Source organism: Shinella sp. 838 (assembly GCF_029623935.1).
Lineage (GTDB): Bacteria > Pseudomonadota > Alphaproteobacteria > Rhizobiales > Rhizobiaceae > Shinella.
In genome coordinates, this window is the sequence record NZ_JARSBQ010000002.1 from 1 (window position 1) to 112,398 (window position 112,398).

General features: G+C 64.3%; 109 protein-coding genes, 1 tRNA gene, 1 pseudogene and 1 CRISPR repeat array (1 of these 112 only partly in view). Of the genes and pseudogenes, 64 read left to right on the top strand and 47 right to left on the bottom strand.

Translation table 11 applies throughout. The features are described 5' to 3' along the window. Positions 1-95: 95 nt before the first annotated feature. From istA to P9A16_RS07585, 6 genes and pseudogenes are all read right to left on the bottom strand, one after another. A pseudogene (gene istA / locus P9A16_RS07560) lies at positions 96-710 on the bottom strand (IS21 family transposase); the annotation flags it as partial. 106 nt (positions 711-816) lie between these two features. Further along, entirely contained in the window at positions 817-1,029 is a 213-nt protein-coding gene (locus P9A16_RS07565; RefSeq protein WP_278025621.1) for a hypothetical protein, read from the bottom strand. A gap of 10 nt (positions 1,030-1,039) precedes the next feature. Then, the gene (locus tag P9A16_RS07570; protein ID WP_278025622.1) at positions 1,040-1,564 is read right to left on the bottom strand and encodes a hypothetical protein; all 525 of its coding nucleotides are present in this window, start codon (positions 1,562-1,564) and stop codon (positions 1,040-1,042) included. A gap of 23 nt (positions 1,565-1,587) precedes the next feature. Next, entirely contained in the window at positions 1,588-2,697 is a 1,110-nt protein-coding gene (locus P9A16_RS07575) for a hypothetical protein (protein WP_278025623.1), read from the bottom strand. Between the two features lie 111 nt (positions 2,698-2,808). Beyond that, complete coding sequence (locus P9A16_RS07580; RefSeq protein WP_278025624.1) at positions 2,809-3,771, bottom strand: hypothetical protein; 963 nt, start codon at positions 3,769-3,771, stop codon at positions 2,809-2,811. After that, positions 3,768-5,018 carry an MBL fold metallo-hydrolase gene (locus P9A16_RS07585; protein WP_278025625.1) on the bottom strand — a complete coding sequence of 417 codons (1,251 nt, stop codon included), beginning with the start codon at positions 5,016-5,018 and terminating at the stop codon, positions 3,768-3,770. The genes P9A16_RS07580 and P9A16_RS07585 overlap by 4 nt, the downstream gene beginning before the upstream one ends. 130 nt (positions 5,019-5,148) lie before the next feature. On the opposite strand from P9A16_RS07585, the gene P9A16_RS07590 reads away from it, so the two are divergent. The 5 genes from P9A16_RS07590 to P9A16_RS07610 all read left to right on the top strand — a co-directional run bounded on the left by P9A16_RS07590 (position 5,149) and on the right by P9A16_RS07610 (position 11,651). After that, entirely contained in the window at positions 5,149-5,409 is a 261-nt protein-coding gene (locus P9A16_RS07590) for a helix-turn-helix domain-containing protein (RefSeq protein WP_278025626.1), read from the top strand. A gap of 200 nt (positions 5,410-5,609) precedes the next feature. Next, positions 5,610-5,831, top strand: coding sequence for a hypothetical protein (locus P9A16_RS07595; RefSeq protein ID WP_278025627.1), 222 nt, complete (start codon positions 5,610-5,612; stop codon positions 5,829-5,831). Next, complete coding sequence (locus P9A16_RS07600; RefSeq protein WP_278025628.1) at positions 5,828-7,138, top strand: hypothetical protein; 1,311 nt, start codon at positions 5,828-5,830, stop codon at positions 7,136-7,138. Before P9A16_RS07595 ends, P9A16_RS07600 begins: the two co-directional genes overlap by 4 nt. Beyond that, a complete protein-coding gene (locus P9A16_RS07605; protein ID WP_278025629.1) occupies positions 7,138-9,750 on the top strand; it encodes a sensor histidine kinase in 2,613 nt (870 codons plus the stop codon). Before P9A16_RS07600 ends, P9A16_RS07605 begins: the two co-directional genes overlap by 1 nt. Next, positions 9,747-11,651, top strand: coding sequence for a hypothetical protein (locus tag P9A16_RS07610; RefSeq protein ID WP_278025630.1), 1,905 nt, complete (start codon positions 9,747-9,749; stop codon positions 11,649-11,651). Before P9A16_RS07605 ends, P9A16_RS07610 begins: the two co-directional genes overlap by 4 nt. A 271-nt stretch (positions 11,652-11,922) precedes the next feature. Here the strand turns inward: P9A16_RS07610 and P9A16_RS07615 are convergent, their stop codons facing one another. Next, positions 11,923-12,996: a PGN_0703 family putative restriction endonuclease gene (locus tag P9A16_RS07615; RefSeq protein ID WP_278025631.1), complete on the bottom strand. Its 1,074-nt coding sequence runs from the start codon at positions 12,994-12,996 to the stop codon at positions 11,923-11,925. A 232-nt stretch (positions 12,997-13,228) separates the two neighbouring features. On the opposite strand from P9A16_RS07615, the gene P9A16_RS07620 reads away from it, so the two are divergent. After that, positions 13,229-14,146, top strand: a complete 918-nt coding sequence (locus P9A16_RS07620; RefSeq protein ID WP_278025632.1) for a hypothetical protein — start codon at positions 13,229-13,231, stop codon at positions 14,144-14,146. 126 nt (positions 14,147-14,272) lie between these two features. Here the strand turns inward: P9A16_RS07620 and P9A16_RS07625 are convergent, their stop codons facing one another. The 3 genes from P9A16_RS07625 to P9A16_RS07635 all read right to left on the bottom strand — a co-directional run bounded on the left by P9A16_RS07625 (position 14,273) and on the right by P9A16_RS07635 (position 16,697). Next, a complete protein-coding gene (locus tag P9A16_RS07625; protein ID WP_278025633.1) occupies positions 14,273-14,587 on the bottom strand; it encodes a hypothetical protein in 315 nt (104 codons plus the stop codon). A gap of 217 nt (positions 14,588-14,804) precedes the next feature. Then, entirely contained in the window at positions 14,805-16,520 is a 1,716-nt protein-coding gene (locus tag P9A16_RS07630) for a tyrosine-type recombinase/integrase (RefSeq protein ID WP_336620595.1), read from the bottom strand. A 103-nt stretch (positions 16,521-16,623) separates the two neighbouring features. Then, positions 16,624-16,697, bottom strand: a tRNA-Gln gene (locus P9A16_RS07635). A 237-nt stretch (positions 16,698-16,934) separates the two neighbouring features. On the opposite strand from P9A16_RS07635, the gene P9A16_RS07640 reads away from it, so the two are divergent. The 3 genes from P9A16_RS07640 to P9A16_RS07650 are packed head-to-tail and all read left to right on the top strand — an operon-like array spanning position 16,935 to position 19,569. After that, entirely contained in the window at positions 16,935-18,473 is a 1,539-nt protein-coding gene (locus tag P9A16_RS07640; protein WP_023515295.1) for a Ppx/GppA phosphatase family protein, read from the top strand. Next, the gene (locus P9A16_RS07645; RefSeq protein WP_023515294.1) at positions 18,470-19,186 is read left to right on the top strand and encodes an RlmE family RNA methyltransferase; all 717 of its coding nucleotides are present in this window, start codon (positions 18,470-18,472) and stop codon (positions 19,184-19,186) included. Before P9A16_RS07640 ends, P9A16_RS07645 begins: the two co-directional genes overlap by 4 nt. Further along, positions 19,186-19,569, top strand: a complete 384-nt coding sequence (locus P9A16_RS07650) for a VOC family protein (protein WP_023515293.1) — start codon at positions 19,186-19,188, stop codon at positions 19,567-19,569. The genes P9A16_RS07645 and P9A16_RS07650 overlap by 1 nt, the downstream gene beginning before the upstream one ends. Positions 19,570-19,685: 116 nt before the next feature. Then, positions 19,686-20,048: direct repeats of the CRISPR family, unit length 32 nt; unit sequence GTTTCAATCCACGCCTCCGCGAGGGAGGCGAC. A gap of 199 nt (positions 20,049-20,247) precedes the next feature. On the opposite strand, the gene P9A16_RS07655 is transcribed toward P9A16_RS07650, so the two are convergent. Next, positions 20,248-21,657 (bottom strand): DHA2 family efflux MFS transporter permease subunit, encoded by a 1,410-nt coding sequence (locus tag P9A16_RS07655; protein WP_023515292.1) that lies wholly within the window; start codon positions 21,655-21,657, stop codon positions 20,248-20,250. A gap of 311 nt (positions 21,658-21,968) precedes the next feature. Here P9A16_RS07655 and P9A16_RS07660 point away from each other — a divergent pair, with 311 nt between their 5' ends. Next, complete coding sequence (locus P9A16_RS07660; protein WP_023515291.1) at positions 21,969-22,964, top strand: MBL fold metallo-hydrolase; 996 nt, start codon at positions 21,969-21,971, stop codon at positions 22,962-22,964. Positions 22,965-23,034: 70 nt separating this feature from the next. Here P9A16_RS07660 and P9A16_RS07665 read toward each other — a convergent pair whose 3' ends face one another. Continuing rightward, positions 23,035-23,343 carry a DUF1476 domain-containing protein gene (locus P9A16_RS07665; RefSeq protein ID WP_023517115.1) on the bottom strand — a complete coding sequence of 103 codons (309 nt, stop codon included), beginning with the start codon at positions 23,341-23,343 and terminating at the stop codon, positions 23,035-23,037. Between the two features lie 280 nt (positions 23,344-23,623). Here P9A16_RS07665 and guaB point away from each other — a divergent pair, with 280 nt between their 5' ends. From guaB to P9A16_RS07690, 5 genes are all read left to right on the top strand, one after another. Beyond that, positions 23,624-25,120: an IMP dehydrogenase gene (guaB, locus tag P9A16_RS07670; protein WP_023517116.1), complete on the top strand. Its 1,497-nt coding sequence runs from the start codon at positions 23,624-23,626 to the stop codon at positions 25,118-25,120. 146 nt (positions 25,121-25,266) lie between these two features. Beyond that, positions 25,267-25,626 carry a hypothetical protein gene (locus tag P9A16_RS07675; protein ID WP_023517117.1) on the top strand — a complete coding sequence of 120 codons (360 nt, stop codon included), beginning with the start codon at positions 25,267-25,269 and terminating at the stop codon, positions 25,624-25,626. 97 nt (positions 25,627-25,723) lie between these two features. Beyond that, positions 25,724-26,143 carry an MAPEG family protein gene (locus P9A16_RS07680; RefSeq protein ID WP_023517118.1) on the top strand — a complete coding sequence of 140 codons (420 nt, stop codon included), beginning with the start codon at positions 25,724-25,726 and terminating at the stop codon, positions 26,141-26,143. Between the two features lie 113 nt (positions 26,144-26,256). Next, positions 26,257-27,132, top strand: a complete 876-nt coding sequence (locus P9A16_RS07685; RefSeq protein ID WP_024271042.1) for a dienelactone hydrolase family protein — start codon at positions 26,257-26,259, stop codon at positions 27,130-27,132. A gap of 189 nt (positions 27,133-27,321) precedes the next feature. Further along, on the top strand, positions 27,322-27,678 hold the full coding sequence (locus P9A16_RS07690) for a hypothetical protein (protein ID WP_023516872.1): 357 nt from the start codon (positions 27,322-27,324) through the stop codon (positions 27,676-27,678). A gap of 80 nt (positions 27,679-27,758) precedes the next feature. Here the strand turns inward: P9A16_RS07690 and P9A16_RS07695 are convergent, their stop codons facing one another. Then, complete coding sequence (locus tag P9A16_RS07695; RefSeq protein ID WP_023516871.1) at positions 27,759-28,334, bottom strand: GNAT family N-acetyltransferase; 576 nt, start codon at positions 28,332-28,334, stop codon at positions 27,759-27,761. Continuing rightward, positions 28,328-29,281, bottom strand: coding sequence for a LysR substrate-binding domain-containing protein (locus P9A16_RS07700; protein WP_023516870.1), 954 nt, complete (start codon positions 29,279-29,281; stop codon positions 28,328-28,330). Before P9A16_RS07700 ends, P9A16_RS07695 begins: the two co-directional genes overlap by 7 nt. A gap of 276 nt (positions 29,282-29,557) precedes the next feature. On the opposite strand from P9A16_RS07700, the gene P9A16_RS07705 reads away from it, so the two are divergent. Beyond that, positions 29,558-29,854 (top strand): DUF1127 domain-containing protein, encoded by a 297-nt coding sequence (locus P9A16_RS07705; RefSeq protein WP_023512630.1) that lies wholly within the window; start codon positions 29,558-29,560, stop codon positions 29,852-29,854. Positions 29,855-30,029: 175 nt separating this feature from the next. Continuing rightward, positions 30,030-30,515: a GNAT family N-acetyltransferase gene (locus P9A16_RS07710; protein WP_023512631.1), complete on the top strand. Its 486-nt coding sequence runs from the start codon at positions 30,030-30,032 to the stop codon at positions 30,513-30,515. A 54-nt stretch (positions 30,516-30,569) separates the two neighbouring features. Here P9A16_RS07710 and P9A16_RS07715 read toward each other — a convergent pair whose 3' ends face one another. The 6 genes from P9A16_RS07715 to P9A16_RS07740 all read right to left on the bottom strand — a co-directional run bounded on the left by P9A16_RS07715 (position 30,570) and on the right by P9A16_RS07740 (position 36,849). Further along, entirely contained in the window at positions 30,570-31,343 is a 774-nt protein-coding gene (locus P9A16_RS07715; RefSeq protein ID WP_023512632.1) for a DUF937 domain-containing protein, read from the bottom strand. Positions 31,344-31,426: 83 nt separating this feature from the next. After that, positions 31,427-32,800, bottom strand: coding sequence for a glutamate--cysteine ligase (locus tag P9A16_RS07720; RefSeq protein WP_023512633.1), 1,374 nt, complete (start codon positions 32,798-32,800; stop codon positions 31,427-31,429). 175 nt (positions 32,801-32,975) lie between these two features. Next, positions 32,976-33,713: a 16S rRNA (uracil(1498)-N(3))-methyltransferase gene (locus tag P9A16_RS07725; RefSeq protein ID WP_023512634.1), complete on the bottom strand. Its 738-nt coding sequence runs from the start codon at positions 33,711-33,713 to the stop codon at positions 32,976-32,978. 10 nt (positions 33,714-33,723) lie between these two features. Beyond that, complete coding sequence (locus P9A16_RS07730) at positions 33,724-35,229, bottom strand: inorganic phosphate transporter (protein ID WP_023512635.1); 1,506 nt, start codon at positions 35,227-35,229, stop codon at positions 33,724-33,726. A 240-nt stretch (positions 35,230-35,469) separates the two neighbouring features. After that, positions 35,470-35,973, bottom strand: a complete 504-nt coding sequence (locus P9A16_RS07735; RefSeq protein ID WP_037408342.1) for an NUDIX hydrolase — start codon at positions 35,971-35,973, stop codon at positions 35,470-35,472. Between the two features lie 81 nt (positions 35,974-36,054). After that, complete coding sequence (locus P9A16_RS07740) at positions 36,055-36,849, bottom strand: FadR/GntR family transcriptional regulator (protein WP_023512637.1); 795 nt, start codon at positions 36,847-36,849, stop codon at positions 36,055-36,057. Between the two features lie 143 nt (positions 36,850-36,992). On the opposite strand from P9A16_RS07740, the gene P9A16_RS07745 reads away from it, so the two are divergent. Next, complete coding sequence (locus P9A16_RS07745) at positions 36,993-38,270, top strand: DUF3422 family protein (RefSeq protein ID WP_023517083.1); 1,278 nt, start codon at positions 36,993-36,995, stop codon at positions 38,268-38,270. Between the two features lie 47 nt (positions 38,271-38,317). Here the strand turns inward: P9A16_RS07745 and P9A16_RS07750 are convergent, their stop codons facing one another. From P9A16_RS07750 to P9A16_RS07765, 4 genes are all read right to left on the bottom strand, one after another. Beyond that, complete coding sequence (locus tag P9A16_RS07750) at positions 38,318-39,550, bottom strand: HlyD family secretion protein (RefSeq protein ID WP_023517084.1); 1,233 nt, start codon at positions 39,548-39,550, stop codon at positions 38,318-38,320. Then, entirely contained in the window at positions 39,543-40,040 is a 498-nt protein-coding gene (locus tag P9A16_RS07755) for a hypothetical protein (protein WP_023517085.1), read from the bottom strand. The genes P9A16_RS07750 and P9A16_RS07755 overlap by 8 nt, the downstream gene beginning before the upstream one ends. Positions 40,041-40,215: 175 nt before the next feature. After that, positions 40,216-40,728, bottom strand: coding sequence for a hypothetical protein (locus P9A16_RS07760; protein WP_023515769.1), 513 nt, complete (start codon positions 40,726-40,728; stop codon positions 40,216-40,218). Between the two features lie 80 nt (positions 40,729-40,808). Further along, the gene (locus P9A16_RS07765; protein ID WP_023515770.1) at positions 40,809-41,705 is read right to left on the bottom strand and encodes a LysR family transcriptional regulator; all 897 of its coding nucleotides are present in this window, start codon (positions 41,703-41,705) and stop codon (positions 40,809-40,811) included. Between the two features lie 314 nt (positions 41,706-42,019). On the opposite strand from P9A16_RS07765, the gene P9A16_RS07770 reads away from it, so the two are divergent. The 5 genes from P9A16_RS07770 to P9A16_RS07790 all read left to right on the top strand — a co-directional run bounded on the left by P9A16_RS07770 (position 42,020) and on the right by P9A16_RS07790 (position 46,918). Continuing rightward, the gene (locus P9A16_RS07770; protein WP_023515771.1) at positions 42,020-43,456 is read left to right on the top strand and encodes an FAD-linked oxidase C-terminal domain-containing protein; all 1,437 of its coding nucleotides are present in this window, start codon (positions 42,020-42,022) and stop codon (positions 43,454-43,456) included. Further along, positions 43,453-44,667, top strand: a complete 1,215-nt coding sequence (locus P9A16_RS07775) for an FAD-binding protein (protein ID WP_023515772.1) — start codon at positions 43,453-43,455, stop codon at positions 44,665-44,667. The genes P9A16_RS07770 and P9A16_RS07775 overlap by 4 nt, the downstream gene beginning before the upstream one ends. 2 nt (positions 44,668-44,669) lie before the next feature. Then, on the top strand, positions 44,670-45,089 hold the full coding sequence (locus tag P9A16_RS07780) for a hypothetical protein (RefSeq protein WP_023515773.1): 420 nt from the start codon (positions 44,670-44,672) through the stop codon (positions 45,087-45,089). Positions 45,090-45,100: 11 nt separating this feature from the next. Beyond that, a complete protein-coding gene (gene glcF, locus P9A16_RS07785) occupies positions 45,101-46,399 on the top strand; it encodes a glycolate oxidase subunit GlcF (RefSeq protein WP_023515774.1) in 1,299 nt (432 codons plus the stop codon). A gap of 75 nt (positions 46,400-46,474) precedes the next feature. Next, on the top strand, positions 46,475-46,918 hold the full coding sequence (locus tag P9A16_RS07790) for a hypothetical protein (RefSeq protein ID WP_023515775.1): 444 nt from the start codon (positions 46,475-46,477) through the stop codon (positions 46,916-46,918). A gap of 54 nt (positions 46,919-46,972) precedes the next feature. Here the strand turns inward: P9A16_RS07790 and P9A16_RS07795 are convergent, their stop codons facing one another. Further along, positions 46,973-47,680, bottom strand: coding sequence for a L,D-transpeptidase (locus tag P9A16_RS07795; protein ID WP_023515776.1), 708 nt, complete (start codon positions 47,678-47,680; stop codon positions 46,973-46,975). Positions 47,681-47,811: 131 nt separating this feature from the next. Further along, positions 47,812-48,552 (bottom strand): L,D-transpeptidase, encoded by a 741-nt coding sequence (locus P9A16_RS07800; RefSeq protein WP_023515777.1) that lies wholly within the window; start codon positions 48,550-48,552, stop codon positions 47,812-47,814. Positions 48,553-48,770: 218 nt separating this feature from the next. On the opposite strand from P9A16_RS07800, the gene P9A16_RS07805 reads away from it, so the two are divergent. Together P9A16_RS07805 and P9A16_RS07810 are read left to right on the top strand one after the other, a co-directional pair. After that, on the top strand, positions 48,771-49,397 hold the full coding sequence (locus P9A16_RS07805) for a DNA-3-methyladenine glycosylase I (RefSeq protein WP_024271043.1): 627 nt from the start codon (positions 48,771-48,773) through the stop codon (positions 49,395-49,397). A gap of 159 nt (positions 49,398-49,556) precedes the next feature. Continuing rightward, positions 49,557-49,775 (top strand): hypothetical protein, encoded by a 219-nt coding sequence (locus P9A16_RS07810; protein WP_023517094.1) that lies wholly within the window; start codon positions 49,557-49,559, stop codon positions 49,773-49,775. Between the two features lie 167 nt (positions 49,776-49,942). Here P9A16_RS07810 and P9A16_RS07815 read toward each other — a convergent pair whose 3' ends face one another. After that, complete coding sequence (locus P9A16_RS07815; RefSeq protein ID WP_023517095.1) at positions 49,943-50,374, bottom strand: hypothetical protein; 432 nt, start codon at positions 50,372-50,374, stop codon at positions 49,943-49,945. 248 nt (positions 50,375-50,622) lie between these two features. Here P9A16_RS07815 and P9A16_RS07820 point away from each other — a divergent pair, with 248 nt between their 5' ends. The 7 genes from P9A16_RS07820 to P9A16_RS07850 all read left to right on the top strand — a co-directional run bounded on the left by P9A16_RS07820 (position 50,623) and on the right by P9A16_RS07850 (position 59,839). Next, positions 50,623-51,258 (top strand): helix-turn-helix domain-containing protein, encoded by a 636-nt coding sequence (locus P9A16_RS07820; RefSeq protein WP_037408328.1) that lies wholly within the window; start codon positions 50,623-50,625, stop codon positions 51,256-51,258. Positions 51,259-51,344: 86 nt separating this feature from the next. After that, positions 51,345-52,868 carry a histidine--tRNA ligase gene (hisS, locus tag P9A16_RS07825; RefSeq protein ID WP_023516048.1) on the top strand — a complete coding sequence of 508 codons (1,524 nt, stop codon included), beginning with the start codon at positions 51,345-51,347 and terminating at the stop codon, positions 52,866-52,868. A 1-nt stretch (position 52,869) separates the two neighbouring features. Next, complete coding sequence (locus tag P9A16_RS07830; RefSeq protein WP_023516047.1) at positions 52,870-54,003, top strand: ATP phosphoribosyltransferase regulatory subunit; 1,134 nt, start codon at positions 52,870-52,872, stop codon at positions 54,001-54,003. Continuing rightward, on the top strand, positions 54,000-54,695 hold the full coding sequence (gene hisG, locus P9A16_RS07835; RefSeq protein WP_278025635.1) for an ATP phosphoribosyltransferase: 696 nt from the start codon (positions 54,000-54,002) through the stop codon (positions 54,693-54,695). The genes P9A16_RS07830 and hisG overlap by 4 nt, the downstream gene beginning before the upstream one ends. 130 nt (positions 54,696-54,825) lie before the next feature. Next, positions 54,826-55,533, top strand: a complete 708-nt coding sequence (locus tag P9A16_RS07840; protein WP_023516045.1) for a glutathione S-transferase C-terminal domain-containing protein — start codon at positions 54,826-54,828, stop codon at positions 55,531-55,533. 105 nt (positions 55,534-55,638) lie between these two features. Beyond that, positions 55,639-56,856, top strand: a complete 1,218-nt coding sequence (locus P9A16_RS07845; RefSeq protein ID WP_037408348.1) for an NAD(P)/FAD-dependent oxidoreductase — start codon at positions 55,639-55,641, stop codon at positions 56,854-56,856. Between the two features lie 184 nt (positions 56,857-57,040). Continuing rightward, positions 57,041-59,839 carry a bifunctional diguanylate cyclase/phosphodiesterase gene (locus P9A16_RS07850; protein ID WP_023515297.1) on the top strand — a complete coding sequence of 933 codons (2,799 nt, stop codon included), beginning with the start codon at positions 57,041-57,043 and terminating at the stop codon, positions 59,837-59,839. 6 nt (positions 59,840-59,845) lie between these two features. Here P9A16_RS07850 and P9A16_RS07855 read toward each other — a convergent pair whose 3' ends face one another. From P9A16_RS07855 to groES, 3 genes are all read right to left on the bottom strand, one after another. Further along, on the bottom strand, positions 59,846-60,292 hold the full coding sequence (locus P9A16_RS07855; RefSeq protein ID WP_023515296.1) for a hypothetical protein: 447 nt from the start codon (positions 60,290-60,292) through the stop codon (positions 59,846-59,848). Positions 60,293-60,884: 592 nt separating this feature from the next. Beyond that, positions 60,885-62,525, bottom strand: a complete 1,641-nt coding sequence (gene groL / locus P9A16_RS07860) for a chaperonin GroEL (RefSeq protein WP_023517468.1) — start codon at positions 62,523-62,525, stop codon at positions 60,885-60,887. Positions 62,526-62,578: 53 nt separating this feature from the next. After that, complete coding sequence (gene groES, locus P9A16_RS07865; protein WP_024271046.1) at positions 62,579-62,875, bottom strand: co-chaperone GroES; 297 nt, start codon at positions 62,873-62,875, stop codon at positions 62,579-62,581. Between the two features lie 319 nt (positions 62,876-63,194). Between groES and P9A16_RS07870 the strand changes: the two genes are divergently transcribed. From P9A16_RS07870 to P9A16_RS07895, 6 genes are all read left to right on the top strand, one after another. Continuing rightward, entirely contained in the window at positions 63,195-64,043 is an 849-nt protein-coding gene (locus tag P9A16_RS07870; RefSeq protein ID WP_023517185.1) for a TIGR01459 family HAD-type hydrolase, read from the top strand. 14 nt (positions 64,044-64,057) lie between these two features. After that, a complete protein-coding gene (locus P9A16_RS07875) occupies positions 64,058-65,038 on the top strand; it encodes a bifunctional riboflavin kinase/FAD synthetase (RefSeq protein WP_023517186.1) in 981 nt (326 codons plus the stop codon). A gap of 54 nt (positions 65,039-65,092) precedes the next feature. Further along, the gene (locus P9A16_RS07880) at positions 65,093-65,335 is read left to right on the top strand and encodes a hypothetical protein (protein ID WP_278025636.1); all 243 of its coding nucleotides are present in this window, start codon (positions 65,093-65,095) and stop codon (positions 65,333-65,335) included. 112 nt (positions 65,336-65,447) lie between these two features. Then, positions 65,448-68,339, top strand: a complete 2,892-nt coding sequence (gene ileS, locus P9A16_RS07885) for an isoleucine--tRNA ligase (RefSeq protein ID WP_023513632.1) — start codon at positions 65,448-65,450, stop codon at positions 68,337-68,339. Between the two features lie 169 nt (positions 68,340-68,508). Further along, positions 68,509-69,123 (top strand): hypothetical protein, encoded by a 615-nt coding sequence (locus tag P9A16_RS07890; RefSeq protein ID WP_023513631.1) that lies wholly within the window; start codon positions 68,509-68,511, stop codon positions 69,121-69,123. 3 nt (positions 69,124-69,126) lie between these two features. Next, a complete protein-coding gene (locus tag P9A16_RS07895) occupies positions 69,127-69,612 on the top strand; it encodes a GNAT family N-acetyltransferase (protein ID WP_023513630.1) in 486 nt (161 codons plus the stop codon). On the opposite strand, the gene P9A16_RS07900 is transcribed toward P9A16_RS07895, so the two are convergent. Further along, on the bottom strand, positions 69,613-70,056 hold the full coding sequence (locus P9A16_RS07900) for a nucleoside deaminase (protein WP_156032061.1): 444 nt from the start codon (positions 70,054-70,056) through the stop codon (positions 69,613-69,615). A gap of 70 nt (positions 70,057-70,126) precedes the next feature. On the opposite strand from P9A16_RS07900, the gene P9A16_RS07905 reads away from it, so the two are divergent. The 3 genes from P9A16_RS07905 to P9A16_RS07915 are packed head-to-tail and all read left to right on the top strand — an operon-like array spanning position 70,127 to position 73,564. Then, entirely contained in the window at positions 70,127-72,088 is a 1,962-nt protein-coding gene (locus P9A16_RS07905; RefSeq protein WP_023513628.1) for a pseudouridine synthase, read from the top strand. Between the two features lie 6 nt (positions 72,089-72,094). Continuing rightward, a complete protein-coding gene (gene rsmD, locus P9A16_RS07910) occupies positions 72,095-72,655 on the top strand; it encodes a 16S rRNA (guanine(966)-N(2))-methyltransferase RsmD (RefSeq protein WP_023513627.1) in 561 nt (186 codons plus the stop codon). A 42-nt stretch (positions 72,656-72,697) separates the two neighbouring features. Next, on the top strand, positions 72,698-73,564 hold the full coding sequence (locus tag P9A16_RS07915; RefSeq protein ID WP_023513626.1) for a patatin-like phospholipase family protein: 867 nt from the start codon (positions 72,698-72,700) through the stop codon (positions 73,562-73,564). A gap of 76 nt (positions 73,565-73,640) precedes the next feature. On the opposite strand, the gene P9A16_RS07920 is transcribed toward P9A16_RS07915, so the two are convergent. Then, a complete protein-coding gene (locus P9A16_RS07920; protein WP_023513625.1) occupies positions 73,641-75,434 on the bottom strand; it encodes a monovalent cation:proton antiporter-2 (CPA2) family protein in 1,794 nt (597 codons plus the stop codon). Between the two features lie 110 nt (positions 75,435-75,544). Here P9A16_RS07920 and P9A16_RS07925 point away from each other — a divergent pair, with 110 nt between their 5' ends. The 6 genes from P9A16_RS07925 (at position 75,545) to lpxK (ending at position 81,450) form a co-directional block, all read left to right on the top strand. Next, positions 75,545-76,891, top strand: a complete 1,347-nt coding sequence (locus P9A16_RS07925) for a TldD/PmbA family protein (protein WP_023513624.1) — start codon at positions 75,545-75,547, stop codon at positions 76,889-76,891. Positions 76,892-76,895: 4 nt separating this feature from the next. After that, entirely contained in the window at positions 76,896-77,702 is an 807-nt protein-coding gene (locus P9A16_RS07930; protein WP_024271171.1) for a 3'(2'),5'-bisphosphate nucleotidase CysQ, read from the top strand. Between the two features lie 61 nt (positions 77,703-77,763). Continuing rightward, on the top strand, positions 77,764-78,000 hold the full coding sequence (locus tag P9A16_RS07935; protein ID WP_278025638.1) for a DUF4170 domain-containing protein: 237 nt from the start codon (positions 77,764-77,766) through the stop codon (positions 77,998-78,000). Positions 78,001-78,108: 108 nt separating this feature from the next. Next, positions 78,109-79,422, top strand: coding sequence for a lipid IV(A) 3-deoxy-D-manno-octulosonic acid transferase (gene waaA / locus P9A16_RS07940; RefSeq protein ID WP_023516990.1), 1,314 nt, complete (start codon positions 78,109-78,111; stop codon positions 79,420-79,422). Between the two features lie 13 nt (positions 79,423-79,435). Further along, on the top strand, positions 79,436-80,170 hold the full coding sequence (locus P9A16_RS07945; protein ID WP_023516989.1) for an HAD family hydrolase: 735 nt from the start codon (positions 79,436-79,438) through the stop codon (positions 80,168-80,170). Positions 80,171-80,409: 239 nt separating this feature from the next. Continuing rightward, positions 80,410-81,450: a tetraacyldisaccharide 4'-kinase gene (gene lpxK, locus P9A16_RS07950; RefSeq protein ID WP_023515456.1), complete on the top strand. Its 1,041-nt coding sequence runs from the start codon at positions 80,410-80,412 to the stop codon at positions 81,448-81,450. Between the two features lie 64 nt (positions 81,451-81,514). Here the strand turns inward: lpxK and P9A16_RS07955 are convergent, their stop codons facing one another. Further along, entirely contained in the window at positions 81,515-81,751 is a 237-nt protein-coding gene (locus P9A16_RS07955) for a DUF2093 domain-containing protein (protein ID WP_023515455.1), read from the bottom strand. Positions 81,752-81,999: 248 nt separating this feature from the next. Beyond that, complete coding sequence (mutL, locus tag P9A16_RS07960) at positions 82,000-83,808, bottom strand: DNA mismatch repair endonuclease MutL (RefSeq protein ID WP_023515454.1); 1,809 nt, start codon at positions 83,806-83,808, stop codon at positions 82,000-82,002. A 307-nt stretch (positions 83,809-84,115) separates the two neighbouring features. Here mutL and P9A16_RS07965 point away from each other — a divergent pair, with 307 nt between their 5' ends. Next, on the top strand, positions 84,116-85,813 hold the full coding sequence (locus P9A16_RS07965; RefSeq protein WP_051758601.1) for a response regulator: 1,698 nt from the start codon (positions 84,116-84,118) through the stop codon (positions 85,811-85,813). A 21-nt stretch (positions 85,814-85,834) separates the two neighbouring features. On the opposite strand, the gene P9A16_RS07970 is transcribed toward P9A16_RS07965, so the two are convergent. Then, positions 85,835-86,842 (bottom strand): calcium-binding protein, encoded by a 1,008-nt coding sequence (locus tag P9A16_RS07970; protein WP_023515452.1) that lies wholly within the window; start codon positions 86,840-86,842, stop codon positions 85,835-85,837. A gap of 290 nt (positions 86,843-87,132) precedes the next feature. Here P9A16_RS07970 and P9A16_RS07975 point away from each other — a divergent pair, with 290 nt between their 5' ends. Together P9A16_RS07975 and P9A16_RS07980 are read left to right on the top strand one after the other, a co-directional pair. Further along, complete coding sequence (locus tag P9A16_RS07975; protein WP_023515451.1) at positions 87,133-88,488, top strand: putative bifunctional diguanylate cyclase/phosphodiesterase; 1,356 nt, start codon at positions 87,133-87,135, stop codon at positions 88,486-88,488. 115 nt (positions 88,489-88,603) lie between these two features. Next, on the top strand, positions 88,604-88,939 hold the full coding sequence (locus tag P9A16_RS07980; RefSeq protein ID WP_023514081.1) for a PilZ domain-containing protein: 336 nt from the start codon (positions 88,604-88,606) through the stop codon (positions 88,937-88,939). Positions 88,940-88,942: 3 nt separating this feature from the next. On the opposite strand, the gene P9A16_RS07985 is transcribed toward P9A16_RS07980, so the two are convergent. After that, the gene (locus P9A16_RS07985) at positions 88,943-89,869 is read right to left on the bottom strand and encodes a LysR substrate-binding domain-containing protein (RefSeq protein ID WP_023514080.1); all 927 of its coding nucleotides are present in this window, start codon (positions 89,867-89,869) and stop codon (positions 88,943-88,945) included. Between the two features lie 88 nt (positions 89,870-89,957). Here P9A16_RS07985 and P9A16_RS07990 point away from each other — a divergent pair, with 88 nt between their 5' ends. Further along, entirely contained in the window at positions 89,958-91,505 is a 1,548-nt protein-coding gene (locus tag P9A16_RS07990) for a trimethylamine methyltransferase family protein (RefSeq protein ID WP_023514079.1), read from the top strand. 78 nt (positions 91,506-91,583) lie between these two features. On the opposite strand, the gene P9A16_RS07995 is transcribed toward P9A16_RS07990, so the two are convergent. The 5 genes from P9A16_RS07995 to P9A16_RS08015 form a co-directional block, all read right to left on the bottom strand. Further along, positions 91,584-92,261 carry a PRC-barrel domain-containing protein gene (locus tag P9A16_RS07995; protein ID WP_023514078.1) on the bottom strand — a complete coding sequence of 226 codons (678 nt, stop codon included), beginning with the start codon at positions 92,259-92,261 and terminating at the stop codon, positions 91,584-91,586. A gap of 198 nt (positions 92,262-92,459) precedes the next feature. Further along, complete coding sequence (locus tag P9A16_RS08000; protein ID WP_023514077.1) at positions 92,460-93,344, bottom strand: SMP-30/gluconolactonase/LRE family protein; 885 nt, start codon at positions 93,342-93,344, stop codon at positions 92,460-92,462. Beyond that, positions 93,341-93,979 (bottom strand): 2-dehydro-3-deoxy-6-phosphogalactonate aldolase, encoded by a 639-nt coding sequence (locus P9A16_RS08005; protein ID WP_037405823.1) that lies wholly within the window; start codon positions 93,977-93,979, stop codon positions 93,341-93,343. Before P9A16_RS08005 ends, P9A16_RS08000 begins: the two co-directional genes overlap by 4 nt. 59 nt (positions 93,980-94,038) lie before the next feature. Continuing rightward, positions 94,039-94,974 carry a 2-dehydro-3-deoxygalactonokinase gene (locus P9A16_RS08010; RefSeq protein ID WP_024270188.1) on the bottom strand — a complete coding sequence of 312 codons (936 nt, stop codon included), beginning with the start codon at positions 94,972-94,974 and terminating at the stop codon, positions 94,039-94,041. Continuing rightward, positions 94,974-95,735, bottom strand: coding sequence for an SDR family NAD(P)-dependent oxidoreductase (locus tag P9A16_RS08015; protein WP_023513469.1), 762 nt, complete (start codon positions 95,733-95,735; stop codon positions 94,974-94,976). Before P9A16_RS08015 ends, P9A16_RS08010 begins: the two co-directional genes overlap by 1 nt. Before the next feature lie 102 nt (positions 95,736-95,837). On the opposite strand from P9A16_RS08015, the gene P9A16_RS08020 reads away from it, so the two are divergent. The 12 genes from P9A16_RS08020 (at position 95,838) to P9A16_RS08075 (ending at position 107,183) form a co-directional block, all read left to right on the top strand. Then, a complete protein-coding gene (locus P9A16_RS08020) occupies positions 95,838-96,626 on the top strand; it encodes an IclR family transcriptional regulator (RefSeq protein ID WP_023513470.1) in 789 nt (262 codons plus the stop codon). A gap of 263 nt (positions 96,627-96,889) precedes the next feature. After that, positions 96,890-97,627: a helix-turn-helix transcriptional regulator gene (locus tag P9A16_RS08025; RefSeq protein ID WP_023512467.1), complete on the top strand. Its 738-nt coding sequence runs from the start codon at positions 96,890-96,892 to the stop codon at positions 97,625-97,627. An 84-nt stretch (positions 97,628-97,711) separates the two neighbouring features. After that, positions 97,712-98,455, top strand: a complete 744-nt coding sequence (locus P9A16_RS08030; protein ID WP_023512466.1) for a helix-turn-helix transcriptional regulator — start codon at positions 97,712-97,714, stop codon at positions 98,453-98,455. A 115-nt stretch (positions 98,456-98,570) separates the two neighbouring features. Then, positions 98,571-99,746 carry an Mrp/NBP35 family ATP-binding protein gene (locus P9A16_RS08035; protein WP_130518659.1) on the top strand — a complete coding sequence of 392 codons (1,176 nt, stop codon included), beginning with the start codon at positions 98,571-98,573 and terminating at the stop codon, positions 99,744-99,746. A gap of 139 nt (positions 99,747-99,885) precedes the next feature. Next, positions 99,886-100,869, top strand: a complete 984-nt coding sequence (locus P9A16_RS08040) for a magnesium transporter CorA family protein (RefSeq protein WP_023512464.1) — start codon at positions 99,886-99,888, stop codon at positions 100,867-100,869. Positions 100,870-100,882: 13 nt separating this feature from the next. Beyond that, positions 100,883-102,784, top strand: a complete 1,902-nt coding sequence (locus P9A16_RS08045) for a potassium transporter Kup (protein WP_023512463.1) — start codon at positions 100,883-100,885, stop codon at positions 102,782-102,784. A 222-nt stretch (positions 102,785-103,006) separates the two neighbouring features. Next, complete coding sequence (locus P9A16_RS08050) at positions 103,007-104,182, top strand: cell wall hydrolase (RefSeq protein ID WP_051758602.1); 1,176 nt, start codon at positions 103,007-103,009, stop codon at positions 104,180-104,182. Between the two features lie 260 nt (positions 104,183-104,442). After that, complete coding sequence (locus P9A16_RS08055; RefSeq protein ID WP_023512461.1) at positions 104,443-104,838, top strand: AtpZ/AtpI family protein; 396 nt, start codon at positions 104,443-104,445, stop codon at positions 104,836-104,838. Positions 104,839-104,899: 61 nt separating this feature from the next. After that, on the top strand, positions 104,900-105,652 hold the full coding sequence (locus tag P9A16_RS08060; RefSeq protein WP_024270187.1) for a F0F1 ATP synthase subunit A: 753 nt from the start codon (positions 104,900-104,902) through the stop codon (positions 105,650-105,652). 66 nt (positions 105,653-105,718) lie between these two features. Then, positions 105,719-105,946 carry a F0F1 ATP synthase subunit C gene (locus tag P9A16_RS08065; RefSeq protein ID WP_024270186.1) on the top strand — a complete coding sequence of 76 codons (228 nt, stop codon included), beginning with the start codon at positions 105,719-105,721 and terminating at the stop codon, positions 105,944-105,946. 87 nt (positions 105,947-106,033) lie between these two features. After that, positions 106,034-106,687: a F0F1 ATP synthase subunit B gene (locus tag P9A16_RS08070; RefSeq protein WP_023517408.1), complete on the top strand. Its 654-nt coding sequence runs from the start codon at positions 106,034-106,036 to the stop codon at positions 106,685-106,687. Between the two features lie 10 nt (positions 106,688-106,697). Then, positions 106,698-107,183 (top strand): F0F1 ATP synthase subunit B, encoded by a 486-nt coding sequence (locus P9A16_RS08075; RefSeq protein ID WP_023517407.1) that lies wholly within the window; start codon positions 106,698-106,700, stop codon positions 107,181-107,183. Positions 107,184-107,258: 75 nt separating this feature from the next. Here the strand turns inward: P9A16_RS08075 and P9A16_RS08080 are convergent, their stop codons facing one another. Then, positions 107,259-108,143 carry a DMT family transporter gene (locus P9A16_RS08080; RefSeq protein ID WP_278025639.1) on the bottom strand — a complete coding sequence of 295 codons (885 nt, stop codon included), beginning with the start codon at positions 108,141-108,143 and terminating at the stop codon, positions 107,259-107,261. Positions 108,144-108,221: 78 nt separating this feature from the next. Between P9A16_RS08080 and P9A16_RS08085 the strand changes: the two genes are divergently transcribed. Further along, positions 108,222-108,908: a helix-turn-helix transcriptional regulator gene (locus tag P9A16_RS08085; RefSeq protein WP_023516713.1), complete on the top strand. Its 687-nt coding sequence runs from the start codon at positions 108,222-108,224 to the stop codon at positions 108,906-108,908. Between the two features lie 34 nt (positions 108,909-108,942). Here P9A16_RS08085 and P9A16_RS08090 read toward each other — a convergent pair whose 3' ends face one another. The 5 genes from P9A16_RS08090 to P9A16_RS08110 form a co-directional block, all read right to left on the bottom strand. Next, positions 108,943-109,566 carry an ATP-dependent Clp protease proteolytic subunit gene (locus tag P9A16_RS08090; RefSeq protein ID WP_023516712.1) on the bottom strand — a complete coding sequence of 208 codons (624 nt, stop codon included), beginning with the start codon at positions 109,564-109,566 and terminating at the stop codon, positions 108,943-108,945. A gap of 43 nt (positions 109,567-109,609) precedes the next feature. Continuing rightward, entirely contained in the window at positions 109,610-109,969 is a 360-nt protein-coding gene (locus P9A16_RS08095) for an SRPBCC family protein (protein WP_023516711.1), read from the bottom strand. Continuing rightward, positions 109,966-110,280: an ArsR/SmtB family transcription factor gene (locus P9A16_RS08100; RefSeq protein ID WP_023516710.1), complete on the bottom strand. Its 315-nt coding sequence runs from the start codon at positions 110,278-110,280 to the stop codon at positions 109,966-109,968. Before P9A16_RS08100 ends, P9A16_RS08095 begins: the two co-directional genes overlap by 4 nt. Before the next feature lie 76 nt (positions 110,281-110,356). Further along, entirely contained in the window at positions 110,357-111,025 is a 669-nt protein-coding gene (locus P9A16_RS08105) for a ribonuclease HII (protein WP_037405796.1), read from the bottom strand. Between the two features lie 237 nt (positions 111,026-111,262). Beyond that, positions 111,263-112,398, bottom strand: the 3' portion of a protein-coding gene (locus P9A16_RS08110; protein WP_037405793.1) for a PA0069 family radical SAM protein. It continues 22 nt past the right edge of the window; the window shows 1,136 of its 1,158 coding nt (coding positions 23-1,158); the start codon falls outside the window, past its right edge; it ends in the stop codon at positions 111,263-111,265.

The window sequence follows — 112,398 nt, forward strand, 5'->3', positions numbered from 1 at the left end:
GCAGCGGACTCCCATCAAGGCCAGGAGCGTGATCGCTCCAGCGATAGGCCGGATAGATTCACGCATCCAATGCCGAGTGCCGCCAAATGTTCATCTCGCCCGGGAGGCGTCCATAGATTGTCGTAGATGCCGCGGCCAGGAATGCCGCCGAAGACACGGAAGGCATGATTGTGGGCATCGAACAGCATCTCATGCGTCTGCAGGAGATAGGCCCGGACGATGAAAGCCCTGGAGTAGCTCAGCTTCGTATGCGCCACCTGCAGCTTGGTGCGCTCATTGCCGATGATCGCCCAGTCCTCCGACCAGTCGAACTGGAAGGCTTCGCCGGGTTCGAACGCCAGTGGAACGAAGGTGCCACGGCCCGTCGTCTGCAGTTCCCTCTGCCGATCGTCCCGCCATGCCCGAGCAAATGCCGCAACCCGGTTGTAGGAGCCCTCGTAGCCAAGGCTGACCAGATCGGCATGTAACTGCTTCATCGTCCGCTTCTGCTTGCGGCCCTTCTTGGATTCCGTCTTCAGCCAGGCCGACAAGCGATCCGCAAAGGGGTCAAGCTTGCTCGGCCTCTCCGGAACGGTGAACTTCGGCTCTACGCCGTCAGCACGAAGATATTTACGGATGGTGTTCCGGGATAAGCCGGTCCTGCGGCAAATCTCCCGGATTGATAGATGCTCTCGAAAATGCCAGCGCCGGATCACGCTCAGTAACGCCATGTCGATCACTCCAGAGCCCCCGCTGAAAACACGCAGGGGACGGTTGAAACATGGGTCAATTCTCAATGGAAATATCAGGCTATGCCGGGTCAGCTCTCAGTGGAAATCAACATGTTTCGGCTTTCAGCATGGCCTCTCTAACCGTCGTATCGACGGAATCCAGCGCATGAAAATAGGCAGGATCGGCCTCCGCCTCCTCCAGGACGAACCAGGGACGCCCGTCCGGGCGTCTAGCATTGTCGTGGGCGGACGGCTCGAAGACGGCATCGCATTCGGGGGTGCTGCGGTCTGTTCGGTGATCGATGATATTGCCGAGCATGAAGGTTGGCCTACTGGAGCGGAACGGGCGAAAGATCGGAAACAACCGTCAGGACAAACTGCACGATCTCTTCCTCCGACACCGTGGCCCGGTTATAGGCCATGCTTTCGATCCCGACAGCGGGACCGTTGAAGACACCGATAACCCTGCCGTCCTTGACAGGAGAGTCCAGGGCGATGAACTGGATGGCATATTCTTCGTTTTGGCGCGTCAAGGCATCGTCGCCGCTGGCGCGCATGACGAAGGTATCCACGTCGACCGTCTCCCATGCAATCTCGTAGTTGAGCCCCTGCAAGTAGTTCGTAAGCTGGCCGAGCGTTATCTGCGCGCTGACGAACGGCCGTGCGGCGGCGACTTGTCGATTGAACATATCCTGCGTCGGCTGGCCGCCCGGCAGAAGGCGGGATATTCTGGCCTGAGCAATGCGGGTTGCCGTGTCGGGGCCGAAGATGGCCTTGTATCCGGAAACACCAACGGTAACGACGGCGGCGACGAGCAATGCCCCGCGCCAGGACTGAAAAAACTGAGCGTTCATGGAAAATCCTGCGATGAAAGAGGTTAGGCGGAAATCGGTTTCCAATGGTCGATACGAAGCCAACGATTGCCGGGAATACCTTTAGTCGCGGCGCGTCCGCTGTAGCGGGTTCCATCGCTTGAGCGCGCTTCGACGGTGTAGATGACCAGAAAGTCCCCGTCGAAATAGACGTCGTAAGCCTCGACCAGCCGACCGGTGCCGGATGGAACGCTATCGATTCCCTTCCTCGACGGCGTGGTTTCGACGTGCTCGCGGTCCATGACGGTCGTGCCGACGCCGGAAATCGTCACTTCAAACAGCTCATTTTCCGTGGCGTTAGCGAGATAGAGCGGCACATAGCCATGCGTCCATTCCCTGCCGAAATACAGGGCGACGGGGAACGGGCAATGATCCAGTGGGATCGTCTCAGGCCACTCATAGCCTTTCCGATAGGCGACCTCATAGGGAACGTCGGTAAAGTCCGGCTCGAACACCTCACCGTCTCCGATGACATCCGTCGTGCCGATGAAAAGCCGTGCCTTCTGTTCACGGCAGAGAGCAAGCGCTTGCTGGAGTTGCGGGCGCTCTGCCGAACGAAGCGGCTCGGTTTCCACAAACTCGGCCAGTACATTGGCGGATCGCAGCATCTTGCGGATTTCGCCACGCTGCTTTTCCAGAAGGGTGCGCGCGTCATCGGGGCTTGTTGCCGTGCGAAGATAGAGCACGACATTCCGGGCTCGTGCCCAGCTTTCGCTGGCAGCATCTTCCGGGTCTTTCAGGCGAATAACTTCTAGGCCGTCTTGCGAAATGGGCGCAAAGCGTTGCCCGGCAAGTGCCTTTGTCGTGGCAACCAGAATGGTGGCTCGCTCGCGGCTTGCTGCTTTCCGGGCTGCGCCGTAGGACGGGCGGCGACCAGAGCCATCCTCCGTCTCCGTAAAGGACGCGACGACAACACCCCGCTTTTCCTTCAGCCACCGATTGGCCGATTGGAGCTGGACAAGAATTTCCGGCGCCGCATCTGCCATCGCTTCCATATCGAACTGGCTGAACAGGGGAACTGGCTGCTCGTCCTCGTCTTCGGCCCAGTGGGTGATGAGCGGATATTTCCCAGCGACGGTTCCACCTGCCTGACGAAAATAGACGATGACTTTCATGGGCTCCCCATCGTGATTTCTCATGATGCGGTTCCCTCGGGCGATGAACCGCCCCACGTATTCACGTCAGCCCCGTTTGAATTGCCCCGTATTCGCAAGAAAGTCCCACTGTTACCGATTGAACACAGTCGTCCGGGTTGGATTACCGATGGCCCTTACCCGCCCCGGTATCGCAGCCTGGAGCTTGGCGAGATGTTTGCCCCAAGCGGGATCGTCCCGCTGGGCCTTGTCGAACCCGTAGATGATGAGATGGGGAAGCGTGTCGATAACGGGCGGTGGCTCCGTCTCGGCAATCTGCCGGATCGCCGGTGTAATACTGCGGGCGGCGCTCTCTCCGAACGCCTGCATGCGCATGTCGTTGAAGCGAAGCAGCGCCCTTGCCGTCTCGACATAGCCTGCCGTAAGCTCGGCCCTGTAGGCTTCCAGCGCCTTCCCGTAATCCGTGATCTGACGAACCACATTGGGAAGATTGTCACCGCTGGCGCGTAGGGCCGAATTGGTGAAGTGCTTGGCTTCGTAGAAGCGGATCGTCGGCACACCGTTTTCCAGGATGGCAATCGCCGCGTCGATACGATCCTGCCTGCGGTCGGATGCGTTGGTTTCCTCCTCGCCATCGTCGTCCGGCGAAGACAGGCGCGTCAGGGCGATCTCGGCATCGATCACATCGGCATTGCCGGCGAGCATGGGATGAAGGCCGGCTTTTTCCGCGCCGGCATAGCGAGATGCGGCCCTGCACATCTCGTTCAGGGTCTCGATGCCCAGATACGTCTTTTGAAGCACGTCTCGGGCGTCGAATTGGAACTCACCGCGTTCGAGGGCAACATAGGTCTGCGCTGGCCGAACAAGGTATTTCGCGTGGGTGAACGGGATCACTTGGCCCGGTTTCCAGCCGATACGAAAGATGGAAGCGCCTCTATAATACGCATTGATGGAGTTGCGCCGCACGGCGAGAACGAGATCGGGATGTTGAAGCACATCACGCCACCAGTTGCCGGTACTGTCATTAGCCAGTTCCTCCAGCGCATCCAGGAAAGCCGGATCAAGCGCACGGTGCGGAGCGATTAAAGGCGTCATGCGGCGATCTCCCACCATTCACCGTCGTTCTTCTGCTGGGCAATGGCTCCGAAATGATCAGGGAAGCGGTGCGGTTCGAACGTATGGATCGGCACCAGTATCCTGGGCGCGAGCGCTTCGGCGAGCCGCTTGAGGTCGGCGATGCTGGCATGGCCGGAGGTGTGGGCATGTTCAAGGGGAATGCCGCGCGCATCCAGCGCCTCGGCAACCTGCATACCCTTTTCCTGTTTCAGATAGCCGTCCCATTGCGACCAGACGGCGACTGCCCCGTCCAGGCATTCGGCCCGGTCGAGATCGGACAACATGGCGGGACGAAAGAGGAAGGCGGCTTTCGGGGCGAGCGCCTTCAAATCCTCCGCGAAGATGCGGTTGGCCTTGTGGGGTTCGAGGAGGTCGAAACGCTCGGTCTGCTTAATGCGGACACGCTGGTAATGCGGCACATAGACGGCCATGTTCGGCCAGTCCGATTGCGGTATGTTGGCACTGCCGGTCGCGCGCAGCACTTCGGCGGCATAGAGGTCGACAACTAGGGTGCGGCCCGTCCGCTTGCAGGCGCGGTAAAGGCTCACCATCCGGTCGATATTCTGCGCCGATGCCGCCACCAGCACCATGCCTGACGTCGCACAGAAGATATCCATGAAACGCGTCTCGATCTCGGCTTCGGTCGGAAACTTGTGGCCGGCGTCGAGCCGTCCCAGCGTAGAACCTTCCATCAACAGCACATCGACGTCGCGAGGCGGGTTTGCGACCAGCTTATCGAATAGCGCGGCTTTGCGCCCGTGAGCGCGGAAGTCACCGGAATAGAACAGCTTCCTGCCGCCCGCTTCAACTTCCAGAGCGTAGGCGTCATAGGCCGAGTGATCGACCAGATACGGCGTCACCTTGAAGGGGCCGAACGACATGGGCGTCCGGTCGCGAAGCTCCAGGGTGTTTTCGGGGACATAGGATTGCGGCAAAAACGGTGCCGCCGCCTGGAATATGCGATGGGTTGCGGCTCCCAAAGCGACGGGCAGCTCCTTGCCGGCGAGATGCGCCAGCCCCCAGTGATCAAGATGTCCGTGCGACAGAATGAGCGCCCGAAGGGAAGCTTTCCCGTCCAGACCGTCAATCGCGGGGTGAACCGAAGTATCTTCCGGATCGCCGTCCAGAGGCAAGCCCAAGTCGAGCAACAGCCTTTCGCCGCCAGCCTCAAGCTCAATGCATGAACCGCCGATTTCCTTGGTGCCACGATGAATCTTGACCCGCATTCCCCCTCCGGTTCGACCAGGGAGGATGTGGCTTGGCTATGGTTCGCTCCGCTTGGCTTGGTGCAACCTAGAATCTTCCTGTGGCTATAGCCAGTGGTTTCTTGGGCGTCACGACTGTTGTCCTCTCGCTATGAAGGGAAGGGCGCTGGTCGCGTGGAATTTGAGGCGCATAAGGGTCGGTCAAGGCATCTCACAGGAGAAGCTGGCCGCTGACGCTGGCGTTGATCGCGCATATCTGGGTGGACTGGAAAGGCAGACGGAAAACCCGACTGTTGACCTGCTGGACAAGGTAGCTGGGGCGCTGTCAGTGTCTGTGAGCGAGTTGTTTGTTGTGCCTAGGCCTGATGATGAACCGCCGAAGCCGCTACGGAGCGGGCGGCGTAAGGACTAGGCGGACCGGAATGGGGCGAAAACTGAGACTGACAGGTATGGGGAGCTAGGCCGGGAACGCCGCCATTCTCATGGTCAATGAGTTCCGGCAGCATCGCGCCCGTGGAGCCGATGCGAGAAGCAAAATTGACTATCATGATTTAATGGCTTACTGATTTATTGAAATCATCAGGCATCGAGCCGCAGTTGGGGAGCTTCGGCGTGTCTACGATACCGGGCAAGGCACAGGACTCAGAGGTCAGCGGCGAACCTGAAGTGCCGTTGCAAGTCACCGTTCCGAAGCGTATCAAACGTGCGCTCGATCTCAAATCCGTAGAAACAGGACGCACTCGCCGCGCGCTCGTGCTGGAGGCTCTGCGCGAAGTTGGGGTTTCCGTCACCGACGACGAAATCGCTGGCCGTCGGGGAACGAAAAAGCGATGACCACGACCACATTGCGAAACCGCCTGCTCGCTCTTGAAGCGGAGCCTCCCAAGGCTTGGCGTGCGACGGGTGCCCATTCCCGGCCCAATTTGCATGGGCTCCTTCGCTATCCAGCAATGATGGTTCCTTGCATGCAAGGCGACATCATCGATGTCATCCTCGACCATAAGCCGCGACATTGCCGGGTTTTGGACCCCTTCGTCGGGTCCGGCACGGTGATGACTGAAGCCCTAATGCGCGATCTGAATTTCACTGGGATCGACATCAACCCGCTTGCGGCGCTGGTTTGCGAAGCGAAGGCTGCGATTGATGCGGGTGCAGACGTTGAGGGCGCCGCACAGACTGTCCTATCAAGGCTACGCCTCGACGTGTGCGAAGCCATCGAAGTCGACTTTCCCGGTAGGACAAAATGGTTCGATGATGAGAGCGCTGCAAAGTTCTCCATCTTGCGTCGGGCAATTGTACATGTCGAGGACAAGGGTGCGCGAAAGGTCATGTGGACGGTCTTCGCCGAGACCGTACGACTCTGCTCGAACAGCCGGACTAGCACCTACAAACTTCACATCCGCGCGCCGGGCGACCGAGTGGCAGCCGACCGCGTGCTCCAGACGTTCGAGACCAATCTGCGTCAGTCTCTTGTGCGCGTCAGAGAATATCGAGCGCTAATTAAGGCGCGAGGCGATAAACGACCATCCGTTCGGATCATCTGCGATGATGCGCGCAAGGCCGCGCTCGAATGGCCCGCCGCAGACCATCAACTGTTGGTCACCTCGCCACCTTATGGCGACAATCAGACGACTATCCCCTACGGCCAGTTCTCCTACCTAGCCATGCGTTGGATTCCCGAAGACGATCTTCCCGGCGCTGGCGCTACCCAGTTGATGGCCAACACGAATGCACTCGATGCTGCAAGTCTCGGCGGGACTATTCGCGGCGCCGAAGAAAAGGAGGCCGCCCTGAGGGCGGCGTCTCGACACTTCGATGCGTTTGTTCAGGAAGCTGAGCGCACAGACCGAAAAAGAGCCATTCGGAAGGTGTCAAGCTTCATAAGTGACTTCGCCGATGCTCTGAGCCATATGAGGGCAAGCTCATCTGGAACGGCGCATTGGGTATTGACCACGGGGAATCGAACGGCCGCCGGCCTGACGGTGCCCTTCGATGCGGTTTGCAAGGACTTGGTCGCCGGACTAGGTGGTAAGCCGATTGCATCCCTGCACCGGGAACTGCCCAGCAAGCGCATGCCATCACGTAATTCCCAAGGTGTTATGATCACGACCGAAACCACCACAGTTGTCGAGTTCAGTTGATGGCTGGGCCAATCGATCACGAAGCTGAATTGAAGGTTGGGGCCCACGTTTTGGTCCAGCTCGGAAGCGAACTGGTTACCGACGTCGAGCAAGCCATCCTTGAATGCGTCAAGAACGCGTACGATGCCGACGCTCCAGGTTGTAAGATCGATATCGATACCCGCGAAACGGGGTACAAGCTAGAGGACGGCACGGTTGATAAGTACTGGGGCTTCGACAGCCCGACTGAGACCGTCACCGTCGAAATACTGGGTAAGGATGGACAACCGCTCGCAGCTCGTCCCGACGCGGGCGATATAGAGATCACGCGACGGCTTAACTACACCGGTCGTATTACTATCGAGGATAAGGGCGATGGCATTGACGCGGCCCAACTGAGGAGTTCTTGGCTCGTCATCAGCCGCTCCAACAAGCGGAGCGCGGCCGGCGGCCAGAAGAACAAAACCAAAAAGGGCCGCACTCCACTTGGAGACAAGGGTCTTGGTCGCCTCGGCTCGATGAAGCTTGGAGATATTCTTCGGATTGAGACGGCAACCTCGGCGACTGGGCAGTTGGCGGTCGCGGAGTTTCGCTGGGCCGACTGCGAAGATGCACGCACGGTAGATCAAATTCCAGTGTTCGTCGATTCCTTGCCGAATGACGCACGTTTCAAAGGTACCCGGGTGTCAGTTCTGGGTCTGCGTGATCTCCCCGAATGGCGTCGCAAAGATCGGATCGCAGAAATCACCCGCAGTCTTGCGCGTCTGATTTCGCCGTTCGAAGCCACATCGACTTTTCCCGTCGGAATCACGCTGGACGGGAACGATCAATCCTTGGTGTCAGTCACCGACGAACTTCTGAAGCGGGCCGTCGCCGAGTTCATATTCGAGTGGAAGGATGATGAAGCTGACTCTTCCAAGCGCGTCCTCGTAGCGACTGCGCGTTTCCGGAAGAGCCTCTTTACGTCTGAGCGTAGCCGCAAGAACCGTGAGCGAACGGCTGCAGTATTCAGCCAGGACCGGGGTGCAGGCTTTGCCGAGTCCCTGAAGTCCTATGGGCGCCTCAAGCCTTATCGTGAAAAGGCCATTGATCTCGACGGTGCTTGGTTCGTTGAACTCAAGCGCACTTTCCAGTGGTCGGATATGCAGCTTGACACTGGCGCTGCGCTCGTTGACCCCGGTCCGTTCTCAGGCGCGTTCTACTTTTTCCATCTAGACAAGCTAGGACCCGAGGAAGGGGACATTGCCGACGTCGACGCACCAGCCGCCGCGGGTATCGGCATAGATCGGCAGCTGCTCAAGGACATGACCGGGATCTCCATCCTTCGCGACGGATTCCGGGTCCGATCGCAGGGAGACTGGCTCGGCCTATCGCAGTCGATGACCTCCGGCAGCACCTACGGCATGCGTGTCGACAACACTGTTGGTTACTTTGCTCTGACCGGAGAGTGCAACTACAAGCTGGTTGAGAAGTCGGATCGTGAAGGCTTCGTCGAGGACGCCGCCTACCGGGGCTTTATGCAGGTAGCGAAATACTGCCGGGGGTTCGCAAACGAAAGCCTTGAACAGGTGCGCCGAGCACTGGACGATTACTACAAACGCCTTTTGATTTCCGAAGAGGGGATGCGTAAAGATGGTCCCCCAGCCAGCGCCTTCGAAGCACTGGAGAGTGGGATCAAATCCACCGAGCACGCGCGCGATGATGCCGAACGGATTGCCGCTGAACTTCAAGCCGACCTAGATCGCCTCGAACGCGAAGCGGCGGCGGGAATTACGAACAGCGAGGCCGCCGGCAAGGCGCTAAATGTGGCAAATCGGGCAGTTGCCGCCATGCAGAGTGTGCAAATAAAACTTACCGCCGGTGCCCGTGCAGGCGCCAACCTCGTTCGCTTGCGCCAGGAGTTTGATGAGAAAGACGAGCAGACGATTGCTTTATTCGAAAGCGCCGCGGTCGGCTTAAGCGCTCGTGGCCTCGCTCACGAACTCCGCACGCATCTGACTGAAATTCGCCAGCGCTCCTCGGCGATCGACCAGATCGCCAAGGCAGGTGCAAGTGAAATCCTGCCCCATCTGCGAGCGATCCGCGCGTCATGTACAGCAATTTCGAGCGCTGCGGCGCTGATTGACCCTATGTTGCCGCGCTCGCGATCCGTGAAAGAGACGATCGTCTTGCGAGCTTTTGTCGAAGATTTCTTCAAGGCCCGCAGCTCGATATATGAGCGCGCCGGCATCAACGTTCGAATTACGGGAACCGGGGCGACAGTGAGAGCGAATCGCCCACGCCTCACGCAGGTGTTCGACAATCTTGTCCGCAACAGCGCATATTGGCTGCGTCGGGGCGAGATGACAAGCCAGGTGAAGCGGCCAAAGGAGATTTCGGTCGAGCTGACGGCCGGCGGTTTCATTATCTCGGATAGCGGGCCAGGCGTCGACCCAGACTATGAGTCGTCGTTATTCGAAATCTTCGTCACCGCCAAACCCGAACGCGATACCGGCCAGGGCCTAGGTCTTTTCATTGTGACCGAATTACTACGTGCAGATGGTTGTGAAATCTCGCTGCTCCCCGAGCGAAATGCAGACGGGCGGCTCTATCGTTTCTCCGTAAATCTACGTCCGTTGGTGCTGCGCCCATGACGATGCAGGTCTCTGAAGCTCTGGAAATTCTAGGTGCAAAGCGGGTCATTTGGATAGATGATCGCTTTAATGCGACGCCTAGCCAACTCGCCGCATTGCTGACGAATAGTCTTGAAATTGCTCAGGCCTGCGAAATCGCGGAGTTGCAGGACGCGCTCTCTAGCTATGAGTTCGATGCTGCGGCAGCGGTACAGACAATCACGCAAATCCTTACGGACCTTGGCAGCGAGCGAATGGAAGACATTCGCGCCACTTTTTTTGCCAAGGAAAAGGCAGAGAAGAAATTTCCAACCAATGAACTCTCGGCGGATGCCATCGCTAAGGCTTGTCAGTTTCTAGGTGTAGCAGACGACGACAAATGGACCTTCGAAAAAGCGGATCAGGACTTGCCGGGCTTATGCGCGGCAGGTGATGCTGAAACCAGTTATGTTGTCGACCTGAACGAGTCCGGTGGATCACCCACGCGCGGGCTAGACATGCTAAAGGTCCTATGGGCTGCAAACTCGCAGGGGACCGCTTTTATTCTGACTCACGAAACTAACGTGAGTGGGGAGGCCAAGACTGAGCAAGAGTTGCGCGCGCAGCTTCAGGAACTCGGCGGCCTCGGCCTGCCTGTCTGCGTCATCGCCAAAGAGCGCCTCTCCGACAAAGCGGAAGACGACGAGGGAATGGCGGAAGCATTGAGAGTTGGTGTGAAGCGAGCCGGCCTTCGCCGGAGCATGCACCATGTACTGAGTAGAGCCCGTGAGACCTTGCAATCTGCGATCGATAGTGCCGCACTAAGCCTGCTCACCATCCCGCCGGAACAACTTGAGGCACACGTTTTCGAGCGAGGTTACAAGGAGGGTGTTTCGGAGCTGCATGTTGTGGAGCGGGCGATTTCGGCGCATCTCGGCCGAGAAGCTCGTGCATTCTTCGGCGGAGATGATCAGGTTCAGGCCAGCGTTCAACGCCTTCGTGCCTTGCGCACAATACCTCTTCATAAGCCCGCTTCCGAACCGGAGCCGCATCTCGCGGCTTTCCGCGAGGCCGAGGTTTGGGAGTCCGACGTACTGCTCAACAAGGCCTTGACCCCCATCGCGTGCGGAGACGTATTTGAAGTTGACGGCGACGAGGCGTCTGCCAAAGGCAGCAAGCAGAAGTTCATTCTGCTCGGACAGCCCTGCGACATTTCCCTCCGACCTGAGGAGAAGCGGCGAGCCCAGGACACCGCCTTCCTAATTCCACTAAAGACCAAAACGCTGCCTTTAAAGGCGGAACCGAGCGCCAAGGAGCCACTACTCCCCTTCACGCTCGGGGGCGAGCAATGGGCTTGCGATTTTCGAAGCGCAAGCGTCGCCCGCCTTTCCATCCTCGATCTCGCATCTTTCAGATTAGACGGGCGGGTGCGCGTCGACGATGGCCATAAAGCGCCTGCCGGCCTCCTTGTCGCCCAGGAGAAAGCCTACGAAGATCGCACGAAGCCCGCCACCGACGCGCTTGGTAACCCAAGCTTGAGGCCGGCGCCTGGGCAAATCTCAGTTGCTTTGCAGCTTACCTTTGCACATGCCGATGCGTTTAAATACGTCCATTCTCCTGTCTTCGAAGAGGCGTCCAAGCAGAAGATCGGGGGGGAGACGATCATCCGGCCCAAGCGGGCAACATGGCGGCTACGGCGTCTAGGGCGCGTCCGCATGCCATATGCCGCCGCGCTGTTAGACCTTTATACCGGTGTCATGAGTCGACAGGCGTTTGACCTTGATTTCATGTCACCAGGTCTGAAAGCTGCTGGGGACGAAGCAAAACCGGTGGTCGCCCCCGCCGTGGCTCCTGTGCCAGAACATTCAAACGCCGTCCGGCCTACGCCAGCCGACCTGAAGGCAGAAGCCGTGAAGGTCCCAGCGATTCCGGCCAAGGAATAGCTAAATCAACGTTGGTATGAGTTTGAGTACTGTCTGCCCACGCAAACAGTGCAAGCGGTGTAGCACTGCATTCTCGTGGATGCACTTCATGAAAGCTGCGTAAGTTTTCGTGATCTGCACCTAAAAAGTGCTGGTCCGCTCACGGCACATCCGCCATATCCGGACTAGCGGCATATTTCGAGCGGCACGAAAGCATTAAAGGGCTATTTTGAGGAGGATGGAAACCATTCGGGCCGGAACATTTATCCGGCCCTCTAAGAAAATTTATGCTTCAAAGAGCGGTCATTTCGTCAGGCGAACTGGTCAAAACCTCGACACCAGCCTGATCCTCGATTTCCAGATAAGAGTCGATCAACTGGTCGATCCGGGCGAAATCGCAGTAGCGTTCGTGTAGTTGTCGGGCGAAGTCAGGTTCTCCGGCCGTCCCGATAGCTTCAATGAAACGTTCCAGGAAAATGGCGGTGAAAGCCGGCTGACGGGCGTCTGGTTTTTTCAGATGTCGAGCATAGGCAGTGATGCCGTTTTGGGCGTACCAGTTGAGACGGGGCGCGATAACGACGAAGGTGCCTTCGTCGTAGATACCACGCTGGATCATACTGGCGGCAAGCAGGTGCTCTCGCCAAAGTTGCTGGCAGGGGTTGTTGCGCAGGCTGTCGACATAGGGGTCTTTGAACAGGCCGGATTGTTCCGAAAGCTCGTCCAGATGCGGCCTGGTCGGCTGCGTCGTTTCCTGGAGTGTTTCGGTATATTTTTGCTCGACGGCGATGAAGCCCCGCTTGCCATCATCGGCGCGATAACGGACGAAGGCGTCGAAGGCGCTGTAATCGGCGGTGAAGGCCGGGTGCCCTCGTCCCGGCGAATGTTCGAACAGAACCTGAGTGACGGTGCCGGTGAAACCCGGCAGCACAAGCCGCATGACGCGTGTGGCAAGCTCGGTATCGCGCTTAAGCAGCCCGAAGAGATTGAAGACCAGCGGCATGGACGAAAGCAGATTGCGGAACAGCCGGTCGGCGTCGATGCAGGCACCGATTTCCCGGTAGATCAATTCGCGGCGCACCAGCGAGGCAATGGAAGGATCGAGGAAGTTGGCTCCAGCGCGGCCAGCGGCCATGGATAATCGGGAACCGATCTCGCGGGTTTCGCCGGAGGGGCTGCGATGGCGGCCAATCGGCAAGTTCTGATTCTGCCTCCAGAGGGATTGCAGAAGACGGGCGGCGGCGGTGAAACGGGTGTCGTTGGGTTCGAGGCAGCGATGCTGGCTCAGGATCGGCTCGGGGATCAGCGGGACGGTTTCGGCGAAATTATCCGGGTTGATGATGGTCGGTCGGGCAGTGGGCTTGGGCACGATGGAAAATCCTCGATCTCTGAAATAAGCGAGGATGATTCAGGTTAAGCCGCTGGAAATTCATATGAAAGATGAGAAAATGTCGGCGGCGGCATGCGTTGCGGTCGTGCAACAGACGCGGTTTCTCGCCTTACGACGTACGAGAATGGGCCGAAAAACTCTATATTGCAGGCGGTCCTTGTAGCGGGAACTCCTGCTGTAATCGCGACCGCGATCTATATGGAGATGTCCGATGACATTCGATGATCGCATGACGAGCCTGCCCGAACGTGAGACGTGGAACGAAGAACGGGTGACGCCCGCGAAAGTCTGGTTGCCGCTGCCTGTGGTGCTGCCGTGCCGGATGAAGGTGCGGCAGTACATCGATGGGCGGGTGCATTCCGGAGAACTGCTCGATGAAGCCCGCAAGCTCTACAACGCCATGTCGTTCAAGGTGCTACGTGACGGCTGGGGCTTTAACACTTTCATCACGGTGACGGCCAAATATCTGGGCCTGACGAGCCACGCGGAATTTGCGGCATTAATCCCGGTGATGAATAAGGCCGTGGCCGGTTGGCTGAAAGCCCGTCCGAAGCGCTCGGCACGGTTCCGCATGACTGAGGAAGCGAACCACAGCTATATCTTCGTGCTGGAGCGTAGCGGGTACACACATGGGCTGCATGTCCATCTTTTGTGCAGCATTCCAGCGGCATTGCGGAAGGAGTTTCGCGCTTTCCTGGTTGACTGGTGGGAAGAGCAAGCCGGCCTCGCTGTACCGACGAACGCCGTGGACGTTCAGTACTCGGACAGTTGGGGGCGCCCGGAGCACTATTCAAACCAAGCATGGAAGTTCCGCTATATGGTCAAGACGGTGCGGGAGGATGCCTACGCGTTCGATAACGAAGGCCGGAAGCGGCTTGCCGTGGAGTTCATGAAGCCGTGGTTGCCGCATGGAGAGCGCCCAGACATTCTGCCCGTTCGGACCCGGCAGGTTTACGGGATTTCTCGTGATCTGGATAGGAAGGCGCGCCAGAAGTGGGGTGAGGAGGTTGGCTGGACGTTCGTCTCGAAGTTCGATCAGCGCCGCCTGGATGAACTGTATTCTGGGTCGGAGGTTGCCGCCTGGCATGCGCGGGTGATCGATGAACCCGACTGGTGGCAATTGTACTGATCGAATTTCGGGAGCTTCTTTCCGAAACTCTGGAGCCATACCCAGGAAAAGTGCAGACGAAACATGCTGGTAGGGTGCAGGCCGGGCCTGACGCGGTTTTTCCACCTGTGCCATGCCGCGAGTGGCCTACCAGGTTTCGAAACCCGGCTCCTGCGACGGGAGTTGCACGATGAAGGTGGCGGAATCATCGACGGCAGCGAGAGGCTGGCCCTTTGCGAGGCCGGCCTCCCGGAGCATGCGGATGAAGACAGCGAGACCAAGGTTGGCGCCCTTTCTGCTGCTGTCGTCGCGACTGACCTTGCCGGTCGAGGGCCAGAAATTGAAGACCTGGACCTTGAGATGAAATGGCGAATGGCGCACGAACTTGATCCCGGCGCGGGTCAGCGCGGCCTCGGCTTCGGCCATGGCCTGGGTGGCGTCGATGCGGCGTTTGGCTGGCATGGGCTTATCTCCTGGGTTGGTTTCCCTGCTTTTGATTTGTTTCCCGATTGAAGGATCAGGGAATGCAGAGAGGAAAGGGAATGGAGGGAGAGGGAAGAGAGAATGATTGGATCGATGGGATCGATCATTCTTCCCTTCGGGATAAAGTCAGGAGCGGCCAGCTTCGCCAGCCGACTTTTTGCCTACACCCGGAGCGTTTCGGGTTCCAGGTGCAATTTCAGCGGTCGTTATAAAGGTGTGCCAAGGCAAGTCCCGGCTTGATGGCCTCTATCGCGGCGGCAAGCTGTTGCAGGCTTGATCCCTTGGTGTATCGCCCCGTTTCCCCAGGTGTGCTGTGACCTGTCAGATGATCGATGACGAGCGTTGAAATGTCGGCCTGATGCATCAACGTCGTAGCGGTATGGCGCAGGGAGTGGAAATCGAGGTTCTTACGATAAACGCCGATGTCCTGCCGGTAGCGGGTGAACCATTTGGTAAAGCCATGGCCGAGCTTGTCGTCCGCTCCGCCCGGTTTCAGGGCCGGAAATACCGACTGCGATCCCTTTCCAAGCGTCTTGACGTAGGCCAGGAAGCCCATGTGGATCAGATCGCTATGGATAGGGACGCGCCGAACGGCGTTCTTGTTCTTCAACTGGCGCGGTGGGCGGTCGTTGATGTCGAAGAAGGAAATGCCATTTTCCTCCCGAATATCATCGGTGCGAAGCTGGCAGATTTCCTCCAGCCGCATGCCGCTTAACAGGGTTACAAGCGGTATCCAGAATTTGTCGTCGCGGATGATTTGCTGACCGGGCTGTGAGCGACGGCCTGCGGACAAGCATCCCGACCAGACGGGGGAGCCGAACAAAGCCTTGAGTTCCGTATCGGACCACTGATCCCGCTCATCGACGGCCCGTTTCACAGCGGCGAATTTGAAGCCGGAGAAGATGTTTTCCATAGCCTTGCCGGTGGCGATAGCCTCGCTCCACATCGCCGAAAGAGCCGAGAAATGGCGCTTGATGGTTTTCTGCGTTAGCAGCGGTGGCTTGCGCTCGACCGGCAGCTTTTCGTAGGCGCGGATGATCTCTTCCGGCGTAAAATTCTTGTAGGAAGCGGCCTTGCCGTAGTCGGAAGGCATACGCTCCGCCGTTGCGCGGAATTGGGCGGCGTCCGGCCGTCTATACTGGCTTACCGGCTTGTCACCGCAAATCTGGATGAACAGCCTGTAGGTGGCGTCTGCTTGGTTGCCTGTCTGCTGACGCCATTCGCCGCGCCGAAGCTGGTCTTCGATGTAGTTCGGATAGACCGTAGAAAATAGCGGTTCTGCCTGCGCCCTTGATTGCGTCTGATGAAGGGGAGCGGCAGTAGGGGGAACTTCAGCCAAAGCTTGGCGAAGCAGCTTGCTCCTGGGCTCGAACTCGAAGTCGCCTTCATATCGGGCTTTCAGCGCTTCTGCGAGGTCGATACCGGCGCGGTGAACGACTTCCTTGCATTGATGCCGCTCGGCTTCGTTCAGATCATCCCAACTGAGGCCAGCCAATCGGGCTGACATTCGGGCTGTGTCTGATCCGTGGTCCAGAGTGTTACCACCCAACGAATCTCGGACTTGCTCCGCGACGTTCCCCCAGTAGTTCGCGCGGGCAACGCGCCCGTCCTTGGTGAGATACATGCCGGATGCGCGCGCCGTGCGTTCCCGTTCCAGGATGTGGCTATAGAAACTTTGGGCAAGGTGGGCGAGCTGATCCTGGGTGAGCATGGGGTTTGCGCGGGCCGTTTCGAAGAGTTGTTCGGAGAGCCAATATAGCTCGTCCGCTCGTAGCCGCGCGCTCCTGGGACCGCAAGCGCCGAGGCTGCGAACCAGTTCGCGTCGTTTCAGCCTGTCGCGCAAATCCGCCGGAACGGCTCGTCGGAAGTGAAAGATGCGTCCGCGCCGGACGATATTGGAAGGAGCTGCCACGCCGCTTCGCTCGCTTTTTGTAGCAGCGGTTTGTAGCAAAATGCTTCATCCCGCCTGAGGTGGCGCGAGGCACTTCAATGATTTCAATGAGTTAGGAGGAAAGTGGCTGGGGAACCTGGATTCGAACCAAGATTAACGGAGTCAGAGTCCGTCGTTCTACCGTTGAACTATTCCCCAGCAGGGGCGAAACCGGCTTGGCCGGTGCCTGTGAGGCGGGCTTATAAACAAACGGCGGCGAGATGCAAATGGTTTTTTCGGGAAAATGCATCCGGCGTGTCCGAGGCCCGTGCATCGTGGTTTCGTCATAAAAAGAATTTGGCGAACGGGCCGGGCGCTGGTAATGTCGCGGCAACGAAGATCGAGAGAGCGCCTGCTTGCAGCTTTAAAGCTTTGCGCGGCGCCATAGGCAGTAACGTGAACGACCCCGACAGCGGCTTGAAGCCGCCCGTTTCCGGGGCGCGAGATGCGGGCGATGCGGGGCGACCGAAGCGGTCGCGCCGACGCAAGGGCAAGCAGAAGGGCGCTACAGGTCCCTCTGCCGTTTCCCTGTCCGCAGGCCAGGCGGCCGGTTCGTCCGGATCGGCTGAGCGCCCCAAGGCTACCGAAGGTGGCGATACCGCGCGCAGGAACAAGCGTCGTCGGCGCGGCAAGGGTGCCGGCGGCGAGAACGTGCGCCCGCTTGCCCCCGTCGGCCAGCGGGAAGCCTCCCGCGAGGACCCGCGTCAGGCGGAAGGCCGCAGGAACCGTCGCAAGCATCGCGGCAAGAAGGCCGGCGCGCGCACCGTGCCCGTCGCCGCCGAGGCGACGGTCCTGCATCCCGCGGCCGAACAGGCCCTGGAGGCGCGGTCCACCCCCCATGCTCCGGAGACGCAATCCGCCCCGCGCCCGGCCGAGCGCGAAGGCCATGACGCGCCGCTCTATGCCGCGCTCGACCTTGGCACCAACAATTGCCGTCTTCTCATCGCCCAGCCGACGCGCCCCGGCCAGTTCCGGGTTGTCGATGCCTTTTCGCGCATCGTGCGCCTCGGCGAAGGGCTTGCGGCGAGCGGCCGGCTGTCCGACGAGGCGATGGACCGCTCCGTCGAGGCCCTGAAAGTCTGCGCGGCCAAGCTGAAGAACCGCAGCATCCGCCGCGCCCGGCTGATCGCCACAGAGGCCTGCCGCGCGGCGGTCAACGGCGAGGCGTTCCTGGAGCGGGTTCGGCAGGAGACGGGGCTCGACCTCGAGATCATCAACCGCGAGACCGAAGCGCGGCTTGCCGTGTCCGGCTGCTCCTCGCTGGTCGGGCGCGAGGCGAAATCCGTCGTGCTCTTCGATATCGGCGGCGGCTCCTCGGAAATCGCGGTCATCCGCATCGGCGACAATCGCTCCAGCCGGCTTGCCAACCACATCACGCACTGGACCTCGCTGCCGGTCGGCGTCGTCACGCTGTCCGAACGCCACGGCGGGCGCGACGTGACGCCGGAGAGCTTTGCGGGCATGGTGTCGGAGGTCGAGACCATGCTGGCGGGCTTCGATTGCCCTGGCGATGTCGTGCGCGCGGCGCCGGAGGATTTTCACCTCATCGGCACATCCGGCACGGTGACGACGCTGGCGGGCGTGCATCTCGACCTGCCGCGCTACGACCGGCGCCGGGTGGACGGCGTCTGGCTTTCGGACGACGAGGTGACGGCCATGCAGGCGCGCCTTCTCTCCTGGGATTTTTCCGCCCGCGCGGCCAATCCCTGCATCGGGCCGGACAGGGCGGATCTCGTGCTCGCCGGCTGCGCCATCCTGGAGGCGATCCGCAAGCGCTGGCCATCGCGCCGTATGCGCGTTGCCGACCGGGGCCTGCGCGAAGGCCTGCTCACCGACATGATGGCCGATGACGGCGTCTGGCGCCGCGGCCGCCACCGCCGCAACCAGCGCGGCGGCCCCCGCAACCCGGCAAAGCCCGAAGGACAGGCGTCATGACCAAGCCCCCCATCGGCCGTAAGCTCGGCCAGAAGGTCAAGAAGGGCAAGCTCAAGGCCTCCTCGCGCCGCTGGCTCGAGCGCCATATCAACGATCCCTATGTGCAGCGCGCCAAGCTGGAGGGCTATCGCGCCCGGGCGGCCTTCAAGCTGCTGGAGATCGACGAGAAGCACAACATCCTCGCCGGCGCGAAGCGCATCATCGACCTTGGTGCGGCGCCCGGCAGCTGGTCGCAGATCGCCGCCAAGGTGACCGGCTCGACCGATGCCGATCCGCGCGTCGCGGCCATCGATTTCCTGGAAATGGACCCCTTGCCGGGCGTCAGCATCCTCCAGATGGACTTTCTCGAGCCCGATGCGCCGGAAAAGCTGATCGCGGCGGTCGGCGGCACGCCGAACCTCGTCGTCTCGGACATGGCCGCGCCGACGACCGGCCATCGCCAGACGGATCACCTGCGCACCATGCATCTGTGCGAGGTTGCCGCGCATTTCGCCGTGGAGGTGCTGGCGGAAGGCGGCCACTTCCTGGCAAAGACCTTCCAGGGCGGCACCGAGCGTGAGCTGCTCAACATGCTCAAGCAGAATTTCAAGCAGGTCATCCATGTGAAGCCCGGCGCCTCGCGTGCCGAATCGGTGGAAATGTTCCTGCTCGCCAAGGGCTTCAAGGGGCGCAAGGCGAAGGATGAGGCGGCTGAAGAGGATACGGACGCCTGATGCTGCTCTACACCACCGTCGGCACGAACGATCTGGACCATGCCGGCCGCTTCTATGACGCGGTCCTGCCGCTGCTCGGCTATGCCAGGCAGAAGCAGGCGCCGGGTGAGATCGGCTATGCGGCGGAGGGCGACGTGCGCTGCCGCTTCTGGGTGGTCGAGCCGTTCAACCGCGAACCCGCCACCTTCGGCAACGGCGTGACCATCGCGCTTGTCGCCCCGACCCGCGCGGCCGTCGATGCCTTCCACGCCGCGGCCCTAGCTGCCGGCGGCAGCGATGAAGGCGCTCCCGGCCTGCGCCCGTTCCACGCCACCTTCTACGCCGCCTTCATCCGCGACCCCGACGGCAACAAACTCGCTGCCGTCTGCGAGCAGGCCGAATAGCCCGCGCCGGGCCGGAAGTCTCCGACCACTCGATATATTCCAGCAACCCGCCGTTTTCCCACGCCTCCGCGAGGGAGGCGACCCACCACGGGCTCGTTTCGGTTGCCGATCGTCGTGTTTCAATCCACGCCTCCGCGAGGGAGGCGACGCACCAACGCGATGAAGAGCGGCCTGGCGCGGAAGTTTCAATCCACGCCTCCGCGAGGGAGGCGACCTGAAGTCTATCCGGGCTGAGGCGACGGAGGCGGTTTCAATCCACGCCTCCGCGAGGGAGGCGACATGCCAGCAGCGATCCCTCTTAAGCGCTCGGAAATGTTTCAATCCACGCCTCCGCGAGGGAGGCGACGACATCAGGACGACGATGGATGCAGGCGGATGGCGTTTCAATCCACGCCTCCGCGAGGGAGGCGACGCTTATGACCGCTGCCTTGATGGTGGCGGGTTGTGGTTTCAATCCACGCCTCCGCGAGGGAGGCGACGGGGGTAGGTTTAGTGCATTGTTCGCACGGACAAAAGATGGGGGCTGGTGCGGATGGGCGGTGCGGCGCGCCTTTTTGCGTCGGGGTGAGAGCGGCTGAGGCAGCGGAACCAAAAACGTCAAGAAGATAGGGCAGGTGCGAACCTGCCGGGGATTTGCGGCACGCTTGGGGTTCGCGCCGGTTTGCGGGTGGGGGCGGGTTACTTCGCCGTTGCCGCTTCCTCGTCCGGCCCCGGCAGACGATGGCCCGAGACGGTGGCGCCGGCATTCTTGGCCATGGTGATGAAGGGCAGGACGGCGGCGAGGGTCAGGGCGGAGATGACCATGAAGGCGATCTGGAAATCGCGCAGTTCCAGCGGGGAGCCTGTCAGCGCGGTCTCGATTTCGAGGATCGCGCCGGCAACGGCGACCCCCAGCGCCAGGCTGATCTGTTGAAGCACGGCGCTCATCGAGGTCGCCTTGCTGGCATCCGCGTCGGGGATATCGGCGAAGGACAGCGCGTTGACGCTGGTGAAGAAGAAGGAGCGCGCGAAGCCCGCGATCAAGAGCACGCCGGCCATGAACCAGAAGGGTGTCGCGGGCGTGAAAAGGCCGTTCACGAAGGTGAGAATCGCCCCGCAGATGCTGGCGACGATCAGCGTCGTGCGGAAGCCGGCGAAGGTCAGCACGCGCTTGGCGAGGAACTTGGTGGTGATGGCGCCGATCGCACCCGTGAAGGTAACGAGGCCCGACTGGAAGGGCGAGAGGCCGAAGCCGACCTGCAGCATCAGCGGCATCAGGAAGGGCACTGCGCCGACGGAGATGCGAAACAGCGTGCCGCCGATGGCTGCTGCACGGAAGGCGCTGTCGCGGAAAAGCCTGAGATCGAGCAGCGGCGCCGGGTGCCGGCGGGCGTGGCGCACATAGAGCACGCCGCAGAGAAGGCCGATGGCCGTTGCGGCGATGCCGATGACGGGTGGCAGGGCAGGCAGGCTGACGACCGAGAGGCCGAACATCGTGCCGGACGCGGCCACCGCGCTCAGGAAGAAGCCGCGCCAGTCGAGCGGCGGCGGCGCGGCGGCGCGGATATCCGGGAGGTAGAGGCCGGACAGCACATAACCGGCAATGCCGACCGGCACGTTGATCAGGAAAATCCAGTGCCAGGAGAAGTAGGTGGTGATGAAGCCGCCCAGCGGCGGACCGGCGAGCGGGCCGACAAGCGCGGGGATCGTCAGCAGCGCCATGGCCGAGACGAGTTCGGCGCGCGAGGTGCTGCGCACCAGGACGAGGCGTGCGACAGGCGTCATCATCGCTCCGCCCATGCCCTGCAGGAAGCGTGCGACGACGAAGGCAAGAAGGCTGCCGGAAACCGCACAGAGGATGGAGCCGATGACGAAGACGAGGATGGCGAGGCGGAAGACGCGTTTGGCGCCGAAGCGGTCGGCCATCCACCCGCTGAGCGGAATGAAGGTCGCGAGCGACACCATGTAGGAGGTGAGCGCCAGTTTAAGCGTGATCGGCCCCACGCCGAGATCGGCCGCGATGGCCGGCAGCGAGGTGGAGATGACGGTGGAGTCCATCTGCTCCATGAAGAGCGCGACGGCAAGGATGAGCGGGACGATACGGTTCATCGGCAAATCAGGGTGCAAGGCCCTCGTGCAGGCCCGCCCGACTTCTGCGCCCCGCGTTGCGATCTGTCAAATCGTAAGGGCCTTCCCGGGCCGCATTGCGGGCAAGGAGGCGCAGCGGTGTTGCCGGCAGGGGACGTGGAAAACGGCGGTAAAAGGGCCGTGGGTGCGGGGACGCGTCTCGCGCCTGCGCATCACAAGCCCGTGAAACCGCGTGCCCGGATCGTGACAGCGCCCTAGATGGACGCATGTCATCTTCATGCCGAGCCGGACGCTCGACCGGCAAGGCAGCCCTTCACCAAAGAGGAAGATCCATGGGAGACCATTCGACAATCTCGCGCCGGTCCTTGTTTCTCGCCGCGGGCCTCGGCACATTGGCCGCGCCCCTGGTGCTGAACCGCGCCACCGCCCTTGCCCAATCGGAAAGCGACGCCACCGACATGCGCGTGAGCCCCCTTGAGACCCGCAGCCTGAAGCTCGGCAGTTTCCGCGTGCTGACGGTGCGCGACGGCATGCGCCCTTCCGGTGCGCCGAACGAGACGTTCGGCACCAACCAGCCCGCCGAGGCCGTCGGCGCCCTGCTGGCCGAAAATTTCCTTCCGGCCGACCGTTTCGTCAACAGCTTCACGCCGACACTGGTCGATACCGGCTCGGAGGTCGTGCTCTTCGATACCGGCATGGGCGAGGGCGGACGCGAGGCGGGCATGGGCCGTCTTCTGGAAGGGTTGAACTATGCGGGCTACACGCCGGATCAGATCTCCGTCGTCGTCATCACCCATATGCATGGCGACCATATCGGCGGCCTGATGGAGGGCGGCAAACCCGCCTTTGCGAATGCGCGCTACGTCACGGGCCGCACGGAATATGATTTCTGGGTCAATCCGGAGCGCATGGGAACGCCCGCCGAACAGAGCCACCAGAACGTGCTCGCCAAGGTGCAGCCGCTGGCGGAGAAGCTCACCTTCATCGAGGACGAGGGCGAGGTCGTGCCCGGCATTCGCGGGCTCAACGCCTTCGGCCATTCGCCGGGGCACATGATCTTCCGCGTCGAATCGGAGGGCAGGGCGCTGATTCTGACGGCGGACACCGCCAACCACTTCGTGCTCTCGCTCCAGCGGCCCGACTGGGAAGTGCGCTTCGACATGGACAAGGCTCAGGCCGCCGCGACGCGCAAGAAGGTCTTCGACATGATCGCCACCGACAGGCTGGCCTTCGTCGGCTACCACATGCCGTTCCCGGCGGCCGGCTTCGTGGAGAAGGCGGGCGAGGGCTACCGCTTCGTGCCGGTGAGCTACCAGTTCGACGTCTGAACGCTTTCCGTTCGCCAGAATCGAAACGGCCCGCCTCGTCAAGGGCGGGCCGTTTCGTCGAAAGGATTTGTCAGTAGCCGCGCATGTCCCGGGCGACATCCTTCAGCATCACGACCATACGGTCGCGCAGCTCGTCGTCGGGACAGTTGACGCCCGCCGAGCGAAGGTCGGCGCGGACACGGTTGAAGGCACCGTCCGCTGCGCCGACATCGGCCATGGCGAGTTCGCGGGCATAGGCCTCGCCGTCGGGGCGGTGCATGGTATTGGCAGCCCACAGGCCGAGCAGCGCATTGCGGCGCGCGTTGGCCTTGAACATGAATTCCTGCTGGTAGGCGAATTCGTCTTCGAGCGCACGTGCTCTTTTCTTCAGTGCAGACATCGATTTCCCCGTTCTTCTATTGTTGCTTTGTGTATGGCCCTTTCTGTCCTGGCCACGAAAACGGTTATACACACGAAGATTTAAAAGACCGGCAGCAGACACGGCTAAGAATTCGTCAATCGCGCAATGCGGGGAAGCGGCCGCTTTTGCTATTCCCAAGCCGTCATGAACGTGTTACCAGCCCTCGCCAACTTCCAAGAATTTCTTGCAAGCGACCGAGGCGGACAACTCCCAATGTTCCCCTTGGTGCGTAAGCTTTATCCTAAAAGGAACTTGGCCCATGGCGCGCATCATTGAAACGGCAACCGGTCTCGAAGCCCTGACCTTCGACGACGTCCTCCTGCAACCCGGTCACTCCGAGGTCATGCCGGGCCAGACGAACATCGCCACCCGCATCGCGCACGATTTCGAACTCAACCTGCCGATCCTCTCCTCCGCCATGGACACGGTGACGGAGAGCCGTCTCGCCATCGCCATGGCGCAGGCCGGTGGCCTCGGCGTCATCCACCGCAACCTGACCCCCGCCGAACAGGCCGAGGAAGTCCGCCAGGTGAAGAAATTCGAGAGCGGCATGGTCGTCAATCCCGTGACGATCGGCCCGGATGCGACGCTTGCCGACGCGCTGTCGCTGATGAAGGCGCATGGCATTTCCGGCATCCCGGTCGTCGAGAATGGCGGCAATGGCAAGGCCGGCCGCCTCGTCGGCATCCTGACGAACCGCGACGTGCGCTTCGCCTCCGACCAGAGCCAGAAGATCTATGAACTGATGACCCGTGAGAACCTGATCACGGTGAAGGAAAGTGTCGATCAGCAGGAAGCCAAGCGCCTGCTTCACACGCACCGCATCGAGAAGCTGCTGGTGGTCGATGGCGACGGCCGTTGCGTCGGCCTCATCACGGTGAAGGACATCGAGAAGTCGCAGCTCAACCCGAATGCGTCGAAGGATGTGCAGGGGCGCCTGCGCGCCGCCGCCGCCATCTCTGTCGGCGATGACGGCTTCGAACGTGCCGAGCGCCTGATCGAGGCGGGCGTCGACCTCATCGTCGTCGATACGGCGCACGGCCATTCGCAGCGCGTGCTGGACGCCGTCGCCCGCGTGAAGAAGCTGTCGAACTCCGTGCGCATCATGGCCGGTAACGTCGCCACGTCCGACGGCACCAAGGCGCTGATCGATGCGGGTGCCGATGCCGTCAAGGTCGGTATCGGCCCGGGCTCGATCTGCACCACCCGCATCGTCGCCGGCGTCGGCGTGCCGCAGCTTGCCGCCATCATGGCTTCGGTCGAGGCGGCGCAGGCTCAGGGTATCCCGGTCATCGCCGACGGCGGCATCAAGTTCTCCGGCGACCTTGCCAAGGCGATCGCCGCCGGCGCCTCGGCCGTCATGGTCGGCTCGCTGCTCGCCGGCACGGATGAAAGCCCGGGCGAGGTGTTCCTGTACCAGGGCCGCTCCTTCAAGGCCTATCGCGGCATGGGCTCGGTGGGCGCCATGGCCCGCGGCTCGGCCGACCGCTACTTCCAGGCGGAAGTGCGCGACACGCTGAAGCTGGTGCCTGAAGGCATCGAGGGCCAGGTGCCCTACAAGGGCCCGGTCTCGGGCGTGCTGCACCAGCTCGCCGGTGGCCTCAAGGCGTCCATGGGCTATGTCGGCGGCAAGGACCTCAAGGATTACCAGGAGAAGGCGACCTTCGTGCGCATCTCCGGCGCGGGCCTTCGCGAAAGCCATGCCCATGACGTGACGATCACCCGCGAAAGCCCGAATTATCCGGGCGCGGTCTGATCGATCGCCGATTGCTGATATGCCTTCGAATGCCCGGCTTTGCCGGGCATTTTCGTCTCCGGGGCCTGCGCGAATCCTGTTTTGTTTTTCCACGTATGCGCTAGGATCGGCCACCGGCAATCTCGCCGGTTTCACTGGGGGACAACATGAAGAAGATACTGGCTGGCGCCCTTCTGGGCCTGGGTCTGGTCGTGCCTGCGCATGCGCAGACGGTCAATGCCGGCACCTACAATGTCGAAGGCACGAATCTCGACGGCTCGACCTATGGCGGCACAGCGACGATCGAGCTGACGAGCGAGACGACCTGTTCGATCGAGTGGCATACCGGTTCGACCACGTCGAACGGCATCTGCATGCTCTATGGCGATGCCTTCGCCGCCGGCTACGTGCTTGGCGATGCGGTCGGCCTCATCGTCTATCAGGTCAAGGGCGACGGATCGCTGGAAGGCGCCTGGACGATCAGCGGCAAGGACGGTTCGGGCACCGAAAACCTGACGCCGCAATAATCGCTTCCTCCTTCGGCTTGTCGCAATGGTCCTTTCCGGTTGAGGCTTTCACCGGAAACCCCTAAACCGGTTCAAACTGACAAGCCGAAGGATAACCATGTCTCCCACGGAAGCCACGATTTGGCCGATGATCGCGCATGTCGCGCTCGTCTTCTCTCTCTACCTTCTGCTGTCGATGCGCCGCATGCGGGCCGTCAGGCAAGGGCAGGCCCGGCCGGAACAGTTCCGCGAAAACCGCGAGGAGCCCACCGAAAGCCTTGTCGTCAAGAACGCCATCGCCAACCAGTTCGAGTTGCCGGTGCTGTTCTATGCCGTCAGCATCCTTCTCTATCTCGTCGATGCGGACAATCCGGTGACCGTCGCCGGTGGCTGGCTGTTCGTAGCGCTTCGTTATGCCCATGCCTATGTGCATGTCACCAGCAACCGCCTGCGCTATCGCCGGCCGCTCTTCATTGCCGGCTTTGCGGTGCTCGGCCTCCTCTGGCTCTGGCTCGGCATATGGCTTGCCTTCACCTGATCCGCGACCAGCCGGCATAACATCGGCTGACCCTTGCGGTAACGCAGTTGTGTTCGGCAGCTTTTCGCGCGCGGCCTATCTTATCCTGCGGAGAACCAGCCGGAGGATCCGCCATGGACAAGCCGCAGATCACGCAGGCGATGATCAACGCCTATGATGAATACACCCATCTGACGCTCGATCGCCGCCGTTTCATGGAGCGCCTGACGGCGCTCGCCGGGTCGGGTGCGGCGGCTGCCGCCATCGCCCCGCTGCTCGCCGCCAATTCGGCGAGCGCCGAGATCATCGCGTCGGATGACCAGCGCCTTGCCGCCAAGGATGTCGTCTATGGCGGCCGCTCGGGCGAGATGAAGGGCTATCTCGTGCGGCCGAAGGAGGCGACGGCGCCGCTCGGTAGCGTGATCGTCATCCACGAGAACCGCGGCCTCAACCCGCACACCCGCGATGTCGCCCGCCGGATGGCGCTGGATGGCTTCATCGCGCTCGCCCCCGATTTCCTCTCGCCGTCCGGCGGTACGCCGGACAATGAGGATCAGGCTCGCGAAATGATCGGCAAACTCGATCCGGCGGCGACGGTGGCCAATGCGGAAGCAAGCCTGCAGTTCCTGGCAAAGCTCGACGGGGCGAACGGCAAGGTCGGCGCCGTCGGCTTCTGCTGGGGCGGCGGCCTCGTCAATCGCTTCGCCGCCAGGTCGCCGGACCTCAAGGCGGGTGTCGCCTATTATGGGGCGCAGGCCGCGGCCGAGGACGTGCCCGGCATCAAGGCTGCGCTGATGCTGCACTATGCCGGCCTCGACGAGCGCATCAATGCCGGCATCGACGCCTATCGCAAGGCGCTGGAGGCAAACGGCAAGACCTTCGAGATCCACATGTATGACGGTGTCAACCATGCCTTCAACAACGACACGTCGGCCGCGCGCTACGACAAGGCCGCAGCGGACCTCGCCTGGCAGCGCACCGTGGATTTCCTGAAAAAGAACCTCGCCTGAGCGGCCTTCGGAAAATTGTGCCAGAATAAAATAAGTGACTGTTCCGTATAAGCAAACGGGGCCGGGTTCCATCAGGGCGCGGCCCCGCTTTCGATAGGGGCAACAGCAACATCGCAAACCTGCGAACCCAGCAAAACATTGCGGGGCGCGAGCGTGCGACATCATCATCAGTCAAACAGGATATTTTCCGTGAAATTCATCGCGACCAAGTCGGTTGCCGCCCTTGCTGCGGCAGCCCTGCTCATTTCTGCGCCCATGACCCTCGCAGCCGGCATGAAGTTCGATATCAAGAACGATTCCGGCTACATCATCGACGGCTTCTACACCGGCGAAAACGGTGACTGGAGCGCCAACTGGATGAACTTCAAGCTCGATGGCGGCGAGACGGCCAATATGGAGTTCAACTACGACGGTCCGTGCGACATCGAGTTCTATGTGAGCTGGGAGGCCGAGGACGGCTCCAGCATCAAGGGCGAGGAGACCTCGATCAACATCTGTGAGGCGAACACGATCTATTTCGACGGCAAGCAGGCCACCTACGACTGATCGGACGTTTGGATGGATCGACGGCCCCGGCATGGAGACATGCCGGGGTCATGGACAGCGCTGCCTGTCTTCGAAGCGCTCTACGCCGCCGGCAGGTCGAGGCGCATGGCGCAGCGCGTGTCGCGCTGCAGCCCGTGTTCGGCCTCAAGGTCGAGCACCGCCTTGAGACGCGGCGACAGCGCGGCCTCGTCCAGCGTGCCGAAGCCGAGCCGCTGGTAGTAGGGGCAGTTCCAGGGGATGGTACGAAAGGTCGTCAGGGTCACCGCGTCGAGGCGGTGCGCCGCGGCCGCGTCGATCGCGTGCCGGATCAGCTTGCGGCCGATGCCGAAGCCCTGGTGCAGGTGATCGACGGAAATCTCGCAGATGTGCAGTTCCCGCTCGGCAATCTCGGCGCTCAGGAAGCCGACCGGCTGGTCGTCCCCGGTTGCCGCCACCCAGTTCGTTCCCTTTTCGATGAGGTCGCAGTGCCGATCCGCGCTCTGCACGTCGCCAACGGCGAGCCACGAGAAGGCCTCGATCAGGCGGAAGGCCTGTGCGGCCGAGCGCTCGATCTGGCGCAACGCCTCGACCTCGTCTTCGCGGGCAGGGCGGATTGTAACCATCGACGGCCCGGCCTTGCCTGCGGGAATGCCGTCGAGGGGAAGCTGCGTCACCATCCGGGCAGGATGTTGCCGGGCCTCAGGCGCGACACACGCGGGAAGAGCTTCACCTCCGCCTCAGGCAGGTCGTCGGCAGCTGTCAACGGTGTGATGTTGTCGAGGCAGGCGGTGATATGGCTGGTGATGGCATTGGAAAGCGAGGGCGAGAGACCCGGTCGCCGCATGATGCCGATCTGCACCGGCGCGAGCGGCGGAAAGCCGTCCGCCTGCGTCAGCACCTTCATGCCGGGGCGCAGCGCCGATTCCGGCAGGACCGAAACCGCCATGCCCGCCATCACGGCTGCTGCGACGACGGTCGAGGACCAGCTGGTGAACAGCACCTGGTAGTCGCGCCCGACCGAATCGAGCGCCGCACAGGCGATCTGCCGCCACTGACAGTCGCGCCGACCGACGGCGAGCGGCACCGGCGCGTTTTCCGGCAGCGGATGGTTGGCCGACATGACCCAGCAGAGCGGCTCCGTCCGCACGACATCGGACTGGCGCTGGCGCGGATTGTGGGTGACGAGCGCGATGTCGAGCTCGCCCTTGGCCATCTTTTCCGCGAGGTCCACCGAAGGCTCGCAGACGATGAAGAGCTCGACATTCGGGTGCGTCTTGGCGAACCGCATGATGATCTCGGGCATGTAGCGGTCGGCATAATCGTCCGGTGTGCCGATGCGCAGCAGGCCCTCGAGGCGGTTGTCGTCGAAGGCGGCGATGGCCTCGTTGTTGAGGCGCAGCATCCGGCGCGCATAGTTGAGCAGACGCTCGCCCTCCGCGGTCAGCCGGTTGCCGCGGCCGTCCTTCATGAAGAGCTGTTTGCCGATGCGCTCCTCAAGGCGCCGCATCTGCATCGAAACAGCCGACTGGGTCTTGAAAACCCGCTCGGCGGCCCGGGTGAAGCTGCCGGTATCGGCGATCGCGACGAAAGTCTGGAGCTGGTCTATGTCTAGCGGAGCGGACATAACGATATCCATAAGATTGTTTGATTGATACTATTAGAAACATTCGTTGGACTGATCAATGGCTTTCTGCGAAAAAGCAAGTGTCGAACGAGTGACCTCTCCGCCAGGCCATCGTTCGACAGGATCTGCCGCCTCCCTCGACCTCCCGGCGACGGCTCTTCTTGAAAACCGACTTTTGAACCGCCGCCCGATCCCTGCGGGCGACGAACGATCACGGGTGCCGCGCGAAACCCCATCGAAGGACGATGGATCGCCGGGCCGGAAAGGAGAAATGCCATGCGCATGATCGACCGCAGACTGGAAATCGATATTCTCGCAACGCGCCGTCCGGCGCCGAGCCTCTTCGCCCGCGTCCGCGGTGTCGCCAACAAATTTGTCCGCGCCTGGCAGAATCGCCGCGTGATCAATCGGTTGAACGAGCTCGACGATCATCAGCTCTACGATATGGGGCTGTGCCGCAGCGACGTGCAGGATGTACGCTCCGCGTCCTTCTTTACCGACGCGGGCCTGCATCTGACGATCGTGGCGCGTGAGCGCGCCCGCCGTCACCTGCGCAGCGGCCGTATGGATTGATTTCCGATCGTGCCGACCTATCTCCCGGGTCGGCACCTGACTTCCCCGCAGGGTGAGAGCCAATAACCCTGCTGCTTGCCCGGCGTGCGACTCCCAAGGTCCGCGTCGGGCTTTTTCAAAGATTTTCCGAAAGTCGATTTCACCCGGAATTGCCCGGAAACAGAGGGGTAGCGCGATGATCGACGCGATTTTGATCCGTCCGGCGCACCCGCAAGACTTCCCTGCCATGAAGGCGATACTGCGCGATACGTTCGAGCGCACCTGGCGGCCGGAGATCACGGAGGCTGCCGCTCGCCGCTACATCGAGACCGATATCGGCGGCGGTTTCGTCGCGCACAGCGGTGCTGATATGCTCGTGGCCGAGGCCGATGGGCGTGTTGCCGGCCTTGTCCATTGCGTGGACGACTTCATCGATGCCCTGCATGTGCATTCCGATTTCCAGCGCCGGGGCGTTGGGCGTCGTCTGCTCGCCCGGGCGGAGGGGGACATCGCCGAAAAAGGTTTCCCGCGGGTGCGGCTTGAAACGGATACGTTCAACGAGCAGGCCCGGGGTTTCTACAGGGCGCTGGGCTATGTCGAAACGGCGCACTATCCGGACGAGGAATGGCAGAGCGGTCTCACCACCGTCCTGATGGAAAAACCGCTTGGCCACGTCGAATAGCCGATCTGCTGGTGCCTGATGCCCGGAGAGGCGTGCGTGACCACCCCTCGATGCTCAGGCCTTCTTCCCGCCGCCCGTCTCCATGCCGTTGCGGATGGTCTCGAAGATCGATTCCACGTTGCGCTGATAGTCCTTCTGCATTTCCAGGCCGGTATCGAACATCGTGTTGACGAAGGTCGTCAGCGAATCGGCAGGGGAGCCCGCCGGCGCGCTCGGCTTCGCGCCTTCTGCCGGCTGGCCGGCCATGCCCGCCATCATGTCCTGGAAGGCCTTGGCGAAGGGATTGTCGGTAAAGGGGTTTGACGGCTGCGGCTTCTTGGCCATGCCGGTCGCCTCCGCCCATTGCTGCATCATGTCGGCAAAGGGATTGGCCGCGGCGGTACCGCTCTGTGCGCCGGGGAAGAAGGGGGCGAAGGATTGCTTGAAGAGGCCGCCCATCAGCGTGCTCGCCATGACGGGCAGCATCTGCTTGTAGATGTCCTGGCCGATGCCGGTCATCTGCGCCGCCTGCGCGGCGATGGCGCGGGAAACGTCCTTGTTCCCGAAGAGATGGCCGAGAATGCCGTTGCCTTCCGCAAGCCCCTGCGGCGTGAAGGCCCTGCTGATATCCTCGAAATATTTCGCGTGGTTGCCGGAGGTCAGCGCGGTCATGAAAGCGGCGAGGTCATAGGGATTGGCGGCGTTGCGCTTGAAGCCCTCGGAAAAGGCCGGCATCAGCGCGGCGATGGCCTTGGCCGCCTGTTCCTGCGCGAGCCCGTATTGCCGCGCCATGGTCTCGACGGCATTGCCGTTCTGCGCCTGCATCATCATGTCGTAGAGCGAAAGCATAACGAACCCCTTCCCGTTGGCAGGCATGTGCCTGCACTATAACGGGAATTTTGGCCGCGCAAACCGCTTTTTGGTGTCTTGCCTCAGTACTGGTAGTCGGTGAACACCGGCTCGACGGAGCCGTTCCAGCGGCCGTTGTAGAGCGCCAGCATGTCTTCCGCGAGCGTCGCCTTCTTCGCCAGAACCTCGTCGAGCGGGGCAAGGAAGATGGTTTCGTCGACACCGTCGCCGTTGAGCCGCGCGCGGGCGGCAAGGCCCTGGCGGGAGATCGAGACCACTTCGCGGGCGACGTCGAGCAGCGGCTTGCCGCGGAAATCGGCCTTGAGGCCTTCCGCCGGCACGGCATTGCGCAGCGCCGTCACTTCCTCCACCGTCCAGTCGCGCGTCAGGGCCTCGGCGGCATCGAGGGCGCCGTCGTCATAGAGCAGGCCCACCCAGAATGCGGGCAGCGCACAGATGCGCCGCCACGGGCCGCCGTCGGCGCCGCGCATTTCCAGGAAGCGCTTCAGCCGCACGTCGGGGAACAGCGTGGAAAGGTGGTTCGTCCAGTCGCCGAGATTGGGTTCCCAGTCGGCGATCTCGCCCTTCAGGGCCCCGGCCATGAACTGGCGGAAGGTGATGTGCGTGCAGTCGTGGTACTTGCCGTCGCGCACGACGAAGTACATCGGCACGTCGAGCGCCCATTCGACATAGTCGATGAAGCCGAAATCCGGCTTGAAGGCGAAGGGGATGAGGCCGGCGCGGTTGTTGTCCGTGTCGCGCCAGATGTCGCCGCGCCAGGAGAGAAGACCGTTCGGCTTGCCCTCGGTGAAGGGGGAGGAGGCGAAGAGCGCGGTCGCCATGGACTGCAGCTTCAGCGAGACCTGCATCTTGCGGCGCATGTCGACTTCCGAGGAGAAGTCGAGGTTCACCTGGATCGTGCAGGTGCGGTACATCATGTCGAGACCCTTCGTGCCGACCTTCGGCATGTAGCGGGTCATGATGTCGTAGCGGCTTTTCGGCATGCGCGGGGTTTCGGCAAAGGTCCATTTCGGGCTGCCGCCCATGCCGAGGAAGCGGATGCCGAGCGGTTCGGCGATCTCGCGCAGCGTCGCGAGATGCTGGTTGGATTCCTTGCAGGTCTGGTGCAGGTTTTCCAGCGGCGCGCCCGACAGTTCGAACTGGCCGCCGGGCTCCAGCGAGATGGCGCCCATGCCTGATGGTTCGGCAAGGCCGATGATGTTGCCGGCATCCATGATCGGATCCCAGCCGGTCTTTTGCTGCATGCCGTTCAGCAGCGCCGAAATGCTCGCCTCGCCGAAATAGGGCACGGGACTGTTGTCGGCCGTAAAGAAGACGAATTTCTCGTGCTCGGTGCCGATACGGAACTTCTCCTTCGGCTTGTTGCCGGCGGCGAGGTAATCCGCCATGTCCGCGACGGTGCGGATCGGCGTGTGGTCGGTGGTGTCACGGGCCATGGGCGTCTTCTTCTGAACGGATGGCGCCCGGACGGAACGCCGGGCCTTGGGAGGGTGCTTGGACCGGAATTAGATGCGGTGCAAGCGAATTCCTTTCAAGGCAGATTCAAAAAAACCCATTCGACTTTTTATAAAAGCACTTTCTTGCGTTCCCGCAAATCCGCGCGGGTGCCGTTCAGCGCCAATCGCCGATCGCCGCCTGGATGACGGCCATCGCTGCCACCGCTGCCGTGTCCGCGCGCAGGATGCGGGGGCCGAGCGGGATGGGCGTCACGAAGTCGAGACTGCGCAGGAGCGTGCGCTCCTCGTCGGAAAAACCGCCTTCCGGGCCGACGAGCAGGGCGAGCTGCCGCTCCTCGATGGCCCCCAGCGCCGGAAGCGGGTTCTGGCTGCCATGGCCCTCGTCGCAGAAGACGATGCGCCGTTCGCGCGGCCAGGCGGAAAGCAGATCCTCGAGCTTTTTCGGCGCCGTGACCTCCGGGATCGCCAGGATACCGCACTGTTCCGCCGCCTCGACGGCATTGGCCTGCAGCCGTTCGAGGCTGGTGATCTTGCCCTGCACATGCTGGGTCAGCACGGGCTGCAGCACGCCGGCACCCATCTCCACGGCCTTCTGCACGATATAGTCGAGCCGGCCGACCTTCAACGGCGCGAAGAGATAGTGGAGGTCTGACGGCGCCGGCTGCGGCCGGGTCTGCTCGACGGGCGTCAGGATGAGCCGCTTGCGGGTCGGGAAGGAGAGGGTGGTATGCCATTCCCCGTCGCGGCCGTTGAAGAGCAGGACGGCGTCGCCCTCCGCCATGCGCAGCACATTGGCGAGATAGTGGAAATGGTCCTTCGACGCCTCGAAGGCGACGCCCTCTGCTAGGGTGTCGCCGACGAAGAGGCGCTGCATCCGGTAATTGGCACGCATGGTCGATATCTCAGGTGAAAAGCGCGTTGAGCGTGAGGAAGATGGCGGCAGACAGGAGCGCCGAGACGGGCAGGGTGACGATCCAGGCGGAAACGATCGTCATGAAATGGGAGCGCCGCACGAGGTAGCGCCGACGCGTCTCGTCGACATTCACCGGATCGTCCTGCTCCTCCGGCGCAATACGGTTGCCGCGGCCGCGGATATAGTCGATGCGCCGCCGCGAATTGCGGGTGTACCATTCGCGGAACAGCCCGACGCCGAACACCGCGCCGACGGCGATATGCGTCGAGGAGACGGGAATGGCGAAGGCCGAGGCGGTCAGCACCGCGACGGCGGAGGAGAGCGCCACGCAGAAGGCGCGCATCGGGTTGAGCTTGGTGATCTCGGTGCCGACGATGCGGATGAGGCGCGGGCCGAACAGCAGAAGGCCGAGCGAGATGCCGAAGGCGCCGATGACCATGACCCAGAGCGGGATGACCGCGCCACCTTCTGCGCCCGAGCGCAGCGCCGAGACCACGCCATAGAGCGGGCCGACGGCATTCGATACATCGTTGGCGCCATGGGCGAAGGAGAGCAGCGCCGCCGAACAGATCAGCGGGATGCGGAACAGCGTGCGCAGCGACTGGTTGCGGTTGTCGAGGCCTTCCGCATGGCGCCGGACGATCGGCCGCGTGATGACATAGGTGGCGAAGCCGAAGCCGAGGCCGATGAGAAGTGCGGTGCGGAAGGGAAGGTCAAGCGTTCCGTTGGTGCCGCCATTGGCGATGAAGGCCGCGAAGGCGCCGGCCATGATCGCGACGAGCACCGGCACCCAGGTCTTTGCCGCGCCGATCTTGTCCTCGCGGTAGATGATGAATTCCTTGATGAAATAGAGGAACAGCGCGGCGATCACGCCGCCGAGGATCGGCGAGACGGTCCAGCTCACGACGATGACGGCGATCGCGTCCCATTGCACGCTGTGGAAGCCGCTGGCCGCCGCGCCCGCACCGATCACGCCGCCGATGATGGCATGGGTGGTGGAGATCGGCGCATTGGCGATCGTGGCGATGTTGATCCAGAGCGCGGCGGAGATGAGCGCCGCCATCATCGCCCAGGCATAGGCATCGGGGCTCGGGAAGATCGATCGGTCGACGATGCCGGAGGCGACCGTTGCGGCGACGCCCTGGCCGGCGAGCAAGGCCCCGGCGATCTCGAAGACCGCGGCGATGACGAGAGCGACGCCCATGCTCATGGCACGCGCGCCGACCGCCGCGCCGACATTGTTCGTCACGTCGTTGGCGCCGATGTTCATGGCCATGTAGGCGGCAAGCGCCGCGGTGATGGCGACGACGAGCACGCCGGGCGTGCCGGTGGCGAAACTGCTGGCCACGGCCATGGCGACCAGAAGGAAGACGAGGGCGATGCCGACACCCGTCCAGCGGCGCAGCACGAAATGCGTCGCCTGTTCGGTGAAGGTGAATTTTTCCAGGTCCTTGTCCAGCGTCGGCTTGCGTAGCTGAACCTGTGAATTGGCCATTCCTGCTGCTCCGTTTTGGAGCCCCTGGCACGACCGCCGCGGTCGTCTGCCGGTGCTTTCGCCACCCCTTGGTCGCCGGTCGTCATCGATGCCTCGGCATCGGCCGCAGCCGGTTTCTCGCGAGCGGTCGAAAATCCCGCGGCAGACCTCTGCGCGGAGGTCGTGTCGGGAGCTCAGCCGACAGGCACTATCGCCTCAGCGCACCGGCGGCAATATGACGAGGGCCGTTCAGGCGCGTAATCAGGCGTCGGGCGCACCGTTCGCGGCGATTTCGGCGAGCATGGTGCGCTCGAAGGCCAGAATGAGGTCCTTGAGGCCCGGCTCCTGCACGCGGTTGGCGGCTTCCGGGCAGCTCACCCATTCGGCGCGCCGCTCGTCCTTCTCGGGGAAATTCTTGCTGAGGTCATCGACGGCGAGCGGGAAGACGCGCACCCGGCAATCGACCTTCAGCCCGTGCGGCAGGCCCTTCAGATAGTTGTAGCTGCCGATCGGCGTGGTGCGGATGGTTCCCTTCACGCCGGCCTCTTCCCAGGCCTCGCGTGCGGCCGCGGCCGCCGCGCTCTTGCCGTCCATCGGCCAGCCCTTGGGAATGACCCAGCGACCGGTGTCGCGGCTTGTGATGAGCAGGATCTCGACCGCGGGCTGCTTCTTCTTCACCCGATAGCACAGCGCTCCGTATTGTTCCCGGACGGGCCTGCGGAACATGAGTTGGACGTCGCTGGCGATGCGGTTGAGAATGTTCAAGGTCTTTTTCATTCCTCGTATCGGGATGTGCCGTTTGAGTCGGTATAGCCTATCTTGCTTGCGCGAGATTTGCGGCGCAAGTCAGGCTTGCGGGGGCAGGCCGCGCTTTTGCATGCGTAACTGCGAAATCCGCTGCCATTCGCCGCTGCGCTCGGCATCGCGGATGGCGGTGGCGATGTAGTCCATGTGTGCCTGGGCGGCTTTTCGCGCTGTGGTTCCGTCGCCGGCCATGATCGCGGTATAGATCGCCTCGTGCTGCGCAAGCAGATGCCCGCGGGCTTCCTCGGAGGAGAAAACGAGGTGGCGGTGGAAAAAGATCCCCTGGGCGAGCAGCCGGTAGCAGGCGCGCAGCGTATGCAGCAGCACGATATTGTGCGCGGCCTCGCCGATCGCGTTGTGCAGCTCCACGTCGGTTTCCAGTTCCGCATCGAAGGAGCCTCCGGCATGGGCCGCGCGCATCGCCTCCATGATGCGCGTCAGCATCTGCCGGTCGTATTCCGTGGCGCGGCGGGCGGCGAGCTCGGCGGTGATGCCCTCAAGCTCGCGGCGATATTCGACATAGTCTTCCGTTGCGCGCTGGTGGCGGGCGATGAGGTCGACGACGGGCCGGGAGAACACCTGGCCGATAATGTCGGCGACATAGGTGCCGCCGCCGTGCTGGCTGATCAGCAGGCCGCGTGTTTCCAGTTCCTTCAGCGCCTCGCGCAGGATGGGGCGGGAGACGTCGAGCCGCTTGGAGAGCTCGCGCTCGCCGGGCAGCCGGTCGCCGTCGCGCAGCACGCCTTCGAGCAACAGGAGTTCGATCTGCCGCACGACCTCGTCGGCGGTGCGGCTGTGGCTGATACGGGCGAAAAGGTCGAAGGCGGTGTCGGTCACGCCGTGAACACTAGCAACGTGGGCCGAAACTGGTCAACAATCTTGTCCAGTCGGCATCTGTGGACCTGCGTCAATGCGCCCTATCTCCTGCGGCCTGACATTTGTTAAGACTATGCTGTTGCACATGAGGGGACAGTGCAGACATGGCAAAAGGCAGCTTCGCCTTTCCGCAGGCGACCGCGCGTGCGCAGGCGCTGGGGGAAATTCACGCTAGACCATACGCGCTGGTGCCGTCACCGCGCGTCATCTTCCAGCTCGCCTTCCTGACCGAAGGCGGCTCGGCGGTCGATCACGCCGTGATGGGGGAATTGTCGCGCTCGCGCGGCATTTCTCCGCCGGGGCGCGATTCCAGCCACCATGCGCTGAGCTGGGGGCAGGGCACGCTGCGCTGGGAGCGGCACACCGAGTTCTCGACCTATTTCTGGGATGCGCCGGCGCCGGACAAATTCGGCGGCGAGGTTCCCGTCCATCCGTTCGGCGACAGCTTCTCGCCGCCCGGCACGCTGATATCGGGCGTACGCCTTGAAATCCGGCCGGATACGCCCGAGACGCGCGAGGCGATCTCCACCTTCGATCCGACCAGTCTCTGTTACAGCGAGATCAAGAACGGCCAGGGCGCGGTGCTCACCGACTTCCGCCAGAACGGCGACGGGCTGACGCAGATCCTCGTCATCGACCGCGGCATGACGGAGGCCGGGCGCGGCGCGCTCGTCCAGCGTTTGCTCGATATCGAGACCTACCGCACGCTTGCCATGATGGGGCTGCCGCTCGCCCAGTCGCTCTCGCCGGATATCCGCCGTATCGAGGACGGGCTGACCGGCATCACCAATTCCATGAAGCAGCATGCCCGTGACAAGGCCGATACGCTGCTGACGGAAATCACCCGGCTCGCTGCCGAGCTGGAGGCCAATGCAGCCCTCAGCCTCTACCGCTTCGGCGCCAGTCGCGCCTATTACGGCATCGTGCAGGAGCGTATCCGCACGCTCGCCGAAACGGCGGTGTCCGGCTACGAGACGCTCGGCTTCTTCCTGGAACGGCGTCTCGCGCCGGCCATGCGCACCTGTCAGTCGGTGGAAGAGCGTCAGGCGAACCTTTCGCGCAAGCTCGCCCGGGCCACGGCACTCTTGCGAAGCTGGATCGATGTCGAGCTGGAGCAGCTCAACACCAGCCTGCTCAACTCCATGGACCGCCGCGCGAAGCTGCAGCTGCGCCTGCAGCAGACCGTCGAAGGCCTGTCGGTCGCCGCTATCTCCTATTACGTGGTTGGTCTCTTCGGCTATGTCGCCAAGGCGGCGCACGGGCTCGGCCTGCCGGTCAAGCCGGAAACGCTGACCGGGATCGCGGTGCCCTTCGTCATTGTCGGCATGTGGCTGCTCGTGCGCGCCATACGCCAGCGCCACGCGGAAGAAGACAGGCACTGAACGCCCGCGGCCGCATGAGCCGCGGGAACCTCTCTCGTCGATGCCGCCTAGTGGCCGGACAGGACGAGCGTCTTCACGGGCATGACGACGACCTGCACGCGCAGCAGCATCGCGTGGACGAGGCCGAGCGCATCGACGACGTGCAGGCCGATGCGCCGGGCGGTGGAAGTGCCCTCGGCGGCGATTTCGTCGTGATGGTTCGAATAGAGGTTGGCCATGCAGTTGCTGCCCGGCGTCACCTCGTCGATCCCGCCTTCATAGAGGGGCTCGAGGTGCACGAGCACGCTGCCCTGGCCACCGGCGTTCGTGAAATCGGTCAGCTGTTCCCCGCCGCGGAACTGGCCCGCCGCGATGTAATCCTGCTTGGCAGCCACCACCACGGGTATGACCCGCCATGGCAGCGTGTTGCAGGCGACCTCGCCGATCATGCCGACCTTGATGACCGAGGCAGACACCTGGTCGAAACCCGCCTGCAGGGCCTGGCGCCCTGCCTCTTCGGGAATGAGAATCCCGCCGGGGCGCATGATCGGGCTGACGATATCGCCGACGCGCAGGGTGAATTGCTCGACCCGCCCGGCGAAGCCGGCGCGAACCACCGTCTTGCGCAGGTCCGTTTCCGCCTGTTCGAGCGCGGCCTGGGCACTCGCCTTCTGTGACGGCAAGAGGGCGTCGAGCCGTGCCTCGGCCGCCTCCCTGGCGGCATTGGCCGCCTTCAGTGCGCCGTTGGTGCGCCCGAGGTCGACCTCCAGCTTTTCGATCTCGCGTGTCGCGACGACATTCGATCCACCGCGGTTGAGCGCGCGCTTCGTGCGCAGGTCGTCCTCGACCTGCTGCAGGGCGGCCTGCGCCTCGGCGATCTTGCCCTCCGCGGTCAGAAGGTCCGTGCGTGCGACGACCATGGCGGCGTCGACTTCGGCGATCTTCCGCTGCGCCACCGCGACCGCCGCTTCCTGGCTCGAACTGTCGAGCCGGAAGATGGGATCGCCCGCGGCCACCTTGTCGCGATGGCCGAGATAGACCTCCGCGACCCGTCCGGTCGCTTCGGAAATGATCGGGACCGTGCGGAAGAACGACATCACGTTGGTCGACGAAGGGTGGAAGAAGAAGACGGTCGCGATGATGGCGACGGTCAGCATCACGCAGGCGGTGATCCCCCAGCGCAGGACATACCACACCGAGAAGATCGTGATTTCCTTGCCGATGCGCATGCCCTGCACGTAGCGGCGATAGAGATAGTCCGGAAAGACGGTGATCAGCGAGCAGGCGATCAGTTCAAGCATTGTCCTGCGCCTCCGAACGTTTTTCCGTTTCCGCGGGCGTGGTATCCGGCGTGCCTTCCGCCTCTGCCGGGGGTGTTGCGACGGGTGTCGTCGTTTCGCTTGCGGCCTTGGCCTCTTCCTCCGGCGCTGCGGCCTCGCTTTCCTGTCTGGTCGCGGTGAAAGCCTCTGCGGCCGAGGCGATGCGGTTGAGCGGCGTGGTGAGATCGGGCAGGTCGACGATGGCGAGAAGCAGCGCGATCACCCAGAACACGTTGTTGTGGGTGAAGAGGGCAAGCAGGCAGAGGACCGCGACCGCCTCGAACTGAAGCTTCTGCCCCTTGTGCGCCATGCGTTCCGGCAGGCTATGCAGCCAGAGGAAGACAAGGCCTGTCGCGAAAACGGCGGCAAGCACGAACAGGCTGACGGCGAAGAGAAGCGTATCGCTTCCGTCCGCGCCGACGATGAAGGCGGGCAGTTGATGGGGCGCCAGCGGGTTGATGGAGGAAGTCATTACGCGATCATATCTACAATAGAGGGACTTAATGTAGATAAGCCTAAAAACTTTTCAGGCTCAAGGAAAATGAAACTCTGGCTTCAAGGTGGTGAATTGCGGCTTTCTACATCTGCGAATTGTGTATGTTGAGGTTTATTTGGAAGAGGAGGGCGCAAAGTCCCTTCCTGACGTCTCAGGTCGATAGGTCGCATTGATAACGCGGCACGCCGTCGGTCACGGCAAAGCCGGTGTCCCAGCCGAAGCCGGTCTCGTCCTGTTGCTCGAGCTTCTTGTTTGCGGCAAGGCCGCGTTCCCGGAAGGCGGCTTCGGCAGCCTTCAGCGCGTCGGTCGAAAAGACGACCGCCTGGTAGCTGAAGCCGCTGGCCAGCTCCGTGATATAGACCTCGATCTCCTTCACCGGCACGCCGCGCCAGGTGCCACCCGTCACGGGCAGGACGATGTGCAGATACTCGTCCTGCGGCCGGACGGAGGGCGGGCCGAAGACGGCTTCGTAACCGGCCGGAATGGCGATCGCGCCCTCCTTGCGGGCAAAGGCATAGCTCGATTGCAGGAGGTCCGCCAGCGCGTCGCTGTAGTCACAGGCATCGTCGAATCCCTGGAGCAGGTCGTCGAGCGGCCGCGCGCCGGCTGCCGCCGGAAGCGCCAGCCCGATCAGCGCTGCCGCCAATGTCACCCTGCCGATCATCGCTGCCCTCCCGCCGTGAGGTCGGCAGCCTAGCGCAACGCGCGGCTGCCGCCAATCCGGCAAGATACGGTGGACAGTGCTCAACGCTCCCAATAGGGCAGCGGGCCGTAGAGGTCGGCGAGATAGTCGATGAAGAGCCGAACCTTGACGGGCAGGAACTGCCGGCTCGGATAGACCGCCGAGAGCACCACGTTGCGCGAGCCTTCGTATTGCGGCAGCACCTGCACGAGTTCGCCGCTCTTCAGTGCCGGTCCGACATCCCAGGTCGAGCGCAATGCGATACCCAGGCCCGAAAACACGGCCTCCCGAACCACCTCGCTGGAATTGGTGTAAAGCTGCCCCTGCGGGCGGTAGGTGACATTGCCCTCCGGCCCCTCCAGCCTCCAGACATCCTGGGTGTGCGGCGGCAGACAGGCATGAGCGGGAAGCTCTTCGAGCGAGGCCGGCATGCCGTGGCGGGCGACATAGTCCGGCGAGGCGCACAGCACGCGTCGCACGGAGGCGAGCCTGCGGGCGACCAGCGAGGAGTCGGAGAGTTCGCCGATGCGGATGGCAATGTCGAAGCCGCCGCCGACGATGTCGGAGAAATCGTCGGTCAGCATCAGGTTGACGACGAGTTCCGGATAGGCGTCCATAAAGCCCTTGAGATTGGGCGCGATATGCATGCGGCCGAAGGAGGTTGGCGCGGAAATCCGGAGCGTGCCGCGCACGGCGCCAGAGCGGCCGGAGACGAAGGCCTCCGCTTCCTCGATGCCGGCGAGAATGCCGACGATCCGGTCGTAGAAGCCCTGGCCGGCCTCGGTCAGCGAGATCTGCCGTGTCGTGCGCTGGAAGAGGCGGGTGCCGAGGCGCTCCTCCAGCCGCTTTACCCGCTTGGAGACGACGGCGGGCGACAGGCCCAGTGCGCGGCCGGCCGCCGACATGCTGCCCATGGCGATGACGCGGGAGAAGATTTCAAGGTCGCCGAGGTTTGTCACATGCTGTCTCCGCTATCGTCCTCTCGAATGGTGGAGTGACGATCACTTTCGCGCCGAACGTGCCGCTCTGCGCGGATATGACAGCCGAACACGACTTGAGCAAGATGCTCCTCCCCATGCGAATGCCCGGGGAGCGGTTCCTGATCGTTCCCGCTTCCCGATCGCGCGACTGTCGCATCAGGGGGTGGGGCGGTCAATGCAATCCCTGCGGGATGCGCGCCGGGCTGCTTCCCGCGTCCGCCTCTGCTAAGGGTTTGCATCGCCAGAAATGAAGTGGTAAAGAAAAAAGACCACTTGATGCGGGAGGCCAAGAGATGGATCAGATCGGGTTCCTGGAGCCGCGGCCGGCGGTGCTCGCCCGTCGTGGGGACATCGTCGCGGACCTGCTCGATCTCCTGCCGGAAGGCTGTCTCGTGCACGAGCCGCGCGCGCTTGTGCCCTTCGAGACGGACGCCTTCGTGTCCTATCGCCGTCTGCCGCTTGCCGTCGCCTTGCCGGAAACCACCGCGCAGGTCGCCGCCGTCCTGAAATACTGCCATCGCTACGGCGTACCCGTCGTGCCGCGCGGGGCGGGCACGTCGCTTTCGGGTGGCGCGATCCCGCAGGAGGATGCCGTCGTCGTCGGCCTCTCCAAGATGGCGCGCATCCTGGAGGTGGATTTTGCCAACCGGACCGCCACGGTGCAGGCCGGCGTCACGAACCTTTCCATTTCCGATGCCGTCTCGGCCGACGGCTATTTCTATGCGCCCGATCCGAGTTCCCAGCTCGCGTGCACGATCGGCGGCAATATCGGCATGAATTCCGGCGGGGCGCACTGCCTGAAATACGGCGTGACCACGAACAACCTCCTGGGCGTCAAGCTCGTGCTCATCGACGGCACCATCGTCGAACTCGGCGGCAAGGCGCTCGATGCCGGCGGCCTCGACCTTCTCGGCGTCATCTGCGGCGGCGAGGGGCAGCTCGGCATCGTGACGGAGGCGACGGTGCGGCTCATCGCCAAGCCCGAGGGCGCGCGTCCGGTGCTCTTCGGCTTCGACAGTTCGGAGGAGGCAGGCGCCTGCGTCGCCGATGTCATCGGGTCGGGCATCATCCCCGTCGCCATCGAGTTCATGGACAAGCCGGCGATCGAAATCTGCGAGGCCTTTGCCGGCGCTGGCTATCCGATGGACGTCGAGGCGTTGCTGATCGTCGAAGTCGAGGGCTCCGAAGCCGAGATGGAGGCGATGCTTGCCAGCATCATCGAGATCGCGCGGCGCCATGGCGTCAAGGTCGTCAAGGAGAGCCAGTCGGCGACCGAGGCGGCGCTGATCTGGAAAGGCCGCAAGTCCGCCTTCGGCGCCACGGGCCGCATCGCCGACTACATCTGCATGGACGGCACGGTACCGCTCGGCCAGCTCTCGCATGTGCTGCGCGGCACGGCGGAGATCGTCGAGAAATACGGCCTGCGCGTCGCCAACGTCTTTCATGCCGGCGATGGCAACATGCATCCGCTGATCCTCTTCAACGCCAACGATCCGGAAGATGCCGCGCGCGCGGAAGCGGCGGGCAATGACATCCTGAAGCTCTGCGTCGATGCCGGCGGCTGCCTGACGGGCGAACACGGCGTCGGCATCGAGAAGCGCGACCTGATGCGCCATCAATATGCCGCGGTCGACCTCGACCAGCAGATGGCCGTGCGTGCCGCCTTCGATGCGCAATGGCTGCTCAATCCGTCCAAGGTCTTCCCGCTCGAAGGACGCCCCGCCGCATGACCCCCATCCATGAACCGCTCTCCGAAGAGGCCGCCGCGCGCCTCGTCCAGGTCGCAGCGCTGTCCCGCACGCCGTTTGCCATCCGCGGCGGTGGCACGCGCAGCCTTGCCGCTGCGCCGGACGGGGCCGAAACGCTCTCGACGCGGGGCCTTGTCGGCATCGTCGCCTACAATCCGGCCGAAATGACCATGACCGTCCGTGCCGGCACGCCGCTCGAGGTCGTGGAGGCGGCGCTTGCCGAAAAGCGCCAGATGCTCTCCTTCGAGCCCTGTGATCTGCGCGGCGCACTCGGCTCCTCCGGCATTCCCACCATCGGCGGCGTCTTCGCCACCAATGCCTCCGGCCCGCGCCGCTTCGTTGCGGGCGCTGCGCGCGACAGCCTGCTCGGCGTGCGCTTCGTCAACGGCAGGGGCGAGGTGGTGACGGCCGGCGGCCGGGTGATGAAGAACGTCACCGGCCTCGACCTCGTCAAGCTGCTTGCCGGCTCACACGGTTCACTGGCGCTCTTGACGGAGGTCACCTTCCGCCTTCTTCCGGTTCCGGAAACGGCGGCGACCATCGTCGTCTCCGGCCTCAACGATGCAGAGGCGGCCGCGGCGATGGCGACGGCGATGGCGATGTCCGTCGAGGTCTCCGGTGCCGCGCACCTGCCGGAAAGCGTGCGCGGCCGGTTCGTCGGTGGCCTGCTGCCGGTCGGAGCGGCCACGGTGCTGCGCCTCGAGGGTCTTGCCGCCTCGGTGGCCGTGCGCAGCGAGAAGCTCACTGCCAGCATGGCCCGCTTCGGCGCAGTGACGCATCTCGATGCGGAGGTGACGGCCCGTCTCTGGCGGGAAATCCGCGATGCCGCGCCCTATGCAGACGGAACGCCGCGTCCGCTCTGGCGCGTTTCGGTCGCGCCCACAGCGGGCCACCAGCTCGTCGCCGCGCTCCGTCTCGAAACGGGTGTCGATGCCTTCTACGACTGGCAGGGCGGTCTCGTCTGGCTGCGCATGGAGGCCGATCCCGAAGCCGCGCTCTTGCGCCGCTACGTCAAGGCCGTCGGCGGCGGCCATGCCGCGCTGCTGCGGGCCCGGCCGGAGGTGCTGGCGGCGACGGACACGTTCGAGCCGCAGCCGGACGCCGTCGCCGCGCTCTCGGCGCGCGTCAAGGCGAGCTTCGATCCGGCCGGCCTGTACGTCTCTCCCTTGATGGACCGAAAACAGGGAGCATGAAGATGGGACGGCTGGCGGGCGATTCGATTGCGAGGCAGCAGGCACGGACGTGGAAGAAGCGTGTCGATCAGGCGCGCGAGGACAAGGCCCGCTGGGGAACCTTGCCCGCTGCGCCGCTGGCGGTGCTGGGCGCGGCACGCCGACAGATGGCGCTCCTCTGGTGGCTGTGCGGTGACGTCGGCCCGTCGGCGACCGTTGGCGCGCGAGGGCTTCCGCCCCTGACACCGGATATGCGCGCCCTCATCAAGAAGGGCTATCTCACGCTCGCCCGCCACAGCAGCTACATGCCCCTCAATCCCTCGCGGCGCGACAATGTGCTGACGATCACACCGGCCGGGCAGGAGGCGCTGGCCGCGGCTCATGTCACCCAGGCCGAGAAGGCCTACATCATCGCAGCCCGCATGAACCGCATGCTGCGCTAGGGAGTATCGACGTGCAGACCAATTTCACCGCCGAGCAGCTTGCCGATCCGCATGTCGCGACATCGGAGAAGATCCTGCGCAAATGCGTGCATTGCGGCTTCTGCACCGCCACCTGTCCCACTTATGTGACGCTGGGCAACGAGCTCGACAGCCCGCGCGGCCGCATCTACCTCATCAAGGACATGCTGGAGAACGGCCGGCCGGCGGATGCCGAGGTCGTGACGCATATTGACCGCTGCCTTTCCTGCCTATCCTGCACGACGACCTGTCCCTCCGGCGTCGATTACATGCATCTCGTCGACCATGCCCGCATGCATATCGAGGCGACCTACAAGCGCCCGTTCTGGAACCGGCTGACGCGCAACATCCTCGCCGCCGTGCTGCCTTATCCGGGCCGGTTCCGCCTGGCGCTGAAGGCGGCGGCGTTCGGCCGGCCCTTTGCCGGCCTCCTCAAGCGCTTCAAGCCGCTCGAACCCTTCGGTGCCATGCTGGACCTTGCGCCCCGCGCCCTGCCGAAGGCCTCGGCCGGCGCGCGGCCGGGCACGCATCCGGCCGCCGGCCCGCGCCGCGGGCGGGTCGCGATCCTCTCCGGTTGCGCCCAGCCGGTGCTGAAGCCCGAGATCAACGCCGCGACGATCCGCCTCCTCACCCGCCTCGGCGTCGAGGTCGTGGCGCCGGCGGGCGAAGTCTGCTGCGGCTCGCTCGTCCACCACATGGGCCGCGAGGAGCAGGCGCTGGAGGCGGCGCGGCGCAATGTCGATGTCTGGCTCGGCGAGGTCGAGAAGGGCAGGCTCGATGCGATCATCATCACGGCGTCGGGTTGCGGCACGACGATCAAGGACTATGGCTTCATGCTGCGCCTCGATCCGGCCTATGCGGACAAGGCTGCGCGGGTCTCCGCCCTCGCCAAGGACATCACGGAATACCTCGCGACGCTCGACCTGCCCCAGCAGGAGGCGCGGGGGGTGACGGTCGCCTATCACTCCGCCTGTTCCATGCAGCATGGCCAGAAGATCACCATGGCGCCGAAGACACTGCTGAAGAAAGCGGGTTTTGCGGTGCGCGATCCGGCGGAAGGGCACCTGTGCTGCGGCTCTGCCGGCACCTACAACATCCTCCAGCCGGAGATTTCCGGCAAGCTGAAGGCGCGCAAGGTCAAGAACATCGAGGCGACCAAGCCGGACATCATCGCCACCGGCAATATCGGCTGCATCACCCAGATCGCGACCGGCACGGCCATTCCGATCCTGCACACGGTGGAACTCATCGACTGGGCCTATGGCGGAATGAAGCCTGCCGTGCTTTCCTGAGCCTGTCACGCGCGGAACAGCCGCTTCGCCCGCGGATTGCTAGACAGGCGGCATTCCAGCCCATCGGAGATGCCCATGCGCCGCCTCATGCTTTCGCTCGCCGCCCTTGCTGCCCTCTCTACGCCCGCCTTCGCCACCGGCGGGTTCAGCTGTGCGGTAAAGGACAGGAACGTCACGTTCGAAGGGGAGGCGGGCTTCAGCTACAGCCTCGGCGGCATCCTGAATTTCCGCGGCTCGATCGAGCTGCCGAAGGATCTCGCCCAGAAGGGGCTCGACAGGAAGGTCACGCTCGATCAGTCTTTCCTCACGCACCATTGGCTGCATGATGGTGAACTGCGCCTGCTCGTCCACGCCGAATCCGGTGACAACCAGCCCTTTGCAGCGCTCGATTTCGTCATGATGACGAAGGCCGGCGAGGACGAAACCGGTTACGAGGGCACCTATACGCTGAAGATCGAAGGCGCGGACCTCGATGAGCCGATCCGGCGCGCGGGAACGATCGGCTGCTCCCTCGGCTGAACGCAAGACGCCGGCGCAAGGCCGGCGTCCAAACGGTCTGCGGCAAGCGGCGGATCAGCCGCCGAAACCGAAGAGGTTGCCGAAGAAATCGACGCCCTTGTCGTTGTAGCTCACGCTGCCCTGACGGTTGCCGGGGCCGACGACGATGACCTTGGTGCCGATATCGGCGCGGGCGTAGAGATGCTCCACATCCTTGTTCATCATGCGGATGCAGCCCGACGACATGTTCTGGCCGATCGTCCAGGGCTGGTTCGTGCCGTGAATGCGGAAGATCGTGTCGCGGCCGCCCTTGAAGAGGTAGAGCGCACGCGCGCCGAGCGGGTTGTCCTCGCCGCCGGCCTGGGTGACGGGCAGGATGCGACCCTTCTTGGCCTCGCGGCGGCGCATTTCGGCCGGCGGCGTCCAGCTGGGCCATTCGGCCTTGCGGCCGACCTTCACCACGCCCGACCAGCCGAAGCCGTCGCGGCCGACGCCGATGCCGTAGCGCGTCGCCTTGTTGTTGCCCTCGACATAGTAGAGATACTTGTTGTTGGTATCGACGATGACGGTGCCCGGTGCCTGGTCGGTGACGAAGCGCACCTTGGTGCGCTTGTACTTCGACGCGACCTGCTTCTTGCTTGGCTGGGCGACGAGCGTTACATCGGAGGCCGTCTCGACCCGGTCGCCCGTGCGGGCCGCGGGGAAGGCATTCGCCGACGAGACCGGCATGATCGCCGTGGCCGCGACGGTCGCGGCCAGCAAGATCGATGCGTATTTCCGCATGGTATAGTCCCTCTCAATCCTCAATTCTGCGAGGCTAACCGACTCTCGACTGATTTCAAGCCGGCTCCCGGGCAGTAAGACGCTTGTGAGGGCGGATTTCTTCGGGGCCTTGTGGCCCCGATACCACAGAATCAGATCACGATGACCTTGGTGCCCACCTTCACGCGCTCGTAGAGATCGACGACATCTTCGTTGCGCATGCGGATGCAGCCCGAGGAAACGGCATAGCCGATCGTCCAGGGCGCGTTGGTGCCATGGATGCGGTAGAGCGTCGAGCCGAGATACATGGCACGCGAGCCGAGCGGGTTTTCCGGTCCGCCTTCCATGAAGGCCGGCAGGTAGTGGCCCTTGGCGGCTTCGCGGGCGACCATTTCCTTCGGCGGCGTCCAGCTCGGCCACTCGGCCTTGCGGGTGATCTTGTGGGCGCCGGCCCATTCGAAGCCCGGCTTGCCGACGCCGACGCCGTAGCGCCGCGCCTTGCCGCCATCGAGGACGAGGTAGAGGAATCGGTTGTTGGTATCGATGACGATGGTGCCCGGCTTGTGCTCGCTGCCATAGTCGACGAGCTGCGGCAGATATGTCGGGTCGAATTTCGACTTGATCGGATTGCGCGCCGTGCCGGTCGCCGAGACCTGCTGGACACGGGCCGCCCCTTCGCGGCGCAGGACGCGGCGCTGCTGCACCTTCTGGCGCTGGATGATGCGGCGTGTGTTGACGGCGGGCTGCACGCCCCCGCCGGTAAGCTGCATCAGCCAGGGTGCGGTGAGGTCGGGGCTGACGATGATCGGCGGCTGGCTCATGTAGCGCTCGTTCGCCTGGGCCACCGTGGTCGTGCACAGAAGGGTCGTTGCAAGGAGGATTCGTATCAACATCGGACGTACTCGCTACTGATCGTGCCGGGATGCGCCGCGGGAACTGGAATGCAGCGCCGGTTCGACGGGGATGCTTGCACCCTGCGATGAAGGGAATGGTAAACGGGCGTTCATTCGATATCGACGTCGGCGATAAAGCTTTGAGTAGGGTTATTACCCGCTTTCCAAATGTGGTTGATGAGTGGTAAAGCGGAACAAAAAGGCAACGGAGAGCGCGTATGACAAAGGGACTTCTGGACGGCGATGACGGGCGGGTGCGGTGCGCATGGCCCGGCAATCTGGATGACTACCGCCGTTACCATGATACGGAGTGGGGCTATCCCGTCGTCAGCGACCAGCGCCTCTTCGAGAAGATCTGCCTCGAAGGCTTCCAGTCGGGCCTCTCCTGGCTCACCATCCTGCGCAAGCGCGAGGGGTTCCGCGCCGCCTTTGCCGGCTTCGATTTCGACAAGGTTGCCAATTTCGGCGATGACGACATCGCCCGCTGCCTTGCCGATGCCGGCATCGTGCGCCACCGCGGCAAGATCGTCTCGACGATCAACAATGCCCGCCGGGCGCAGGCGCTGCGCGATGAGTTCGGCACGCTCGCCCGCTATTTCTGGAGCTTCGAGCCGGGCCCGGGCGAACGGCCGGCACGGGTAGACTGGGAGACGATCGTCGCCAATCCGACGACACCCACCTCCGTCCGGCTTTCAAAGGACCTGAAGAAGCGCGGCTGGACCTTCGTCGGCCCCACCACCGTCTATGCCTTCATGCAGGCCATGGGCCTCGTCAACGATCACGTGGAAGGTTGTTTTTGCCGCGCGGAAGTCGAAGAGAAGAGAAATCAGCTGCAACGGCCATAATTCAGGACTTGCCGCCACAAATATATCTTTGATTCTACAGCGAATCATGTAGCTTGAGGTTGAGCGGCAAAATCATACATCGCAAGTTCTGGGGTCGGCGTACGCGTGCGTAGTAGCGACGTGCCGCTTTGTGCTGAATGATTTGGCATGAGGGGACAAATGGCGGCGAGCACACCCGTAATGGACGATTCTCGACTCGAGGGCTGGGCCTGTGACAAGGCGCAGGAGATCATGCTCCGGGAGGGCTTTCGCCTGATCCGGTCGGCAAGAAGCGGCACCAACACCGAAATTCGCGAAACAACGCTGCTGATGGCCCGGGCTATCGCGGCCTCGCTGGTCGAGGCCTCGGCGGCGCATCGCAATCCGGCGGCCGAGTGACGCATCAATCCATGGAACCGTAGAGAGGCCCGCCAGGAAATCGGCGGGCCTTCGCCGTTTTTCGACGTGCGTGCCGGGCGTTCGTCGCCGGCCGGCCGGGAAGACGGGCGTCGGTGCGAGAACCCGCCTCGTCAGGCGCGGCGTTGAGACGGGCGCCGAAACCAGGATCAGTTCAGCAGGTTCGGGCGCTCCGCGTTCATCTCGACGCACAGCCGCGCCACCGCGAACGTGCCGTTGATCGTGCCGCCCGCTTCTTCCGACTGGCCGAAGCAGAAAACGGGCCGGTAGAGGCCGGGACCGGGGCGGATCGTCGTGGCGAAGCTGAACGTGACCGGTGGCGTCGCCGCGTCCTCCAGCGCCTGCAGCACCTTCGCCCAGTCGGCGGGATCATAGAGGCGGATGAGATCCATGACGCCGCAGGGCGGGCCGGCTATGCCGTGCAGGAGCGCCGTCTCGGTCCCGAGCCGGAGCAGGCCGGTCGACAGTTCCGCGCTCCATTCCTCGCAGACGAAGGCGGTTTCGATCTCCCGGCAGTCCATGCCGGCAAGCTCCGCCACCTGGGCGAGGCGAGAGGCGGTCAGAGGCGATTTCAAGCTCATGCGGTCCGGTCCGAGAGGGTGTTGCCGCCGGCGGGCACCAGGTGCCGACGGGAAGGCACCGGTGCGGCTCGGTCGTTGCCGGTTGGAAAACATTCAAGCGATCGCCGCTGGCCGCTTGCCAAACGGTCGTGATGATCGTTTACCTAGGCTCAAGGGTAATCGACATCGGGCTCATCAGAAAGCAGGCTCGCTGGTCGTTTGCTCGACTGAGGGATGCGGAAATCTATGCTTGCTTCCATGGGTTGAGTATGTCCGATTTCGTCCTCTCCACGGGCCATGACCTTATCGACCAGCTGCGCGCCTATCGCCTCAAGGTTGCGTTGACGCAGGACGACATTGCCTGGAAGCTCGGCTTCTCGCCGACGACCGTCTCGCGCTGGGAGCGCGGCGTCGCGGTGCCGGATCTGCGCGCCACCGGCGCCATCGTCGATTTCCTGCGCCGTGCCGACGCGCAGACCGAGCGTCGCCTGCTGAAGGCGATCCTCAACGCGCACGACAGCCGCAATCTCTGGGAGGGCCGCGACATCCGTTATCTCGGCGGCTCGCAGCAGGAGTATCGCGAAAGCCCGGAGATGCGTGCCGTCGTCGGAACCAGCATCCGCCGCTACATCACCGGCTCCTACCGCGACTGTCTGGAGGACCGGGCATTGGTGGCGGGCCTTTACGCCCGCGAGATCGCCAGCATCGAGATCTACGGCGGCACGGCACTGTCCGTCACCTCCATCCCGGAGGGCCATGTGCAGATGAAGCGGCTTTCCTTTCAGTCGGAAATGCGCGGCATCATTCGCGGCGACACCCATTCCATCCTCATCCCCGCCGCCGAAGCGCCGACGGCTTCTGCCGTCATCGTGCACAGTTGGGACGCGCTGTCGCGCCGACCGTGACGCCGCCGGGCGCTTCCGCCCTTGCCGCTGCCCGCCCAATCCGCTAGGGAAACCGCAACGGAAATACAGGAATTTCGGGTATCCCGATGAGCGAAAAGCAGAAAAAACCGCAGAAGCTGAAAGCCCGCCTGCCGCGCGGCTTCGTCGACCGTGACGCCGCGGACATCCGCGCCCTCACCGAAATGACCGCGAAGATCCGCGCGGTCTACGAGCACTACGGCTTCGATCCGGTCGAAACCCCGCTTTTCGAATATACCGACGCACTCGGCAAGTTCCTGCCGGACAGCGACCGCCCGAACGAGGGCGTCTTCTCGCTGCAGGACGACGACGACCAGTGGATGAGCTTGCGCTACGACCTGACGGCGCCGCTCGCCCGCCATGTCGCGGAGAACTTCAACGAGATCCAGCTGCCCTACCGCACCTATCGCGCCGGCTACGTCTTCCGCAACGAGAAGCCGGGTCCGGGCCGCTTCCGCCAGTTCATGCAGTTCGATGCCGATACGGTCGGCGCTGCCGGCGTGCAGGCGGATGCCGAAATGTGCATGATGTTTGCCGACACGATGGAAGCCCTCGGCATCGCCCGCGGTGACTACGTCATCCGCGTCAACAACCGCAAGGTTCTCGACGGCATGCTGGAGGTCGTGGGCCTTGGCGGCGAGGAAAACACGGCGCGCCGTCTCAATGCCCTGCGCGCGCTCGACAAGTTCGACAAGTTCGGCATTCCCGGCGTCCGCGAGCTTCTCGGCGCGGGGCGCAAGGACGAAAGCGGCGACTTCACCAAGGGCGTCGGCCTCGACCCTGTCGGGATCGAGCTGCTGGTCGGCGTGCTCGACACCGCGTCCTTCGGCGACAACCTCGAGACCGTCGCCTCGCTCGATAGCCGTTTCGGGCAGAACGAGCGCGCCCGCGAGGGCGTGGAGGAACTCGAGCAGATCGCAAAGCTCGTCGCGAGCGCCGGCTACGATGCCGGCCGCATCAAGGTCGATCCCTCCTGCGTGCGCGGCCTCGAATATTACACCGGTCCCGTCTTCGAGGCCGAGCTGCAGTTCGCCGTGACCAACGAGAAGGGCGAGAAGGTCGTCTTCGGCTCCGTCGGCGGCGGTGGCCGGTATGACGGCCTCGTGTCGCGCTTCATGGGGCAGCCGGTGCCGGCCACCGGCTTCTCCATCGGCGTTTCCCGCCTGATGACGGCCTTGAAAAACCTCGGCAAGCTCGGCCAGGACGAGGTCGTCGCCCCCGTGCTCGTCACGGTCATGGACGGCGACATCGAGAGCATGGGCCGCTACCAGCGCTTCACACAGGAACTGCGCGCTGCCGGCATCCGCGCCGAAATGTACCAGGGCAACTGGAAGAAGTTCGGCAACCAGCTGAAATATGCCGACCGCCGCGGCGCCCCCGTTGCGATTATCCAGGGCGGCGACGAACGCGCCGAAGGCCTCGTGCAGATCAAGGACCTGATCGAGGGCAAGCGCCTTTCCGGCGAGATCGAGGACAACATCGCCTGGCGCGAGGCCCGCGTGGCGCAGGTCTCTGTCCCGGAGGCCGAGCTCGTCGCCAGGGTTCGTGAAATCCTCGATGCACAGGCCGAAGACCGGGCGCGGGTCGGCTGATATGCCCCTCGTCAACCTCCCTGCTTTCGCGCCCGATCTCATCGCCGATCTCGAAGGGCTTGGCACGGAGCGTGTGGACACGCCGGTCATCCAGCCGGCGGAGCCCTTTCTCGACATGGCGGGCGAGGACCTCAGGCGGCGCATCTTCCTGACGGAGAGCGAGACCGGCAGGAGTCTGTGCCTCCGGCCCGAATTCACCATCCCGGTCTGCCTTCGCCATATCGAGACGGCGACCGGCACGCCCAAGCGCTATGCCTATCTCGGCGAGGTGTTCCGCCAGCGCCGCGAGGGCTCGAACGAGTTCTACCAGGCCGGCATCGAGGATCTCGGCGAGCCTGACGTCGCGAAGGCCGATGCGCGCGCGGTGCATGACGCCTTGGCCGTTCTCATGAACCGCCTGCCGGGCGTTGCATTCTCCGTGGTGCTCGGCGACCAGGCGGTCTTCGAGGCTGTCGTGGCGGCCTGCGGCCTGCCGGGCGGGTGGCAGAAGCGGCTCGTTCATGCCTTTGGCAACCAGGCACAGCTGCAGCGGTTGATGGCCGACCTTTCCAATCCGGCACGCGACGGCGTCTTCGGCCCGGAGGTCGACCGCCTCGCCATTCTCGGCAAGCTCGACGACGAGGCGACGCTGATCGCCCATATCGACGCGACGATGGAGGCGACCGGCTATTCTACCAATGCCAGCCGCAGCCCCGCCGATATCGCCCGGCGCCTGCGTGAGAAGATGGAACTGGCCAACACACGGCTCGATGCCCGCACGCTGGCGCTTCTCAAGGAGTTCCTGGCGCTGGAACTGAACCTTTCCGAGGCCCCGGGCGCACTCGCCGCCTTCGCGGAAAAGGCCGGCCTTTCGCTCGGCGCGGCACTCGAGCCGTTCGAAAGCCGCGTCGCGGCGCTCCGCGCCACCGGTGTCGATCCCGCGACGATCACCTATCGCGCCGCCTTCGGCCGCCCGCTCGACTATTATACCGGTCTCGTCTTTGAGATCGCGCCGGCCGGAGAAGCCCTGGTGCTTGCCGGCGGTGGTCGCTTCGACCGGCTGCTGACCCTGCTCGGGGCGAAGGAGCGCATTCCGGCCGTCGGCTTCTCGCTCTGGCTCGACCGTATCGCGGGCGTGAAGGGGGCTGCCGCATGACCATTACCATCGGCCTTCCCTCCAAGGGACGCATGAAGGAAGACAGCTCCGCCGTGCTCGCGCGCGCCGGTTTCTCCGTTGTCGCCGTCGGCAACGACCGCTCCTATCGCGGCCGCATCGAGGGACGCGACGATATCGAGATTGCCTTCCTCTCGGCCTCCGAAATCTCCCGCGAGATCGCCAACGGCACCGTCGATTTCGGCGTGACCGGTGAGGATCTGGTGCGTGAGGGGCTGGCGGAGGCGGATGCCCGCGTCGAATTCTGCGCCCGCCTCGGCTTCGGCCATGCGGATGTCGTCGTCGCCGTGCCGGAAATCTGGCTCGACGTCGATACGATGGCCGATCTCGGCGACGTCGCGCAGGATTTTCGTGCCCGCCATGGCCGGCGTCTCACCATCGCAACGAAATACTGGCGCCTCACGCAGCAGTTCTTTTCCGGCAATCACGGCATCCAGCTCTACCGCATCGTCGAGAGCTTGGGGGCGACCGAGGGGGCGCCGGCCACGGGCTCGGCCGACATCATCGTCGATATCACCTCGACCGGCTCGACGCTGACAGCCAACCATCTGAAGATCCTCTCTGACGGCGTGATCCTCAAGTCGGAAGCCTGCCTCGTGCGCGCCCGCAAGGCAGAGCACGAGGGCGATGCGGTGATCGCCGAAATCATCACGCGGGTGCGCGGCGCACTCTGAAGGCTCGGCATGCGGCGAGAGGCGGCCGGCTGCTGCTGGCCCTCTTTCCTCGACCGGAAAATTCCCGCGCCACCCTGACATCGTTCGGCGATCTGTCCTATCTATGAGGTCCCATCGCAAGGAGTCCTCCATGGCAGACCTGTCATCCTTCCCCATCACCAAGACGTGGCCCGCAAAGAACCCCGACATCATCCAGCTCTATTCCCTGCCGACGCCGAACGGCGTGAAGGTATCGATCGCGCTGGAGGAGCTTGGTCTGCCCTATGAGGCGCACCGCATCGAGTTCGGGCCGGAGGGCGTCAAGTCGGCGGACTTCATCTCGCTGAACCCGAACGGCCGCATCCCCGCGATCATCGATCCGAACGGCCCGGACGGCAAGCCGATCGGCCTCTTCGAATCGGGCGCGATCCTCGTCTACCTCGCCGAGAAGACCGGCAAGCTCATTCCGGCCGATGCCGCCGGACGCTACGAGACACTTGCCTGGGTCATGTTCCAGATGAGTGGCGTCGGGCCGATGTTCGGCCAGTTCGGTCATTTCTACAAGTTCGCCGCCGACAAGGTGGCCAACAATTCCTACCCTGCCGAGCGTTACCGCGACGAAGCCAAGCGCCTGCTTTCTATCCTCGAAGACCGCCTGAAGGATCGCCAGTGGATCATGGGCGACGAATACACCATCGCCGACATCACGACCTTCCCGTGGATCCGCGGCGCTGATGTCTTCTATGGCGGTCGCGCGGCGCTGGACTATGCAGGCTTCCCGGCCGTGATGGCCTGGCTGGAGCGCTGCCTGGCCCGCCCGGCGGCCATCAAGGGCCTGGAGATTCCGGCAAAAGCCTGACGCAAACGAAAAATCGGGCGGCGCGGCGGTGCGTTGACGGCATCCGCCGCGCCGGGCTACCTCTGCCGGAGGCAAAAACAGAATGAAAACGGGGCGGAAGACATCGTGACGGGAAGACTGGTTGTTGCGGGTGGCGGTCAGGCCGCCTTTGCCCTGGTTGCCAAACTGCGTGCGCTGAAGGACGAGCGGCCGATCACCATCATCGCCGCCGAGGCGAGCCATCCCTATCAGCGCCCGCCGCTCTCCAAGAAATACCTGCTTGGCGAGGCGGACCTCGGCCGGCTGATGTTCCGGCCGGAGAGCTGGTACCCGGACAACAATGTCGAGATCCGCCTCTCGACCGAGATCACTGCCATCGACCGCGCCGCAAAGACGGTGACGCTCAGCGACGGCTCGACGCTGCACTACGGCGTGCTGGCGCTCGCCACCGGCGCGACGCCGCGCCGTCTGCCGGCCGAGATCGGCGGCGACCTCGACGGCGTCTTCACCGTGCGCGACTACCGTGATGCCGACCGCCTCGGCCTCGAAATGCAGGAGGGTCGCCGGGCGCTCGTCGTCGGCGGCGGCTATATCGGCCTTGAAGCGGCGGCGGTCGCACGGGGCAGGGGGCTGCACGTCACCGTCATCGAGATGGCCGACCGCATCCTCGCCCGTGTCGCCTCGCCGGCAACCGCCACGATCCTCAAGGCGATCCACACGGCGCGCGGCGTCGATGTGCGGGAAAAGACCGGCCTCGTCCGGCTGCTCGGCGAAAACGGCCGGGTCACCGGTGCGGAGCTTTCCGATGGCTTCGTCCTGCCCGTCGACGTGGTGATCGCCGGCATCGGCGTTGCCGCGAATGACCAGCTGGCGCGCGATGCCGGGCTGGAGGTCGCGAACGGCATCGTCGTCGATGCCCAGGCCCGCACCTCGGATCCGGCGATCTTCGCCATGGGCGACTGCGCGGTGCTGCCCTTCAAGGGCAGCCGGGTTCGGCTCGAATCCGTGCAGAACGCGGTTGACCAGGCCGAGGCCGCTGCCGCGGTCATTGCCGGTGGCGAGGCGCCTTACGAGCCGAAACCGTGGTTCTGGTCCGACCAGTATGACGTCAAGCTGCAGATCGCCGGCTTCTGCATGGGGTTCGACGACACCTTTGTGCGCCCCGGTGCGCGCGAGGGCAGCGTCTCCGTCTGGTACTTCCGTGCAGGTAGGTTGATCGCCGTCGATGCGGTCAACGATGCCAAGGCCTATGTGGTCGGCAAGAAGCTGATCGAGATGGAGCGCACACCCGAGCGTGCAGCCCTGGAGGATCCCGCAACGGATCTCAAGGCCCTGACGCTCTGAAGGCCGGTGTGCGCGCAGGTTGAGCGAAATGTTTGTTCCTGGTTAGAACAGTTGTGCCGGTTTGATTTTTATTAAGTATGAACTAACCTAAGGGAGGCCGGATTTTGCCCGGCTCCCACAATTCATTGATTTTTTAGGGTTGTCCGGCTGATTGGAGCGATCTTGCCTCCCCTCGGTGACCTTTATGCTCCGCATCTTGACCTGCATTACCGTCGAGCACGACTTGAGACTTGTCCTGCTCGCTGCTCTGATCTGCTTCCTGTCCTGCTATGTTGCCGTGACGCTGATGCAAAGAGCGGGGGTGGCCAAGGGGACCGCGCGTACCCTTTGGCTGGGCGTTGCCGGCGCGTCGAGCGGCTTCGGCATCTGGGCGACCCATTTCATCGCGATGCTGGCTTATGATCCCGGCGTGCTCATGGGCTTCGATATGGAGCTCACGATGGCTTCGCTGGCTATCGCGATTGTCGTCACGACGATCGGCCTTGCCGTCGCCGCCTACTTTGCCGGTACGGTCGCGGCTGTCGCCGGTGGGCTCCTGCTCGGTGCAGGCATCACCTCCATGCACTATATTGGCATGGCTGCAATGGAGGTGCCGGGGACCATTCATTGGGATACGGCCTATGTCGTGGCGTCCATCATATGTGCGGGTCTCTTCGGCGCGCTTGCACTTGTCTTCTGCATGCGCCCGCAGGCGCGCTTGCGCGACCGCGCGCTTGCCACCGTGCTGATGGCCCTCGGCGTCGTTTCGCTGCATTTCACCGCCATGGCGGCCGTGACCATCGAGCCCGGCCTGATGCCGGCGCCCGACGACACGATGCTGTCGACCAGCCTGATGGTGCCGCTGATCGCCGCCGTGGCCCTGTCGTTGCTCTTCACCGGCCTGACGGCCGCCGTTTTCGCCCGGCAGGCCGAGCTTGCCGCCAACGAGAGCACGCGCCAGTTCGCGATGCTCGTGCAGGGCGTCAAGGACTACGCCATCTACATGCTCGACCCGGAAGGCCGCGTCGCCAACTGGAACGAGGGGGCGGAGCGCAACAAGGGCTACAAGGCGCATGAGGTCGTCGGCCAGCATTTCTCCCGCTTCTACGGCGAGGAAGACCGCGCGGCCGGCGTGCCGGAGCGGGCTTTGACCACCGCACGGGAAGAGGGCAAGTACGAGAGCGAAGGTTGGCGCTATCGCAAGGACGGCTCGCGCTTCTGGGCAAATGTGGTGCTGGACGCGATCTACGACACGGGCGGCGCACTCGTCGGCTATGCCAAGATCACCAAGGACGTGACGAAGGAAAAGGCCGATGCCGACCGTCTCGCCGAGGTGACGAAGAACCTTGACCTCGCACTGGAGAACATGTCGCAGGGCCTTTGCCTGTTCGACAAGGACGAGCGCCTGCTGCTTGCCAACAAGCGCTACAGCGAACTCTTCGGCTTCCCGGAAGGCCGTATCCGCCCCGGCATGACGCTGCGCGAGATCGTCGACCAGGGCGTCGCCGACGTCTTCGTCGATCCGGCAATCTGGAAGCCGCGGGCGCGCGACATGTACGCCCGACGCCGGGCGGCCATTCTGGCCAATGATGGCGGCGTTCTTGTCGAGAAGCTGTCGAATGGCGTTTCCGTGCAGCTGCGCTACCGCACGCTGCCGGATGGCGCCTGGGTTGCCACCTATGAGGACATTTCCGAACGGCTGCGCTCGGAGGAGCAGATCTCCTTCCTCGCCCGCCACGACAGCCTCACGGGCCTGCCGAACCGCGCGAACTTCAACAACCGCCTCGAGGCCGATCTGGATTCGGCGCGCCGGTCCGGCAGCAAGGTGGCGGTGATCGGTATCGACCTCGACAAGTTCAAGGAAATCAACGACACGCGTGGCCATGCGGCCGGCGACGAGGTGCTGATGACGCTGTCGAAGCGCATGCAGGCCTGCCTCGAGGCAGATGAAACCGTCGCCCGTTTCGGCGGCGACGAATTTGCCGCCGCTAAGCGTTTCGAGGATATCGCCGAACTCCACGACTTCATCCAGCGGCTGGAAGCCTGCCTGCATGAGGAAATCCGCATCGACGGCTACGACATCAAGCCGGGTGCGAGCCTCGGCGTCGCGATCTATCCGCAGGATGCCGACAATCTCGAAGCTCTCCTCAACAATGCCGACCTTGCCATGTACCGTGCCAAGGACGCGCTGACCGAACGGGTCTGCTTCTACGAGGTCTCGATGGACGAGGCCGCCCGCAGCCGTCGCCTCATCGCCAACGATCTCTGGCAGGCGGTCGAGCGCAATGAGCTGCAACTGCACTACCAGGTGCAGAAGGCGGTCAATTCCGGCGATACGATCGGCTACGAGGTGCTGTTGCGCTGGCACCATCCCGTGCGCGGCACCATACCGCCGAGCGACTTCATCCCGATCGCGGAAGAATGCGGGGCCATCCTGCCGATCGGCGAATGGGTGCTGCGCGAAGCCTGCCGCGAGGCGGCGACCTGGAACAACGGGCACAAGATCGCCGTCAACCTGTCGCCGGTACAGCTCGGCAATGCCGACGTCGCCGACCTCGTGCACCGGGTGCTGCTGGACACCGGCCTCAGCCCGCACCGGCTGGAGCTGGAAATCACGGAATCGACCATTATCGGCGACAAGGAGCGCGCCCTCCAGACCCTCCGCCGCATCAAGGCCTTCGGCGTCACCATCGCCATCGACGATTTCGGCACGGGCTATTCCTCGCTGGAAACCCTGCGCGCCTTCCCCTTCGACAAGATCAAGCTCGACCGCAGCTTCATGAGCGAGGTGGAGGCGAGCCCCGAAGCGAAGGCCATCATCCGCGCCATCCTGGCGCTCGGCCAGACGCTGCGCGTGCCGGTTCTGGCGGAAGGCGTGGAAACGCGCAGCCAGCTCGACATCCTGCTCGACGAGGGCTGCGACGAGGCGCAGGGCTACTTCCTCGGCCGGCCGGTTCCGGTGGAGCGCATCCGCCCGGATCTCGACGCGAGCGAGGCGGCCTGAGCCGCCTTACTGCCGCTTGAAGCGGCGGCCGGCGAGGTCGATCTGGAAGCGGGGGAAGATGAAGACGCCGATGATGGAGCCGGCGTACTTTTCCTCGAGGCCTGTCGATTCCCCGACGCAGAACACCGGCTGGCGCGGCGCGCCGTCGAGATGAATGGTCGTGGAGAAGCAGAAGGACGAGGAGGACGCCGCTGCCTGCTCGAAGAGCTCCAGCACGCGCGTGCGATCCAGCGGCTCGTAGCAGCGGATGAGGTTCAGAAGGCCGCAGGCGCGCTGCGGCAGGCCATGCGCCGTCGCCGCCTTGTCACCCAGCGTGAAGAGGCCGTTGGAAAGATCACCGGTCCAGCGCTCCGTCACGCAATATTGCGTGAGCAGTTCATTGTCCGTCTCGTCGAACTCCATCGAGCCCGGCAGAAAGGGCGACGAGAGATCAGTCTTGATTATTTTGAACACCTACGACCTCAGGCAGTTGCTCGAATTTGGCCGACATGTCTCGCCCTTGATGGCGCAAAACACGCTAAAAAGCAGTGCCGGCTGACAACCATCGAAGCCCGCCGAACCACTTTCTCATGTACAGAACTGCGCCCGGCTCCGTCTTTGCTATCGGATCGGACGTACGCGTGAAGACCGCCGCTGACCTTCATGCAGGTCCCCCGGCGGTTTCTTTCCAATGCTTGGGGACATCCGGCTGCACGACAAATCGACTGCAATACCGTCGATTTTCAGCGCCTGAACCCCGGTGAATCTTTAAAGTTCACTTGGTGCGTCTTTATAGTTGGTTTTTTGATACCATCAACGACTTTTTGATAATTATTGTACAAATGGAAAAATTCTTTTCACGGTAACGATGCAGGTCCTCTGCCACCCCAAAAGCAAAAAGGGCGGCCCGAAGACCGCCCTTTCCGAACTGAACCTGATGGCTCAGATGCAGGACCCGAAGGTCTTACATCATGTCCATGCCGCCAGTTCAGCGCGCTTGACGCGCTGAACCAACTTTAATGCATGGGCGAAGCTTGATGGTCACGCTGCAATAGGCTTTCGCCTATCACATCATGTCCATACCGCCCATGCCGCCCATGCCGCCAGGCATGCCGCCCGGTGCATCCTTCTTCGGCAGTTCGGCGATCATGGCTTCCGTCGTGATCAGCAGCGAGGCAACCGAAGCGGCGTTCTGCAGAGCCGTGCGGACAACCTTGACCGGATCGACGATGCCGAGCGAGATCAGGTCGCCGTATTCGCCGGTCTGGGCGTTGTAGCCGTAGTTGTCTTCGTTCTTGTCGAGGATCTTGCCGACGACGATCGAAGCTTCGTCACCAGCGTTCTCGGCGATCTGGCGAACCAGGGCCTGGAGCGCCTTGCGAACGATGTTGATGCCAGCTTCCTGGTCATCGTTTTCGCCCTTGGCGGAGATCTTCGTGGAAGAACGGAGCAGGGCAACGCCGCCGCCCGGTACGATGCCTTCCTGAACGGCAGCGCGCGTCGCGTTGAGGGCGTCGTCGATGCGGTCCTTCTTTTCCTTCACTTCGACTTCCGTCGAGCCGCCGACGCGGATGACGGCAACGCCGCCAGCGAGCTTGGCAAGACGTTCCTGCAGCTTCTCGCGGTCGTAGTCGGAGGTGGTTTCTTCGATCTGGGCCTTGATCTGCGCGACGCGGCCTTCGATTTCAGCCTTCTGGCCGGCACCGTCGACGATCGTCGTGTTTTCCTTGGAGATCGAAACCTTCTTCGAACGGCCGAGCATGTCGAGCGTTACGTTTTCGAGCTTGATGCCGAGGTCTTCGGAGATGACCGTGCCGCCCGTCAGGATGGCGATGTCTTCCAGCATGGCCTTGCGGCGGTCGCCGAAGCCCGGAGCCTTGACGGCAGCGATCTTGAGGCCGCCACGCAGCTTGTTGACGACGAGCGTAGCAAGGGCTTCGCCTTCGACGTCTTCAGCGATGATAACCAGCGGCTTGCCGGTCTGGACGACGGCTTCGAGAACCGGGAGCATCGCCTGGAGGTTCGAGAGCTTCTTCTCGTGCAGGAGAATGAAAGCGTCTTCGAGGTCGGCGACCATCTTTTCCGGGTTGGTCACGAAGTAGGGCGACAGGTAGCCGCGGTCGAACTGCATGCCTTCGACGACTTCGAGTTCGGTTTCGGCGGTCTTGGCTTCTTCAACCGTGATGACGCCTTCGTTGCCGACCTTCTGCATGGCTTCGGCAATGTCGAGACCGACCTGCTTGTCGCCGTTTGCGGAGATCGTGCCGACCTGGGCGACTTCTTCCGAGGTGTTGATCTTCTTGGCCTTGGCCTGGAGATCCTTGACGACTTCGGCGACGGCGAGATCGATGCCGCGCTTCAGGTCCATCGGGTTCATGCCGGCGGCAACGGCCTTGTGGCCTTCGCGAACGATAGCCTGGGCAAGAACGGTTGCCGTCGTCGTGCCGTCGCCGGCGATGTCGTTGGTCTTGGAAGCAACTTCACGGACGAGCTGGGCGCCCATGTTCTCGAACTTGTCTTCCAGTTCGATTTCCTTGGCGACGGAAACGCCGTCCTTGGTGATGCGCGGTGCGCCGAAGGACTTGTCGATAACGACGTTGCGACCCTTCGGGCCGAGCGTTACCTTCACTGCGTCTGCGAGGACGTCGACGCCACGCAGCATCTTTTCGCGCGCGGTGCGGCCGAATTTGACTTCTTTGGCTGCCATTGTGAGAACTCCTGAAGAGGTGTCAGCTGAATTGGAAAGGGATTACCGGCAGATCAGCCGATGATGCCCATGATGTCGGCTTCCTTCATGATCAGAAGGTCTTCGCCGTCGAGCTTGACTTCGGTGCCCGACCACTTGCCGAACAGAACGCGGTCGCCAGCCTTGACGTCGAGTGCGACGACCTTGCCGGAGTCATCACGGGCGCCGGAGCCGACGGCGACGACTTCGCCTTCCTGCGGCTTTTCCTTGGCGGTGTCCGGAATGATGATGCCGCCCTTGGTCTTGGCTTCGGATTCGACGCGACGAACGACGACGCGGTCGTGAAGCGGGCGGAAGGTGGTGCTTGCCATTGTCTTATCCCTCGATCAAATGACATTGCGGATCGCGAGATGGATCCGGTGGATTGATGTTAGCACTCGTCTTTCATGAGTGCTAGCGATGCCGAGATAGGCGGCGGGGCGGTTGGAGTCAAGAACGGCGCCTCCAAAATATTTCGCCCGGAATGGTTACCCAGCCGCCAGATGGGAGCGCCATCGCACGCCATCAAGACGCCGCGATGAATTTTCGGCAGTTTGCCGGTGGATGGGGCAAAATTGTGTGGAGAGGCTTGTTTTCTTGCCCCCGCTTTGCGATGTCAGCCGGGCTCGACCTTGATACGGGAACCCCCTGATGGCTCAACGCATCCAATCCTTCAGCGACATCACGCAGCATTACGACGTGGCCCTCTGCGACGTCTGGGGTGTCCTGCACAATGGCGTCGAAGCCTTCTCCTATGCATCGGAAGCCCTTGCTGCGGCCCGCGCCGCTGGCCTTGCCGTCGTGCTGATCACCAATTCGCCGCGCCCGCATCCCGGTGTAAAGGTGCAAATCCGCGGCCTCGGCGTCACCGACGACGCCTATGACCGCATCGTCACCTCGGGCGACGTCACCCGTGCGCTGATCGCGGAAGGGCCGAAGAAGATCTATTTCATCGGTGCCGAAAAGGACCTGCCTCTGCTCGACGGCCTCGATGTCGAACCGGTCGGGCTGGACGAAGCGGGCATCGTGGTTTGCGCAGGCTTGCGCAGCGACGAGACGGAAACTGTCGAGGATTACCGCGCCGAGCTGACGGCGCTTGCGGCACGGAAGCTGCCCTTCATCTGCGCCAATCCCGATCTCGTCGTCGAGCGCGGCCACCGGCTCATCCCCTGTGCCGGTGCGATCGCCAAGCTCTTCGAGGAGCTGGGCGGCACGAGCCAGATCGCCGGCAAGCCGCATCGGCCGATCTACGAGAAATCGATTGCCGAGGCGCGCGACGTGCATGGCGATTTCGATCTCTCACGGGTGATCGCCATCGGCGACGGCATGCCGACGGACGTGCGCGGCGCGGAGGCCTTCGGGCTCGATGTGCTCTATATTTCGGGCGGCATTCACGCGCAGCATTATGTCGAGGCCGGCCGCACCGACGAGGCGAAGCTTTCGGCCTTCCTGAAGGAGGAGGGCACTCACCCGAAATGGTGGATGCCCCGGCTGCAGTGACGGAGACGGTCGTCATGACGGTTTTTCACAGGAACGAGACGAAGGAGCCGCTGCCGGAGCACCTGCGCGGCGGCGTCATCGCCATCGGCAATTTCGACGGCGTGCACCGCGGCCACCAGGCCGTGCTGCAACGCGCGCTCGACATTGCGAAAGACCGCGGCATCCCCGCGCTGGTGCTGACCTTCGAGCCGCATCCGCGCACGGTCTTCCGTCCGGAGCGCCCGGTCTTCCGGCTGACGCCGGCGCCGTTGAAGGCGCGCATCCTTGAAGGCATGGGCTTTTCCGCCGTCATCGAATATCCGTTCGATCGCAGCTTCTCCGAAATGTCGGCGAACGACTTCATCAACGCCGTGCTGCTGGACTGGCTGCACGCCTCCGAAGTCGTCACCGGCTTCGACTTCCACTTCGGCAAGGGCAGGGAGGGTGGTCCGGCCTTCCTGATGAACGCCGGCGAGGGCAACGGGTTCGGTGTCACACTGGTCGATGCTTTTCGCGACGAAAACGCCTCGGTCATCTCCTCCAGTTTCATCCGCGCACTGCTTGGCGAAGGCGCCGTCACCGAGGCCGCCGGCCAGCTCGGCTATCGCTATACGGTGGAGGCCGAGGTCATCGACGGCAAGAAGCTCGGCCGCACGCTCGGCTATCCGACCGCCAACATGCAGCTTCCGCCGGAAGTGGAGCTGCGCAACGGCATCTACGCCGTTCGCTTCCGCCGCCCCGACGGCAGCCTCCACGACGGCGTCGCCAGCTACGGCCGCCGCCCGACGGTCACCTCGAACGGCGTTCCGCTGCTCGAAACCTTCCTCTTCGATTTCTCCGGCGATCTCTACGGCGAAGTCTCTGCCGTCTCCTTCTTCGGTCATCTGCGCGACGAACTGAAGTTCGATGGCCTCGATGCGCTGGTCGTGCAGATGAAGCGCGACGAGGAGGAGGCGCGAGCGCTGTTGTCGGGCGTCACGCCGCTCGGGGTCATCGACCAGCGGCTCTGTTTCTGAGCGCAAACTTTGCCCCTCACCCTAACCCTCTCCCCGCAAGCGGGGAGAGGGGACTTGCCCAACGAACTGGCATTGGTTGGGGAAAACGGTACGGCATATCCCCTTCGCCCCGTTTACGGGGAGAAGGTGGCCGGCAGGCCGGATGAGGGGCCGTTCCTCCGACGGGGCGGCGGGGGACCCAAATATAAGCCACCCGTCTTTTCAAACGACCGAAAACGCCGTAAGACCGCGCGCATGATGCTCAACCGGCTGACCATCGATCTGCGAATTAGTGGCCCGGCCTTCCGCGCGCTCTGAGCGAGGCCGGAAGGTCCGGGATTTCGGGCGTTTCCTGAACGCCCCCGCCGTCAGACCCTGACAATATCCCCGCATGCGCAAACGCGCGCGAAAAAAGACGATAGCCATATCCATGACCGATACGCCCGAAAAAGTCGATTATTCGTCCACCCTCTACCTGCCGCAGACGGACTTTCCGATGCGCGCCGGCCTGCCGCAGAAGGAGCCGGAAACGGTGGCCCGCTGGCAGACGATGGGCCTCTACAAGAAGCTGCGCGCTTCGGCCGCCGGCCGCGAAAAATTCGTGCTGCACGACGGCCCGCCCTATGCCAACGGCAACATCCACATCGGCCACGCGCTGAACAAGATCCTCAAGGACGTCATCAACCGCTCGTTCCAGATGCGCGGCTACGATGCCAACTACGTGCCCGGCTGGGACTGCCACGGCCTTCCGATCGAGTGGAAGATCGAGGAGAAGTACCGCGAGAAGGGCAAGAACAAGGACGAGGTTCCGGTCAACGAATTCCGCCAGGAATGCCGCGACTTCGCCAGCGGCTGGATCAAGATCCAGGCCGACGAGTTCAAGCGCCTCGGCATCGAGGGCGACTTCGACAATCCCTATACGACGATGGCCTTCCACGCGGAATCGCGCATCGCTGGCGAACTCCTGAAGATTGCCAAGTCCGGCCAGCTCTACCGCGGCTCCAAGCCCGTCATGTGGTCGGTGGTCGAGCGCACCGCGCTGGCCGAAGCCGAAGTCGAATATGCGGATGTCGAGAGCGATGCGATCTGGGTGAAGTTCCCGGTGACCGAAGGTCCGGCCGATCTGCTTGGCAATTCCATCGTCATCTGGACGACCACGCCCTGGACGATCCCCGGCAACCGCGGCATCGCCTTCTCGTCGCGCTATCCCTATGGCCTCTACGAGGTCGAGAGCGCGCAGAACGATTTCGGCCCGCAGCCCGGCGAGAAGCTGGTTTTCGCCACCCGTCTTGCCGATGAATCGGCCGCCAAGGCAAAGCTCACCTTCAGGTTCCTCCGCGATATCGCGCCGGAAGAACTGGCGGCGGTCGTCTGCGCCCATCCGCTGGCTGCTCTCGGCTACGACTTCAAGGTCCCGCTGCTGGATGGTGACCACGTCACCGACGACGCCGGCACCGGCTTCGTGCACACCGCGCCGAGCCATGGCCGCGAGGACTTTGACGCCTGGACGGCCAATGCCCGCCAGCTGGAAGCGCGCGGTATCTCGTCCAAAATCCCGTTCCCGGTCGACGACGCCGGCTTCTACACCGCCGACGCTCCCGGTTTCGACGGCGCGCGCGTCATGGACGACAACGGCAAGAAGGGCGATGCCAACGAGCGCGTCATAAAGGCGCTGATCGCCGCGAACTGCCTGTTCGCCCGCGGCCGTATCAAGCACTCCTATCCGCATTCCTGGCGCTCCAAGAAGCCGGTCATCTTCCGCAACACGCCGCAGTGGTTCGTCTACATGGACAAGGAGCTCGGCGACGGCACCACGCTGCGCTCGCGCTCGCTTTCGGCGATCGACGACACCCGCTTCGTGCCCGCCAGCGGCCAGAACCGCCTGCGCGCCATGATCGAGGGCCGCCCGGACTGGGTTCTGTCGCGCCAGCGTGCCTGGGGCGTGCCGATCGCCATCTTCGCCGACGAGAACGGCGAGGTGCTGGTCGATGACGCCGTCAATGCCCGCATCCTCGACGCCTTCGAAGGAGAGGGCGCCGACGCCTGGTTTGCCGAAGGCGCCAAGGAGCGGTTCCTCGGCAACGACCACGACCCGGCCAAGTGGACGCAGGTCATGGACATCCTTGATGTCTGGTTCGACTCGGGCTCGACGCATACCTTCACGCTTGAAGACCGCCCGGACCTGAAATGGCCGGCCGACGTCTATCTGGAAGGCTCCGACCAGCATCGCGGCTGGTTCCATTCCTCGCTGCTCGAAAGCTGCGCGACGCGCGGCCGCGCGCCCTACAACGCCGTCGTCACCCATGGCTTCACCATGGACGAGAAGGGCGAGAAGATGTCGAAGTCGAAGGGCAACGTCGTCTCGCCGCAGGACGTGATGAAGGAATCGGGCGCCGACATCCTGCGCCTCTGGGTCATGACGACGGACTACTGGGAAGACCAGCGCCTCGGCAAGACGATCATCCAGACCAACATCGACGCCTACCGCAAGCTGCGCAACACGGTGCGCTGGATGCTTGGCACGCTGGCGCATGATCAAGGCGAGGAGATCGCCTATGCCGATATGCCGGAGCTGGAAAAGCTGATGCTGCACCGGCTGTCGGAACTCGATGCGCTGGTGCGCGAAGGCTACGATGCCTTCGACTTCAAGAAGATCGCCCGCGCGCTCATCGATTTCTCGAATGTCGAGCTCTCGGCTTTCTACTTCGACGTGCGCAAGGACGCGCTCTACTGCGACGCGCCGTCCTCGCTGAAGCGTCGGGCCAGCCTCTGCGTCATCCGCAAGCTGTTCGAATGCCTCGTCACCTGGCTCGCCCCCATGCTGCCCTTCACGATGGAAGAGGCCTGGCTGTCGCGCAAGCCCGATGCCGTCTCGGTGCATCTCGAACAGTTCCCGGTCGTTCCGGCCGAATGGCGCGACGACGCGCTCGAAGCCAAGTGGGAGAAGATCCGCGCTGTGCGCTCGGTCGTGACCGGCGCGCTGGAAATCGAACGCCGTGAGAAGCGCATCGGTGCATCGCTGGAGGCCGCCCCGGTCGTCTCCATCGCCGATCCGGAGCTGCTTGCCGCGCTGGAAGGCCAGGATTTCGCGGAGATCTGCATCACCTCGGCGATCACCGTGGTTGCCGGCGAGGGCCCGGCCGACGCGTTCCGCCTGGCGGATGTCGCCAAGGTCGCGGTCGAGCCGAAGCTCGCGGATGGTCAGAAATGCGCCCGCTCCTGGCGCATCACGACGGATGTCGGGTCCGATGCCGAGTACCCGGACGTCTCGGCCCGCGATGCGGCCGCGCTGCGTGAAATCGGCTTTCGCCGCGCTGCGTAAAGAATGAAGCTCTGTTGACGGCCGGCGCTTTCCGGCCGTCGATATCCCCGGATGAATTGCACTTACGGTTTTCATCCGGTAAAGCTGCCTGAAATTGGCCGGATTTTTCCGCCATGGGACGGCGGCCGTGCCCGGGCCTTGGGGCGCCGGCCCTGCTGGAAGGGTATTCATGGGAATGACGCGAAATATTCGGGTGCGTACCGGCCTGATCGGTCTCTTGGGCGCAAGCTTCGTTCTGACCGGCTGCATGGGACCGACCTACGGCACCGGCAAGACTGCCGGTGAGCAGTTGGTGGACGACGTGGGCAACGCCATCATGATTCGTCCCAACAACGAGGAAGCGAAAAAAATCCGCTACCAGCCGCGTGGTGGCCTCGTCGTGCCGAAGGATGAGGTCGCGCTGACGACGCCGCAGCAGTCCGTTGCCAGCAAGGACAATCCCGAGTGGCTGGAAAGCCCTGAGGATATGCGCGCGCGCCTGCGCGCCGAGGCGGATGAAAACAGCAACAGCACGACCTTCCGCTCGCCGCTTGCCGGACAGAACGCGACGAACCGCAAGCTGTCCGCATCGGAACAGACGGCGGCCTATCGCGACGCGCGTCGCCTGCAGATGGGCGCCTATGGCGACAAGCGCCGTTACCTGAGCGATCCGCCGCTGGATTATCGCCGCCTTCCCGAAGAGGCTCAGGCCGATCTCGGCGAGCCGGAGAAGACGAAGGAGCGTCGCCGCAAGAAGGAAGCCAAGGCCGCCAAGCAGAGCGGTTCTTCCTGGTGGCCGTTCTAAGCCATGACGGGCTATGGCATTCGTCCGGCGTCGGCCAGCGACGCCGCGACCATCCTGCGGTTCATCCGCGAACTCGCCGATTACGAAAAGGCCCTCGACGCTGTCGAGGCGACGGAAGAGACCATCAGGTCATCGCTGTTCGGCGAAGGGTCCGTCACGCGCGCAGTGATCTGCGAGACGGCAGCGGGCGAGCCCGCCGGTTCCGCCATCTTCTTCAAGACCTATTCCACCTGGCAGGCGAAGAACGGCCTCTATCTCGAGGATCTCTATGTCACGCCCGCCCATCGCGGCACGGGCGTCGGCAAGATGCTGCTGCGTCATCTCGCACGCATCGCGGTGGAAGAGGGCTGCGGGCGCTTCGAATGGAGCGTGCTCGACTGGAATACGCCGGCCATCCGCGTCTATGATGCGCTCGGCGCCGAGCCGCAAACGGAATGGATCCGCTATCGCCTCGACGGCGACAAGCTGAAGACGTTCGCCGCGGGCTGATCAGCGCCGCTCGGCAAAAAACTCCTTGAGGATCTCCGCCGCTTCCACACCGCCGATGCCGGAATAGACATCCGGCGCGTGGTGGCAGGTCGGCTGGGCGAAGAAACGCACGCCGTTGTCCACCGCGCCGCCCTTCGGGTCCTCCGCGCCGTAGTAGAGACGGCGGATGCGGGCAAACGAGATGGCGGCGGCGCAGAGCGTGCAGGGCTCCAGTGTCACGTAGAGATCGGCGCCGGTGAGACGTTCCTGCCCGAGTTTTCCGGCGGCCTCGCGGATGACGGCGACCTCGGCATGCGCGGTCACGTCATTCTCCGCCCGGGTGCGGTTGCCGGCGCTGGCAATGACCGTGCCGTCCATGACCAGCACCGCCCCGACAGGCACTTCGCCGCGCGCGCCGGCCGCCCGGGCTTCCTCGAGCGCGATCCCCATGAAGCGATTTGTCATCGACGGCACGAATTCCTCTTAACCCCGGACGCCTGACCTGATAGGACACGGCAAAACGCAGGCAACACAAATGACATCCAAAGACAAGTCAAAACGGCCGGGCACCAAGCCCGCGGGCCGCGATCACAAGCCGCGTGGCGCCGCATCGGCCGCTGCGGACAAAAAACCGTTTTCCGCCGGAAAGCCGCCGGGCGCCAAGAAGTCGTTCGCGGGCAAGTCCGCACCGCGCGATGGCAAGCCCGCCCGGGCCGCCAAACCCGCGCCGGCTGCATCCGCCAGTGCCGAGCTGGCGCCCGAGCGCATCTCCAAGCTGCTGGCGCGCGCAGGCGTCGCCTCGCGCCGCGATGTCGAGCGCATGATCATGGAGGGCCGTGTCCGCGTGAACGGCACGGTGCTGGATACGCCCGTGCTCAACGCCACGCTTGCCGACCATATCGAGGTGGACGGCGTGCCGATCCGCGGCATCGAGCGCACACGCCTCTGGCTCTACCATAAGCCCGCTGGCTTGGTGACGACGAATGCCGATCCCGAGGGCCGTCCCACGGTCTTCGAGAACCTTCCCGAGGACCTGCCGCGTGTCATGTCCGTCGGCCGTCTCGACATCAACACCGAAGGCCTTCTGCTGCTGACCAATGACGGCGGCCTCGCCCGTATGCTGGAGCTGCCGACCACCGGCTGGCTGCGCCGTTACCGCGTGCGCGCCCATGGCAAGATCGAGCAGGCCGATCTCGACAAGCTGAAGGAAGGCATTGCCGTCGACGGCGTGCTCTATGGCGCGATCGATGCGACGCTGGACAAGACGCAGGGCACCAATGTCTGGCTGACGCTGGGCCTTCGCGAGGGCAAGAACCGCGAAGTCAAGAACGTGCTCGGTGCGCTCGGCCTCGACGTGAACCGCCTGATCCGCATCTCCTACGGCCCGTTCCAGCTCGGCGAACTGCCGGAAGGCCATGCCCAGGAAATCCGCGGCCGCACGCTGCGCGACCAGCTCGGCCCGCGCCTTATCGAGGAATCCAAGGCGAATTTCGACGCGCCGCTGTTCGATCATGCCTCTGTCGATGCCGAGGAGAAGCCGGCACCGAAGAGCCGGAGCGAGGCTCCGGCCTGGGGCGACAAGCCGGCCGGCCGGCGCGAGAAGCCGGAAGACCGTCGCGAGCAGGCCCGTGCCCGGCTCGATACCCGCCGTGACGACCGTTTCGGCGACAAGCCGCGTGACGGTGGCCGTGGCAGAGACCGCGACCGAGACGAGGACCGTTTCGACAGCAAGCCGAAGCGCGAACCGGCGGTTCGTGCGCGCAAGTCGAATGTCTGGATGGCGCCCGGTGCCCGTCCCGTTGCCGAAAAGAAGACGGAAGCCGCCGAGAGCGTGAAGCGCGAGCCGCGCGAACGTCCCGAAGGCGCGCCGAAGACCAAGCGCTATGGCCGCACCGCCGAGGGTGCGCTGACGCGCTCGGCAAAGAAGTTCGATCCCGATCGCAAGGGGCCGGCCCGTGGCCGTCCCGGCGACGACCGGGCGGAAAAGCCGCGCATCCTGAAGACGCGCGACGAGGACGGCGAATGGATCCGCGCCAGCGAGCCGGAAGCAGGCGATCGTGGTGACGGTGGCCGTGGTGGTTTCGGCCGCCCGCGCTCCGGTGCCGGCGATGCCCGTCCTGGCCGCGATTTCGGTGACCGCCCGCCGCGTGGCGATCGTCGTCCGCGCGCGGAAGGCGAACGCTCCTTCGGGGACCGTCCGGCTCGCGGCGATCGCAAGCCCCGCGCTGAGGGTGAGCGCTCTTTTGGGGATCGCCCGGCCCGTGGTGATCGCAAACCCCGTGCGGAGGGGGAACGTTCGTTCGGCGACCGCAAGCCCCGTGCAGAGGGTGAACGGTCCTTCTCGGATCGCCCGCCGCGCCGCGATGGCGGCAAGCCGTTCGGCGGAAAGCCCGGCGGCAAGTCCTTCGGCGGCAAACCGGGCGGGCGCCCCGCCGGTGGCAAGCCCGGTGGTGGCCGTCCGGCAGGCGGCAGCCGTCCGCGCGGCAAGGGGAAGTAAGCGACCGTGCGCATCGTCGGCGGTGAATTCCGCGGCCGTTCGCTTGCGACGCCGAAATCGGACGACATCCGCCCGACGACGGACCGCACGCGCGAAAGCCTGTTCAATATCCTCTCGCACGCCTATCCCGAGGCGCTCGACGGCACGCGTGTGCTCGACCTCTTCGCAGGCACCGGCGCTGTCGGCCTCGAGGCGCTGTCACGCGGTGCGCGTGCGGCGCTTTTCGTCGAGCAGGGCGTCGAGGGCAGGGGGCTTCTGCATTCCAACATCGAGGCGCTCGGCGTGATCGGCCGTGCGAAGATCTTCCGGCGCGATGCGACGTCGCTCGGCGGCGTCGGCACGATGGAACCGTTCCACCTGCTCTTCGCCGATCCGCCCTATGCAAAAGGCCTTGGCGAGCGGGCGCTGGATGCGGCCGCCCGTGGCGGCTGGCTGGTGGAGGGCGCCCTTGCGATCCTCGAGGAGCGCGCCGATATTCAGCCTGCCGTCGTCGATGGTTACGAACTCCTGGAGGTCCGCACCTTCGGAGAGACGCGCATGCATTTCTACCGCTATCGCCCCGGCTGATCCTTTCGCCGGCGCTGCCGCAACGAACCGGAGACCTGAGCCATGACCGATGCCCTCGTTTCCGCAAGCCAGCCGCAAGCGCACGGCCCGGCCGTCGCCATCGCGCTGGGCGGGGGCGGCGCGCGCGGGCTCGCCCATATCCATGTCATCGAGGTGCTGGACGAACTCGGCATCCGGCCGGTGCTGATATCGGGCGCCTCGATCGGCGCCGTCATGGGGGCGGCCATGGCGGCCGGCATGACGGGCCGGGAGATCCGCGAGCACACGCTCGCCGCCATCGGCCATCCGAGCCGCATCATGAACCGCCTCTGGAGCCTCCGGCCAACCCGGTTTTCCGATGTGGTCGCCGGCGGCTTCCGCGTCGGCCAGTTCAATCTGGAGCGCATCCTCAAGGCCTTCCTGCCGGAGACCCTGCCGGAGACCTTCGAGGACCTGTCGATCCCGCTGAAGGTCGTCACGGCGGATTATTACGCCCAGTGCGAGTGCGTCTGCGACAGCGGTCCGCTCTTTCCGGCCATCGCCGCCTCCGCCGCGCTGCCCGCTGTCTTCCGCCCGGTGGTGATAAGCGGCCGGGTGATGATCGACGGTGGCCTGTGGAACCCCGTGCCCTTCGATCACCTGCTCGGCAAGGCCGCCATCACCATCGGCGTCGATGTCATCGGCCGCCCGCCTGCCGGCACGGCGGACGTGCCCAACAGCATCGACAGCCTCTACGGTGCCACCCAGCTCACCATGCGCTCCATCGTGACGCTGAAACTGGAAAAGGGCGCGCCGGACATCTTTCTCCGCCCCGATGTCGGCCGCTTCCGCGTGCTCGATTTCGTCAAGGCCGAGGAAGTGCTGGCCGCCTCCGCCGGCATCCGTGACGAGCTGAAGCGGGCGTTGGACGAGAAATTGTCGGCGGTTTGAGATCGTCGTCTGCGGTGGGCATGCCTCTCGTTGTCCTGCCGGGCGGAAGGAGGATTTCCGGGTGAGTGGCCCGCCCTCACGCGCTTTCCTCTTCGTCCACATCGCTCAGTGCCAGTTTCTTCGGCTTGACCAGCGGCTCCGGCTTCACCGGCTTCGTGTGCAGCATGTGCCGGCCGGCGGTGAGGCCTTCGGCGGCTTGCAGTTCCAGCCGGGCGATGTCGCGGCGGCGGATGTCGTCGCCGATCGCCTGGGCGTCATCCGGCTCCACGCCAAGCTCCTCCAGCGTTTCCCGCCCGAAGACGAGGGCGGATTCGAAGGTTTCTCGCACGTCGTGCTGCACGCCGCGCCCGCGCAGCGACAGCGTGTGCACGCGGTCGTAGGAGCGCACGAAGAGCGTGGCGTTGGGATATTCCGATTGCACGAGATCGACGATGCGGTCCGTCGTCGCCTTGCCCTGGGTGCAGATGGCGACGATCTTGGCGCGCTCGATGCCGGCGGCGCGCAGCACGTCCTTGCGCGTGCCGTCGCCGAAATAGATGCGGAAGCCAAAGCTTGCCGCCTGGCGCACGCGGTCGGTCGAATGGTCGATGACGGTGACCTCGCGTCCGCCGGCAAGAAGGATCTGCGCGGCGATCTGGCCGAAACGCGAAAAGCCGATCATCAAGACGTCTGCGCCCGCCCCCTCGAAATCCTCCTCCATCTCTTCCTCGATGTCCTCGACGAGCAGGAAGCGCGAAAGCGCCGCGGCGATCGGCGTCAGCGCCATCGAGATGGTGACGATGGCGATGAGCAGCGAGGCGAGGCCGCCGGAAAAGATGCCGGCGGCGGCAGCCGCGGTGAACAGCACGAAGCCGAATTCGCCGCCCTGCGGCAGCACGAGCGCGATACGCACCGCGTCATTGTGCGGGGAGCCGGTGAGGCGGCAGAGGCCGTAGATGACGAGGCTCTTCACCAGCATCACGATGGGCGTGGCGACAAGGACCGTCAGCCAGCTGGAAAAGATCACGTCCAGTTGCAGCGACAGGCCGACCGCCATGAAGAACAGGCCGAGCAGGATACCGCGGAACGGCTCCACATCCGCCTGCAGTTCATGGCGATAGGAGGAATCGGCAAGCAGAACGCCAGCGAGGAAGGCGCCCATGGCCATGGAGAGCCCGGCCATCTGAAGGAGCATGGCGGCGGCCAGCACGACGAAGAGCGCGGCGGCGATCATCGCCTCGCGCGCGCCGGTGCGGGCGATCACCTGGAACAGCGGGTTGAGCAGATAGCGGCCGGCCGCAAACAGCGCCGCGATGGCGCCGATGGCGATGAGGAAGTCCTGGAAGGCCGTCGTCGTGTCTTCCGGCGCCTGTTCGGCCAGCAGCGGGATCAGCGCCAGCAATGGCACGATGGCGAGATCCTGCAGGAGCAGCATGGAAAAGGCCCGCTGGCCGTAGCGCGTGTTGGTGTCGCCCCGCTCGTCGAGGATCTGCATGGCAAAGGCGGTGGAGGAGAGCGCGAGGCCGAAGCCGATGATCAGCGCCCCGTCCCATCGCTCGAGGCCGAAGGCGAGGGTCAGGCCGGCGAGCGCCAGGCCCGTGAGGACGACCTGCGCCATGCCGAGTCCGAAGATGTCGTGCCGCATCGCCCAGAGCCGCGAGGGTTTCAGTTCCAGCCCGATCAGAAAGAGCAGGAAGACGACGCCGAGTTCGGCGACCCCCAGCAATTCCCCGCCGTCGCGGATCTGGTGCAGGATCGGGCCGATCACCACGCCGGCGGCGAGATAGCCGAGAATGGTGCCGAGACCGAGCCGCTTGAAGATCGGCGCGGCCAGCAGCGCCCCTCCGAGCATCAGCAGAACCTCGTTGTACGGGCTGTGGGTATAGGGCATGCGGAGGGCTTTCTTCTGAAGGAGCGCCGGCAACGCGGCAAAAAAGGAGCGGCCTCCCTTGATGCCCGTGCGACTGCACAATAAATGGGGCAGCAAAGAAAGGCCAAGTCATGTCAGAGACGATCGATTCCGCAAGCCTTCTCGCGCGTGCCGGTGAACTCATCGACCGCGCCATTCAAGCGGGGGCGGATGCGGCCGATGCCGTCGTCGTCCGGGGCCGCTCCTCCTCTGTCAGTGTACGGCTCGGCAAGGTCGAGGGCACCGAAGCCTCCGAGAGCGATGATTTCTCGCTGCGCGTCTTCGTCGGCCGGCGCGTCGCCAGCGTCTCGGCCAATCCCGGCTTCGACCTGAAGGTGCTCGCCGAGCGGGCCGTCGCCATGGCCAAGGCCTCGCCGGAAGACCCCTATGCGACGCTCGCCGACAAGGCCGATCTTGCGAAGGACTGGCCGGATCTCGAGCTCTTCGATCCGACCGAGGTTTCTGCCGGGCAGCTGACCGAGGCCGCGCTTGCCGCGGAGGCCGCCGCGCTCGCGGTCCCCGGCATCACCAATTCCGGTGGCGGCGGGGCCTCCGCCGGCATGGGCGGCCTGGTGCTCGCCACCTCGCACGGCTTTTCCGGCGCCTACAGCGCCAGCCGCTTCGGCCGCTCCGTCAGCGTCATCGCGGGCGAGGGCACGAAGATGGAGCGTGACTACGACTTCGATTCGAGCCTCTATTTCGCCGACTTGCGCGACGCCGGGGAGATCGGCCGCGAGGCGGCCGCCCGCGCGGTGCGCCGGCTCAATCCGCGTCAGGTGCCGACGGCCAAGAACGTCACCGTCGTTTACGATCCGCGCGTGTCGCGCGGCATAACCGGCCACATTGCCGGCGCGATCAACGGCGCGTCGGTCGCCCGCAAGACGAGTTTCCTGCGCGACCGCATGGGCCAGCAGGTGCTGAAGGCGGGCCTTTCCGTCACCGATGATCCGCTGATCGTGCGCGGTTCGTCCTCGCGCCCCTTCGACGGCGAGGGCGTGCGTGGCGAGCGGCTCGCGATGATCGAGGACGGCGTGCTCCGGCACTGGTTCCTGTCCACCTCCACCGCCAACGAGCTCGGCCTTAAGACCAACGGTCGCGGCGTGCGCGGCGGCACGGCGGTCAACCCCGCCTCGACGAACCTTGCGCTCGAACCGGGCGACATCTCGCCGGAGGACCTGATCCGCTCCGTCGGCACCGGCTTTTACGTCACCGAGCTGATCGGCCAGGGCGTCAACATGGTGACGGGCGAATACTCGCGCGGGGCCTCCGGCTACTGGATCGAGAATGGCGAACTCACCTTCGCGGTGTCGGAGGTGACGATCGCCTCCAACCTCGTCGACATGTTCCTGCGCATCACGCCGGCAAGCGACATCGACCGCTCCTTCGGCGTCGCCGCGCCGACGCTTGCCATCGAAGGCATGACGCTTGCCGGGACGTGAGACCATGCTGAGCCCCGCCACCGCCTGGACCGCCGACCTTGATCTCCTGGTCGGTGCCGCGCGGCTTGCAGGGGCCAGGGCGCTCGATTTTTTCCGCAAGGGACCGGAGGTCTGGTGGAAGAACGGTGGCCGTTCGCCGGTTAGCGCGGCCGACTTTGCGGCCAACGATATCCTCAAGACGGAATTGCTCTCCGCCCGGCCGAACTACGGCTGGCTCTCGGAGGAGACCGATGACGATGCCGGCAGGCTCAACCGCGAGACCGTCTTCGTCATCGACCCGATCGACGGCACGCGCGCCTTCATTGCCGGCAAGGACGTCTGGTGTGTCAGCGCCGCCGTCGTGCATCGGGGCCGCCCCGTCGCCGGTGTGCTCTTCGCGCCGGCGCTCGACGAGCTTTTTACCGCGGCCGCCGGCGGCGCTGCGCTGAAGAACGGCGCGCCAATCCGCGCGACCGATCCGGATGCGGCCCGCCCGACACGCATCGCCGCGCCGGAGGACATGGCGCACGGCATCGACCGCCACATGGTCGGCGGCGTGCAGCGCATCTCGCATGTGCCCTCGCTCGCCTACCGCCTCGCCATGGTGGCGGACGGGCGCATTGATGCGACATTGGTGAAGCGCAATGCGCACGACTGGGATCTGGCGGCCGCCGACCTCATCCTTGAACAGGCCGGCGGAGCGCTTGTCACGCTCGACGGCGCGGCGCTGTCCTACAACCGGCCGGCCGTCAGCCACGAGACGCTGGCTGCGGCCGGATTGTCCCGGCTTTCCGGGCTTGTCGAGGCCTCCAGGCATCTTGCCGGCCATTGACCTTTGATGCGGAATACCGCAAACCCATTGCCGAAATCGGCATCATAAAAAGAGAGAAAACATGACCGACTGCAAAGAACCGAAACAGCTCCTGCATCTGGTCTTCGGCGGCGAACTGACGACGCTGGCAGATATGCAGTTCCGTGATCTCAACGCTCTCGATATCGTCGGAATCTTCCCTGATTATGCCTCCGCACTTGCCGCCTGGAAGTCGAAGGCACAGCAGACCGTGGACAATGCGCATATGCGCTATTTCATCGTGCACATGCACCGGCTTCTGGATCCGCAGCAGAACTGAGGCGCGTTTCCCGACACCGTTCCGCGCGGCAGAAGGCCGCGCCGAACCAGAGACCGGACCTTCCATGATCCCGAACAAGACGAAAGCCGCAACCAAGGGCGCTCGCGCATGAGCCGGCGCCTCGCCCGTTTCGCGCTTTCGCTTTATCGCTGGGGCGGCGTCGCGCTCTATCCGATCGTTGGCCCCTATCTCACCTTCCGCGCCGCCAAGGGCAAGGAAGACCGTTCCCGCCGCCGCGAGCGCTACGGCTATGCCGGCGTGCCGCGCCCGGCGGGGCCGCTTGTCTGGTTCCATGCGGCCAGCGTCGGTGAGACCAATGCGGTCATCCCGCTCATCAAGGAAGTGCGCCGTCGCGGCATCGCGGTGCTCCTGACGACGGGCACGATCACCTCGGCGAAGGTCGTGCGCGACCGCCTGGGCACGGACGTCATCCACCAATATGTGCCGCTCGACCTGAAGCCGGCGATCAGCCGCTTCCTGGAATACTGGCATCCCGATCTCGCCATCATGGCGGAGTCGGAGATCTGGCCGATGACCATCCTTGAACTCGGCAAGCGTCACATCCCGCAGGTTCTGGTCAACGGCCGCATCTCGGATCGCTCCTTCCCGCGCTGGAAGCGGCGCCATGCCGTCGCCGACGCCATCTTCGAGAATTTCGCGCTCGTCATCGCCCAGTCGGATCTCGACGCCGACCGTTTCAGCACGCTCGGCGCCCTGCCGGTGCTCGTTTCCGGCAATCTCAAGGTGGATACGGATGCGCCGCCGGTCGATTCCGCCGTGCTGCGCGGCTATCTCGACCAGATTCAGGGCCGTCGCACCTGGGCGGCGATCTCCACCTTCGAAGGAGAGGAGGCGGCCGCCGGCGACGTGCACCGCGTGCTGAAGGAACGCACGGGCCTGCTCACCATCATCGTGCCGCGCCATCCCGAGCGCAGCGACGCCATCGCCGACATGCTGGAGGCGCGGGGCCTGAAGGTTGCCCGGCGCACGCGCGGCGACGTTCTGACGCCGGAGACCGACATCTTCCTCGGGGACACGATTGGCGAGATGGGGCTCTATCTGCGCATGACGGAGATCGCCTTCGTCGGCCGCTCGCTGTTTGCCGAAGGCGGGCAGAACCCGCTGGAGCCGGCCATGCTCGGCTGCGCGATCCTGTCGGGCGGCAATGTGCAGAATTTCCGCGAGGCCTACCAGCAGCTCGCCCGCAACGGCAGCGCCAAGATGGTGCGCGACACGGAGATGCTGGCCAAGGGCGTGCACTACCTGCTCGTCAACGACGAGATGCGCAAGCAGATGATCGAGGCGGGGCAGGAAACCGTGCAGGAGATGCGCGGTGCGCTGCGCGCCACCATCAAGGGGCTGGAGCCCTACATCAACCCGCTCACTGTGAAGGCACGGTTGCATCCGCGCCAGACGTCCTGACGAAAGGCGTGTCATGTCCAAGACCGAGACCATTTCCGGCATCCTCTTCGACAAGGACGGGACGCTGCTCGACTATGCCAAGAGTTGGGTGCCGGTGAACTACGAACTCGCCCGCATCGCTGCCGCCGGCGACGAGGCGCTAGCCCGCAAGCTGCTCGTGGCGGGCGGCATGGATCCCGACACCGGCTACGTCACGCCCGACAGCCTGCTGGCCGCCGGCAACACGGTGGAGATCGCCGAGGGCATGGTCGCGGCCGGTGCGCCCTTCACGGTGGAGGCGCTGGCCACCCATTTCGACAGCCTCTTCGCCAATTCGGCGCAGCTTGCCGTCGCCGTCACCGACCTTGCCCAGTTCTTCGCCACCATGCATGCCCGCGGCTACTGGCTCGGGGTTGCCTCCAGCGACAACGAGGCCTCGATCCGCGCGACGGCAAAACGCTTCGGCTTCGAGGACTACCTGCACTATGTCGCGGGTTACGACAGCGGCTTCGGCACCAAGCCGCAGCCGGGCATGGTGCTCGGCTTCTGTGCGGCGACGGGTCTTGCGCCGCACCAGGTCGCCGTCGTCGGCGACAACAATCACGACATGCATATGGGCCGCAATGCCGGTGCGGGCCTCAACGTCGCGGTGCTGACGGGCACCGGCTCGCGGGAATCGCTGGCGGATGCCTCCGACTATTGCCTCGCCGACATCACCGAACTCGTCCCGCTCCTCCCGGAGGCGGCCGTCGCGCGACCGGTGGCGTGAGCGGTGAGGGCAGCCCCTCATCCCGCTGCCGCGACCTTCTCCCCGCAGGCGGGGAGAAGGGACTTGTGGCAAGGCCGTGCAAAGCCGTCCTTCTCCCCGCTTGCGGGGAGAAGGTGCCGGCAGGCGGATGAGGGGCAGGCCACGCTCCCGCAACGCCGATGCAAATCCCCCCGGTTGATTTTCCGCAACTTCTCGCGTTTGCTGCAAGAGACCGGGCCGGGACGCCCGCGGGGGACGGAATGGTAAGTGAAGCGCCGCCTTTCTGGTGGACGAAGCCGGACTGGCGGGCCTATGCGCTCTGGCCGGTCTCCCGCCTCTACGGCCTGATCGCCGGCCGCCGCATGCGCAAGGGCCGGCGCGCCGAAGTGGCCGTGCCCGTCATCTGCGTCGGCAATTTCACCGTGGGCGGGGCCGGCAAGACGCCGACGGCGATCGCGCTCGCCCGCGCCGCCAAGGCGCGCGGCCTCAAGCCCGGCTTCCTGTCACGCGGTTATGGCGGCTCGCTCGACGTCACCACCGTCGTCGATCCTCACCACCACCGTGCCCGTGCGGTCGGCGACGAGCCGCTGCTGCTCGCCCGCGAGGCGCTGACCGTGATTGCCCGCCGGCGCGTCAAGGGTGCGCGCAAGCTGGTGGAAGAGGGCGCAGACCTCATCATCATGGACGATGGCTTCCAGAGCGCGCAGCTGACCTTCGACTATGCGCTGCTCGTCATCGACAGCCGCCGCGGCATCGGCAACGGCCATCTGGTGCCGGGCGGGCCGGTGCGCGCGCCGCTCGACGAGCAGATGCGCCAGGCGAATGCGCTTCTGGCGATCGGCAACGGCAACGCCGCCGATGCGCTAATCCGTCAGGCGGCACGCGCCGGCAAGGCGATCCATTCGGCCACCCTCGTCACCGTCGGTGCCGAGGACCTCGCCGAAAAGGTCGTCATGGCCTGGTCGGGCATCGCCGACAACGAGAAATTCTTCCGTACCGTCACCGAGACGGGCGCGCATCTCTACGTGACGCGCAGTTTCCCCGATCACCATCATCTTTCCGAGGACGAGGTATCGGAGATTCTCGACCATGCCGAGGGCGTCGGATACCAGCTCGTCACCACCGCCAAGGACAGCGTTCGCCTCGCCGGCGAGCATGGCCGCGCGGAGGAGTTGAAGGAGAAGAGCCGTGTGATCGAGGTGGAGATCCGTTTCGACGACCCCAAGGGGCCGGACGCGATCATCGACGCGGCGATCGTCGGCGCAAGGCGGCGCAAGCTGCACCGGCTGGCCGCGAAGTAGCGGAAGAGGGCAGGGACAGGCAGAGACCGACAGGGGGTCCGCCCCTTCAGACAGTCTCTACGGTCTATTGCTTCTTCTGCGTGGGCAGGGCGCCGGCGCGCTTTTCGGCCTCGAGCGAGGCCTCGGCGGTGGCATAGGGTTCCTGCCGCGCAACGCTCCAGTAGCGCAGCTCGTCGACGGGCACCATCTCACCGGTCATCGCGCAGATGACGTGCGAGCCGGGCATCAGGATCTGGAAATCGCCGTCGAGATAGCGGATCTTCGCTTCGCGGCTGCCGCGTCCTTCAAAACGGTTCATCATCGATTTCAATATCCGTCTCATCAAGGGGCACGCGCCGGCTGCGCGGTCGATACCGTGCCATATCCCGGCCGCGGCGAAATTTCCAGCCTTTTCGCTGTCGCACCCGTGAAGGGGCAGGCGTTGGAAGAACGGGCCACGCCTTCCGCCCAGAGTATTTCCGGTGAACTCCGGTTCACCGGAAATACTCTGGATTCTTGTTTTACCGCGTTATCCGACGCCGAAGCGATTTCGCTTCGGCTGGAAATGCTCTAGCTCCGCCCGAACAGGCGCTCGATATCGGAAAGCTTGAGCTCGATATAGGTCGGCCGGCCGTGGTTGCACTGGCCGGAGCCGGGCGTCGCCTCCATCTGGCGCAGGAGCGCGTTCATCTCCTCCGGCCGCATGCGCCGGCCCGAGCGCACGGAGCCGTGGCAGGCCATGGTGGCGGCAAGGTATTCCAGCTTGTTCTTCAGCCCGCTCGCCGTGTCCCATTCGGCAAGTTCGTCGGCAAGCTGGCGCACGAGCCCGACGGCGTCCATCTCGCCGAGCATGGCCGGCGTCTCGCGGATGGCGACGGCGCCCGGTCCGAAGCGCTCGATGCCGAGGCCGAGGCGGGAGAATTCCTCCGCATGGGACACCAGCCGGTCGCAATCGTCCTCGGAAAGATCGACGATCTCGGGGATGAGCAGGGCCTGCGCCGGTACCGCCCGGGCATGGAGGGCGTTGCGCATCGCCTCGAAGACCAGCCGCTCATGCGCGGCATGCTGGTCGACGATGACGAGCCCATCCTCGGTCTGGGCGACGATGTAGTTCTCGTGCAATTGCGCGCGTGCTGCGCCGAGCGGGTGGCGCTGCGGCGGTTCCTCTTCCCGCGGCGTTGCCGGGGAAGGGGCGAAGACCGGTTCGCTGCGTGCCGACGGCGCGGCGAAATCGGCAAAACCGGTCTGCCTCTCGCTGAAATGCGGCGCGGGAGCGCTTGCCGCCTCGAAGGGGCGGTAGGGCGAGGCGGCCGGGCTCCAGGGCGTCTGCGGGCGCTGCGCCTCCGGCCGGAAGGCGCGCATGAGGCCGCTTGCGCCCGTGGTGGAGGCCCGGTCGCCCTCGCGGGCGAGCGCCTCGCGGATCGCGCCGATGATGAGGCCGCGCACCAGGCCCGGGTCACGGAAGCGCACGTCGGATTTCGCCGGATGCACGTTGACGTCGACGAGTGCCGGGTCGATGTCGATCGCCAGGACCGCCACCGGATAGCGCCCGTGCGGAATGGTCTCGGCATAGGCCGCGCGCAGCGCCGACCAGATCAGCTTGTCCTGCACCGGCCGGCCGTTGACGAAGGCGAACTGGTTGAGGCTGTTGCCGCGGTTGAAGGTCGGCACGCCGGCAAAGCCGGTCAATCCGACACCCTCGCGCGCCGCGTCGATCTCGATGGCGTTGTCGCGGAAATCGCGGCCGAGCACCTGCGCGATGCGGGCGAGCCTGTCGGTGCCTGTCGCTGGAAATTCCAGCGTCGTGCGGTCGGAGCCCGACAACACGAAGCGCACATGCGGAAAGGCGATCGCCATGCGCCGCACGACGTCAGAAATGGCGGAGGCTTCCGCCTTCTCGCTCTTCAGGAATTTCAGCCGGGCGGGCGTGGCGAAAAAGAGGTCGCGCACCTCGACAACCGTGCCGCGATTGGCCGCGGCTGGCCGCACGGGCGCCACCTTGCCGCCGGTCACGCTGATCTCGGCGCCCTCGCCGGCCTCGGCCGTGCGGCTGAGCAGCGAGAGCTTGGCCACCGAGCCGATGGAGGGCAACGCCTCGCCGCGGAAGCCGAGTGTGCGGATGTCGGTAAGGTCCTTGTCGAGTTTCGAGGTACAATGCCGGCGGATGGCCAGTTCCAGATCCGCAGGCGCCATGCCGCCGCCATTGTCGGTGACACGCAGCAGCGTCTTTCCGCCGCCGGCCGTTGCGATCTCGATGCGCGTCGCCCCCGCATCCAGCGCGTTCTCGATCAGCTCCTTGGCGGCGCTTGCCGGCCGTTCGATCACCTCGCCTGCGGCAATCTGGTTGATGAGAGTTTCGGAAAGCTGCCTGATCGTCATGCTGCCATTTTCGCGGATTCGGCGAGGCCTTGGAAGGGGCAAGTTGGCTTATCCCGCCCCGCGGCGCCCGGCGACCTGAAATCGTTTAATCAGGCTTTAATAAAAAGCTGCCAACGTGCGCGCAGGTTTGTATGAACACAAGCCGGCCGGTTTCCCGGTGGACAATTTCAGCGTCGCTGGCCGCTGTCATTCCCCTCTGTCCGAAGGTGCAGGATGCACCGATCAGCATGCGTCCGGGAATGCCAGACAGGCGAGGTCTGCCACTATGAATGATGTAGCGTCGCCAGACGCGAACATCCGGCTGGGTATGTTTGAAGCCGCGTGCGATATCCTCGCCGCCGCCGTGATCGTCTACGACAAGAACGATTGCCTCGTCTTCGCCAGCCGCCAGGTCCTGCGCTACTTCCCCATTCCCGCCGATACGCTGAAGCCGGGCACGCGGCTGCGCGACGTGCTGAGCGCCATTTTCGACAGCGGCGTGCGCTACGGTATTCCGCCCGAGCAGCGCCACAAGGCCGTCAACCGCGAGGAGTGGATTTCCAACCGCATCTCGGCCCACTGGCGCGAGCAGTACGACGCCGTGGAACGGCTCGGCCGCGACCGCTGGATCCATTTCCGCAAGCGCCGCCTGCCGAGCGGCTACAATGTCACCACGCTGGTCGACGTCTCCGAGCAGAAGAAGCAGGAGGAGCAGTGGCGCTCGGATCTCGAGCGCATCGCGCTCACCGAGGAGATCCTCGAGACCCTGCCGTCGCCGGTCGTCATCAAGGATCGCAATTTCGCCTATATCGCGGCCAACAAAGCCTTCTGCGCGATCTACAATGCCAATGCCGACGGCATTCTCGGCCGCTCCGTCTGGGATCTGGCGGATGCGGAGAATGCCGAGCGCATCGAGCGCTCCGACCGCATGGTGCTGGAAACGGGTGAGCCCTACAGCGTGCCGGAGCACGTCATCCGCGCCGACGGTACCGATCTCTACGCCATCACCCGGAAGTACCGCATCGGCGCCCCGGGGCACCATGCCATCGTCACGGTGATGGAAGACGTGACGGCGCTCGCTGCCGGCAACAGGGCCGTGTCGGATGACGGCGACGTGCTGCTCAGCGTGCCCGGCGGCTTCGTCGAGGCGCAGAACTGCTTCGATCCGGTGCGCGACGCCGAGCGGCGCTTGCTCCTCGAACAGTTGAACGGCGACGAACTGCGGGCGCTTTCCGGCAAGCGTGCCCTGGTCGCCACGCCCAATCCCCGCATCGAGGAGATCCTGGTCGGCGAGTTCCGGGCGCGCGGGGCGGATTGCTGCGCGGTGCACAGCGTCTACGAACACGATGCCTTCCTCGCCCTTGCGGCCCGCGAGGGCCTGTCGGTCGATCTCGTGGTGATCGACAACAACCTGCCGGACCACGAGCGCATCCTTTCCAACGACCGGGGCATTGCAACGCGGGTCATCGTACCGGATGGCATCGGCCCGGATTTCATGCGCACGCTTGTCGAAGAGCACGAACTTCTCTCGGAGAACGCATCGCCGCTCGGCGACATCCTCACACCGGTGTCGCTATCGGACGACTGGTACATCGCAACGGACATTTCCGTCATGCTGCCGGGTGCCGTCGGCGACATCGAGGTGCTCGTTGCCGAGGACAACCAGATCAACCAGTTCGTCTTCTCGCAGATCCTCGAGGGCATGGGCATTTCGCACCGCATCGCCGAGAATGGCGAGGAGGCGGTGATGCTCTGGCGCAAGCACCAGCCTCGCCTCGTGCTGATGGACATTTCCATGCCTGTGATGAACGGCATCGATGCTGCGATGGAGATCCGCGAGGCGGAGAAGCTGACGGGCACCCACACGCCCATCGTCGCCGTCACCGCCCAGGCGCTCAATGTCGACATGCAGAACTGCATGGATGCCGGCATGGACGACTATATCACCAAGCCGGTCAGCCCCGACATGATCGAGGCGATCTACCGCCGCTATGTCTCCTCCGGCAGGGAGAAGGCGGTCGCGTGAGGCGACCGCCCGCGAGGGCGCTCAGAGAATGAAGTCGGCCTTGGTGAAATCGATGAGGCCGGAGAAGCCGATCGCGAAATCGGCCTTGCCGTCGCCGTTCGTATCTCCGTAGACGTAGGTTTCGCTCTCATACTGCTTGAAGCGCAGTTCGCCGGCCTTCTTGTGAAAACCGCCGTCGCCGACGAACTTGAACGTCTGGTTGCCGCCGGATTTCGTGCTGGCGTCGATCGCCGAGAGGTCGATCTTGTCGCCCGACCCCTCCGAGAAGTCGGAGATCATGTCACGGCCGGCTTCCTTGACGGTGGAATCCGTGACGGACTTGAACACGAAGACATCCCGGCCGGAGCCGCCACGCATCATGTCGGCGCCCTTGCCCCCTTCGATCGTATCCCGTCCGCTGTCGCCGTTCATCCAGTCGTTGCCGGTGCCGCCCTTGAGAAGGTCGTTGCCGGAGCCGCCGTAAAGCTCGTCATTGCCGCTTTCTCCGTTGAGGACATCCTTGCCATCCTCGCCGTACAGCGTGTCCAGACCCGCGCCGCCGGCGAGCGAATCGTTGCCCCCGCCGCCCGAGAGCATGTCCGCGTCGTTGCCGCCGCCGAGGAAATCGTCGCCGCCATAGCCCCAGATGTTGTCGTCGCCGTCATATCCACGGATGACGTCGTCGCCGTCGTCACCGCTGATATAGTCGTCTTCGAGGAAAAGCAGGTCGAGGGCCGTCGCGGTCGTGGTGTGCTGCTTGAAGTCGTTGAGGCTCAGGTCGGCGAGGCTGATCTCCAGCGTCAATGCGTTGCCGGCATTGCGGAACTGGATGAGGCTGAAGTCGGCATCCAATCCGTCGACCGTGCCCGAGGGGTTGGAGAAGATGGCCTTCACCGTCTGGCCGTTGACGGTGACGGACACGCTTGCGGTGCCGTCCGTGTTGAAGCTGACCGTGCTTGGAGAAATGCGTTTGGCAAGCAGGGCGACCGTTTCCGCGAGCGTGCTCGTGGAGAAATTGCCGATGGTGGAATAGGTGCTGATGGTCGACATTGCCTGTTCTCCTCGCAAAACAGCCGCATCCGGACGATGCCGACGGCCCGGGTCGCAAATTTTTCGCGACTTCAAGTCCGTGCCGTCTGAAACCAGAAATTGCGTTACCTCTGCTTGCCTGTCAATATGGGTGTCCTGCGCCCGCAAAAATACAACGCAGGCGCGTCAACTCCCCAGATTTGGGGAGGCCGGTGGGCAGGAGTGACGATTGTTTGCTATGTTTTTGTTAACGGTCATGCCTCATCGTGGAACCATCCTCGGAGGTCGCGTGCAAGTACGGGAAATCATTGATGAAGTCTGCTGATCCTGCAGCGCTGGATGTTTCCCAGACTGACCTCCACGCCATGGCCTATACGGACCCGTTGACCGGGCTCGGCAACCTTTACCGGCTGCGCGACAAGGTGCGCCAGATCGCCAAGGAGCGTGAAGAGGACCCGGCACCGTTTGCCATCGGCATCGCCAATCTCGATGGTTTCAAGCCGATCAACGACCTTTTCGGCCCGCGTGCGGGGGACGAGATCCTCTGCCAGGTCGCCCATCGCCTGAAAGCCTGCATTCCCGACGGCGCCACCGTCACGCGCCATGGCGGCGACGAGTTCGCCTTCGTGCTGCCGCTGGTCTTCGAGCGCAAGGGCGCGGAGAAGATCGGCCAGATGCTGCGCGAGGTGCTTTCGGCCCCCTTCGACCTCGGCGACCGCAACGTGCGCCTTTCGGCCTCGTTCGGCTTTGCGATCTTTCCCTTTGCCGGCGAGGACTTCACGGAGCTGCTGAAGAGCGCGGACACGGCCCTCTACCGTTCCAAGCGCCGCGGCCGCGGCCAGATCACCGTCTATTCGCAGGAAATCGCCCAGGAGATGAAGCGCGCCACGCAGCTCGAGCAGGCGCTGCGCAATGCCATCATCGCCAATGAGGTGGACGTGCATTTCCAGCCGATCGTCAGCCTGCGTGACGACACGGTCGTCGGCTTCGAGGCCCTGGCGCGCTGGTGCGATGCCGACCTCGGCTACGTTTCTCCCGCCACCTTCGTGCCGCTCGCCGAAGAGCGCGGCTTCATCGACGCGCTGTCCGACACGCTCCTGCGCAAGGCCGCCGAGACGGCGCTGTCCTGGCCGAAGGAGCTGTTCCTCTCGTTCAACCTCTCCTCCGCCCAGCTGATGGACCCGAAGACGGCCTTCAACACGCTGGCGATCCTCAACCGTGCCGGGCTCGATCCGCGCCGGCTGGAGCTGGAGATCACCGAAACCGCGGTGATGACGGATGCCGACACCGCACAGAAGATCGTCGGGGAACTGCGTGCGGCGGGCGTGCGCATCTCGCTCGACGATTTCGGCACGGGCCAGTCGAGCCTCGGGCGCCTGCGTGACTTCGCCTTCGACAAGGTGAAGATCGATCGTGCCTTCGTCTCGCGCATTTCCAACGACAAGGCCTCCGAACACATCATCAAGGCGATCGTCGCCATGTGCGAGGGGCTCGATCTTGCCGTCGTCGCCGAGGGCATCGAGGATTTTTCCGAGGCGCTGAAGCTGAAGGCACTCGGTTGCGGCATGGGGCAGGGCTATTTCTACGGCAAGCCGCAGGATGCCGTCGCAACCATGCGTTTCCTCTCCGATCGCTATGTCAGCGTCGAGGGCCGCGCCGCCTCCTGAGGCGTCGTCCCGAAACAGGTCGCTTCGATAAAATTGCAGGCATTTGTTTAGCCGGATGGCAAACAACCTGCGGTATGGTTGGTTCCAGAGTGAATGTTCGTGAGTGGAGCCACGGATGACGACCATCAAGGATATGCCCGTCAGGGCGAACAGCCGTTCCAAGGTCCGTATTTTCGCGACGGTGCGGGTGATGCATCAATCGACGCGGGCGCGGGTCATCGACCTTTCCCCGACGGGCATGGCCTTCGATGTGGAAAAACCCATCCAGGCAATGGCCGGCCAGCTGGTAACGGTCGAGAGCGAGGAGCTGGGTCGCCTCAGCGGCACGGTACGCTGGTACACCAACGGCCGCCTCGGCATCGAGTACAAGCTGTCGACCAATGCGCTTGCGCAGATCACCTCCTATTTCCGCTTCTTCCATGAAGAGGTACAGCCGGTCCTGCGCCGCTGATCTTCAGGCTTCGCCGCTGCGGCCCAGCCGGCCTTCCTCGAGAAGCCAGTCCCGCACCCGCCGGGCTGGCCCGTTGAGTTCGCGCGAGCGCGGCCAGACGACGTGGAAGGCATCGTTCGTCCTCAGCACATGGCCGCCGACGGTGACGAGCGCGCCCGAGCGCACCTGCCCGTCGATGAGGTGCCGCCAGCCGAGGGCGACGCCTTCTCCCGCCAGCACGGCCTGGATCACCAGCACATAGTCGTTGATGGCAAGCCGCCGCGCCTGCGCGGGATAACGCACACCCGCGCTGGCGAACCATTCCGGCCAGTCGCAGGCCGCCCGCACCGGCTCCTCCAGGTGGATGAGCGGCAGCTTCAAGAGTTCTTCCGGCGTCGTCGCATGCCCGCGGCTCTCCACGAAGGCCGGGCTTGCGACGGCCGTGATCACCTCCGGCGCCAGCAGCGCGGCATGATAGCGTGGCCACTTCGCCGGATCGCCGCCACGAATGCCGAGCGGGATCGGCTCCTCGTCGAGGTCGAGATCGCGCACGCTGGTCTGGATGCGCAGGTCGATGTCGGGAAGATCGGCGCGCAGCTTGGCGAGCCGCGGCAGCATCCACATCGAGGCGAAGGCGGTGGAGGCGGCAAGCGTCACATTCGCCTCCCGCCCCTTGGCGCGGATGTCTTCCGCCGATTTCTGGATGCGCGACAGGCCGAGCGTCACGTCCGCATGGAAGCGCTCGCCGGCATCGGTCAGCTCCACGGCGCGGTGGACGCGGTGGAAGAGCGCGACACCCAGCTGCTCCTCGAGATTGCGCACCGCATAGGAGACGGCCGCCTGCGTCATGCCGAGTTCGGCGGCGGCGCGGGTGAAGTTCTGGTGCCGCCCGGCAGCCTCGAAGATGATGAGACTGGAGGCGGAGGGAAGCAGGCGGCGCAAGGTTTCCATAAATGGAGCTTATAGTCTTCGTAAGTTTTTTCCAGCGTCACAAGGCGTCGTTTCACGCCTAGCCTCGTCCAGGATTATGGAGGCGACAATGGCAGACGCAGCGACGATCGAAGCACCGGCACGCAGGGGGAGGGCGCGACCTGCCCGGCGGGATGGCGCCGCCAAGGCGCTCGGCGTGCCCTATATCGTGCGGGGCATCCCGACCTATGATGTGCTGTCCGAGGAGAACCTGCAGAAGATCGAGCGGGCAGCGGACCGCATCCTCGCCGAAGTCGGAATCGAGTTCCGCGACGATCCTGCCGCCATCGACCACTGGAAGCGGGCCGGTGCGAAGGTCGAGGGTCTGCTCGTGCGCTTCGAGCCCGGCATGCTGCGTGAGATCGTTTCCGCGGCGCCCGCCGAATTCACCCAGCATGCCCGCAACCCGGCCAACAATGTCCAGATCGGCGGCAACAAGGTGGTCTTCTCGCCGGCCTATGGCTCGCCCTTCGTCATGGACCTCGACAAGGGGCGGCGCTACGGCACGCTGGAGGACTTCCGCAACTTCATCAAGCTCGCCCAGTCGAGCCCCTGGCTGCACCATTCCGGCGGCACGATCTGCGAGCCGGTCGATATCCCCGTCAACAAGCGCCATCTCGACATGGTCTACAGCCATATCAAGTATTCCGACCGCGCCTTCATGGGCTCGATCACCGCGGAGGAGCGCGCGGAGGATTCCATCGATATGGCGCGCATCCTGTTCGGTGCCGATTTCGTCGACCGGAACTGTGTCATCCTCGGCAATGTCAACGTCAATTCGCCGCTCGTCTGGGACGGCACCATGACGAAGTCCCTGCGCGCCTACGCCCGCGCCAACCAGGCCGCCGTCATCGTGCCCTTCATTCTCGGCGGCGCGATGGGGCCGGTCACCAATGCCGGCGCCATCGCCCAGTCCTTTGCCGAAACACTTGCCGGCTGCGCGCTCACCCAGCTGGAGCGCAAGGGGGCGCCGGTCATCTTCGGCAACTTCCTCTCCTCCATGTCGCTGCGGTCAGGCTCGCCCACCTTCGGCACGCCGGAGCCCGCCATCGGCTCGATGGTCGTCGGCCAGCTCGCCCGGCGCCTGAAACTGCCATTGCGCTGTGCCGGCAATTTTTCCAACTCCAAGCTGCCGGACGGCCAGGCCATGCAGGAAGGGCTGATGTCCATGCTGTCGGCGGTGCATTGCGGCGCGAACTTCATCCTGCATTCCGCCGGCTTCCTCGACGGTCTGCTTTCCATGTCCTACGAGAAGTTCGTGATGGATGCGGATCTGTGCGGCGCGCTGCATTCCTATCTCGCCGGCGTCACCGTCGACGACAACACGCTCGCCATGGACGCCTTCCTTCAGGTCGGCCCCGGCAGCCACTTCCTCGGCTGCGACCACACGATGCGCAACTACCAGACCGCCTTCTGGGATTCGGCGCTGTCCGACAACGAGCCCTTCGAGAAATGGAGCGAGGAGGGCGGCTCGACCGACATGGCGACCCGTGCCAACCGCCAATGGAAGAAGATGCTCGCCGAATACGAAGCGCCGCCGCTGGATGCTGCGATCGACGAGGCGCTCCGCGACTACATGGACCGCAAGAAGGCCGCCATGGCCGACGCCTGGTATTGAGGCCTCTGGGCCGCGCACGAAAAACCCGGTGGCGCAGGGATGTGCCACCGGGTTGGAGATCAGACGGAGCCTGCCGGATTATTCGACCGGCTGGGTGGTGGCCGGAGCCGTGCCCGTATCGGTTGTCGACGAGGTCGTCGATGTGTCGACCGGGGTAGTGGCCTGGCGTTCGGCAACCTGCTGCGCCGTGGTCTTGAATTCCGGCGCGGCCTGCAGGCTTTCGGCGGTTTCGGTCGTCGTCAGCTTGACGTCGTCCGTGTCGGGGACCTGCGTGATCGAGATCTTCTCGAACGGAACCGCGACCCATTTTTCACCGATGCCCAGGAAGCCGCCGACACCGACGACGGCTGCGGTAATGCCGCCGTCCTTCTCCATGATCAGGTCGGAGATCTTGCCGATGCTTTCGTCGGCGCTGTTGTAGACGGCCTGGCCGAGATAGGTGTTGGCGCTGATCTGTTCCGGCGACTGGGCCGTCAGATAGTCACCGCCGGCAGCCGGAGCCTGGGCCGTGTCCTCGGTCGGGGTCGTTGCCGGCGTCTGGGCCGTATCCTCGGTTGCCGGCGTGGTCGGGTTTGCAGCGGTGTCGCCGGGCGTGGTGCCCGTTGCGTCATCGCCGGTCATGCCCGGCTGCTGCTCCATCGTCTGGGTCTGGCCGGCGGCGGGCTGGTTGGTGTCCTGGGCATAGGCTGCCGGGGCAATGGCCGCGCCGAGGAAAAGGGCACCAGCGGCAACGGAAGTGAGAAATTTCTTGGTCATTTTGAACCTGCCTTTCGTCTCATTGGCATCAAGGCGGGGCGGTCTTGAAAAGGGGCCGTCCACACCGGTTGATGGACAAGGAACGACGACCCCGGGCTTTGGTTCCGATAAAAATTGCCTTCTTTTTGATGGCTGCCATGCATTTTTGATGCAGGAAGCGGCCGCGGGATCGCAGGCCGCTCCCGGCTTGATGAGCCCTTAGAGCGTGAATGCCGGCTCGAAACGCCCCTTCACCGCAACGCCCAGTTCGAAGGTCTGGCCGGCATGCGGATCGGCAAGGCGACCGGCCGCCTCCAGGCCCTGCCAGGCCGATGTCACCATGAGCCGATCGGCTTTGTCGCCGATGAAGGCCGGGCAGCTCGCCTGCGATGCCGGCACCAGATGGCGGGCGATCTTCGTGCCGTCGGGCGTGTAGACGTCGACGGCGTTCGCACCCCAGCGGGCATTCCAGATGAGCCCGTCCGCATCGCAGACCGCTCCGTCGATGTCGCCCGGCGTGCCGGTCTCGTCGCTGAGCACTTCGGGCGTGCCGGTGGGCAGGCCGGTTTTCGGGTCGAGCGCGACACGCATGAGGTGGTTGACATGCGAATCGGTGAAGTAGCCGGTGCTGCCGTCCGGCGAGAAGCAGATGCCGTTCGGGATCGTGACGTTGGAGAACAGCTTCGTCACCGTCGTGCCGGCGATGTGGTAGATCGCGCCCGAATGTTTTTCCGCCGTGCGGCCCATCGTGCTCGCCCAGAGCGCGCCGGACGGGTGGACGCGCCCGTCATTGGAGCGGTTCTGCGGCTTGTCTTCCAGCGTGAGATAGGGGCTGAGCGCTCCATCGGCGACCTTGCGCAGGAAAAGCCCCCGGTCGGAGACGATGAGCTGGCGCTCCGGATCGACGACGGCCAGCACGCTGCCGAGGAAGGGCAGCGCATGGGTCGCCTTGGTCATGGTCGCAAGATGCAGTTCATGCAGCATCTGGCCCGTAATGTCGAACCAGTAGGCCTTGCCCGTCGCCGGATCGTAGGTCGGGCCTTCGCCGAGCTGCGAGGCCGTCTCGCAGAGGGTGCGGCCGGTAAAGGAATGGATCTCGGTCATTTCTTGCCTCCATAGACGGCGTCATAGGCCTCGACCGTCGCGCGGGCGCGGCTGCGCACCTCGTCGGCGCCCATGCCGACCTTGTAAAGGCTGGAGCCGAGGCCGAAGCTGCGGATGCCGATGGCGGCATAGTCGGCAAAGTTCCTTTCCGAGACGCCGCCGACGGCCGCGATCTCCAGTTCGGCCGGCAGCACGGCGCGGATCGCCTGGATGCCGGCCGGGCCGAGCACGCTGGCGGGAAAGAACTTGAGGCCTGTTGCCCCGGCGCGTGCGGCGGCGAGCGCTTCCGTCGGGGTGAAGACGCCGGGCATCGTCACCATGCCCTTGGCAGCGGCGGTGGAGATGACGTCGGGCTCGACATTCGGGCTCACCATCAGCTGCCCGCCCACGTCGGCGAGCCGGTTGACATCGGCGACGGTGAGCACGGTGCCGGCGCCGATCAGGCAGCCCTCCGGCGCCATCTTCACGGCCGTCTCGATCGAGGTGAAGGGATCGGGCGAATTCAACGGGATTTCGATCGCGGTGAAGCCCGTCTCGATCAGGGCGCCGACGACGGCTTCGGTCTCGCTCGGCTTCAGGCCGCGCAGGATGGCGATCAGCGGGTACTTCATCGGGGGGAAGGGGATGCGGTTCATCGGTTCAGCTTTCTCGGAGAGCGCGTCCGGGATGGGCGGATGCGCGTTGCAGTTCATGTTCAGAGGGACCAGAGCGCCCTTGCGCCCGCGGCAAGGCCGGTGCGCACGGCGGCGTCGGCGTCGATGACGGACGGGGAGATGCCGGCGGCGGCAAGGGCGTCCTTGTAGAGTGCGCCGAGCCCGCCGGACACGACCAGCGCAACGGGTGTGCCCTCGGCGACGAGCGAGAGAGCGCCGGCGATTTCCAGGCCGATCAGCGTGCCGGAAAGGCGCGCCTTGGCATCCACGGGCGAAAGCCCCGCGATCAGCGAGCCGGCGCGCACGGAGAAGATCTGGCTCGTCGCCAGTGCCGGGTTGGCGACCATGCGCGTGACGGCGGCGTGGAAGGCCGCGTTGTCGCCGGCAACCGGTCCCGCCTCGGCGATGGCGTGGCTGAGGATGGTGTTCTTGGCAATCGCCTCGAAGAGTTCGCCGGTCATGAAGGTGGAGAAGCCCGCCACCTTGCCGCCGGAAAGGCGCACCCATTTGCTATGCGTGCCGGGCATGCAGACGAGGTGGTCGCCGTCGCCGAGTGCGTCGGCCGCGCCGAGCAGCTGGGTCTCCTCGCCGCGCATGACATCGGGTGCGGCCGCATCGCGCTGGGCAAGGCCGGGAAGGATGCGGATGTCGGCGGAAACGCCGGGAATGCGCACGGCCGCGGCGGGAATGTCGGTAAGCGCGGCGGGCGTATCGAGATAACCGGCCTCGACCCAGCCCTGCTTGGCGCCGGCCATGCCGCAGATGAGGACCGGCAGGTCCGCGGGGGCCGAGACGGCGGCAAGATGGCCTTGCAGCACCTCGGCAAAGCCGGTGCGGGCGGCGGTTGTCATGCCTTCGCCGCTGCGGCGCTCGGCGATCACGCTGCCGTCCCTGCCGACGAGCCAGAGGCGGAAGCTGGAGGTTCCCCAGTCCACCGCGGCATAGGCGGCGTCGGGGGCGGTATCGGGTGTGGTCATCAGAGCATGCCTCCGTCGACGATGAGCGTTTGTGCGGTTATGGCGGCTGAGGCGTCCGACGCCAGGAAGAGGCAGGGGCCGACCATGTCGTCGGCGATCAGCGAGCGCTTCAGGCACTGGCGGGCGATGCCGCCGGCCACCGCGTTCTCGTCGATCCACAGGCGCTTCTGCCGCTCGGTCAGCACCATGCCGGGCAGTATGGCGTTGACGCGGATATTGTCCGGCCCGAGCCGGCCGGCAAGCGACTTGGTGAGGCCGACAATGCCGGCCTTGGCGGTGGCATAGCCGGGAAATTCGCCCATGTTGAGCAGGAAGGCGATCGAGGAGAAGTTGACGATCGCTCCGCCACCGGCCGCGCGCATATGCGGCGCCACGGCCTGGGCGGCGAAGAAGTGATGGCGCAGGTTCACCGCCTGGTTCTCGTCCCAATAGGCGGGTTCGACGGTTTCGAGGTCGTGCCGGTCGTCGCGCGCTGCATTGTTGACGAGCACGCGAAGGCCGCCGAACACGGTGGCGGCCCGTTCGACCGCTCCACGCAACGCATCGATGTCGCGCAGGTCTGCCCTAATATAGAGTGGGAGATGCTCGACCGTTCCGTCGAGTTCCGAGACGAGGTTGCGGCTTTCAACCTCGGCGATGTCGAGAAAGGCGACACGGGCGCCAGCGGCGGCAAAGCCCTTCACCAGCGCCGCGCCGATACCCGAGCCGCCGCCGGTGACGAGAACGCCCTGTCCTGCAAGATCCGGATAGCGGCCTGCCATCGGCACTCTCCTATAAATTCCATTATTTGGAGCTGAGTTTGATTATTCGGAATTATTCCGCTACGATGCCGGCCTGTCAAGGGATGGCCGGGGGCTGCGACAATGACGAACGAACGGGACGAGGAGGGAAGCACCGGCACGCTCGGCAAGGCGATGGCGGTGCTGGAGACGGTGGCGCTCGCCGAGCGCCCCATGCGTTTCACCGATGTGCTCGCGGTCAGCGGTCAGCCGCGCGGCACGCTGCATCGCCAGCTCACCCATCTCGTGCAGGAGGGGTTGCTGGAGTTGCGCCCCGATCATGCCTATGTGCCGGGCCTGCGGCTCCTCAAGCTCGCATCCGCCAGCTGGGCACGCAACGAGTTCCGCGCCGTCGCCGCGCCCTTCCTCGAGGCGCTGCACCGGGAGACCGGCGAGACCGTGCATCTCGGCGTCCTGCGCGGCCGGGAAATCATCTATCTCGACAAGGTCGAGAGCCGGCAGGCCGTGCGCATGAACTCGCAGATCGGCAACGCCTCGCCGGTCTATTGTACCGGTGTCGGCAAGGCGGCGCTCGCCGCACTCGATGCCCAAGCGCTCGACGCCCTCCTGTCGCAGCTGGAATTCCGTCGCTTCACGCCGCAGACGATTACCAGCCGGACGGCGCTTGTCGACGAACTGGCAACGATTCGTTCAAGCGGAATCGCTTTCGACCGGGAAGAGCACGAGCCCGGCATTCGCTGCGTCGCTGCCCCGGTTTTCGATGCCGGCCGTGCGCTCGTCGCCGGTGTTTCCGTAACGGGGCCGGCCTACCGCGTCGGCGAGGCGCAGCTTGACGACTGGGCGCCGCGCGTGCGTCATGCGGCCGGCGCCATCATGGCGGAATTGACCGCTCGTCTCGGTCCGCAACGGTAAGTCGAGAAAGAAAGTCCGCGGATGATGGCATGGTTGTCTTCTGGCACCATTTTACGGTAAATTAGAAAATCGCGCTGGACGCGGAGTAGGGGCATCATTAGCTTCCGTCACGACCAGCTCACGAGTTGCGTCGCTCACCGCGAACTTGAGGCGCGGTTCATCGAACATACTTGCATTGGGATACGGGGGTTCCTGAGGCAAGCAGTGCATTGTGACGGCAGTTTCTTGCCGCACGGGCGCGTGCGTGCTGAAGGAAGATGGATATGGCCGATCGATTTCATACGGCATCTGCACAGTTCCGGCACCGCTGGGACCCGGGGCCTGCGGCGTTGGGCTCGCAGGCGGACGTGGCCGAAACACTGGATGGCCTTGCCAAGCACTACGGCCTTCGCGGCTATCTCCTGATCAACGTGCCGTCGGAAACCTCGACCGACTTCTCTTCGAATGTGCTGCTGACGTCCTGGCCGGACGAAATGCTCAAGACCTACGACCATGCCGGTCTGATCTTCGGCAGCCCCGTCATCGAGCGCCTGCGCCAGAGCACCAATCCCTTCACCTACGACGCCGACCGCACGAACCATCGCCGGCCCGACGGCAAGGCGGCGATCGCGGCCGGCCTTTTCGAACGGCACGGCCTGTCGCGCGGGGCTTACTTCCCGGCCCACAATTCGGCCGGTCTGCGCGGAGCGCTTGCCTTCGGCGGCACGCGCGAAGCGCTCAATCCGCGGGAAATGGCGGAGCTCAACGCCGTCGCGAACCTCATTTTCACCGAGGTTGTCGAACTGCGGGCCGGCCGCCGGCAGAACGTCTCGCTCTCACGCCGCGAGATCGAGTGCCTGTCCTGGGCCTCCGCCGGCAAGACGAGCGTGGAAATGTCTGAAATCCTCGGCCTTTCGGAATATACGGTCAATCATTATCTCAACCGGGCGACGCGCAAGCTTGATGCCGTCAACCGTGTCCAGGCGGTCGCCAAGGCGATTCGCGCTGGGCTTTTGAACTGATGTATAAAAAAACCTTGCGACTTTCTGGAATGCGCGCGGTTCCGCTCCAAATGCCCAAGGCTAAGAATAAAATTGCGGGGAACCATGACGGCTGACGAAACGAGCAGCACCGACAACCAGCTACGGGACGAAGGCAGCGAGATCGCCGCTCTCGAAACGCAGTTCGACATCGTGCGCTATATGCGGCGCAAGTGCGAAGAATACGGGCTCAAATTTTTCATTGTCTTCAACCTGCCGGGTTTCGAGGCGGAAAAGCTGTCGGCTTACTCCATCGTCAGCAACTGGCCGCAGGAAATCCTGGCGAAATACGATGCCCTGCGCATGGTTCGCCACAGCGCCGGCATCCGCAAGCTGCGGCTCACCACGGTGCCGTTTTCCTATGACATGCGGGAATGGATCGGCGACGCCTCCGAGTCGCTGGACTTTACCGAACTGCTCGACGTCATGACCGGCCACGGCATGCTGGTCGGCCATTTTTTCCCGGTGCACGATGCGCTCGGCAATCGCGGCGCCATCGTCTGGGGCGGCGAGAACCCGGCGCTCGGCCGCGACGAGCGGCTGATGCTGCAGATGATCTCCATCCACCTCTTCAACCGTCTGGCAGAGATCGGCGCAGCCTGGAAATCCGGTCAGGTCGTCCTCACCGAACGCGAGATCCAGTGCCTCAGCTGGACGGCGGCGGGCAAGACCAGCCTGGAGATTGCCGAAATCCTCGGCCTTTCCGAGCACACGGTGAACCATTACCTCAACCAGGTCACCCGCAAGCTGGAAGCGGTCAACCGCACCCAGGCTGTGGTCAAGGCCATCCGCCGCGGGCTGATCGCCTGAAGGGGCGCCGAGGCTTTCGGTCGCGGGCGAAAACGTTTGGCGCGCGCCTTCCCGTGCACTATCTACGGGAAAGAGGGCCGCGGCCTGATGCCGCGACGGGTCGATCGAGGGTTTCATGACTGACGTAAGCAAGGAACAGGTGCTGGAACGGCTGCGCACGGTGCGCGGCCCCGACATGGACGGCAACATCGTCGACCTCGGCCTCGTCTCCGATGTTTTCATCTCCGATGGCAAGGCCTATTTCTCCATCACCGTGCCGGCCGAACGCGCCCGCGAGCTCGACCCGATGCGTGCCGCCGCCGAGCGCGTCGTGAAAGAAATCCCCGGCATCAAGGCCGCCATGGTGGCGCTGACGGCGGACAAGCGCGCCGCTTCCGGCCCCGCCGCCGCGCGCGCGCCCACGCCGCCGGGCCGCGGCGATGCCCACAGCCATGCCGGCCATGCCCATGCCGCATCCGGCCAGCCGCAGCAGCGCGCGAAATCGGGCATTCCCGGCGTCGGCACCATCATCGCGGTCGCCTCGGGCAAGGGCGGTGTCGGCAAGTCCACCACCTCCGTCAACCTCGCTTTGGCGCTGAAGGCGAACGGCCTTCGCGTCGGCATCCTCGATGCCGATATCTACGGCCCCTCCATGCCGCGGCTCCTGAAGATCTCCGGCCGACCGCAGCAGCTCGAAGGCCGCACCATCAAGCCGATGGAGAATTACGGCATCAAGGTCATGTCCATGGGCTTCCTCGTCGACGAGGAGGTGGCGATGATCTGGCGCGGCCCGATGATCCAGTCGGCGCTGATGCAGATGCTGCGCGAGGTCGCCTGGGGCGATCTCGACGTGCTCGTCGTCGACATGCCGCCGGGCACGGGGGATGCGCAGCTCACCATGGCCCAGCAGGTGCCGCTTGCCGGTGCCGTCATCGTCTCCACCCCGCAGGACCTCGCCCTCATCGATGCGCGCAAGGGTCTCAACATGTTCAACAAGGTCGAGGTGCCGGTGCTCGGTCTCGTCGAGAACATGAGCTATTTCATCGCGCCGGATACGGGTAACCGCTACGACATCTTCGGCCACGGCGGTGCACGCAAGGAGGCAGAGCGCATCGGCGTGCCCTTCCTCGGCGAGGTGCCGCTGACCATGGACATCCGCGAGACGTCGGATGCCGGAACGCCCGTCGTCGTCTCCAATCCGGAGGGCGCGGCCGCCAAGACCTATCGCGCCATCGCCACCCGGGTCTGGCAGGAGTTGCAGGCAATCGAAGGCAAGGGCGCCCGCGGTGCGCCGTCCATCGTCTTCGAATAACCGAACCTTTCGCGTCCCGGGAGGTTGCCGGGGACGGCCTTGCTTTTTATGTTGCGCCGCGCAATATGCGCGGCCGACCGCTGAAAGGTGGCGTCCAATCAGGAGTGTGAGCGATGGTCCTTCCCGGAGCCACTCGCCGGTGATCACGGTTTTCCGTCCCAACGGCGAGGCGCGCACTCTGCCGGTAGCAACCGATTCTGAGGTCGCCGAAGCGCTTGCCGGCGCCGTCTGGGTCGACCTGCTCGAACCCAGCCGCGACGAGGAGGCGCTGATCGAGCGGATCCTGTCGATCGAGGTGCCGACCCGCGACGAGCTGAAGGACATCGAGCCGTCGAGCCGTCTCTACACGGACGGCAGCGCGGCCTACATGACCGCCTCGCTGATGGTGAAGGCGGAAAGCAATCTGCCGCACCTCACCGACGTCGCCTTCATCCTCATGCCCGACCGGCTGCTGACGGTGCGCTATGCCGAGCCGCGCTCGTTCTCCCTGTTCAAGAGCGCCATGCACCGCATTCCGGGCGGCTGCAGCTCGCCGACGGTGATGATCACGCGGCTGCTCGAGACCGTCGCGGACCGCACCGCCGAAATTCTGGAAACAGCGGTTGCGCGTGCCGACAAGCTCTCGCTCGAAGTGTTCGGCGACAAGCGGCATCTCAGCCGCCGCCCGCCGCGTTATCTGGAAGACCGTGTCGTGCAGGTCTCCGCGCTCCATCGCCTCGTCGCCAAGACGCGCGACAGCCTGATGTCGCTCTCGCGCGTCCTGACCTTCCTGCACGGCCTGCCGGGGCTGCAGTCCGATCGCGACAGCCTGGAACTCTGCCGCACCGTGACGCGGGACGTGCAGTCGCTGTCCGAGCACGCCAATTTCGTCGCCGGCAACATCACTTTCCTGCTCGATGCTTCGCTCGGCCTCATCAGCCTCGAGCAGAACGCCATCATCAAGATCTTCTCGATCGCTTCCGTGGTGCTGCTGCCGCCGACGCTGATCGCTTCCATCTACGGCATGAATTTCGAGTTCATGCCGGAACTGCGCATCGCTGCCGCCTATCCGCTGACGCTGGCGGCCATGGTCCTGTCGGCAATCGTTCCCTTCTTCTTCTTCCGCTGGAAAGGCTGGCTCTAGGCCTGATCGTCCCATGCAAGCACATGCCGCTAGCGCTCCGCATTCCCGCAGCAGGGCGCGCACGCTGTTTCTCCTCGCCCTTGGTTCCGTCGGTGTCGTCTATGGCGACATCGGCACCAGCCCGCTCTACGCCTTTCGCGAGGCGCTGCGTCCGGTCGCCGATGACGGTCTCGTGCGCGAGGAGGTCGTCGGCCTCATCTCGCTGATGATCTGGACGCTGACGATCATCGTCACATTGAAATACGTGCTCTTCCTGCTGCGCGCCGACAACCATGGCGAGGGCGGCACGCTCTCCCTGCTGGCGCTGCTCACCAAGACGGCGGGTGGCCACGCCACCGTGCTCTTCTTCATGGGCGCCGCCGGTGCTGCGCTCTTCATCGGCGATGCGATGATCACGCCGGCGCTGTCCGTCCTGTCGGCCGTCGAGGGCCTGAAGCTGGTGACGCCGACGCTCGGCGACTATGTGGTTCCGATCTCCGTCGTCATCCTTGTCCTGCTCTTTGCCGTACAGTCCTGGGGCACGGCGGCGGTGTCGAAGTTCTTCGGTCCCATCACCGCCCTCTGGTTCATCGTCATGGGCGTCGGCGGCATCAACCATATCAGTGACGACCTCGGCATCCTTGCCGCCTTCAACCCGTATTACGCCGTGCTGTTCATGTATAACGAAGGCTATGTCGGCCTCGTCGTGCTGGGCGCGGTCTTCCTGACGGTGACGGGCGCGGAAGCGCTTTATGCCGATCTCGGCCATTTCGGCCGCCGGCCGATCCAGTGGGCCTGGTTCTGTCTGGTCTTCCCCGCGCTGACGCTGAATTATCTCGGCCAGGGCGCTCTGGTGCTCGCCCATCCCGAGACGATCGCCAATCCGTTCTTCCTGATGTTCCCGAAATGGGCGCTGCTGCCGGTCGTCGTCCTTGCGACCTTCGCGACGATCATCGCCAGCCAGGCCGTCATAACGGGCGCCTTCTCGCTGACGCGCCAGGCGATCCATCTCGGCTTCCTGCCGCGCATGGAGATCTTCCACACATCGGAAACCCAGACCGGCCAGATCTACCTGCCGGGCGTCAATACGGTGCTGCTCTTCGGCGTCATGATGCTGGTCTTCATCTTCGGCTCCTCCGAAGCGCTGGCGACCGCCTATGGCATTTCCGTCACCGGCGCGATGGTGGTGACGACCGTGCTCGCCTTCGAGTTCCTGCGCAAGCGCTGGCGCTGGTCGCTGCTGGCCACCGCCGCCGTGCTGCTGCCGCTCTTCCTGCTCGAACTCACCTTCCTCGGCGCCAACCTGCTCAAGGTGCATGACGGCGGTTATGTGCCGGTCATGATCGCCGGCGTCGTCGTCGTCCTGATGTGGACCTGGACACGCGGCACGAAGATCCTGCGCGAAAAGACCCGGCGCATCGAGGTGCCGCTGCCGGCCTTCGTCAAGTCGGTGGAAAAGCAGAGCGCGCATGCCCCGGTGCAGGTCACCGGCACGGCGATCTTCCTCACCAGCGATCCGGATTTCGCCCCTGCCGCGCTCCTGCACAACATCAAGCACAACCATGTCCTGCACGAGCGCAACTTCATCCTGACGATCAAGACCGCCAACACGCCGCGCGTCATTCCGGCAGAGCGATTCTCGGTCGAGAAGGTCTCCGAGCGCTTTTCGCGCATCGAGATGCATTTCGGCTTCATGGAAACGCAGAACGTTTCCCACGCCCTCGGCCTGATGCGCAAGGCGGGGCACAAGTTCGACATCATGTCGACCTCGTTCTATCTCGGCCGCCGCAAGCTGGTGCCCGATGCCGAATCGGGCATGCCCATGTGGCAAGACAGGCTCTTCATCGCGCTCGCCAACATCGCCACCGACCCTTCCGACTACTTCCGCCTGCCGACCAACCGCGTGGTCGAGCTCGGCTCGCATGTGGTGATCTGACGAAAACGTGAAGGGGAGGCGGGTGCCTCCCCGAAAGCCGTTTATCAGCATTAACCAACCATCAAGGTTAATGCTTCATTTTACCCTGACAACGAGCCGCTTCGGGCCCGTGCTTCGGTGCGGCAGGGCTCCCATACAGTCAGTTTCGGGCAGGAGACACGCCACAGACAGGGGCGGCGCGCCTGCGCATGCGTGCGGAGTAAAAAGTTGCGTAAGCGTAGCATTCGTCATGCAGGGGCAGGCCGTTTCCTCGCCTATCTGAAGCGGGAATGGAAAATCCCCCTGGCCGTCGGCCTCGGCCTCGTCGCCACCTTTCCGACGCCCATCGCCCATACGGACCTTGCCACCTATCTCGCCGGCCTCAACCGCAAGGGCGGCAACCAGACCATGGTGCTCACCCGTTCGCCCGCCGGTTCCGTCCATGAGATCGAGATCGACTTTGCCGACGCCATGACGACGGGCGGTGTCGAAAGCGGTGCCGGCGTCGAGCTTCCGGGCGGCGTGACGGCGGCGCTGCGCAGCGAGCACAAGGGTGCGGGCGGCATTCCCGACGAGGATCGCGTCAACCGCCGCGACAAGAAGGGCCGCATCATCGCCGTCCTGCCTGTCCTGCCGCCGAAGGGGTTCGCCGCCGGCTCCATCCTCGAGCGCACCAGTTTCCTGTTGTCCCCGGCCTTTGACAGCGGCCAGCGCATGGCGTTCGACAAGCCCAGGATCAAGGGCAAGGAAATCGAGATCGCCACCGCCTTCTATAAAAAGGAGCCCGTGCGCAAGGACCCCGGCGTCTCGCCGATGATCGCGAGCCTCGTCACCAACGACAAGGCCGACGTTCTCGCGACTGCCTATGCCCGCGTCGAGCCGGATTATGCCCGGGAATCGCCCTTCGATTCGATTCTCAAGCCGAAGAAGGAGCTTGGCCGCTTCGTGCCCGATATCTCGCCGGACGACCACGCCTGGGCCGCCACCCCGCTGCCGGCGGAAGTCTTCACCGCCAAGGAGCAGAAATGCCTGGCCGAGGGCATCTATTTCGAGGCGCGCGGCGAGGAGCTGAAGGGCCAGGCCGCCGTCGCGCAGGTCATCCTCAACCGCGTGCGCAATCCTGCCTATCCGAACACGATCTGTGGCGTCGTCTACCAGAACGAAAACTGGCGCAACCGCTGCCAGTTCTCCTTCGCCTGCGACCGCATTCCCGACCTGATCCTCTCGCCCTGGCACTGGAAGACCGCCAAGGAGATCGCTATGGCGGTCACCGCGGGAAAGATCTGGTTTGATGACGTGGGCTCTTCCACCCACTACCACGCGACCTATGTGAAGCCGCCGTGGGGCCGCACGATGAAGCGGGTGGCCAAGATCGGCAAGCACATCTTCTACCGCACCTATGGCGGCGGCTGGAGCTGAGGGCGGCGTGTGGTGAGTCCGTGCCACAGCCTTCGCGATTCCCGGGGCGATCGGTCACACCTGATGTGCGATTCCGGCTAATCTATTGATTTCCCTCAAAATATTTGCTGTTGCGCAAAGCTTCGCCATGCCTTGACTATACTGGCACCTAAAACTATGTTGCGGCCGACTTCGAAAGGGGTCGGATATGGCTTGAATCCTAGCCTGCAATATGTCCGCAATGGGGCGAAAGCCCCGCGGAAGGGTATGAGGAACGCGCCATGGCCGACGATCAAAAGACAAGTCTGGAAGACCGGCTGAAGCGCCTGGACGCGGAACTCGCGGAACGGCGCAAGGATGACGGGGCGGAAGCAGCCGCCGAGGCACGGGCATCGGAGAGCCGCAAGGGCTATGCGGTGGCTATGAAGCTCTCGAGCGAGTTCGTCGCTGCCGTCATCGTCGGGGCGCTTCTGGGCTATCTTTTGGACCATTTTGCGGGTACAGGGCCGTGGGGGATGATCGTACTCCTGCTCCTCGGTTTCTGTGCCGGCGTTCTGAACGTCATGCGCGCGGCTGGCATGGTGGCGGCGCCCCATCCGGTCGACAGGCTGGCGGGGCGAGAGCCCGGCAAGGCCGGCAGCGGACGGGACGAGAAAGACACGAAGGACGGCGCCTGACGGCGTTGTCCCATTCACGGGTGACTTCCGCTGCAAGGCGGGCAAGCGAGAGAGATACACGGTGGCAAACGATCCGACCCATCAGTTCCTGGTCAACAAGATTGTTCCGATCGAAATCGGCGGTATCGATTTCTCGTTCACCAACGCTTCGCTGTTCATGGTTGCCACCGTCGCGGCCGCTGTGGGCTTCCTCTATTTCACGACCGGTCAGCGCGGCCTCGTTCCGAGCCGCATGCAGTCCGTCTCGGAAATGTCCTACGAGTTCATCGCCTCGATGCTCCGCGAAGGGGCGGGCAGCCACGGGATGAAGTTCTTCCCGCTGGTCTTCTCGCTTTTCATGTTCGTGCTGACGGCGAACCTGCTCGGCATGGTTCCCTACTTCTTCACGGTCACCAGCCAGATCATCGTCACCTTCGCCCTTGCCATCCTGGTCATCGGCACCGTGGTGGTTTACGGCTTTTACAAGCATGGCTTCGGCTTCCTGAAGCTCTTCGTGCCGTCGGGCGTTCCCGGCGCGCTGCTGCCGCTGGTCGTCTCGATCGAGGTCATCTCGTTCCTCTCGCGTCCGATCAGCCTCTCGATCCGTCTCTTCGCCAACATGCTGGCGGGTCACATCACGCTGAAGGTCTTCGCCGGCTTCGTCACCTCGCTCGGCGCGCTCGGCGCCGTCGGTGTCGCCGGTGCGATCCTGCCTCTTCTCATGACCGTCGCCCTGACCGGTCTCGAATTCCTCGTGTCGTTCCTGCAGGCCTACGTCTTCGCAGTTCTGACATGCATGTACCTCAACGATGCCGTGCATCCGGGTGGTCACTAAGGAAACAGTCGTCGGCGCCTTCGGGCGTCGCTCATAAGCCGCAACAACCCATTCAAGGAGTTCAACATGGAAGCGGAAGCAGCAAAGTTCATCGGCGCAGGTCTTGCCACGTTCGGTCTCGCCGGCACGGCTCTCGGCCTCGGCAACATCTTCGGCAACTACCTGGCCGGCGCTCTTCGCAATCCGTCTGCTGCTGACAGCCAGTTCGGCCGTCTCGTATTCGGCTTCGCCGTTACGGAAGCTCTGGGCATCTTCTCGCTGCTCATCGCTCTCCTCCTCCTCTTCGCCGTCTGATATCGGCCGAGGACTGGACCATGGCCTTCGGGCCGTGGTCCATCGTACGTTCCGTACAAGATCTGAGAGTGCCCCCTGGAGGTGAGCATGTCCGTGACCCCGGCATCGGCCGAGTCCGCCCCTTTCGAAATCGCCCAGGTGGAAACCCCTGCGACGTCGCATGAGACCCCTGCGGATGCGCATGCGGCTCAGCCGGCAGGCGAAGTCAACACCGAAACGGGTGTTGCCCATGGTGAAGAAGCCGGTTCCGGCGTTTTCCCGCCTTTCGACCAAACCACGTTCGCATCGCAGCTCCTGTGGCTGGCGATTACCTTTGGTCTGTTCTACCTTCTCATGTCGAAGGTCGTCATTCCGCGCATCGGCTCGATCCTCGAGACGCGTCATGACCGTATCGCGCAGGATCTCGACGAGGCCTCGCGCCTGAAGGCGGAAGCCGACGCCGCGATTGCTTCCTACGAGCAGGACCTTGCCAGTGCCCGCACCAAGGGCAATGCGATCGCCTCGACCGCCCGCGAAGAAGCCAAGGCCAAGGCCGACGCCGAGCGCGCCAAGATCGAAGCCTCGCTGCAGGAAAAGATTGCCGGTGCCGAGACCCGTATCGCCGAGATCAAGGCCAAGGCCCTCGCCGATGTCGGCTCGATCGCCGAGGACACCACGGCAGCCCTCGTCGAGCAGCTGCTCGGTGCCAAGGCCACCAAAGCCGAGATCGCTTCCGCCGTGAAGACGGCAGCGGGCGAATAAGGAGGACATCATGGCATTCGACGCAACATTTTATGCCTTTGTCGGCCTCCTTCTGTTCCTTGCCCTCATCGCCTACCTCAAGGTTCCCGGCATGATGGCAAAGGGTCTCGACGCCCGCGCCGAGAAGATCCAGAACGAGCTGGCGGAAGCCAAGCGTCTTCGCGAGGAGGCCCAGCACCTGCTCGCCGAATACCAGCGCAAGCGTAAGGATGCCGAGGCGGAAGCCGCAAGCATCGTCGCCGCCGCTGAACGCGAGGCAAGCGCCCTGACGGCCGACGCCAAGCAGAAGACCGAGGAATACGTCGCCCGTCGCACGACGCTGTCCGAGCAGAAGATCCGCCAGGCCGAAGCCGACGCGATCAATGCCGTGCGCGCCGCCGCCGTCGACCTCGCCGTCGCCGCCGCCGAAAAGGTGATCGCTGCCAAGGCTGATGCCACGACCGGCAAGGCGCTCTTCGACAACGCCATCAGCGAAGTCAAGACCCGCCTCAACTGAGGTTGCCGGACGACCAACTTCAAAAAAGGCCGGAGCGATCCGGCCTTTTTCTTTGCCTGAAGACCCCGGCGGATATCATTGCGCCGCTATGACGGCGCGTCTCTGGCGCCACGACTTCGCCAGCACATCCAGCACCACCGCCCCCATGACCAGCCCGCCGCCGATGAAGGTCGCCGGCAGCGGGCGTTCCCCGAAGGCAAGCCACACCCAGAGCGGGGCGAGCGGATTTTCCATGCTGCCGATGAGGGCCGAGCGGGTGGCCGAGATCAACCGCGTTCCGATTGTCATCAGCAAAAGGCCAAGGCCGAACTGTACGGTGCCGAAGAGCACGAGATCCGGCATGTCCGCCAGGGGAACCTGTAACGGCCGGGAGAAGGGTAGGGCGATGGCCGCGCAGAGAAACGCCGAGAGCGCGGCGGCCGGCAGCATGGAGACATGCCGGTTCTGGCGGATGATCACCATCATCGCCGCATAGGCGAGGGCCATCACCGTTGCGAAGACATACCCCAGGCGATGGCCGCCGGAGGCGCCCGGATCGACGATGATGACCACGCCGATGAGCGCGACGATGCTGGCGCCCCATGTCGTCCAGTCCTCCCGCTCGCCGGTGGCAAGCAGGGCGAGAATGGCGGTCATGAACGGGATCGCCGCATGGATCGTCATGACATCGGCGATCGGCGCGAGGCGCAGGGCATTGATGAAGCAGATCGTCGCAACGGTGGAGAGCATCGTCACCCACAGGCCGGGCAGGCCCATGGCGCGGATGGCGGCCCACCCCTCGTGCCGATGGCGCCAGGCGAGGAAGGCGGCGATGAAGAGCCCAACGAAAAGGCCACGCCAGAACAGGATCGTCCAGACGTCGAATGTGATCAGCCGGGTAAAGTAGCCCGACAGGCTGTAGGCAACCGCCGATCCGACGATCAGGACCGTGCCCAGCCAGGTGTTTTGTTCGTCGCGCATAACGCCCTCCCTTGTCTCGGGATGTCTATAGGCCCATGCTGCTGACAGCGTTTTGTCAGTGGTGTTCGGGAGTTTCGCATGCGCCGCGCCGATCGCCTGTTCGACATTATCCAGACGCTGCGCGGCCGCGCCAAGCCGATGACGGCGGCGGCGCTGGCGGAGCGGCTGGAGGTGACGGCCCGCACCATCTATCGCGACATAGCCACCCTTCAGGCCCGGCGCGTGCCGATCGAGGGCGCGCCGGGGCTCGGTTATGTGCTGCGCAAGGGGTTCGACCTGCCACCGCTGATGTTCACGATGGAGGAGGTTGAGGCCATCTCCATCGGCGCGCACCTCGTCCACCGCATTCGGGATCCCAAGCTGCAGGATGCGGCGGAAAGCGTGCTGAGCAAGCTCCAGCACGCCATTCCGGCGGAACTCTGTGCGCAGTTGCAGGCCCCGCGCTTTCTGGTCTCCGAAGGCGACACCGTGCGCCCCGAGGGCATCGCTCTGCTCGACGTGCGCAACGCCATTCGTGCCTGCCGGAAGATCCGCATCACCTATCGCGACGAACAGGATCGCCGCACGCAGCGGACGATCTGGCCGATCGCCACGGTCTATTATGTCGATGTCACGCTGATTGCGGCCTGGTGCGAATTGCGCGGAGACTTCCGGCATTTCCGGGCCGAACGCATCGTCAGGTCCACGCTGCTCGAGGCGACGTTTGCCGTGGACAGCCGTCAGATCATGGCGGAGTGGATGGCAAAACGGGCCATGCCGTCGTGAGATGGGTGGCGCCGGTCGATCGCCGAAGCGCCGCTTACGGACCGGCGTGCTGTATCTCGAGAACGTCACGCTCGGTGAGGATGCGATCGATCAGGCCCCAGTTCAGCGCCTCCTCGGCCGTCATGAACCGGTCGCGATCCATGGCCTGTTCGAATTCCTCGTAGCTGCGCCCGCAATGGCGTGCATAAAGCCGCGTCATGCGCTGCTTGGTCTTCAGGATCTCCTCGGCATGGATGAGCATGTCGGAGGCCTGACCCTGGAAGCCGCCGGAGGGCTGGTGGACGAGGATGCTGGCATTGGGCAGGGCGGCCCGCATGCCCGGGGTGCCGGCCATCAGCAGGAACGAGCCCATCGAGCGGGCCGTGCCCATGCAGAGCGTGTGAACGGGCGCGCGGATGTAGCGCATGGTATCGTACATCGCAAAGCCACTGGTCACCATGCCGCCGGGCGAATTGATGTAGAGCTGGATCGGTTTCTGCGGGTTCTCGGCCTCCAGGAACAGCAGCTGTGCACAGACGAGTGCGGACACGGTGTCGTTCACCTCGCCGTTGAGGAAGATGATTCTCTCGCGCAGAAGGCGGGAATAGATGTCGAAGGAGCGTTCTCCCCGGCTGGACTGTTCGACGACCATAGGGACGAGTTGCATCGTTTCGCGCATGGGCGAACTCCTGTCTTCCGGATTGTTTCGGGGAGGGGGTAGGTCAGGCGGCGCGCATCAGCGTGCGCCCGTTGTCGTTGCCATTGTCGTTGAGGGGCCGCGGCGCGACGCGCGCGTCCGCAAGGCCGTGGACGATCCGGAGCGTGGTGCCGCCCTGTTCATTCGGGCGCAGCTGGAACGCCACGACGCTTTCGAGATGGGGCGGTTCCCGGTCCCGCATCCTGAAGCGGATTTCCTCGCCGGGCGCCGCCAGGATCGGTTCGGCATCGGTAAGCGCGCCGTCGGGCAGCCACCGCTCGCGGAAGGCCGGAATGCTGATCGCCCGCCACACTTTTTCGGTCGGTGCGTCGAGGTCGTATTCGAGCACGAGATCCGTTGCCTGCCCGGCCTGCCTGTCGCTCATTGGTCCATGTCCTTCAGCAAATCCTTGAGGGCGTCGATCCGTGCCGGCCAGTAGGCCCGGTACCTCGCGAGCCATCCGGCGATGAGCGCAAGCCCGTCCGGATCGACCTCGTAGTTGATGAAACGCCCCTGCCGCTCCTCGCGCACCAGCCCTGCATTGCGCAGCGCCGCCAGATGCTGGGACATGGCGGGTTGGCTGATCTCCATGCCCTCGCGCAGGGCGCTGGCATTCATGGCGCCGTCCGCCAGCTTCTCGAAGATCGTGCGGCGCGTAGGATCGGCAAGGGCCTTGAATATCTCGTTCTCGATCATGAGAACGAGATAAGCATATGCTTATCTGATTTGCAATGGCCCTCATGCCGGCAGGAGCGGCTGGTCTTCGCCGGGTTCAGTCCTGGCGGAGCGGGCGGAAGCTCATGCGGTGCAGCCGGGAGGGGCCGATCGCGGTGATGGCCTTGCGGTGCATCTCGGTGGCATAGCCGGCATGGATGGCAAAGCCGTAGCCGGGATAGGAGTCCTCGGCGCGTGCCATCATGCGGTCGCGCATCACCTTGGCGATGATGGAGGCGGCGGCGATGGAGAGCGAGCGGGCATCGCCCTTGACGACGGCGCGACCCTCGCAGGCAAGGCCCGGCGGCACGTCGCGGCCATCGGCAAGCACGAGTTTCGGCGCAACCTCCAGGCCGGCCACGGCGCGGCGCATGGCGTCGAGGCTCGCCTTGCGGATGTCGCTGGTATCGATGTGGCGCGATGAGCTGGAGGCGACGGAGACGAAGGCTGACTGTAGGATCAGCGTGAAGAGCGCCTCGCGCCTTGCGGCATTGAGCTGCTTGGAATCGTTGAGCCCAGCGGGAATGTTGTCCGGGTCGAGCACCACGGCAGCGGCGACGACGGGGCCTGCCAAAGGCCCGCGGCCGGCCTCGTCCGTGCCGGCCACCGGCCAGATCCCGCGCTTGCGGGCGGCGATCTCCATCTGGAAATCCGGCCCTTCGGGCAGGTCGAAAAGAAGGCGGGAATCGGAGGATGCGGTACGGGACATGCGGCGAACCTCGCACATCCATCCGATTCCCTGCAAGTCCTCCGGCAGGAGGCGGACGCCGGAGGAGCGCCGGTGTGCCCCGGGGAAAGGCAAACCGGAAGAAGAGGCCGGGCGCGGACGCCCGGCGAGATTTCGTTTTGCAGTCCGTCCGCCTCGGGCCGAACCGGATCTCCCCGCGCTGTCAGTCCCTTCGGGAGGGCGGCGCGATTTGCCCTGCCAAACGCTTTGGGGAACGCGGGCGGAAAACTTTCCGCCTCACAGCAGCGAGAGCTGCACGCCGCTGCCCGAGGGCGGCACGAACTGGTCGCAGGCAAGGCTGCGGCGGGTGCGGGTCAACTCCAGCCGCTTGGCCGCCATTTCGAAACGGCGGGCGATCTGCCAGGCATAGGGACCGGCGCCCTTCATGCGCTTGCCGAACTCGGCGTCGTAGTCCTTGCCGCCGCGCATGGAGCGCACCAGCGACATGACATGGCGGTAGCGGTCCGGGTAGTGGCGCAGCAGCCAGTCGCGGAAGAGGGGGCTCACCTCCAGCGGCAGGCGGAGCAGCACATAGCTCGCCTCCAGCGCCCCGGCGGCCTTGCCCGAATCGAGCACGCGCTCGATCTCATGGTCGTTGAGGCCGGGAATGATCGGCGCCATCATGATGGCGACGGGAATACCGGCCTCCGAAAGCGTGCGGATGGCCTCCAGCCGGCGCGGCGGCGTTGCAGCGCGCGGCTCCATGGTGCGGGCGAGCTTGCGGTCGAGCGTGGTGACGGATAGCCCGACCCAGGCAAGGCCGCGTGCCGCCATGCGCGAGAGGATGTCGATGTCGCGCAGCACGAGCGCCGACTTGGTGACGATCGAGACCGGATGATTGGCGGCATCCAGCACTTCGAGGATCTGCCGCATGATGCGCCATTCCTTCTCGATCGGCTGGTACGGATCGGTGTTGGTGCCGATCGCGATGACGCGCGGCTTATAGCCGGGCTTGGAAAGCTCCCGCTCCAGCAGCTTCGGCGCATCCGGCTTGGCAAACAGCCGCGCCTCGAAATCGAGGCCGGCGGACAGACCCATGAAGGCATGGGTCGGCCGTGCGAAGCAGTAGATGCAGCCGTGTTCGCAGCCGCGATAGGGGTTGATCGACCGGTCGAAGGGGATGTCGGGCGATTCGTTGCGTGTGATGATGGTGCGCGGCTTCTCCACCTGCACCTCGGTGCGGAAGGGCGGCAGCTCCTCCAGCGTCTGCCAGCCGTCGTCGAAGGTCTCCCGCGTCATCGGTTCGAAGCGGCCGGTGAAATTGAGACCCGCACCCCGGCCGCGCCGGCGCTCGCTCTCGACGCGCATGCCCGTCTCGGCCATCAGCGCTTCGGCAACGTCTTTCGCATGGCCGGGCGCAAGGGCGCCCTGCC

Excerpts from the sequence above, each read along its gene's own strand:
- P9A16_RS07565 (WP_278025621.1), bottom strand. The coding sequence starts at position 1,029 with ATGCTCGGCAATATCATCGATCACCGAACAGACCGCAGCACCCCCGAA.
- P9A16_RS07720 (WP_023512633.1), bottom strand. The coding sequence starts at position 32,800 with ATGGCCCGTGACACCACCGACCACACGCCGATCCGCACCGTCGCGGAC.
- P9A16_RS07680 (WP_023517118.1), top strand. The coding sequence starts at position 25,724 with ATGTCTCCCACGGAAGCCACGATTTGGCCGATGATCGCGCATGTCGCG.
- P9A16_RS08030 (WP_023512466.1), top strand. The coding sequence starts at position 97,712 with ATGACGGCTGACGAAACGAGCAGCACCGACAACCAGCTACGGGACGAA.
- P9A16_RS08000 (WP_023514077.1), bottom strand. The coding sequence starts at position 93,344 with ATGACCGAGATCCATTCCTTTACCGGCCGCACCCTCTGCGAGACGGCC.
- P9A16_RS07805 (WP_024271043.1), top strand. The coding sequence starts at position 48,771 with ATGACAAAGGGACTTCTGGACGGCGATGACGGGCGGGTGCGGTGCGCA.
- P9A16_RS07600 (WP_278025628.1), top strand. The coding sequence starts at position 5,828 with ATGACCACGACCACATTGCGAAACCGCCTGCTCGCTCTTGAAGCGGAG.
- P9A16_RS08055 (WP_023512461.1), top strand. The coding sequence starts at position 104,443 with ATGGCCGACGATCAAAAGACAAGTCTGGAAGACCGGCTGAAGCGCCTG.
- P9A16_RS07800 (WP_023515777.1), bottom strand. The coding sequence starts at position 48,552 with ATGTTGATACGAATCCTCCTTGCAACGACCCTTCTGTGCACGACCACG.
- P9A16_RS07830 (WP_023516047.1), top strand. The coding sequence starts at position 52,870 with ATGCCCCTCGTCAACCTCCCTGCTTTCGCGCCCGATCTCATCGCCGAT.
- waaA (WP_023516990.1), top strand. The coding sequence starts at position 78,109 with ATGAGCCGGCGCCTCGCCCGTTTCGCGCTTTCGCTTTATCGCTGGGGC.
- P9A16_RS07625 (WP_278025633.1), bottom strand. The coding sequence starts at position 14,587 with ATGCCAGCCAAACGCCGCATCGACGCCACCCAGGCCATGGCCGAAGCC.
- P9A16_RS07760 (WP_023515769.1), bottom strand. The coding sequence starts at position 40,728 with ATGATCGGCAGGGTGACATTGGCGGCAGCGCTGATCGGGCTGGCGCTT.
- P9A16_RS08010 (WP_024270188.1), bottom strand. The coding sequence starts at position 94,974 with ATGACCACACCCGATACCGCCCCCGACGCCGCCTATGCCGCGGTGGAC.
- P9A16_RS07715 (WP_023512632.1), bottom strand. The coding sequence starts at position 31,343 with ATGCTTTCGCTCTACGACATGATGATGCAGGCGCAGAACGGCAATGCC.
- hisG (WP_278025635.1), top strand. The coding sequence starts at position 54,000 with ATGACCATTACCATCGGCCTTCCCTCCAAGGGACGCATGAAGGAAGAC.
- P9A16_RS08085 (WP_023516713.1), top strand. The coding sequence starts at position 108,222 with ATGCGCCGCGCCGATCGCCTGTTCGACATTATCCAGACGCTGCGCGGC.
- P9A16_RS07660 (WP_023515291.1), top strand. The coding sequence starts at position 21,969 with ATGGGAGACCATTCGACAATCTCGCGCCGGTCCTTGTTTCTCGCCGCG.
- P9A16_RS07620 (WP_278025632.1), top strand. The coding sequence starts at position 13,229 with ATGACATTCGATGATCGCATGACGAGCCTGCCCGAACGTGAGACGTGG.
- P9A16_RS08080 (WP_278025639.1), bottom strand. The coding sequence starts at position 108,143 with ATGCGCGACGAACAAAACACCTGGCTGGGCACGGTCCTGATCGTCGGA.
- P9A16_RS07955 (WP_023515455.1), bottom strand. The coding sequence starts at position 81,751 with ATGATGAACCGTTTTGAAGGACGCGGCAGCCGCGAAGCGAAGATCCGC.
- P9A16_RS07710 (WP_023512631.1), top strand. The coding sequence starts at position 30,030 with ATGATCGACGCGATTTTGATCCGTCCGGCGCACCCGCAAGACTTCCCT.
- P9A16_RS07695 (WP_023516871.1), bottom strand. The coding sequence starts at position 28,334 with ATGGTGACGCAGCTTCCCCTCGACGGCATTCCCGCAGGCAAGGCCGGG.
- P9A16_RS07570 (WP_278025622.1), bottom strand. The coding sequence starts at position 1,564 with ATGAACGCTCAGTTTTTTCAGTCCTGGCGCGGGGCATTGCTCGTCGCC.
- P9A16_RS07875 (WP_023517186.1), top strand. The coding sequence starts at position 64,058 with ATGACGGTTTTTCACAGGAACGAGACGAAGGAGCCGCTGCCGGAGCAC.
- P9A16_RS07725 (WP_023512634.1), bottom strand. The coding sequence starts at position 33,713 with ATGCGTGCCAATTACCGGATGCAGCGCCTCTTCGTCGGCGACACCCTA.
- P9A16_RS07850 (WP_023515297.1), top strand. The coding sequence starts at position 57,041 with ATGCTCCGCATCTTGACCTGCATTACCGTCGAGCACGACTTGAGACTT.
- P9A16_RS08065 (WP_024270186.1), top strand. The coding sequence starts at position 105,719 with ATGGAAGCGGAAGCAGCAAAGTTCATCGGCGCAGGTCTTGCCACGTTC.
- P9A16_RS07585 (WP_278025625.1), bottom strand. The coding sequence starts at position 5,018 with ATGCGGGTCAAGATTCATCGTGGCACCAAGGAAATCGGCGGTTCATGC.
- P9A16_RS07935 (WP_278025638.1), top strand. The coding sequence starts at position 77,764 with ATGACCGACTGCAAAGAACCGAAACAGCTCCTGCATCTGGTCTTCGGC.
- P9A16_RS07755 (WP_023517085.1), bottom strand. The coding sequence starts at position 40,040 with ATGACTTCCTCCATCAACCCGCTGGCGCCCCATCAACTGCCCGCCTTC.
- P9A16_RS08105 (WP_037405796.1), bottom strand. The coding sequence starts at position 111,025 with ATGTGCGAGGTTCGCCGCATGTCCCGTACCGCATCCTCCGATTCCCGC.
- P9A16_RS07810 (WP_023517094.1), top strand. The coding sequence starts at position 49,557 with ATGGCGGCGAGCACACCCGTAATGGACGATTCTCGACTCGAGGGCTGG.
- P9A16_RS07925 (WP_023513624.1), top strand. The coding sequence starts at position 75,545 with ATGTCAGAGACGATCGATTCCGCAAGCCTTCTCGCGCGTGCCGGTGAA.
- P9A16_RS08100 (WP_023516710.1), bottom strand. The coding sequence starts at position 110,280 with ATGATCGAGAACGAGATATTCAAGGCCCTTGCCGATCCTACGCGCCGC.
- P9A16_RS07795 (WP_023515776.1), bottom strand. The coding sequence starts at position 47,680 with ATGCGGAAATACGCATCGATCTTGCTGGCCGCGACCGTCGCGGCCACG.
- P9A16_RS07995 (WP_023514078.1), bottom strand. The coding sequence starts at position 92,261 with ATGACCAAGAAATTTCTCACTTCCGTTGCCGCTGGTGCCCTTTTCCTC.
- P9A16_RS08025 (WP_023512467.1), top strand. The coding sequence starts at position 96,890 with ATGGCCGATCGATTTCATACGGCATCTGCACAGTTCCGGCACCGCTGG.
- P9A16_RS07770 (WP_023515771.1), top strand. The coding sequence starts at position 42,020 with ATGGATCAGATCGGGTTCCTGGAGCCGCGGCCGGCGGTGCTCGCCCGT.
- P9A16_RS08095 (WP_023516711.1), bottom strand. The coding sequence starts at position 109,969 with ATGAGCGACAGGCAGGCCGGGCAGGCAACGGATCTCGTGCTCGAATAC.
- P9A16_RS07920 (WP_023513625.1), bottom strand. The coding sequence starts at position 75,434 with ATGCCCTATACCCACAGCCCGTACAACGAGGTTCTGCTGATGCTCGGA.
- P9A16_RS08070 (WP_023517408.1), top strand. The coding sequence starts at position 106,034 with ATGTCCGTGACCCCGGCATCGGCCGAGTCCGCCCCTTTCGAAATCGCC.
- P9A16_RS07890 (WP_023513631.1), top strand. The coding sequence starts at position 68,509 with ATGGGAATGACGCGAAATATTCGGGTGCGTACCGGCCTGATCGGTCTC.
- P9A16_RS08090 (WP_023516712.1), bottom strand. The coding sequence starts at position 109,566 with ATGCGCGAAACGATGCAACTCGTCCCTATGGTCGTCGAACAGTCCAGC.
- P9A16_RS07730 (WP_023512635.1), bottom strand. The coding sequence starts at position 35,229 with ATGGCCAATTCACAGGTTCAGCTACGCAAGCCGACGCTGGACAAGGAC.
- ileS (WP_023513632.1), top strand. The coding sequence starts at position 65,448 with ATGACCGATACGCCCGAAAAAGTCGATTATTCGTCCACCCTCTACCTG.
- P9A16_RS07745 (WP_023517083.1), top strand. The coding sequence starts at position 36,993 with ATGGCAAAAGGCAGCTTCGCCTTTCCGCAGGCGACCGCGCGTGCGCAG.
- P9A16_RS08045 (WP_023512463.1), top strand. The coding sequence starts at position 100,883 with ATGCAAGCACATGCCGCTAGCGCTCCGCATTCCCGCAGCAGGGCGCGC.
- P9A16_RS07965 (WP_051758601.1), top strand. The coding sequence starts at position 84,116 with ATGTTTGAAGCCGCGTGCGATATCCTCGCCGCCGCCGTGATCGTCTAC.
- P9A16_RS08075 (WP_023517407.1), top strand. The coding sequence starts at position 106,698 with ATGGCATTCGACGCAACATTTTATGCCTTTGTCGGCCTCCTTCTGTTC.
- P9A16_RS08035 (WP_130518659.1), top strand. The coding sequence starts at position 98,571 with ATGACTGACGTAAGCAAGGAACAGGTGCTGGAACGGCTGCGCACGGTG.
- P9A16_RS07665 (WP_023517115.1), bottom strand. The coding sequence starts at position 23,343 with ATGTCTGCACTGAAGAAAAGAGCACGTGCGCTCGAAGACGAATTCGCC.
- groES (WP_024271046.1), bottom strand. The coding sequence starts at position 62,875 with ATGGCAAGCACCACCTTCCGCCCGCTTCACGACCGCGTCGTCGTTCGT.
- P9A16_RS07780 (WP_023515773.1), top strand. The coding sequence starts at position 44,670 with ATGGGACGGCTGGCGGGCGATTCGATTGCGAGGCAGCAGGCACGGACG.
- P9A16_RS07750 (WP_023517084.1), bottom strand. The coding sequence starts at position 39,550 with ATGCTTGAACTGATCGCCTGCTCGCTGATCACCGTCTTTCCGGACTAT.
- P9A16_RS07645 (WP_023515294.1), top strand. The coding sequence starts at position 18,470 with ATGACCAAGCCCCCCATCGGCCGTAAGCTCGGCCAGAAGGTCAAGAAG.
- P9A16_RS07675 (WP_023517117.1), top strand. The coding sequence starts at position 25,267 with ATGAAGAAGATACTGGCTGGCGCCCTTCTGGGCCTGGGTCTGGTCGTG.
- P9A16_RS08015 (WP_023513469.1), bottom strand. The coding sequence starts at position 95,735 with ATGGCAGGCCGCTATCCGGATCTTGCAGGACAGGGCGTTCTCGTCACC.
- P9A16_RS07900 (WP_156032061.1), bottom strand. The coding sequence starts at position 70,056 with ATGACAAATCGCTTCATGGGGATCGCGCTCGAGGAAGCCCGGGCGGCC.
- P9A16_RS07980 (WP_023514081.1), top strand. The coding sequence starts at position 88,604 with ATGACGACCATCAAGGATATGCCCGTCAGGGCGAACAGCCGTTCCAAG.
- P9A16_RS07870 (WP_023517185.1), top strand. The coding sequence starts at position 63,195 with ATGGCTCAACGCATCCAATCCTTCAGCGACATCACGCAGCATTACGAC.
- mutL (WP_023515454.1), bottom strand. The coding sequence starts at position 83,808 with ATGACGATCAGGCAGCTTTCCGAAACTCTCATCAACCAGATTGCCGCA.
- P9A16_RS07775 (WP_023515772.1), top strand. The coding sequence starts at position 43,453 with ATGACCCCCATCCATGAACCGCTCTCCGAAGAGGCCGCCGCGCGCCTC.
- P9A16_RS07930 (WP_024271171.1), top strand. The coding sequence starts at position 76,896 with ATGCTGAGCCCCGCCACCGCCTGGACCGCCGACCTTGATCTCCTGGTC.
- P9A16_RS07905 (WP_023513628.1), top strand. The coding sequence starts at position 70,127 with ATGACATCCAAAGACAAGTCAAAACGGCCGGGCACCAAGCCCGCGGGC.
- P9A16_RS07790 (WP_023515775.1), top strand. The coding sequence starts at position 46,475 with ATGCGCCGCCTCATGCTTTCGCTCGCCGCCCTTGCTGCCCTCTCTACG.
- P9A16_RS07970 (WP_023515452.1), bottom strand. The coding sequence starts at position 86,842 with ATGTCGACCATCAGCACCTATTCCACCATCGGCAATTTCTCCACGAGC.
- P9A16_RS07915 (WP_023513626.1), top strand. The coding sequence starts at position 72,698 with ATGACCGATGCCCTCGTTTCCGCAAGCCAGCCGCAAGCGCACGGCCCG.
- guaB (WP_023517116.1), top strand. The coding sequence starts at position 23,624 with ATGGCGCGCATCATTGAAACGGCAACCGGTCTCGAAGCCCTGACCTTC.
- P9A16_RS07820 (WP_037408328.1), top strand. The coding sequence starts at position 50,623 with ATGTCCGATTTCGTCCTCTCCACGGGCCATGACCTTATCGACCAGCTG.
- P9A16_RS07815 (WP_023517095.1), bottom strand. The coding sequence starts at position 50,374 with ATGAGCTTGAAATCGCCTCTGACCGCCTCTCGCCTCGCCCAGGTGGCG.
- P9A16_RS07990 (WP_023514079.1), top strand. The coding sequence starts at position 89,958 with ATGGCAGACGCAGCGACGATCGAAGCACCGGCACGCAGGGGGAGGGCG.
- P9A16_RS07700 (WP_023516870.1), bottom strand. The coding sequence starts at position 29,281 with ATGTCCGCTCCGCTAGACATAGACCAGCTCCAGACTTTCGTCGCGATC.
- P9A16_RS08020 (WP_023513470.1), top strand. The coding sequence starts at position 95,838 with ATGACGAACGAACGGGACGAGGAGGGAAGCACCGGCACGCTCGGCAAG.
- P9A16_RS07685 (WP_024271042.1), top strand. The coding sequence starts at position 26,257 with ATGGACAAGCCGCAGATCACGCAGGCGATGATCAACGCCTATGATGAA.
- groL (WP_023517468.1), bottom strand. The coding sequence starts at position 62,525 with ATGGCAGCCAAAGAAGTCAAATTCGGCCGCACCGCGCGCGAAAAGATG.
- hisS (WP_023516048.1), top strand. The coding sequence starts at position 51,345 with ATGAGCGAAAAGCAGAAAAAACCGCAGAAGCTGAAAGCCCGCCTGCCG.
- P9A16_RS07840 (WP_023516045.1), top strand. The coding sequence starts at position 54,826 with ATGGCAGACCTGTCATCCTTCCCCATCACCAAGACGTGGCCCGCAAAG.
- P9A16_RS07945 (WP_023516989.1), top strand. The coding sequence starts at position 79,436 with ATGTCCAAGACCGAGACCATTTCCGGCATCCTCTTCGACAAGGACGGG.
- P9A16_RS08005 (WP_037405823.1), bottom strand. The coding sequence starts at position 93,979 with ATGAACCGCATCCCCTTCCCCCCGATGAAGTACCCGCTGATCGCCATC.
- P9A16_RS07650 (WP_023515293.1), top strand. The coding sequence starts at position 19,186 with ATGCTGCTCTACACCACCGTCGGCACGAACGATCTGGACCATGCCGGC.
- P9A16_RS07985 (WP_023514080.1), bottom strand. The coding sequence starts at position 89,869 with ATGGAAACCTTGCGCCGCCTGCTTCCCTCCGCCTCCAGTCTCATCATC.
- P9A16_RS07975 (WP_023515451.1), top strand. The coding sequence starts at position 87,133 with ATGAAGTCTGCTGATCCTGCAGCGCTGGATGTTTCCCAGACTGACCTC.
- P9A16_RS07605 (WP_278025629.1), top strand. The coding sequence starts at position 7,138 with ATGGCTGGGCCAATCGATCACGAAGCTGAATTGAAGGTTGGGGCCCAC.
- P9A16_RS07655 (WP_023515292.1), bottom strand. The coding sequence starts at position 21,657 with ATGAACCGTATCGTCCCGCTCATCCTTGCCGTCGCGCTCTTCATGGAG.
- P9A16_RS07575 (WP_278025623.1), bottom strand. The coding sequence starts at position 2,697 with ATGAAAGTCATCGTCTATTTTCGTCAGGCAGGTGGAACCGTCGCTGGG.
- P9A16_RS07580 (WP_278025624.1), bottom strand. The coding sequence starts at position 3,771 with ATGACGCCTTTAATCGCTCCGCACCGTGCGCTTGATCCGGCTTTCCTG.
- P9A16_RS07895 (WP_023513630.1), top strand. The coding sequence starts at position 69,127 with ATGACGGGCTATGGCATTCGTCCGGCGTCGGCCAGCGACGCCGCGACC.
- P9A16_RS07610 (WP_278025630.1), top strand. The coding sequence starts at position 9,747 with ATGACGATGCAGGTCTCTGAAGCTCTGGAAATTCTAGGTGCAAAGCGG.
- P9A16_RS07705 (WP_023512630.1), top strand. The coding sequence starts at position 29,558 with ATGCGCATGATCGACCGCAGACTGGAAATCGATATTCTCGCAACGCGC.
- P9A16_RS07590 (WP_278025626.1), top strand. The coding sequence starts at position 5,149 with ATGAAGGGAAGGGCGCTGGTCGCGTGGAATTTGAGGCGCATAAGGGTC.
- lpxK (WP_023515456.1), top strand. The coding sequence starts at position 80,410 with ATGGTAAGTGAAGCGCCGCCTTTCTGGTGGACGAAGCCGGACTGGCGG.